The sequence below is a fragment of the Pseudomonas marginalis genome (assembly GCF_900105325.1).
GTDB lineage: Bacteria > Pseudomonadota > Gammaproteobacteria > Pseudomonadales > Pseudomonadaceae > Aquipseudomonas > Aquipseudomonas marginalis.
This window is the reverse complement of the sequence record NZ_FNSU01000003.1, coordinates 1,550,074-1,665,416: the sequence shown is the minus strand read 5'-3', so window position 1 is coordinate 1,665,416 and position 115,343 is coordinate 1,550,074. Positions and strand designations below refer to the sequence as shown.

Annotated in this window: 95 protein-coding genes and 2 pseudogenes (2 of these 97 only partly in view); 61 read left to right on the top strand and 36 right to left on the bottom strand. The window is 62.6% G+C overall.

Features of this window, described 5'->3' with window-relative positions:
- The 3 genes from BLW22_RS16580 to BLW22_RS16560 form a co-directional block, all read right to left on the bottom strand.
- A protein-coding gene (locus BLW22_RS16580; protein WP_074847058.1) for a Crp/Fnr family transcriptional regulator crosses the window boundary here: on the bottom strand, positions 1 to 613 show its 5' portion. 68 nt of this gene lie to the left of the window's left edge; only the first 613 of its 681 coding nucleotides appear in the window; its start codon is at positions 611 to 613; its stop codon lies beyond the left edge, outside the window.
- Positions 614 to 1,573: 960 nt separating this feature from the next.
- Positions 1,574 to 2,221 carry a two-component system response regulator NarL gene (gene narL / locus BLW22_RS16565; protein WP_074847056.1) on the bottom strand — a complete coding sequence of 216 codons (648 nt, stop codon included), beginning with the start codon at positions 2,219 to 2,221 and terminating at the stop codon, positions 1,574 to 1,576.
- Complete coding sequence (locus tag BLW22_RS16560) at positions 2,218 to 4,020, bottom strand: HAMP domain-containing protein (protein WP_065948139.1); 1,803 nt, start codon at positions 4,018 to 4,020, stop codon at positions 2,218 to 2,220. Before BLW22_RS16560 ends, narL begins: the two co-directional genes overlap by 4 nt.
- A 310-nt stretch (positions 4,021 to 4,330) precedes the next feature.
- On the opposite strand from BLW22_RS16560, the gene BLW22_RS16555 reads away from it, so the two are divergent.
- The 11 genes and pseudogenes from BLW22_RS16555 to BLW22_RS16490 all read left to right on the top strand — a co-directional run bounded on the left by BLW22_RS16555 (position 4,331) and on the right by BLW22_RS16490 (position 21,196).
- On the top strand, positions 4,331 to 5,587 hold the full coding sequence (locus tag BLW22_RS16555; protein ID WP_074847055.1) for an MFS transporter: 1,257 nt from the start codon (positions 4,331 to 4,333) through the stop codon (positions 5,585 to 5,587).
- A 2-nt stretch (positions 5,588 to 5,589) separates the two neighbouring features.
- On the top strand, positions 5,590 to 6,987 hold the full coding sequence (locus BLW22_RS16550; RefSeq protein WP_065924652.1) for a NarK family nitrate/nitrite MFS transporter: 1,398 nt from the start codon (positions 5,590 to 5,592) through the stop codon (positions 6,985 to 6,987).
- Between the two features lie 57 nt (positions 6,988 to 7,044).
- Positions 7,045 to 10,818, top strand: a complete 3,774-nt coding sequence (locus tag BLW22_RS16545) for a nitrate reductase subunit alpha (protein WP_074847054.1) — start codon at positions 7,045 to 7,047, stop codon at positions 10,816 to 10,818.
- Position 10,819: 1 nt separating this feature from the next.
- A complete protein-coding gene (narH, locus tag BLW22_RS16540; RefSeq protein ID WP_074847053.1) occupies positions 10,820 to 12,358 on the top strand; it encodes a nitrate reductase subunit beta in 1,539 nt (512 codons plus the stop codon).
- A gap of 3 nt (positions 12,359 to 12,361) precedes the next feature.
- The gene (gene narJ / locus BLW22_RS16535; protein ID WP_074847052.1) at positions 12,362 to 13,117 is read left to right on the top strand and encodes a nitrate reductase molybdenum cofactor assembly chaperone; all 756 of its coding nucleotides are present in this window, start codon (positions 12,362 to 12,364) and stop codon (positions 13,115 to 13,117) included.
- The gene (narI, locus tag BLW22_RS16530; protein ID WP_065948144.1) at positions 13,110 to 13,790 is read left to right on the top strand and encodes a respiratory nitrate reductase subunit gamma; all 681 of its coding nucleotides are present in this window, start codon (positions 13,110 to 13,112) and stop codon (positions 13,788 to 13,790) included. Before narJ ends, narI begins: the two co-directional genes overlap by 8 nt.
- 10 nt (positions 13,791 to 13,800) lie before the next feature.
- Positions 13,801 to 14,715, top strand: coding sequence for a peptidylprolyl isomerase (locus BLW22_RS16525; RefSeq protein WP_074847051.1), 915 nt, complete (start codon positions 13,801 to 13,803; stop codon positions 14,713 to 14,715).
- A 1-nt stretch (position 14,716) separates the two neighbouring features.
- Positions 14,717 to 15,703, top strand: coding sequence for a GTP 3',8-cyclase MoaA (gene moaA / locus BLW22_RS16520; RefSeq protein WP_065924657.1), 987 nt, complete (start codon positions 14,717 to 14,719; stop codon positions 15,701 to 15,703).
- Positions 15,704 to 16,628: 925 nt separating this feature from the next.
- Positions 16,629 to 18,815 (top strand): annotated as a pseudogene (locus tag BLW22_RS16505) (ribonucleoside triphosphate reductase).
- A complete protein-coding gene (locus BLW22_RS16495; protein ID WP_065927214.1) occupies positions 18,812 to 19,507 on the top strand; it encodes an anaerobic ribonucleoside-triphosphate reductase activating protein in 696 nt (231 codons plus the stop codon). The pseudogene BLW22_RS16505 and the gene BLW22_RS16495 overlap by 4 nt, the downstream one beginning before the upstream one ends.
- 69 nt (positions 19,508 to 19,576) lie before the next feature.
- Positions 19,577 to 21,196, top strand: a complete 1,620-nt coding sequence (locus BLW22_RS16490) for a methyl-accepting chemotaxis protein (RefSeq protein ID WP_074847050.1) — start codon at positions 19,577 to 19,579, stop codon at positions 21,194 to 21,196.
- A 966-nt stretch (positions 21,197 to 22,162) separates the two neighbouring features.
- On the opposite strand, the gene BLW22_RS16485 is transcribed toward BLW22_RS16490, so the two are convergent.
- From BLW22_RS16485 to BLW22_RS16470, 4 genes are read right to left on the bottom strand one after another with little or no spacing between them, the layout of a single operon-like run.
- The gene (locus BLW22_RS16485) at positions 22,163 to 23,518 is read right to left on the bottom strand and encodes a 4Fe-4S binding protein (protein ID WP_074847049.1); all 1,356 of its coding nucleotides are present in this window, start codon (positions 23,516 to 23,518) and stop codon (positions 22,163 to 22,165) included.
- Positions 23,515 to 24,354: an FTR1 family iron permease gene (locus BLW22_RS16480; protein ID WP_074847048.1), complete on the bottom strand. Its 840-nt coding sequence runs from the start codon at positions 24,352 to 24,354 to the stop codon at positions 23,515 to 23,517. The genes BLW22_RS16485 and BLW22_RS16480 overlap by 4 nt, the downstream gene beginning before the upstream one ends.
- 9 nt (positions 24,355 to 24,363) lie before the next feature.
- A complete protein-coding gene (locus tag BLW22_RS16475) occupies positions 24,364 to 24,687 on the bottom strand; it encodes a cupredoxin domain-containing protein (RefSeq protein ID WP_074847047.1) in 324 nt (107 codons plus the stop codon).
- Entirely contained in the window at positions 24,687 to 25,217 is a 531-nt protein-coding gene (locus BLW22_RS16470; protein WP_074847046.1) for an iron transporter, read from the bottom strand. The genes BLW22_RS16475 and BLW22_RS16470 overlap by 1 nt, the downstream gene beginning before the upstream one ends.
- 179 nt (positions 25,218 to 25,396) lie before the next feature.
- Between BLW22_RS16470 and BLW22_RS16465 the strand changes: the two genes are divergently transcribed.
- Positions 25,397 to 25,606 (top strand): DUF3079 domain-containing protein, encoded by a 210-nt coding sequence (locus tag BLW22_RS16465; RefSeq protein ID WP_053130271.1) that lies wholly within the window; start codon positions 25,397 to 25,399, stop codon positions 25,604 to 25,606.
- Here the strand turns inward: BLW22_RS16465 and BLW22_RS16460 are convergent.
- The gene (locus BLW22_RS16460) at positions 25,595 to 25,873 is read right to left on the bottom strand and encodes a hypothetical protein (RefSeq protein ID WP_065927208.1); all 279 of its coding nucleotides are present in this window, start codon (positions 25,871 to 25,873) and stop codon (positions 25,595 to 25,597) included. The two genes, BLW22_RS16465 and BLW22_RS16460, sit on opposite strands and share 12 nt — an antisense overlap.
- A 68-nt stretch (positions 25,874 to 25,941) precedes the next feature.
- The gene (locus BLW22_RS16455; RefSeq protein WP_027607159.1) at positions 25,942 to 26,418 is read right to left on the bottom strand and encodes a hemerythrin domain-containing protein; all 477 of its coding nucleotides are present in this window, start codon (positions 26,416 to 26,418) and stop codon (positions 25,942 to 25,944) included.
- 256 nt (positions 26,419 to 26,674) lie between these two features.
- On the opposite strand from BLW22_RS16455, the gene BLW22_RS16450 reads away from it, so the two are divergent.
- Entirely contained in the window at positions 26,675 to 26,881 is a 207-nt protein-coding gene (locus BLW22_RS16450) for a PLD nuclease N-terminal domain-containing protein (RefSeq protein ID WP_074847045.1), read from the top strand.
- Between the two features lie 61 nt (positions 26,882 to 26,942).
- On the opposite strand, the gene BLW22_RS16445 is transcribed toward BLW22_RS16450, so the two are convergent.
- Together BLW22_RS16445 and BLW22_RS16440 are read right to left on the bottom strand one after the other, a co-directional pair.
- Complete coding sequence (locus BLW22_RS16445) at positions 26,943 to 27,503, bottom strand: type 1 glutamine amidotransferase domain-containing protein (RefSeq protein WP_065927206.1); 561 nt, start codon at positions 27,501 to 27,503, stop codon at positions 26,943 to 26,945.
- Positions 27,504 to 27,533: 30 nt separating this feature from the next.
- On the bottom strand, positions 27,534 to 28,037 hold the full coding sequence (locus tag BLW22_RS16440) for a DUF4142 domain-containing protein (RefSeq protein WP_065927205.1): 504 nt from the start codon (positions 28,035 to 28,037) through the stop codon (positions 27,534 to 27,536).
- Positions 28,038 to 28,223: 186 nt separating this feature from the next.
- Between BLW22_RS16440 and BLW22_RS16435 the strand changes: the two genes are divergently transcribed.
- Both BLW22_RS16435 and BLW22_RS16430 read left to right on the top strand, forming a co-directional pair.
- Positions 28,224 to 28,436, top strand: coding sequence for a hypothetical protein (locus BLW22_RS16435; RefSeq protein ID WP_074847044.1), 213 nt, complete (start codon positions 28,224 to 28,226; stop codon positions 28,434 to 28,436).
- A gap of 2 nt (positions 28,437 to 28,438) precedes the next feature.
- A complete protein-coding gene (locus BLW22_RS16430; RefSeq protein ID WP_065927203.1) occupies positions 28,439 to 28,873 on the top strand; it encodes a DNA methylase in 435 nt (144 codons plus the stop codon).
- Positions 28,874 to 29,118: 245 nt separating this feature from the next.
- Here the strand turns inward: BLW22_RS16430 and BLW22_RS16425 are convergent, their stop codons facing one another.
- Positions 29,119 to 29,904, bottom strand: a complete 786-nt coding sequence (locus BLW22_RS16425; protein WP_065927202.1) for a DeoR/GlpR family DNA-binding transcription regulator — start codon at positions 29,902 to 29,904, stop codon at positions 29,119 to 29,121.
- Between the two features lie 121 nt (positions 29,905 to 30,025).
- On the opposite strand from BLW22_RS16425, the gene BLW22_RS16420 reads away from it, so the two are divergent.
- The gene (locus tag BLW22_RS16420) at positions 30,026 to 31,183 is read left to right on the top strand and encodes an alpha-hydroxy acid oxidase (RefSeq protein ID WP_065927201.1); all 1,158 of its coding nucleotides are present in this window, start codon (positions 30,026 to 30,028) and stop codon (positions 31,181 to 31,183) included.
- A gap of 195 nt (positions 31,184 to 31,378) precedes the next feature.
- On the opposite strand, the gene BLW22_RS16415 is transcribed toward BLW22_RS16420, so the two are convergent.
- Positions 31,379 to 32,305, bottom strand: coding sequence for an alpha/beta hydrolase (locus tag BLW22_RS16415; protein WP_065927200.1), 927 nt, complete (start codon positions 32,303 to 32,305; stop codon positions 31,379 to 31,381).
- Between the two features lie 164 nt (positions 32,306 to 32,469).
- On the opposite strand from BLW22_RS16415, the gene BLW22_RS16410 reads away from it, so the two are divergent.
- The 5 genes from BLW22_RS16410 (at position 32,470) to BLW22_RS16390 (ending at position 37,461) form a co-directional block, all read left to right on the top strand.
- Positions 32,470 to 33,057, top strand: coding sequence for an NUDIX domain-containing protein (locus tag BLW22_RS16410; RefSeq protein ID WP_065948154.1), 588 nt, complete (start codon positions 32,470 to 32,472; stop codon positions 33,055 to 33,057).
- Between the two features lie 106 nt (positions 33,058 to 33,163).
- Positions 33,164 to 33,754: an antibiotic biosynthesis monooxygenase gene (locus BLW22_RS16405; RefSeq protein WP_065927199.1), complete on the top strand. Its 591-nt coding sequence runs from the start codon at positions 33,164 to 33,166 to the stop codon at positions 33,752 to 33,754.
- A complete protein-coding gene (locus BLW22_RS16400; RefSeq protein WP_074847043.1) occupies positions 33,751 to 35,589 on the top strand; it encodes an amidohydrolase in 1,839 nt (612 codons plus the stop codon). Before BLW22_RS16405 ends, BLW22_RS16400 begins: the two co-directional genes overlap by 4 nt.
- Before the next feature lie 27 nt (positions 35,590 to 35,616).
- Positions 35,617 to 36,234, top strand: a complete 618-nt coding sequence (gene ycaC / locus BLW22_RS16395) for an isochorismate family cysteine hydrolase YcaC (RefSeq protein WP_027607149.1) — start codon at positions 35,617 to 35,619, stop codon at positions 36,232 to 36,234.
- Positions 36,235 to 36,579: 345 nt separating this feature from the next.
- Complete coding sequence (locus BLW22_RS16390) at positions 36,580 to 37,461, top strand: LysR family transcriptional regulator (RefSeq protein ID WP_065927198.1); 882 nt, start codon at positions 36,580 to 36,582, stop codon at positions 37,459 to 37,461.
- Here the strand turns inward: BLW22_RS16390 and BLW22_RS16385 are convergent.
- Both BLW22_RS16385 and BLW22_RS16380 read right to left on the bottom strand, forming a co-directional pair.
- Positions 37,448 to 38,485: an AraC family transcriptional regulator gene (locus BLW22_RS16385; protein ID WP_065948155.1), complete on the bottom strand. Its 1,038-nt coding sequence runs from the start codon at positions 38,483 to 38,485 to the stop codon at positions 37,448 to 37,450. The genes BLW22_RS16390 and BLW22_RS16385 overlap by 14 nt on opposite strands.
- Before the next feature lies 1 nt (position 38,486).
- Positions 38,487 to 39,401, bottom strand: coding sequence for a GGDEF domain-containing protein (locus BLW22_RS16380; RefSeq protein WP_024074876.1), 915 nt, complete (start codon positions 39,399 to 39,401; stop codon positions 38,487 to 38,489).
- A gap of 423 nt (positions 39,402 to 39,824) precedes the next feature.
- On the opposite strand from BLW22_RS16380, the gene BLW22_RS16375 reads away from it, so the two are divergent.
- The 5 genes from BLW22_RS16375 (at position 39,825) to BLW22_RS16355 (ending at position 46,310) form a co-directional block, all read left to right on the top strand.
- Positions 39,825 to 42,338 carry a TonB-dependent receptor gene (locus BLW22_RS16375; protein ID WP_074847042.1) on the top strand — a complete coding sequence of 838 codons (2,514 nt, stop codon included), beginning with the start codon at positions 39,825 to 39,827 and terminating at the stop codon, positions 42,336 to 42,338.
- 141 nt (positions 42,339 to 42,479) lie between these two features.
- The gene (locus BLW22_RS16370; RefSeq protein ID WP_074847041.1) at positions 42,480 to 44,345 is read left to right on the top strand and encodes a phytase; all 1,866 of its coding nucleotides are present in this window, start codon (positions 42,480 to 42,482) and stop codon (positions 44,343 to 44,345) included.
- A gap of 47 nt (positions 44,346 to 44,392) precedes the next feature.
- Positions 44,393 to 45,085, top strand: coding sequence for a protein TolQ (gene tolQ / locus BLW22_RS16365; RefSeq protein WP_074847040.1), 693 nt, complete (start codon positions 44,393 to 44,395; stop codon positions 45,083 to 45,085).
- A 14-nt stretch (positions 45,086 to 45,099) separates the two neighbouring features.
- Entirely contained in the window at positions 45,100 to 45,546 is a 447-nt protein-coding gene (gene tolR, locus BLW22_RS16360; protein WP_027607142.1) for a protein TolR, read from the top strand.
- A complete protein-coding gene (locus BLW22_RS16355) occupies positions 45,543 to 46,310 on the top strand; it encodes an energy transducer TonB (protein WP_074847039.1) in 768 nt (255 codons plus the stop codon). The genes tolR and BLW22_RS16355 overlap by 4 nt, the downstream gene beginning before the upstream one ends.
- Positions 46,311 to 46,315: 5 nt before the next feature.
- Here the strand turns inward: BLW22_RS16355 and BLW22_RS16350 are convergent, their stop codons facing one another.
- The 5 genes from BLW22_RS16350 to BLW22_RS16315 form a co-directional block, all read right to left on the bottom strand.
- Positions 46,316 to 48,436, bottom strand: coding sequence for a TonB-dependent receptor (locus tag BLW22_RS16350; protein WP_074847038.1), 2,121 nt, complete (start codon positions 48,434 to 48,436; stop codon positions 46,316 to 46,318).
- A gap of 1,169 nt (positions 48,437 to 49,605) precedes the next feature.
- A complete protein-coding gene (locus BLW22_RS16330; protein ID WP_065948160.1) occupies positions 49,606 to 50,550 on the bottom strand; it encodes a D-isomer specific 2-hydroxyacid dehydrogenase family protein in 945 nt (314 codons plus the stop codon).
- Complete coding sequence (locus tag BLW22_RS16325) at positions 50,547 to 51,716, bottom strand: acyl-CoA dehydrogenase family protein (RefSeq protein WP_065948161.1); 1,170 nt, start codon at positions 51,714 to 51,716, stop codon at positions 50,547 to 50,549. Before BLW22_RS16325 ends, BLW22_RS16330 begins: the two co-directional genes overlap by 4 nt.
- A 133-nt stretch (positions 51,717 to 51,849) precedes the next feature.
- Positions 51,850 to 53,208: an LLM class flavin-dependent oxidoreductase gene (locus BLW22_RS16320; RefSeq protein ID WP_074847036.1), complete on the bottom strand. Its 1,359-nt coding sequence runs from the start codon at positions 53,206 to 53,208 to the stop codon at positions 51,850 to 51,852.
- An 11-nt stretch (positions 53,209 to 53,219) separates the two neighbouring features.
- Complete coding sequence (locus tag BLW22_RS16315; RefSeq protein WP_065948163.1) at positions 53,220 to 54,194, bottom strand: ABC transporter substrate-binding protein; 975 nt, start codon at positions 54,192 to 54,194, stop codon at positions 53,220 to 53,222.
- Positions 54,195 to 54,590: 396 nt separating this feature from the next.
- On the opposite strand from BLW22_RS16315, the gene BLW22_RS34865 reads away from it, so the two are divergent.
- On the top strand, positions 54,591 to 54,752 hold the full coding sequence (locus BLW22_RS34865) for a hypothetical protein (RefSeq protein ID WP_159440250.1): 162 nt from the start codon (positions 54,591 to 54,593) through the stop codon (positions 54,750 to 54,752).
- A gap of 69 nt (positions 54,753 to 54,821) precedes the next feature.
- Here BLW22_RS34865 and BLW22_RS16310 read toward each other — a convergent pair whose 3' ends face one another.
- Together BLW22_RS16310 and BLW22_RS16305 are read right to left on the bottom strand one after the other, a co-directional pair.
- Positions 54,822 to 56,405 carry a rhodanese-related sulfurtransferase gene (locus BLW22_RS16310; protein ID WP_074847035.1) on the bottom strand — a complete coding sequence of 528 codons (1,584 nt, stop codon included), beginning with the start codon at positions 56,403 to 56,405 and terminating at the stop codon, positions 54,822 to 54,824.
- Positions 56,402 to 57,013 (bottom strand): cysteine dioxygenase family protein, encoded by a 612-nt coding sequence (locus BLW22_RS16305; protein WP_074847034.1) that lies wholly within the window; start codon positions 57,011 to 57,013, stop codon positions 56,402 to 56,404. The genes BLW22_RS16310 and BLW22_RS16305 overlap by 4 nt, the downstream gene beginning before the upstream one ends.
- Positions 57,014 to 57,229: 216 nt before the next feature.
- Between BLW22_RS16305 and BLW22_RS16300 the strand changes: the two genes are divergently transcribed.
- Positions 57,230 to 58,135 carry a LysR family transcriptional regulator gene (locus BLW22_RS16300; protein WP_027608694.1) on the top strand — a complete coding sequence of 302 codons (906 nt, stop codon included), beginning with the start codon at positions 57,230 to 57,232 and terminating at the stop codon, positions 58,133 to 58,135.
- An 837-nt stretch (positions 58,136 to 58,972) separates the two neighbouring features.
- On the top strand, positions 58,973 to 59,767 hold the full coding sequence (locus tag BLW22_RS16290) for a class II aldolase/adducin family protein (RefSeq protein WP_074847032.1): 795 nt from the start codon (positions 58,973 to 58,975) through the stop codon (positions 59,765 to 59,767).
- Positions 59,768 to 60,066: 299 nt separating this feature from the next.
- Here the strand turns inward: BLW22_RS16290 and BLW22_RS16285 are convergent, their stop codons facing one another.
- On the bottom strand, positions 60,067 to 61,143 hold the full coding sequence (locus tag BLW22_RS16285; protein WP_065925153.1) for an LLM class flavin-dependent oxidoreductase: 1,077 nt from the start codon (positions 61,141 to 61,143) through the stop codon (positions 60,067 to 60,069).
- 258 nt (positions 61,144 to 61,401) lie between these two features.
- Between BLW22_RS16285 and BLW22_RS16280 the strand changes: the two genes are divergently transcribed.
- Positions 61,402 to 62,022: a phosphatase PAP2 family protein gene (locus BLW22_RS16280; protein WP_428977862.1), complete on the top strand. Its 621-nt coding sequence runs from the start codon at positions 61,402 to 61,404 to the stop codon at positions 62,020 to 62,022.
- Here the strand turns inward: BLW22_RS16280 and BLW22_RS16275 are convergent.
- Positions 61,974 to 62,306 carry a hypothetical protein gene (locus BLW22_RS16275; RefSeq protein WP_065925155.1) on the bottom strand — a complete coding sequence of 111 codons (333 nt, stop codon included), beginning with the start codon at positions 62,304 to 62,306 and terminating at the stop codon, positions 61,974 to 61,976. The two genes, BLW22_RS16280 and BLW22_RS16275, sit on opposite strands and share 49 nt — an antisense overlap.
- On the bottom strand, positions 62,303 to 62,611 hold the full coding sequence (locus BLW22_RS35405; RefSeq protein WP_235865593.1) for a phosphomannomutase: 309 nt from the start codon (positions 62,609 to 62,611) through the stop codon (positions 62,303 to 62,305). Before BLW22_RS35405 ends, BLW22_RS16275 begins: the two co-directional genes overlap by 4 nt.
- Before the next feature lie 230 nt (positions 62,612 to 62,841).
- On the opposite strand from BLW22_RS35405, the gene BLW22_RS16265 reads away from it, so the two are divergent.
- The 18 genes from BLW22_RS16265 to BLW22_RS16180 all read left to right on the top strand — a co-directional run bounded on the left by BLW22_RS16265 (position 62,842) and on the right by BLW22_RS16180 (position 82,049).
- A complete protein-coding gene (locus BLW22_RS16265) occupies positions 62,842 to 63,282 on the top strand; it encodes a low molecular weight protein-tyrosine-phosphatase (RefSeq protein WP_065925156.1) in 441 nt (146 codons plus the stop codon).
- Between the two features lie 41 nt (positions 63,283 to 63,323).
- Positions 63,324 to 65,543 (top strand): polysaccharide biosynthesis tyrosine autokinase, encoded by a 2,220-nt coding sequence (locus BLW22_RS16260; protein WP_074847031.1) that lies wholly within the window; start codon positions 63,324 to 63,326, stop codon positions 65,541 to 65,543.
- A gap of 5 nt (positions 65,544 to 65,548) precedes the next feature.
- Positions 65,549 to 66,862, top strand: coding sequence for a lipopolysaccharide biosynthesis protein (locus tag BLW22_RS16255; RefSeq protein ID WP_074847030.1), 1,314 nt, complete (start codon positions 65,549 to 65,551; stop codon positions 66,860 to 66,862).
- Positions 66,859 to 68,034 (top strand): O-antigen ligase family protein, encoded by a 1,176-nt coding sequence (locus tag BLW22_RS16250; RefSeq protein ID WP_065941935.1) that lies wholly within the window; start codon positions 66,859 to 66,861, stop codon positions 68,032 to 68,034. The genes BLW22_RS16255 and BLW22_RS16250 overlap by 4 nt, the downstream gene beginning before the upstream one ends.
- The gene (locus BLW22_RS16245; protein WP_074847029.1) at positions 68,031 to 69,194 is read left to right on the top strand and encodes a polysaccharide pyruvyl transferase family protein; all 1,164 of its coding nucleotides are present in this window, start codon (positions 68,031 to 68,033) and stop codon (positions 69,192 to 69,194) included. Before BLW22_RS16250 ends, BLW22_RS16245 begins: the two co-directional genes overlap by 4 nt.
- The gene (locus tag BLW22_RS16240) at positions 69,191 to 69,742 is read left to right on the top strand and encodes an LbetaH domain-containing protein (protein ID WP_027608684.1); all 552 of its coding nucleotides are present in this window, start codon (positions 69,191 to 69,193) and stop codon (positions 69,740 to 69,742) included. The genes BLW22_RS16245 and BLW22_RS16240 overlap by 4 nt, the downstream gene beginning before the upstream one ends.
- Before the next feature lie 14 nt (positions 69,743 to 69,756).
- Entirely contained in the window at positions 69,757 to 70,716 is a 960-nt protein-coding gene (locus BLW22_RS16235; protein WP_159440249.1) for a nitroreductase family protein, read from the top strand.
- A gap of 1 nt (position 70,717) precedes the next feature.
- Positions 70,718 to 71,653, top strand: coding sequence for a glycosyltransferase family 2 protein (locus BLW22_RS16230; protein ID WP_027608682.1), 936 nt, complete (start codon positions 70,718 to 70,720; stop codon positions 71,651 to 71,653).
- Positions 71,654 to 71,722: 69 nt separating this feature from the next.
- A complete protein-coding gene (gene gmd / locus BLW22_RS16225; protein WP_027608681.1) occupies positions 71,723 to 72,844 on the top strand; it encodes a GDP-mannose 4,6-dehydratase in 1,122 nt (373 codons plus the stop codon).
- A 2-nt stretch (positions 72,845 to 72,846) separates the two neighbouring features.
- Positions 72,847 to 73,824, top strand: coding sequence for a GDP-L-fucose synthase (fcl, locus tag BLW22_RS16220; RefSeq protein ID WP_065925164.1), 978 nt, complete (start codon positions 72,847 to 72,849; stop codon positions 73,822 to 73,824).
- Positions 73,824 to 75,032, top strand: coding sequence for a glycosyltransferase WbuB (locus BLW22_RS16215; RefSeq protein WP_065948171.1), 1,209 nt, complete (start codon positions 73,824 to 73,826; stop codon positions 75,030 to 75,032). Before fcl ends, BLW22_RS16215 begins: the two co-directional genes overlap by 1 nt.
- Before the next feature lie 5 nt (positions 75,033 to 75,037).
- Positions 75,038 to 75,496, top strand: a complete 459-nt coding sequence (locus BLW22_RS16210; protein WP_065925180.1) for a GDP-mannose mannosyl hydrolase — start codon at positions 75,038 to 75,040, stop codon at positions 75,494 to 75,496.
- A 23-nt stretch (positions 75,497 to 75,519) separates the two neighbouring features.
- Positions 75,520 to 76,929, top strand: coding sequence for a mannose-1-phosphate guanylyltransferase/mannose-6-phosphate isomerase (locus BLW22_RS16205; protein ID WP_065925166.1), 1,410 nt, complete (start codon positions 75,520 to 75,522; stop codon positions 76,927 to 76,929).
- A 178-nt stretch (positions 76,930 to 77,107) separates the two neighbouring features.
- Positions 77,108 to 77,347, top strand: coding sequence for a hypothetical protein (locus tag BLW22_RS16200; protein WP_027608676.1), 240 nt, complete (start codon positions 77,108 to 77,110; stop codon positions 77,345 to 77,347).
- Between the two features lie 87 nt (positions 77,348 to 77,434).
- A complete protein-coding gene (locus BLW22_RS16195; RefSeq protein WP_065925167.1) occupies positions 77,435 to 78,547 on the top strand; it encodes a polysaccharide biosynthesis/export family protein in 1,113 nt (370 codons plus the stop codon).
- Positions 78,548 to 78,559: 12 nt separating this feature from the next.
- Complete coding sequence (locus BLW22_RS16190; RefSeq protein WP_235865592.1) at positions 78,560 to 79,213, top strand: YjbF family lipoprotein; 654 nt, start codon at positions 78,560 to 78,562, stop codon at positions 79,211 to 79,213.
- Positions 79,210 to 79,977 (top strand): capsule biosynthesis GfcC family protein, encoded by a 768-nt coding sequence (locus BLW22_RS16185; RefSeq protein ID WP_065948173.1) that lies wholly within the window; start codon positions 79,210 to 79,212, stop codon positions 79,975 to 79,977. Before BLW22_RS16190 ends, BLW22_RS16185 begins: the two co-directional genes overlap by 4 nt.
- Entirely contained in the window at positions 79,974 to 82,049 is a 2,076-nt protein-coding gene (locus BLW22_RS16180; RefSeq protein WP_074847028.1) for a YjbH domain-containing protein, read from the top strand. Before BLW22_RS16185 ends, BLW22_RS16180 begins: the two co-directional genes overlap by 4 nt.
- Positions 82,050 to 82,740: 691 nt before the next feature.
- Here BLW22_RS16180 and BLW22_RS16175 read toward each other — a convergent pair.
- The 5 genes from BLW22_RS16175 to BLW22_RS16155 all read right to left on the bottom strand — a co-directional run bounded on the left by BLW22_RS16175 (position 82,741) and on the right by BLW22_RS16155 (position 87,663).
- A complete protein-coding gene (locus tag BLW22_RS16175) occupies positions 82,741 to 84,132 on the bottom strand; it encodes an undecaprenyl-phosphate glucose phosphotransferase (RefSeq protein ID WP_065925170.1) in 1,392 nt (463 codons plus the stop codon).
- Between the two features lie 242 nt (positions 84,133 to 84,374).
- The gene (locus BLW22_RS16170; RefSeq protein ID WP_065925171.1) at positions 84,375 to 85,022 is read right to left on the bottom strand and encodes a winged helix-turn-helix domain-containing protein; all 648 of its coding nucleotides are present in this window, start codon (positions 85,020 to 85,022) and stop codon (positions 84,375 to 84,377) included.
- A gap of 31 nt (positions 85,023 to 85,053) precedes the next feature.
- Positions 85,054 to 85,758 (bottom strand): YuxH family protein, encoded by a 705-nt coding sequence (locus tag BLW22_RS16165; RefSeq protein ID WP_074847027.1) that lies wholly within the window; start codon positions 85,756 to 85,758, stop codon positions 85,054 to 85,056.
- Positions 85,751 to 86,479 carry a winged helix-turn-helix domain-containing protein gene (locus BLW22_RS16160; RefSeq protein ID WP_065925173.1) on the bottom strand — a complete coding sequence of 243 codons (729 nt, stop codon included), beginning with the start codon at positions 86,477 to 86,479 and terminating at the stop codon, positions 85,751 to 85,753. The genes BLW22_RS16165 and BLW22_RS16160 overlap by 8 nt, the downstream gene beginning before the upstream one ends.
- A gap of 320 nt (positions 86,480 to 86,799) precedes the next feature.
- Positions 86,800 to 87,663, bottom strand: coding sequence for a LysR family transcriptional regulator (locus BLW22_RS16155; protein WP_074847026.1), 864 nt, complete (start codon positions 87,661 to 87,663; stop codon positions 86,800 to 86,802).
- A 101-nt stretch (positions 87,664 to 87,764) separates the two neighbouring features.
- Here BLW22_RS16155 and BLW22_RS16150 point away from each other — a divergent pair, with 101 nt between their 5' ends.
- On the top strand, positions 87,765 to 88,769 hold the full coding sequence (locus BLW22_RS16150) for a quinone oxidoreductase family protein (protein WP_065948177.1): 1,005 nt from the start codon (positions 87,765 to 87,767) through the stop codon (positions 88,767 to 88,769).
- Positions 88,770 to 88,831: 62 nt separating this feature from the next.
- Here BLW22_RS16150 and BLW22_RS16145 read toward each other — a convergent pair whose 3' ends face one another.
- Together BLW22_RS16145 and BLW22_RS16140 are read right to left on the bottom strand one after the other, a co-directional pair.
- Entirely contained in the window at positions 88,832 to 89,296 is a 465-nt protein-coding gene (locus tag BLW22_RS16145; protein WP_074847025.1) for a phage infection protein, read from the bottom strand.
- A 145-nt stretch (positions 89,297 to 89,441) separates the two neighbouring features.
- Complete coding sequence (locus tag BLW22_RS16140) at positions 89,442 to 90,164, bottom strand: pirin family protein (protein ID WP_027608665.1); 723 nt, start codon at positions 90,162 to 90,164, stop codon at positions 89,442 to 89,444.
- A 181-nt stretch (positions 90,165 to 90,345) separates the two neighbouring features.
- Between BLW22_RS16140 and BLW22_RS16135 the strand changes: the two genes are divergently transcribed.
- Both BLW22_RS16135 and BLW22_RS16130 read left to right on the top strand, forming a co-directional pair.
- The gene (locus tag BLW22_RS16135) at positions 90,346 to 91,296 is read left to right on the top strand and encodes a GlxA family transcriptional regulator (RefSeq protein WP_074847024.1); all 951 of its coding nucleotides are present in this window, start codon (positions 90,346 to 90,348) and stop codon (positions 91,294 to 91,296) included.
- Positions 91,297 to 91,391: 95 nt separating this feature from the next.
- On the top strand, positions 91,392 to 92,915 hold the full coding sequence (locus BLW22_RS16130) for an ATP-binding protein (RefSeq protein ID WP_074847023.1): 1,524 nt from the start codon (positions 91,392 to 91,394) through the stop codon (positions 92,913 to 92,915).
- On the opposite strand, the gene BLW22_RS16125 is transcribed toward BLW22_RS16130, so the two are convergent.
- Positions 92,862 to 95,624: an ATP-binding protein gene (locus tag BLW22_RS16125; protein WP_074847022.1), complete on the bottom strand. Its 2,763-nt coding sequence runs from the start codon at positions 95,622 to 95,624 to the stop codon at positions 92,862 to 92,864. The genes BLW22_RS16130 and BLW22_RS16125 overlap by 54 nt on opposite strands.
- A gap of 58 nt (positions 95,625 to 95,682) precedes the next feature.
- The gene (locus BLW22_RS16120; protein ID WP_065925179.1) at positions 95,683 to 96,081 is read right to left on the bottom strand and encodes a helix-turn-helix domain-containing protein; all 399 of its coding nucleotides are present in this window, start codon (positions 96,079 to 96,081) and stop codon (positions 95,683 to 95,685) included.
- Positions 96,082 to 96,285: 204 nt separating this feature from the next.
- On the opposite strand from BLW22_RS16120, the gene BLW22_RS16115 reads away from it, so the two are divergent.
- From BLW22_RS16115 to uvrA, 7 genes are all read left to right on the top strand, one after another.
- Positions 96,286 to 97,194, top strand: a complete 909-nt coding sequence (locus BLW22_RS16115; RefSeq protein WP_027608660.1) for a LysR family transcriptional regulator — start codon at positions 96,286 to 96,288, stop codon at positions 97,192 to 97,194.
- Between the two features lie 1,337 nt (positions 97,195 to 98,531).
- A complete protein-coding gene (lexA, locus tag BLW22_RS16110) occupies positions 98,532 to 99,149 on the top strand; it encodes a transcriptional repressor LexA (protein WP_027608659.1) in 618 nt (205 codons plus the stop codon).
- Positions 99,149 to 99,763, top strand: coding sequence for a translesion DNA synthesis-associated protein ImuA (imuA, locus tag BLW22_RS16105; RefSeq protein WP_074847021.1), 615 nt, complete (start codon positions 99,149 to 99,151; stop codon positions 99,761 to 99,763). The genes lexA and imuA overlap by 1 nt, the downstream gene beginning before the upstream one ends.
- Before the next feature lie 7 nt (positions 99,764 to 99,770).
- The gene (locus BLW22_RS16100; protein ID WP_074847020.1) at positions 99,771 to 101,186 is read left to right on the top strand and encodes a Y-family DNA polymerase; all 1,416 of its coding nucleotides are present in this window, start codon (positions 99,771 to 99,773) and stop codon (positions 101,184 to 101,186) included.
- Positions 101,187 to 101,325: 139 nt separating this feature from the next.
- Entirely contained in the window at positions 101,326 to 104,397 is a 3,072-nt protein-coding gene (locus tag BLW22_RS16095) for an error-prone DNA polymerase (protein WP_074847019.1), read from the top strand.
- Positions 104,398 to 104,506: 109 nt separating this feature from the next.
- The gene (locus BLW22_RS16090; protein ID WP_074847018.1) at positions 104,507 to 106,219 is read left to right on the top strand and encodes an ATP-binding protein; all 1,713 of its coding nucleotides are present in this window, start codon (positions 104,507 to 104,509) and stop codon (positions 106,217 to 106,219) included.
- Positions 106,216 to 108,735, top strand: a complete 2,520-nt coding sequence (uvrA, locus tag BLW22_RS16085; RefSeq protein WP_074847017.1) for an excinuclease ABC subunit UvrA — start codon at positions 106,216 to 106,218, stop codon at positions 108,733 to 108,735. Before BLW22_RS16090 ends, uvrA begins: the two co-directional genes overlap by 4 nt.
- Before the next feature lie 335 nt (positions 108,736 to 109,070).
- Here uvrA and tkt read toward each other — a convergent pair whose 3' ends face one another.
- Complete coding sequence (tkt, locus tag BLW22_RS16080) at positions 109,071 to 111,128, bottom strand: transketolase (protein WP_074847016.1); 2,058 nt, start codon at positions 111,126 to 111,128, stop codon at positions 109,071 to 109,073.
- A 175-nt stretch (positions 111,129 to 111,303) separates the two neighbouring features.
- Between tkt and BLW22_RS16075 the strand changes: the two genes are divergently transcribed.
- Positions 111,304 to 111,528 carry a DUF465 domain-containing protein gene (locus tag BLW22_RS16075; protein ID WP_027608652.1) on the top strand — a complete coding sequence of 75 codons (225 nt, stop codon included), beginning with the start codon at positions 111,304 to 111,306 and terminating at the stop codon, positions 111,526 to 111,528.
- Between the two features lie 258 nt (positions 111,529 to 111,786).
- On the opposite strand, the gene hglS is transcribed toward BLW22_RS16075, so the two are convergent.
- A complete protein-coding gene (hglS, locus tag BLW22_RS16070; protein WP_065948186.1) occupies positions 111,787 to 113,163 on the bottom strand; it encodes a 2-oxoadipate dioxygenase/decarboxylase HglS in 1,377 nt (458 codons plus the stop codon).
- Between the two features lie 288 nt (positions 113,164 to 113,451).
- On the opposite strand from hglS, the gene BLW22_RS16065 reads away from it, so the two are divergent.
- Complete coding sequence (locus BLW22_RS16065; RefSeq protein ID WP_065927180.1) at positions 113,452 to 114,861, top strand: OprD family outer membrane porin; 1,410 nt, start codon at positions 113,452 to 113,454, stop codon at positions 114,859 to 114,861.
- Positions 114,862 to 114,930: 69 nt separating this feature from the next.
- Positions 114,931 to 115,343, top strand: a pseudogene (locus BLW22_RS16060) (MGH1-like glycoside hydrolase domain-containing protein) (its annotated part continues 2,218 nt past the right edge of the window); the annotation flags it as partial.

The following is a 115,343-nucleotide window of genomic DNA, read 5'->3' as shown; positions in this document are numbered from 1 at the left end:
TCAACCCGCCTTCCACCAGCCGGTGCAGGATCCTTGAAAAGGTCTCCGGCTGGATCCCCAGCTTCGACGCCACCAGGCGCTTGGGCACTTGCAGCACCACCTCGCCACTCAGCGCATCGCGCTCCTGGAACAGGAAGTTGATCACCCGACGGCTGGCGTTGGCCAGGGTCAGGGTGTCGATGTCCTTGAGGCGCTGATGCAGGTGGATGCTCATGCTGGCCAGGATCGCCACGCAGATTTTCGGCTGGTCTTCCAGGGCCCGGCGGTAGTGCTGGCCTTCGATGCTGACCAGCACGCTGTCCTTGAGCGCGGTGGCGCTCACCGGATAGGCCTTGGCCTGGGTGAACAGCAGCGCTTCGGCAAAGGTCTGGCCGGGCTGGATGACTTCCACCAGATGTTCCTGGCCTTCACCCGTGACCCGGTGCAGCTTGATCTGGCCGCTGACCAGCAGGAAAAAACGCTCGGCCGCGTCGCCCTGATGCATCAAGGGCGCATGGCCGGGCAGGCGCTTGAGATTGGCCAGGGTGCAGACGTCCTGGAAGGTTTTTTCCGGGAGCTGACTGAACAGGTGATGGCGACGCAGGGTGAGCACGATGTGGGGATGGGTGAGCATGGTTGGGCCTCCGCAATGGGCTAGCGTAGAGGGCTTGGGGCGGGGTTGATATGCCTCTGTGGGGGTACCTCTTGCGGGGTTTGTGTGAAAAATGTGGGAGCGGGCTTGCTCGCGAATGCGGTGTGTCAGTGAATACATCTTTGACTGAACCACCGCTTTCGCGAGCAAGCCCGCACACACTTAAATCGCAATAAACCCGTTAAATACGTTTCGCCTGGCAGACCGTCACGGGAGCTTGCTCCCGTGGCGGCCTTTGGGCCGACCGCTTTTTTGAGGTTGGAATGAGTACATATCCATTGCTGCGGTCACGGCCACCTATGGTTCCGCTCTTACAGCGGCTCACTTTTGGAAAGGCCCAAAAGTAAGCAAAAGGCCTTCGCCCCAACACTCGGTACCTCGCTTAGGCTCGGTATGCCCGAACGAAGGCTTTGGAGCGTGGGCCGCCGCAATGGGCCATCCATGGCCCAGTGCGGCTAACCCGGCGTCCTGCCGGGTTACCCACGCTCCAAAGCCTGCGTTCGGCCAGCGTGTTTGACGGGGCGATCCCAAATCAAAAACAAAGCGAGGCGGCCTTAAAGCCGACCTGATCTTTGAAGCGTACGCGGTGTGGCTTCTACTTCCTTACCCGCTGACGAAGTCAGCAATCTTTTGATCTGGCTCTGGCTTTTGATCTGCTTTTGATCTTGATCTTAGGCGCCCCGTTAACCACGCTGGCCGAACGCAGGCTTGAATCCGTGGGTAACCCGGCAGGACGCCGGGTTAGCCGTCCTGGGCCAAGGATGGCCCATGACGGCGGCCCACGGATTCAAGCCTTCGTTCGGGCATACCGAGCCTAGGCGAGGTACCGAGTGGTGGGGCAAGAGCCCTTTGGTTACTTTGGGGCTTTTCCAAAGTGACCCGCCGTAAGGGCGGAACCCATAGCGGCCGTGACCGCAGCAACGGATATGTACACAAACAAACTCACCCCGCCTGCCGCAAATGCTCCATCGCCCAAACCGCCGCTTCCACCCGCGACCGCAACCCCAGCTTATGCAGCAAATTCTTCACATGCACCTTCACCGTGCCCTCGGTAATCCCCAGCTTATGCCCGATCACCTTGTTGCTGTGCCCACTGGCAATCGTCCTCAGCACCTGGCGTTCGCGCTCGGTCAATTCCACTGCCCCATGGGGCTGCGGCGAGCGCAGGGCCTGGGCCAGTACGCGGGTCAGGCCGGGGCTGATCACCAACGCGCCATGCAACGCATCACGGATGTACTGGATCAACAACTCCGGCTCCATGTCCTTGAGCAGATAGCCATTGGCATCCAGGCGCAACGCATCACGAATATCGTCTTCAGCGTCGGACACGGTAAACAGCAGCACCTTGCCGGCATAGTTCATGGCGCGCAGGCGGCGCAGGGTTTCGAGGCCGTTCATGTGCGGCATGTTGTTGTCCAGCAGCACCAGGTCCGGTTGCAGGGTGTCGATCTGGTCCAGGGCTTCCTGGCCGTTGCCGGCTTCGCCGACCACTTGCAGGTCGTCTTCCAGTTCAAGCATCTGGCGCATGCCGTGGCGCATCATCGGGTGATCGTCGACCAGCAGGATACGGTGGCGGGTGAGGGTGTTCATGAGGCGGTGCCTTGTAGGGAGTGGCCGAGAAATTCCGGTTGGAAACGCAATTGCACGCGGGTGCCCTGGGGCTCGCGGGGGCTGATGTCGAGGCGGCCATGCAGGCTGCGGGCGCGCTCGTCCATGATGGTCAGGCCGTGGTGTTCGCGGGTGTCGACCTCACCGCAGAAGCCCCGGCCGTCGTCCTCGATGCTCAGGCTCACGGTCTCGCCTTCCTGGCGCAGTTGCAGCCAGGCGTTTTGCGCATGGGCATGGCGCAGGCAATTGGACAGGGCCTCGCGGGTGACCTGCAACAAGTGGATCTGTTCGCTGGCCGACAGTTGGAAGGCCAGGGCGTCCACATGCAGGTGCACCTGGAACTCGCCACGCCGCGAGAACTCTTCGGCGGTCTCCTGCAGTTCCTGCACCAGCCCGGCATCGTGGATTTGCAGGCGGAAGGTGGTGAGCAATTCGCGCAGTTGGCGGTAGGCGTTGTTCAGGCCATCGCGCAGTTCGGCGGTGACGGTGGCCAGGGTTTCCACCGGTTCGCCACGGCGGATCAGGGTTTGCATGCGGCTGACCTGCAGCTTCATGTAGGACAGCGCCTGGGCCAGGGAATCGTGCAGTTCGCGGGCGATGATGGTGCGTTCGTCGAGCAGCAGCAGGCGGTGGTCCTGTTCACGCTGGCGCTTGAGCGACAGCGAGGTGCCGATCAGGTTGGCCAGGGCCTGGATCAGTTGTTTTTCCCAATCCTGGGGGGGATGGCCATCGTCGAAGTGGGCCTTGAGTTCGCCCAGTTCCGAGCCCTGGTTGCTGATGCTGAATACCTGGGGGAGCGCCACTTTCTGTTTTTGGCACGTTGCGCAATCACCGATGGCGCAGACGTTGCGGCTATCCCCTCCATTCAGGGAGAGCATCTGCTGGGCCGGCGCCAGGAAGTGCCCTTGCAGGCACAGCGACAGGCGCAACCCCGGCAGGCGTTTCTGGAAGCGCCGGATCAGTTCATCCAGGCCCTCGGCGTTCGCCAGGCGCGTGGCCAGGCTGCGGCTGCTCTGGTAAAGCAGCTCCAGGGCGGCGTTGGCTTGTTGCAGGTTGAGGGTTTTCTGCCGCACCTGGCTCTCCAGGGTGCGGTGGGAGTGTTCAATGGTCTCGGCCATGGCGTTGAAGCTCAGGGCCAATTGCCCCAGTTCATCCTCGGAACGGTGATTGACCCGGGTCTTGAAGTCACCATCACGAAAGCGCCGGGTCGCGTGCACCAGTTCTTCCAGGGGGTTGACCACGCCGTACTGCAATTCGTACAGGCCGATCAGCAGGATGATCAGCGTGCTGAACAGTGCCAGGCCCTGGATGCCTTGCTGCCAGCCCTGTTTCTGTTCGCTGTGTTGTTGCAGGAGGCTGACGAATTGGTTCAGTTGCTCGACGAACTCCGGTGCGCTGGCCTGGAACAGCACCGCGTCGCCGCGTGCCAGCGCCGGGCGCAGATCGGTGTCCCAGCGCTGCTGGATCTGTTGGTAGCTCTGCAGCAGGGCGCTGCGCGGGCCGTCTTCGAGCACCGCCTTGAGCGATTGGCTGTCGAGGCGCCCTTGCAGGCTGTGGGTGATGGCGTCGATCTCGTCGGCAGGGGCCCCGGCGGCGAGTTTCCAGCTGAGGTGGTAGGTCTCCATGCGCACCGAGCCGGCGGTGTTGATGGCGGCCGCGTCGCCCTGGCTGAACCAGGCGATCAAGCCGGCGCTCAAGGAGCTGGCAAGGGCGAGAATGGCGATCAGGATTACCGCCAGGCCGGCGCGAGCGGGCAGGGAGCTGCGCAGCCAGTTAAACATGGCGGCGTGATCGAAGGGGGTTGAGAGCCTGCATGGCGGCACCTGCAAAGGGAAAAGGGCTGAAAAACCGCAATCCCTGGCGCACTACCTCTAAAGAGTTGCCGGCCAACCCTCCCACGGGAAAACGCCGGCACAAGAGACCAATCCATTGATAAATAAAGACTTTCTCTTGTTGTTAGGACTACCTCCTTAGAGGTATGTGGGGCCAGCATAGCCCCATACCCCCCAGGCGGACGTTGACCTGGGTCAAGTTCCACGGGGGTGTCGCCCCTAACCTGCGCCCATGGAATCACTTTCTGGAGCGCATACCGTGACTCAACCCCGTATGAGACAAGGCCTGGTGCTGGGCATGAGCACACTCGCCTTCACCGTCTGCTTTATGGTGTGGATGATGTTCGCCGTGTTGGGCGTACCCATCAAAGAGCTGCTGCAACTCAACGAAACCCAGTTCGGCCTGTTGGCCGCCACGCCGGTGTTGACCGGCTCCCTGGTGCGCCTGCCCCTGGGCCTGCTGACTGACCGCTTCGGCGGGCGCATCGTGTTCTTCCTGTTGATGCTCGCCTGCGTGCTGCCGCTGTACCTGATCACCTACGCCACCGCCTATTGGCAGTTCCTGGTGCTGGGCCTGTTCGTCGGCCTGGCCGGCGGTTCGTTTTCGGTGGGCATCGCCTACGTCGCCAAGTGGTTCGACAAAGAGAACCAGGGCTTTGCCATGGGCGTGTTCGGCGCCGGCAACGCGGGCGCCGCCGTCACCAAGTTTCTGGCCCCGGCGCTGATAGCCCTCGGCACCTGGCACCTGGTGCCCAAGGTGTTCGGCGCGATCCTGTTTATCACCGCGCTGCTGTTCTGGTTCCTCACCAGCGAAAACAAGGCCCACCGCAGTGCTGGCGGCGCCAGCCTGCGCCAGCAGTTGCTGTGCCTGAAAGACCCGGCCGTGTGGCGCTACTGCCAGTACTACTCGATTGTATTCGGCGGCTATGTGGCCCTGGCGCTGTGGATGACCAAGTACTACGTGCAGGAATACGGCTTCAGCCTGCAAAGCGCCGCGCTGCTGGCCGCGTGTTTCTCCCTGCCCGGCGGCGTGCTGCGTGCGGTGGGCGGCTGGATGTCCGACCGCTGGGGTGCCCAGAGCGTGACCTGGTGGGTGCTGTGGGTGAGCTGGATCTGCCTGTTCCTGCTCAGCTACCCGCAGACCCAATTGCAGGTGCAGACCGTCAACGGTTCCCTGGATTTCCACATCGGCCTCAACGCCACCCTGTTCACCGTGCTGTTGTTTGTGATGGGCATCGCCTTCGCGTTCGGCAAGGCCTCGGTGTTCAAGTACATCGCCAATGACTACCCACAGAACATGGGCGCGGTGTCCGGCATCGTCGGCCTGGCCGGTGGCCTGGGCGGCTTTGTGCTGCCGATCCTGTTTGGCGCCCTGGTGGACCTCACCGGCGTGCGCTCGTCCTGCTTCATGTTGATGTACGGCGTGGTCTGGGTGTCCCTGACCTGGATGTACTTCAGCGAAATGCGCAAGCAACCGCTGTTGGGCAAAACCGCCCAACCTCTCCAAGGAGAATGAACATGTCCATCGCGCAAAAGCCCGGCTCGGGGCCGGTGATCCACGACTGGCGCCCTGAAGACCCGGCGTTCTGGGGCGCCAGCGGCAAGAAGACCGCGACCCGCAACCTATGGATCTCGATTCCCGCGCTGTTGCTGGCCTTCGCCGTGTGGATGGTGTGGAGCACGGTGATCGTGCGCCTGAACGCCATCGGCTTTACGTTCACCACCGACCAGTTGTTCTGGCTGGCGGCGTTGCCGGGCCTGTCCGGTGCCACCTTGCGGGTGTTCTACTCGTTCATGGTGCCGATCTTCGGCGGCCGCCGCTGGACCGCCCTGAGCACCGCGTCGCTGCTGCTGCCGTCGCTGTGGATGGGCTTTGCGGTGCAAGACCCCAACACCCCCTACAGCGTGTTTGTACTGATCGCGCTGCTGTGCGGTTTCGGCGGCGGCAACTTCGCCTCGAGCATGTCCAACATCAGCTTCTTCTACCCCAAGTCGCAGCAAGGCACGGCCCTGGGCCTGAACGCCGGCCTCGGCAACCTGGGGGTGTCGGTGATGCAGTTCTGCGTGCCGCTGGTGATCACGTTCGGCGTGTTCGGCCTGGTGGGCGGTCAACCGCAGACCTTGGCGGATGGCAGTCAACTCTGGCTGCAGAACGCCGGTTTCATCTGGGTGCCGTTTATCCTCACCGTCACCGTGGCGGCCTGGTTCGGCATGAATGACCTGTCCAGCGCCCGCGCTTCGTTCAGCGAGCAGGCGGTGATCTTCAAGCGCAAGCACAACTGGCTGATGTGCTGGTTGTACCTGGCCACCTTCGGCTCATTCATCGGCTTTTCGGCGGCGTTCCCGCTGCTGATCAAGACCTCGTTCCCCGATGTGGTGGCGCTGAAATTCGCCTTCCTCGGCCCGCTGGTCGGTGCCCTGGTGCGCCCACTCGGCGGCTGGCTGGCGGACAAGCTGGGCGGCGCACGGGTGACCTTGTGGAACTTCGTGCTGATGATCGTGATGGTGTTCGGCGTGCTGCACTTTTTGCCGGTGAACGGGCAGGGCGGCAGCTTCTACGGTTTCCTCGGCATGTTCATGCTGCTGTTCATCACCACCGGCGTCGGCAATGGCTCCACCTTCCGCATGATCCCGGTGATCTTTCGCACCCAGCACGAGAAGGCCAGTGCCGGTAAATCCGCCGCCGAGCGCGAGCAGGCGATCAAGGATGCCGGCAAGGAATCCGCCGCCGTGCTGGGCTTCAGCTCGGCCATGGGTGCCTTCGGTGCGTTCTTCATTCCCAAGTCCTTCGGCACATCCATGGCCGCCACCGGCAGCCCGGCGATGGCCTTCTACATGTTTGTCGGTTTCTACCTGAGCTGCATTGTCGTGACCTGGTGGTGGTACGCCCGCAAAGGCTGCGCCACACCCTGCTGATCGACCACGAATTCGCGGGGCAACGCACCCCACGGCACGCCTGATGAGGAAAGCATCATGAGTCACTTACTGGATCAACTGCGGTTCTTCAACCGCAAGCAAAACGAATTCTCCGACGGTCACGGCGAGACCCGTAAGGAGTCCCGCGACTGGGAAAACGTCTACCGCTCGCGCTGGCAGTACGACAAGATCGTGCGCTCCACCCACGGCGTTAACTGCACCGGCTCGTGCTCGTGGAAGATCTACGTGAAGAACGGCCTGATCACCTGGGAAACCCAGCAGACCGACTACCCGCGCACCCGCAACGACCTGCCCAACCATGAGCCGCGCGGCTGCCCACGGGGGGCCAGCTACAGCTGGTACATCTACAGCGCCAACCGCCTCAAGTACCCGAAGATCCGCAAGCCGCTGCTCAAGCTGTGGCGTGACGCGCGCCAGACCCTGTCGCCGGTGGAGGCGTGGGCGAGCATCGTCGAGGACAAGGTCAAGGCCGACTCGTACAAGAGCAAGCGCGGCATGGGCGGTTTCATTCGCTCGAACTGGGAAGAGGTCAACGAGATCATCGCCGCCTCCAACGTCTACACCATCAAGCAATACGGCCCGGACCGCATCGTCGGCTTCTCGCCGATCCCGGCCATGTCCATGGTCAGCTACGCGGCGGGTTCGCGTTACCTGTCGCTGATCGGCGGCGTGTGCCTGAGCTTCTACGATTGGTACTGCGACCTGCCACCGGCCTCGCCGATGGTGTGGGGCGAGCAGACCGACGTGCCGGAATCGGCCGACTGGTACAACTCCAACTACATCATCGCCTGGGGTTCCAACGTCCCGCAGACCCGTACCCCGGACGCGCACTTCTTCACCGAGGTGCGCTACAAGGGCACCAAGACCGTGGCCATCACCCCGGACTATTCGGAAGTGGCCAAGCTCACCGACCTGTGGCTCAACCCCAAGCAGGGCACCGACGCCGCGTTGGCCCAGGCCTTCAACCATGTGATCTTCAAGGAATTTCACCTGGATAAACCGAGCGCCTACTTCACCGACTACGCCAAGCGCTTTACCGACTTGCCGGTACTGGTGATGCTCAAGCCGATGACCGGGTTCGCCCCTGGCGCCGGCTTCCAGCCTGACCGCTTCCTGCGCGCCTCGGACCTCACCGGCAACCTCGGCCAGGACAACAACCCGGAATGGAAAACCATCGCCCTCGACGAGAGCGGTGAACTGGTGTCGCCACAAGGCTCCATCGGCTACCGCTGGGGCGAGAAGGGCAAGTGGAACATCCTCGCGAAGGAGGGCGGTGAAGGCCGCCCCATCGACCTCAAGCTCAGCCTGATCGGTGACGACGTCGCCGAAGTGGCCTTCCCGTATTTTGCCGGCGAAGCCCACGAGCACTTCCAGCACGTGGCTGGCGATGCCGTGCAGTTCCGCCGCGTGCCGGTGCACAGCGTGACCCTGGCCGACGGCAGCGTGGCCAAAGTGGCGACGGTGTTCGACTTGTCCGCCGCCAACCTGGCCATCGACCGTGGCCTGGGCGGCCAGAACGTGGCCAAGGACTACGACGACGCCAGCGTGCCGGGCACCCCGGCGTGGCAGGAAGCGATCACCGGCGTCAGCCGCGAGAAAGCCATCCAGATCGCCCGTGAGTTCGCCGACAACGCCGACAAGACCAAGGGCCGTTCGATGATCATCGTCGGCGCGGCGATGAACCACTGGTACCACATGGACATGAACTACCGCGGGCTGATCAATATGCTCATGCTCTGCGGTTGCGTCGGCCAGACCGGCGGCGGTTGGGCCCACTACGTCGGCCAGGAAAAACTGCGCCCGCAATGCGGCTGGCTGCCCCTGGCCTTCGGCCTCGACTGGAACCGCCCGCCACGCCAGATGAACGGCACCAGCTTCTTCTACGGCCACAGCTCGCAATGGCGCCACGAGAAGATGAGCATGCACGACGTGCTCTCGCCCCTGGCCGACAAGTCGCAATTCCCGGAACACGCCCTGGACTACAACATCCGCGCCGAACGCGCCGGCTGGTTGCCGAGTGCGCCACAGCTCAACACCAACCCGCTGCACATCTGCCGTGATGCGGCCGCCGCCGGCATGACGCCGAAAGACTACGTGGTCAAGTCCTGGCAGGACGGCAGCCTGCGCTTCGCCTGCGAACAGCCGGACAGCCCGGTGAACTTCCCGCGCAACATGTTTATCTGGCGCTCCAACCTGCTCGGTTCCTCGGGCAAGGGCCATGAGTACATGCTCAAGTACCTGTTGGGCACCAAGAACGGCGTGATGAACGAAGACATCGGCCACAGTACCGAATGCAAGCCCACCGAGGCCGAATGGGTCGAGGACGGCGCCATCGGCAAGCTCGACCTGGTGACCACCCTGGACTTCCGCATGTCCTCCACCTGCGTGTATTCCGACATCGTCTTGCCGACCGCCACCTGGTACGAAAAAGACGACATGAACACCTCGGACATGCACCCGTTCATCCACCCGTTGTCGGCGGCCATCGACCCGGCGTGGGAGTCGCGCTCCGACTGGGAAATCTACAAGGGCATCGCCAAGGCGTTCTCGGCCATGTCGGTCGGCCACCTGGGCGTGGAGCAAGACCTGGTCACCGTCCCGTTGATGCACGACAGCGTCGGCGAACTGGCCCAGCCGTTTGGCGGCACCGACTGGAAAAGCGCCGGTGTGGCGCCGGTTCCGGGCAAGAACGCGCCGAACATGGCAGTGGTGGAGCGGGACTACCCGAACATCTACAAGCAGTTCTCGTCCCTGGGTCCGATGCTGGAAAAACTCGGCAACGGCGGCAAGGGCATCAACTGGAACACCGATGAAGAAGTCGAGTTCCTCGGCGAGCTGAACCATCACGAAAGCGCTGCGGGCATCAGCCACGGCCGGCCGAAAATCGACACGGCCATCGACGCCGCCGAAGTGATCCTGTCCCTGGCCCCGGAAACCAACGGCAAGGTCGCCTTGAAAGCCTGGGCCGCGCTGTCGGAATTCACCGGCATCGACCACAGCCACCTGGCGATCTCCAAGGCCCACGAAGCGATTCGCTTCCGCGACATCCAGGCGCAGCCGCGCAAGATCATCTCCAGCCCGACCTGGTCAGGCCTGGAAGACGAGCACGTGAGCTACAACGCCGGCTACACCAACGTGCATGAAAACATCCCATGGCGCACCATCACCGGCCGCCAGCAGTTCTACCAGGATCACCCGTGGATGCAGGCGTTCGGCGAGCAGTTGATGAGCTACCGGCCACCGGTCAACACCCGCACCATCGAAGGGGTGAAGGGCAAGCGCAGCAATGGCGAGACCGAGATTGTGCTGAACTGGATCACCCCGCACCAGAAGTGGGGCATCCACAGCACCTACAGCGACAACCTGCTGATGCTCACCCTGAGTCGTGGCGGACCGATCGTGTGGCTCTCGGAAATCGACGCCAAGCGTGCCGGCATCGAAGACAACGACTGGATCGAATGCTTCAACGTCAACGGTGCATTGACCGCCCGTGCGGTGGTCAGCCAGCGCGTCAAGGAAGGCATGGTGATGATGTACCACGCCCAGGAACGCATCGTGAACGTGCCGGGTTCGGAAACCACCAAGACCCGTGGCGGCCACCACAACTCGGTGACCCGCGTGGTGCTCAAGCCGACCCACATGATCGGCGGCTATGCCCAGCAGGCCTACGGTTTCAACTACTACGGCACGGTCGGTTGCAACCGCGATGAGTTTGTCGTGGTGCGCAAGATGGCCAAGGTCGACTGGCTCGATGGCTCCAGCGGCGATGACTTGCCGCGCCCATTGCCGACTGACATCGAGGAGAACTGAGATGAAAATTCGCTCACAGATCGGCATGGTCCTCAACCTGGACAAATGCATCGGCTGCCACACCTGTTCCATCACCTGCAAGAACGTGTGGACCAGCCGTGAAGGCATGGAATACGCCTGGTTCAACAACGTCGAGTCCAAGCCCGGCATCGGCTACCCCAAAGAGTGGGAAAACCAGGACAAGTGGAAGGGCGGCTGGGTGCGCAACGCCAACGGCTCGATCAACCCACGCATCGGCGGCAAGTTCCGTGTGTTGGCGAACATCTTTGCCAACCCCGACCTGCCGAGCCTGGACGACTACTACGAGCCGTTCGACTTCGACTATCAGCACCTGCACACCGCGCCATTGGGCGAGCACCAGCCGACCGCACGCCCGCGTTCGCTGGTGTCCGGCAAGCGCATGGAAAAGATCGAGTGGGGCCCGAACTGGGAGGAAATCCTCGGTACCGAATTCGCCAAGCGCCGCAAGGACAAAAACTTCGACCAGATCCAGGCCGACATTTATGGCGAGTACGAAAACACCTTCATGATGTACCTGCCGCGCCTGTGCGAGCACTGCCTCAACCCGGCGTGTGCGGCATCCTGCCCGAGCGGTGCGATCTACAAGCGTGAAGAAGACGGCATCGTGCTGATCGACCAGGAGAAATGCCGGGGCTGGCGCATGTGCATCAGCGGCTGCCCGTACAAGAAAATCTACTTCAACTGGAAGAGCGGCAAGTCCGAGAAGTGCATCTTCTGCTACCCGCGTATCGAAGCCGGTATGCCGACCGTGTGCGCCGAAACCTGCGTGGGTCGGATTCGCTACCTCGGTGTGCTGCTGTACGACGCCGACCGCATCAGCGAAGTGGCCAGCACCGCCAACGAGCAGGACCTGTACGAGAAGCAACTGGAAATTTTCCTCGACCCGAATGACCCGGCGGTGATTCGTCAGGCCCTGGCCGATGGCGTGCCGCAGTCGGTGATCGACTCGGCCCAGCGTTCGCCGGTGTACAAAATGGCCGTCGACTGGAAGTTGGCACTGCCGCTGCACCCGGAATACCGCACTTTGCCGATGGTCTGGTACGTGCCGCCGCTGTCGCCGATCCAGAACGCCGCCGCGGCCGGCACCGTGGGCATGAACGGGGTGATCCCGGATGTGGACAGCCTGCGCATCCCCCTGCGCTACCTGGCCAACATGCTCACCGCCGGCGATGAAAAACCGGTCAAGCGTGCACTCAAGCGCCTGTTGGCGATGCGCGCCTACAAACGCTCCCAGCAAGTCGATGGCGTACAGGACCTGCAAGTGCTCGAAGACGTCGGCCTGAGCGTTGAACAGGTGGAAGAGATGTACCGCTACCTGGCCATCGCCAACTACGAAGACCGCTTCGTGGTACCGAGCGCCCACCGTGAAGACGCCATGAGCGACGCGTTCGCCGAACACTCCGGCTGTGGTTTCAGCTTCGGCAGCGGTTGCAGCGGCAGCTCCGACACCAACATGTTCGGCGCCAAGAAAGCCAACCGCCGTGACGTGCTGAAAACCGTCCAGATCTGGGAGGACTGAGCCATGCGCATTCTTAAAGTGATTTCGTTGCTGCTGGACTACCCCACTGAAACCTTGGTGAACGGTCGCGACGAACTGGAACAGGCGATTCTCGAATCCCGGGAAATCAGCCCCAAGCAGCGCGGTGCGTTGTTCGAGCTGCTGGAACTGATCTGCGCCAATGACCTGATGGACGGCCAGGAACACTACGGCGCGCTGTTTGGCCGGGGCCGTTCGCTGTCGCTGTTGTTGTTCGAACACGTGCACGGCGAGTCCCGCGACCGTGGCCAGGCCATGGTCGACATGATGGCCCAGTACGAAGAAGCCGGGTTTGCCATCGGCGTCAAGGAGCTGCCGGACTACATCCCGTTGTACCTGGAGTTCCTGTCCACCCGCGAAGACATCGAGGCCCGCGAGGGCCTGGCGGATGTGGCGCACCTGCTGGCCTTGCTCGCTGCGCGTCTGGACGAGCGTGAGAGCGGCTATGCCAGTTGCTTCCGTGCGTTGTTGCAGATTGCCGGCGCCGAGCCGCACCAGGCCGTGGCCGAACTGCGCGCCCAGGTCGCCGCCGAACCGCGGGACGACTCCCTCGAAGCCCTGGACAAAATCTGGGAAGAGGAGGCGGTGGACTTTATGCAGGCTGAGCAACAGGACCGCTGCGGCTCGATGCCAAACGCCCCCGGCAAGGCCCGCGAAGAAAGCGCGGTGCCGTTGCATTGGGTGGATTTTCAGCAAGAAGGCCGGGCCGCAGCGCCCGCCGGGGAGGTGGGTAATGTCTAAGTGGAATTTGCTGGTATTCGGGGTGTACCCCTATGTGGCCCTGGCGATCTGCCTGTTGGGCAGTTGGGCGCGGTTCGACCTGTCGCAGTACACCTGGAAGGCCGGTTCCAGCCAGATGCTCAACAACCGGGGCATGCGCGTGGCGAGCAACTTTTTCCACATCGGCGTGCTGTTCGTGCTGGCCGGGCATTTTGTCGGCCTGCTGACCCCGGCGTCGGTTTACCACCATGTGATCAGCACTGAGAACAAGCAGTTGCTGGCGATGGTCTCGGGCGGCTTCTTCGGCCTGCTGTGCCTGGTGGGCCTGCTGATGCTGGTCAAGCGTCGCCTGGGCGATCCGCGCGTGCGGGCGACCTCGAGCCCGTCGGACATCCTGATCCTGTTGGTGCTGCTCGCGCAGTTGCTGCTGGGCCTGCTGACCATCGTCGCGTCCACCGGGCATATGGACGGCTCGGTGATGGTGATGCTCGCCGACTGGGCGCAGAACGTGGTGCTGTTGCGGCCGGTGGAAGCGGCCGAGTCGATTGCGCCGGTGTCGCTGATCTACAAGGCCCACGTGGCGCTGGGCTTGACCCTGTTTGTGCTGTTCCCGTTTACCCGCTTGGTGCACATGGTCAGCGCGCCGATCTGGTACCTGGGGCGTCGTTATCAAATCGTGCGGCAGAAGTATTGAGGAGAACGTCATGACTACAGGATGCGGATGTGGTGGCGATAACGGCGGCAGCGGTGGTTGCGGCTCGTCGGCCAAGGAACCGGTGATGGCCCAGGCTTCTTTCGAGGAAATCAAGGCGCCGGAGTTAATCGCCAGCAGTGAACAGGAATGGCCGATCATCAGCGTCAACGGCGTGGCGGTCACGCCCGAGGCCATGGCCCTGGAGTTGCAATACCACCCGGCCGCCAGCCGCGAGGAAGCGGTGTACCTGGCCGCCCGCGCGCTGGTGATCCGCGAGCTGTTGCAACAGCGGATCGCCGAGCTGGGCCTGGCGGTGGAAATCGCCGCCGGCGAGAACGAAGAAGAAGCCGCCACGCGCCTGCTGCTGGAGCGTGAGGTGACGGTGCCCGACTGCGACGAAGCCACCTGCGTGCGCTACTTCGAGAACAACCGTGGGCGCTTTCACAGCGCGCCGTTGCTGGCGGTGCGGCATATCCTGCTCGAGTGCGCGCCGGACGACGCCGAGGCGCGCCACCTGGCGCACACCCAGGCTGAAGTCCTGCTGCTGAGCCTGGAAGAACATCCGGGCCAGTTTGCCGAACTGGCGCTCAAGTACTCGGCCTGCCCGTCCAAAGCACAGGGTGGTTCGCTGGGCCAGGTGAGCAAAGGCCAGACCGTGCCGGAGTTGGAGCGCCAGTTGTTCACCCTGGCCCCGGGCCTGGCCGCCAAGCCGCTGGAGAGCCGTTATGGCTGGCACGTGATCAGCGTCGACCAGCGTATCGAAGGCCAGCCGTTGCCGTATGAAGCGGTAGCCGTCGCGATTCGCACCCAGTTGCAGCAAGGGGTGTGGCAGAAGGCATTGGTGCAGTACCTGCAAACCCTGATCGGCGCGGCGGACATCCGCGGCATCGCGCTGCAGGGCGCCGACTCACCGTTGGTGCAGTGACATGAGCCTGGTGGATGGGGTGGGCCGTTCGATCGATTACCTGCGTTTGTCGGTGACCGACCGTTGCGATTTTCGCTGTGTGTACTGCATGGCGAAAAACATGACATTCCTGCCGCGCCAGCAGGTGTTGACCCTGGAAGAACTGCAACGCCTGGCCGCGCTGTTCGTGGGGCAGGGCGTGCGCAAGATCCGCCTCACCGGGGGCGAGCCGCTGATTCGCCCGGGCATTGTCGGGCTGTGCCGCAACATCGCGGCACTGCCGGGCTTGCGTGAACTGGTGATGACCAGCAATGGCTCGCAGTTGGCGCGACTGGCGCGGCCGTTGGTGGAGGCGGGGGTCAAGCGCATGAACATCAGCCTCGACAGCCTGGATGCGCAGCGCTTTCGTGGGATCACTCGCAACGGTGATCTGCGCCAGGTGCTGGACGGTATCGAGGCCGCGCGGGATGCGGGGTTCGAGCGGGTCAAGCTCAACTGCGTGGTAATGAAGGGGCGCAACTTTGACGAGGTCCCGGCGTTGGTGCGGTACGCCATCGACCAGGGGATCGACATCAGTTTTATCGAGGAAATGCCCCTGGGGGACGTGGGGCGATCGCGGGGGGAGACGTTCTGCTCCAGCGATGAAGTACGGGCGGTGATTGCCCGTGAGCATGGGCTGATCGATAGCACCGAGAACAGCGGCGGGCCGGCGCGGTATGTGCGATTGGCGGGGCATCCTGGGACGCGGGTGGGGTTTATTTCGCCTAATTCCCATAATTTCTGTGGCAGTTGTAATCGGGTACGGATGACGGTGGAAGGGCAGTTGCTGTTGTGCCTGGGGCAGGAGGATGCGCTGGATTTTCGCGCGTTGTTACGGCGCTATCCGTTGGAGGATGGGCCGTTGGTCGAGGCGTTGCACAGGGGGTTGAAGGGCAAGCCGTTGCGGCATGATTTCAGTGGGGCGGGGGAGGTGCAGGTGGTGCGGTTTATGAATATGAGTGGGGGGTGAGGGGGGTGAGGGGTGTGTGGGGTGGTGTGGTATTGAGTACATATCCGTTTCTTCGGTAACGGCTACTTAGGGTTCCGCTCTTACAGCGGGTCACTTTTGGAGGGACCCAAAAGTAACCAAAAGGTCCTCGCCCCAACACTCGGCACCTCGCCTAGGCTCGGTGTGCCCTCACTCCGGCTTTGGAGCGTGGGCCGCCGCGATGGGCCATCCATGGCCCAGCGCGGCTAACCCGGCGTCCTGCCGGGTTACCCACGCTCCAAAGCCTGCGTTCGGCCAGCGTGTTTGACGGGGCGATTTTAGATCAAGAGCCAAAGCGCGGCGGCCTTAGAGCCGACCGGAGTCGGGTCTGGTGTACTGGGTTAAAAATGTGGGAGGGGCGGTGCGACGATTCGACTTGCCCCCGATGAGGGTGGGTCAGTGATACTTGGGTTGACTGACTCACCGCTATCGGGGGCAAGCCCCCTCCCACATTTGGATCTCCATCCAGCAGGTAGACCTCAGCCTGCTTTTGCTCTGCTTTTGCTCTGGCTTTTGATCTTGATCCTAGGCGCCCCGTCAAACACGCTGGCCGAACGCAGGCTTGAATCCGTGGGTAACCCGGCAGGACGCCGGGTTAGCCGTCCTGGGCCAGGGATGGCCCATGACGGCGGCCCACGGATTCAAGCCGGAGTGAGGGCACACCGAGCCTAGGCGAGGTGCCGAGTGTTGGGGCAAGAGCCCTTTTGGTTACTTTTGGGGCTCTTTTCCAAAAGTGACCCGCCGTAAGGGCGGAACCCTAAGCCGCCGTTACCTAAATAACGGATATGTACCCAATCAAAAAAGCTTGACCCCGATCAAGGGACCCCCACCCCATTCTCCGTAACCTCACTGCATATTGTGTCTGTAAACCTAAAAATATCTACATGTAGTGCCTGGAGCCCGGAAAATGCAAAACACGCTCACCCCGCTGGTCAGCACCCGCCTACACAAACGCGACGGCAGCCTGGTCCCCTTCAACGCCGAAAAAATCCACCACGCCCTGACCGCCGCCGGTACCGCTACCGGCGAGTACCAGGAGGCCGACGTCGACCTGTTACTGGGCGCTGTCCTGGCCCGCCTGAGGGGCATCGAACGCCTGGACGTCGAACAAATCCAGGACAGCGTCGAACGCGTGCTGATGGACGCCGGCTACTTCCTCTCCATGCGCGCCTATATCGTCTACCGCGAACAACACGGCCGCCTGCGTCGCGACCGCAAGACCCTGGTGGAAGTCGCCACCTCGATGAACGAATACCTCGACCGCGAAGACTGGCGCGTGCAAGCCAATGCCAACCAGGGCTACTCCCTGGGGGGGCTGGTGTTGAACGTGTCGGGCAAGGTCACCGCCAATTACTGGCTCGACGAGGTCTACAGCCAGCAGATCGGCCGCGCGCACCGTGAGGCGGATTTGCATATCCATGACCTCGACATGCTCGCCGGGTATTGCGCCGGCTGGTCGCTGCGTTCGCTGCTGCACGAAGGCCTCAATGGCGTGCCGGGCCGTGTCGAAGCGGGGCCGCCCAAGCACTTGAGCAGCGCCCTGGGGCAGATGGTCAACTTCCTCGGCACCCTGCAAAACGAATGGGCCGGCGCCCAGGCGTTCAGCTCGTTCGATACCTACCTGGCGCCCTATGTGCGCAAGGACCAACTGAGTTACGCCGAGGTGCGCCAGGCGGTGCAGGAGTTCATCTACAACCTCAACGTGCCGTCGCGCTGGGGCACTCAGACGCCGTTTACCAACCTGACCTTCGACTGGGTGTGCCCGGAGGATCTGCGCGAGCAGGTGCCGGTGATCGGTGGTGAGGAAATGCCGTTTGCCTATGGCGACCTGCAAGCGGAAATGGAGCTGATCAACCGCGCCTACATCGAAGTGATGCAGGCCGGCGATGCCAAGGGCCGGGTCTTCACCTTCCCGATTCCCACCTACAACATCACCCACGATTTCCCCTGGGACAGCGAGAACGCCGACCGCCTGTTCGAGATGACCGCGCGCTACGGCCTGCCGTATTTCCAGAACTTCCTCAATTCCGATATGCAACCCAACCAGGTGCGCTCGATGTGCTGCCGCCTGCAATTGGACGTGCGCGAGCTGCTCAAGCGCGGCGGTGGGTTGTTCGGTTCGGCGGAGCAGACCGGCAGCCTGGGCGTGGTGACGATCAACTGCGCGCGCCTCGGCTACCTGTTCAAGGGCGACACCTCGGGCCTGTTGCAACGCCTGGACAGCCTGATGGACATGGCCATGGAAAGCCTGGAGGTCAAGCGCAAGGTGATCCAGCACCATATGGACGCCGGTTTGTACCCGTACACCAAGCGTTACCTCGGCACCTTGCGCAATCACTTCTCCACCATCGGCCTCAACGGCATGCACGAGATGCTGCGCAATTTCACCGGCGACGAGCAGGGCATGCACACCGAGGAAGGCCGCGCATTTGCCCTCAAGCTGCTCGACCATGTGCGCGCTACGTTGCTGCGCTTCCAGGAAGACACCGGCCACCTCTACAACCTCGAAGCCACCCCGGCGGAAGGCACCACCTACCGCTTCGCCAAGGAAGACCGCAAGCGCTACCCGGACATCCTGCAGGCCGGCAGCGACGTCGCGCCGTACTACACCAACTCCTCGCAACTGCCGGTGGGCTTTACCCAAGACCCCTTCGAAGCCCTGGAGCTGCAAGACGAACTGCAATGCAAGTACACCGGCGGCACCGTGTTGCACCTGTACATGGCCGAGCAGATTTCCTCGACCCAGGCCTGCAAGCAACTGGTGCGCAAGGCGTTGGGGCGTTTCCGTTTGCCGTACCTGACGATCACCCCGACGTTCTCGATCTGCCCGGTGCACGGTTACCTCGCCGGTGAGCATGAGTTCTGTCCCAAGTGCGATGAAGTGCTGGCACTGGCCGCTGCGCACTGAACCGATCTTCCAACCCGCAAGGAGATTCACATGCAAGCATCCCAGCCACAACGTCAGCGCTGCGAAGTCTGGACCCGGGTGATGGGCTATCACCGGCCCGTGTCGGCGTTCAATCCCGGCAAACAATCCGAGCACAAGGAACGGGTGCATTTCACTGAAACGGCCGCCGTGGCCGGGCGCCAATGAGTCGAGCGCTACGGGTCGGGGGCCTGGTGCCCCTGACCACCCTCGACTACCCTGGCATGCTCGCCTGTGTGCTGTTTTGCCAGGGCTGTGCCTGGCGCTGTCGTTACTGCCACAACCCGGACCTGATCCCGCCGCGCGGTAGCACGGAGGTGGATTGGCGCCGGGTGTTGCTGTTTTTGCAGCGGCGCAAGGACTTGCTCGACGCCGTGGTGTTCAGCGGTGGCGAGCCGACCTTGCAGGAAGGCTTGCCGGCGGCCATGGATGAAGTGCGGGCGATGGGGTTTCGCGTCGGCCTGCACAGCGCCGGGATCAAGCCGGCAGGGTTTGCCAATGCGTTGCGGCATGCCGATTGGGTCGGCTTTGACGTCAAGGCGCTGGCCGAGGATTGCCAGTTGATTACCCAGGTCAAGCACAGCGGCGCCGCCAACTGGCGCAGCCTCGACACCCTGTTGGCCAGCGGCGTCGAGTACGAGTGCCGCACCACGGTGCATTGGCATTTGATCGACCCCCCTCGGTTGCTGTTGCTGGCCCAGCGTTTGCAAGCCAACGGCGTGCAACGCTTTGCGGTGCAAATGGTGCGCACGGCCAGCATGCTGGATGCGCAATTGTCGAGTTCTCCGGCACAGGCTGCCTTGCCGGAGTTATGGAGCCGATTGCGCGAGTTGTTTCCTGCTTTTGTATTGCGAGGGTGATCGGCGCCCTCAAGCGGATTTTTATAGATGCTGCCCATGACGGGCAGGTTTTCATCAGGGACTATCACAATGAAGCAATTAACCACGGCACAACGCATTGTCGTCGGCTTCGCGATTGCGCCGCTGGCGCTGGTCGGCTTGGTGTTTTACGCCCTTCACGACCTGGCAACCCTCAAGCAGCAGTCCGAACAGATCGTGCAGCAGGACTGGCCACGGATCGCGCCGATCATGGTGATAGCCACCGGTGTGCGCGATAACGGGCGCAACACCCGCGACCTGCTGATCGACCAGGATAACCAGCAGGCCCAGGCCTCCATCGGCACCACGCGCGAACGCATCACCCAGGCGTTCGCCACCCTTGAGCCGCTGCTCGACACCGCCGAAGGCAAGGCCGCCTATGCCACCTTGAAAACCCACCGTGAAACCTACGTGGCGGCCTTCACCCAGGTGCAGGCGCTAATCAGGCAGGGTGCCCGCGAGCAAGGCCTGGCCCAGCTCAAAGAGCAGGTGATCCCGGCCGAGCTGGAGGTGTTCAAGAGCCTGGATGCGTTGATGGCCATGCAGGGGCGGTTGTTCGCCGAGCGTCAGCAGGCGGCGCAAACCCTGTATGACGAGGCGCGAGGCACCATGCTCGGGCTGTTCCTGTTGTGCCTGGCCCTGGTGGCGGCGGCGGCGGTGATCGTCACGCGCAGCGTCACCCGCCCGCTGGGCGGCGAGCCGGATGAGGTGGCGCGGGTGTTGAGTCATATCGCCGAGGGCGACCTGACCCTCGAGGTGCCGTTGGGCAACAGTATCGACGGCAGTGTGATGCGCAATCTGCACCAGATGCAGCAGAACCTTAACCAGATGGTCCGCCATATCGCGACGTCGGTGGACGGCGTGGCCAGCTCGTCGGAAGAGTTGAGCGCGGTGAGCGGCCAGACCAGCAGCAGCCTGCAGTTGCAGGGCCAGGAAATCGAACAGGCCGCCACGGCGGTGAATGAAATGACCGCCGCCGTCGACGAAGTGGCACGCAATGCCGTGAGCACCAGCGAAGCTTCGCGCCTGTCGGAGCAGACCGCCCAGCGTGGACAGGCGCAGGTGCAGGAAACCGTGGCGTCGATCAATACCTTGGCCACCGGTGTGGTGGAAACCTCGGAGCGTATCCAGCAGTTGGCCGGCCGTGTGCAAGACATCAGTAGCGTGCTCGAAGTGATCCGCAGCATTGCCGACCAGACCAACCTGCTGGCGTTGAACGCGGCCATCGAAGCGGCCCGCGCCGGGGAAGCCGGGCGCGGGTTTGCGGTGGTCGCCGATGAAGTGCGCGCGTTGGCCCATCGTACCCAGGTCTCGACCCAGGAGATCGAGCAGATGATCGGCAATATCCGCCAGGACACCGAACACGCCGTGGCCGCCATGCACAGCAGCAGCGAGCGGGTACAGGCGACCTTGAACGTGGCGCAACGCTCGGGAGAGGCGCTGGACGAGATCACCCGGTCGATCTCGCAGATCAACGAACGCAATATGATGATTGCCAGCGCCACCGAAGAACAGGCGCTGGTGGCGCGGGAAGTGGATCGCAACCTGGTGGGCATTCGCAACCTGTCCCAGCAGGTGTTGCAGGGCGCGATACATACCGAGACGGCAGGCCATGACCTGGCCGGAATGGCGGGGACGCTGCATCAGACGGTGGCGCGGTTCAAGGTGTAACTTCGGCTGGTGCGGTCAGGGGGCTTGTTTCCGTGGCGGCCTTCGGGTCGACCATGTCGTTGGATTTGATTGAGTACATATCCATTGCTGCGGTCACGGCCACTTAGGGTTCCGCTCTTACAGCGGGTCACTTTTGGAAGAGCGCCAAAAGTAACCAAAAACGCTTCGCCCCAACACTCGGCACCTCGCCTAGGCTCGGTGTGCCCGAACGAAGGCTTTGGAGCGTGGGCCGCCGCGATGGGCCATCCTTGGCCCAGCGCGGCTAACCCGGCGTCCTGCCGGGTTACCCACGCTCCAAAGCCTGCGTTCGGCCAGCGTGTTTGACGGGGCGATTTGAGATCAAAAGCCAAAGCGCGGCGGCCTTAGAGCCGACCGGAGTTGAGTCTGGTGTACTGGGTTAAAAATGTGGGAGGGGGCTTGCCCCCGATGAGCATAGGTATCTACACAACTCTTAAAGGCTGACACATAACTCTGTGGTGAGCGGGCTTGTCGAATCGTCGCACCGCCCCTCCCACATTTGGATCTCCATCCAGCAGGTAGACCTCAGGCTGCTTTTGCTCTGGCTTTTGATCTTGATCTCAGGCGCCCCGTTAACCACGCTGGCCGAACACAGGCTTGAATCCGTGGGCAACCCGGCAGGACGCCGGGTTAGCCGTCCTGGGCCAAGGATGGCCCATGACGGCGGCCCACGGATTCAAGCCTGCGTTCGGGCATACCGAGCCTAGGCGAGGTACCGAGTGGTGGGGCGAGAGCCTTTTGGTTACTTTTGGGCTCTTTCCAAAAGTGACCCGCTGTAAGAGCGGAACCAATAGCAGCCGTTACCGCAGCAACGGATATGTACTCATTCCAACCGGTCAACTCCAACGACATGGTCGGCCCGAAGGCCGCCACGGGAGCAAGCGCCCGCGCCACAGATACCCATGCTCATCAGGGGCAAGCCCCCTCCCACATTTGGATCGGTGTGCATCAGCCAGCCCACCCCCAGAACTGCAACCACCAGCCACACCCCACCAGCCCGTTACTCAGCAGTACGCACAACCACCCCAGGCAGCGCGGTCGGGTTCCAAGCCCCTGGAGCTGCCGCCAGCCCAACCACAAGCACCAGCCAATCGCCGCGCTCAACACCAGTGCACGAGCCGGTTGCACCCACGTCAATGCCAACCCTTCATAGCGCAACAACTTCACCGTCGTCGCCGACAGCCCCAGGAACAGCCCTGCACCCCCCAGGGGCGTGAGTGTCAGTGCCAAGGGCCGAAACAGTGCGCGGTCGCCGGCCACAGACGCGGCCAGGCGCAGCAGCAGCCAGCAGCCACCGCCGAGCAGCAGTGCGCTGCCAGCCAGGTACAGCACGATGCACAGGCCATCGAGCCAACTGAAGCTGTCGTTGAGTGGCGGGTAGTGGGTGAGCAGCCACCAGGGCGCGTTGTCTTGCAGCAGCCATAGCCAGTCGCGGCTTACCAGCCATTCGGCGAGTGTTTGTTTGAGCGCGATAAACCACGGGCTTACGGTCCATTGGAACGCGCCCATGGCCAGGCCGATCACGCCAAACAGCAGCAGGCGCGCATCCCACGGTGAGCCGGGTTGATGGGGCGCGTGGAGAATCTCCTGATTGCATGAGCGAGCGATCAGTTGCACCGCGCCGCGTTGCCCGCTGCAACGGCCACAGGCGTGGCAGTCGCTGGCGCCTTGCAGGCGGCGGATGTCCAGGAGTGGCGCGCAGTTGGGCAGCGGCAGGCGCGGGGCGTCGTTGGCTTTCCAGCGTTGTTCATCCACGGCGAAATGCACCGGCGCCAGGCGGGCGAGCAGGGCGAACACGCCGCTCACCGGGCACAGGTAACGGCACCACACGCGCTTGCCGCGCACGAACAGCAGGCCGACCGCCACCGCCGCCAACGTCGAGCCGCCGAGGATCAGCAATGCTGCCTGGGCGTAGTCGTACACGCTGATCAACTGGCCGTAGAGCGTGGTGAGGCAAAAGCCCAGGGTCGGCCAGCCGCCCCAACGCAGCCAGCGCGGTATGCCGAGGCCGCGCCCGTGCTGGCTGGCCCATTCGCTCAGCGAACCCTCCGGGCACAGCACGCCGCACCACAGGCGCCCGAACAGCACCATTGACAGCAACACGAACGGCCACCAGATCCCCCAGAAGATAAATTGCGCGAGCAGCGTCAGGTTGTTCACCATGCGCGCTTGGCTATCGGGCAACGGCAGCACGGCGGGCAGTACCAGCAGCACGGCATACGCCAGCACCACCGCCCATTGCATGGCACGGATCAGCCGGGCATGGCGGCGCATGCCATCGCCCAGTTGCTGCAGCCAGCTCATGCCGCGCGCCGTGAGCGACGCAGGCAGTTGCCCACCCATAGCCAGTAGCCGAGCAGTACCAACACGGTGATAAGGCTGGGGGCCGCGCGGTAGCCGGCAAAGTCGGCCAGCAGCGCGCCCAGGCCGTGGCTGTCGCTGAGCAGCGCGCTGCTGTCCCAGCGGCTGTCACCGATTGCGGCGTAGACCCACTCGGGCATGTCCATACCCAGTAGTTGCCCACTGATACGGTCCACGGCCGCGACCAGCAAGGCACCGCCGAGCAGCAACAGCAGCGCCTCGCTGAGGGCGAAAAACCGTGACCAGGAGATAAAGCGCCGACTGCCGCGCAACAGCAGCACGGTGAGCCCCGCCAGTGCCAGGCCGAGCACACCGCCGACGGCGAACAGGCCTTGCGCCTCATCGTGCAGGCGCGCTCCGGCGCCATACAAAAACACCACGGTTTCACTGCCTTCGCGGCTCACCGCCAGCAGCGCCAGTAACAGCACGCCCCAGCCGCCCTGGCGAGCCAGGCGCTCGTCGGCCTCGCGTACCAGGCTGTGTTTGAGCGTGGCCGCGTTGCGGTGCATCCAGAACACCATCTGCACCATCAAGCCGCTGGCCAACAGGGTCAGCGCCGCTTGCAGCCACTCGCCCTGTGGGCCGGTCATGGTGTCACCGGCCCACAGCATCAAACCGGCCAGCCCGGCCGAACACAGCAACCCCAGCAGCACCCCGGCCCAGAGGAAGCGGGCCAGTTGCGCATGGCCGGCCTGGCGGCTGATCCAGGCCTGCAGGATACCGATCACCAGCAGGGCCTCGACGCTTTCACGCCAGACAATAAACATCGATTGATTCATCAACGGCTCCTATTCGGCGAGGATGCTGCCTTCGGGCAACTGTGGGTTGAACTCGTCGACGAACGGGTACAACCCCGGCTTGAGCGGGTGGATCACCACAAAGGTGGTCACCCCCGCAGACAACACCTTCTCGACCCGCAACGGCGTGCTTTCGAATTCGGCCGGGCCTTGGCCGATGTTCTTGAGCACGATCTTGAAACGCTCATCGGCCTTGACCACCAGTTGTGGCGGGTCGAAGTGGCCGTCCTGCAGGCTCAACTCATAGGTGGGCAACGGCGCCGCCACTGCCGCACCGCTTAGCAGCAGGCCGCCGAGCAACAGGGCGCGGCGCATCAATAGCCGCCTTTTTTGCCGATGCCGGCGTAGACGAATTCGTAGTGCACTTCGCAGCGTTCGAACCACGGGGCGACCCCGGTTTCCTTGTCGGTATGACGGCCCAGGGAGTGGTGGCCGGTGGGCGGCAATACGCTGAAGGTGAGGGTGTATTTGCCCGGGCCTTGCAGCTTGACGTTATCGCCGTAGTGCGGCCCGTCGTTGGCGACCATGGCGTGGAAGTCGCCGCTGATGGGCGTGTCGCTGCCTTGTTTCTTCAGGGTGAAAGACAGGTTGAGGTAGGGCACGAAACTGCCCTCCTGAAACCCTTGGGCGTTGTCCGCCGTGGCGCGTACATCGGCCTCCAGGTGCACATCGGAATCGGCCGTGGCGCGCATCATGCCGGCGGGTGCCATCTCGATCGGCTGGAGGTACACCGCGCCGATTTCCAGGCCCGGGCAGTGTTGCGGTTCGCCGATTGGATACTCCTTGGCAACTGCCACGGAGGTGCTCAGCAGCAGGGCAAGGCACAGCAAAGAAGGGGTATGCATGGAGGCTTCCTGATGGGTGTGGAGAGAGAACCCGAGTCTAGGAAGATCAGCAGTAAATAATAATGATTCTTGTCAAGTTCCGAGGATATTTCATCTTGGCCAGGCTTGATGCCGGTCAAGGTTGTACAGGCTGTATGGGGGTAGGTTGCAGGGAGTGTTCGTCGCCAGGGAGTCGACTCATGGCCAAGCCTTTTCCGCTGCACCCCAAGCATCCCGAACGTATCTGTTGGGGCTGTGATCGCTACTGTGCTGCCACCGACCTGGCTTGCGGCAATGGCGCCGACCGCACCATGCACCCGGCCGAGATGATCGGGGATGACTGGTACGAGCATGGCGACTGGGGGCTTGCGCCCGAGCCGCCGGTGGCGGATGAGCCGTCAGCTGCCTGAGCGGGGTTTTTCCTTGTCGTCTTTAGGGGTGTCAGCCGGCCTGACGGGTTTGCTCGGCGGTTTGGCGGTGTCCTTGGTTTTTTTGTCGCTGTCCGAGGGGCTGCTGGGGTAGGTCCCCGGTGGCAGGGCGGTGCCGGCGGCGCTGTCGCCACTCAAGGCGTTGGCGGCAGGTTCCGGGTTATCGCCAAAGGCGGCGAGGGCGGGGCCGGAGAGCAGGGCTGACAGGCCGACGATAAGCACAATCCGTTGGGACGATCTGGTCTTCATGACGCTATCCCCTATCGTGTAGATGTATCAGGAGCCTGGATGAATTCCAGGCTCCGGTCCTGCCTCGATCAAGCCGCCATGGGCTTGCTTGATTGCGACTTTTTATGCGCCGCTTTCATGGCTTCCATTTCGGCGCCCAACTCTTCAAGCAGCGCCTTGCCGAGCAGTTTTTTGGCCTGAGGGAACATCTCGGTTTCCTCTTCTTCGATATGGTGCTCGAGCAATTCCTTGACCACCTTGACGCGGCCGGAAAACTCGGTGGTCGACGGTTCGGTCTGCTTCAGGTCGGGCAGCACCAGGGCGTCGACGGTGCGGTGCTCTTCCTTGGCCTCGTGGTACATGATGTCCTGTTCCTTGCCGCCGGCCTTTCTGAACGCCGGGTAGAGGATTTCTTCTTCCAGCCTGGTGTGCAGGCTGATTTCCGCTTCCAGCTTGGCCAGCAGCTCCGTGCGCTTTTTCACCCCGCGTTCGGTGGATTCACTCAATTGAGTCAACAGGGCCTTTACGCGTTCGTGGTCGGCTTTGAGCAGGTCAATGGCATTCATCGGTGACACCTCACGGGAAACTCAGGGCGCGTCGATATGCACGCCTCGTCCCGTGCAGTGGTGCATCAGGCGTACCAACTTGAGCGATTTTAAATTGGCCTTTTAATTCAATTGGTTGAAGAGGATTGGAGAGAGGGCCTGTCGTGCAGGTTGCATGGTCGGCCTGGGGGCACGTTGCATTCCACCACCCAGGAAAATTTAAATGAACCCTCGCGGCCGATGCTTGAACTAACGCATACGACCTAGGAGGTGAAGCATGGAAATTCAATATATCTGGATTGCGTTGGCGGTAGTTCTGCTGCTTTTGGAATTGTGGGCGATCAATATCGTATTGCGCAGCACCAGTGGCTGGGAGACCAAGGGCTTATGGCTGGTGATCCTGATCTTCGTACCGCTGCTGGGCCTGATTGCATGGGCCATGTTCGGGCCCAAGCGGGAGATGCCGGAACAGCGTAAAAGCTGAGTGGCAGGGGTAAAGCAAAACAGGCGCCGAAAGGCGCCTGTTTGCGTTCAACGTTGGCGGTTCAACCAGCGACAGCCTGGGCAATCGCCTCGTTGAAAGCAGGCAGATCGTCCGGTGTACGCGAGGTGATCAAGGTCCAGCCATTGGCCTGGCATTGCTTGACTTCGGTATCGACCCACCCGGCCGCGCCAGCGTTTTCCAGGTCGATGCGCACGCTTTTGTACGAGGTCAGGGTCTTGCCCTTGATTACGCCGGCGTCGATCAGCGTCCATGGGCCGTGACAGATCGCCGCGATGGTTTTACCGGCTTGGGCAAAGTCCTTGATCAGGCGCAGCGCCGCCGCGTCCTGGCGCAGGGTATCGGCATTGACGGTACCGCCAGGGATCACAAGGGCGTCAAAGTCGCTGCTGGCCACGTCCGACAGTTGCACGTCGGATTCCACGGTTTTGTCCTTTTCGGTGTCGCCGACAAAGGTCTGGGTGGAGCCGCCTTTGCTGGACGCGTGGGTCACCGTGGCGCCATAGCCGCGCAGTGCTTCCAGGGGCTTGAGCAGTTCGTCGCGCTCGATGCCGGTGTTGGAGGTGATGACCAGAATCTTCTTGCCGTTGAGTTGCGAACTCATGATCGAATGTCTCCTTGAGTCAGGAATGAATTAATGGTCGTGCTTGGCTTGCAGCTCCTTGGCCATTTTCAAATGGGCTTCAAGGGTTGGCAGCGTCTTGGTGGCGAAGGCTTTCAGCTCGGCATTGTCCGAGGAAGCGGCTTCCTTCTTGAACAGCTCGACGGTTTTTTCATGGGCGTCGACCTGGTTGTTGGCGTAGGCCTTGTCAAATGATTCGTCGCGCAGTTCCAGGATGGCTTTCTTGGCCTTGTCAGTCAGGGCCGCGTCATCCGGCACTTCGATGTCGAGTTTTTTTGCCAGGGCCATCAGTTCCTGATTGGCCTTGGTATGGTCGGTGACCATGTGCTGGGCAAACGTCTTCACGTCGGCCGAGCTGCTTTTTTCGAGGGCCAGTTTGCCGGCTTCCACCTCGGTGATACCGCCTTGGGCTGCGTCATCGACGAAGCTGTTGGAGGTGGCGGCCATGGCGTTGGATATTGCGCCCGCAACCAGTACGAAAGTCAGGCCCATTTGTTTCATCAGCAGAGTGGTCATGATGGAGCTCCTTGAAAGTGGCGGGATGCCGTTACCTGACTGTTGAGCCGAGGCCGGGGCAAAAGGTTTAAATTTTTTTGTTCCTGTTTGTCCGCGGCAATTTCCTTGAACTATCGACATTCACAGGCCTCTGCTGCGTAAGTGCCCGCCGCTTTCGCGAGCCTTCAACTGCCAGGAGATTTCACTGTGACTGCCGATAAAACCCCAGACCCGATCAGTTCCGAACAGGCGCAAAAAGGTACTGATAAAGCCGCCAAGGGCCAGCCACTGGAACGCCCGAATCCCAGCACCGAAACCGTCGACAAAGTGCTGACACCCACCTCGATCAAGGACACCGAACGCCAGGCCGACGCCATCAACGAACAGGCGGATGATGCCGAGCGCAAGCTGGGGCACTGAGCATGGCCAAGTCTATTTCAGCGGCTGAACTGGGCATCGATCTCAAGCCTGGGGATGACGCCAGCCTGTTCAAGTGGCTTGTCGCCAGCTTCCTGATGGGCAAGCGCATCCAGGCGCCGATTGCGGCGCAGGCCTACAAGGTGATCGTTGAGGAAGAGGGGCGCGATACGGCGCGCAAGCTGCAACATTGCACCTCCAAGGAATTGGTGGCGATGTTGGGGCGTGGCCACTACGTGCGGTACGACGAAAGCACCGCACAGCGCCTGCTGGACCTGAGTGCCAAGCTGAACGCCGAGTACGCCGGCAAGATCAGCCACATCCGCAGTGCCAGCGAAAACCGCCAGGCGTTCGAACAGCGCCTGGGTGAATTTGACGGCGTGGGGCCCAAGACCATCGAGATTTTCATGCGCGATGCGGCCAAGGTGCTGTCGTGGTGAGCAGGCTTGTTGTGGCTAGTGAGCTTGCTGTGGTGAGCAAGCTTTTTTGGGGTGAGTGAGCTTGTTGTGGTGAGCGGGCTTGCCCCGCGCTGGGCTGCGAAGCAGCCCTAAAACCAGTCACCGCGTTCAGGCAGGCAGGATAATGGCGGTGGCCTTATGAGGGGCCGCTACGCGCCCCAGCGCGGGGCAAGCCCGCTCACCACAAAAAAAGCCTGCCAGCCACACCGCCATTTGATGCCCTGTACCTACTCGACCTCGACCCGCAACACCTCCAACCCTAACTGCTCATACGCCTCCACACTCGGCACATGCCACTCCGTGATCAACGTGTGAATACGGTTGCACGGAGCCACCACAAACGGTTCAACCGCACCCAGTTTGTCGGCCATGGTCACCGCCACCACATGGGAGGCGCTGTCGAGCAGGGCCTGCTTGACCGCGACTTCATCAAAATGCAGCGAGCTGATGCCCACTTGCGGATGCAGTGCGCATACCCCGGTAAACAGCAGGTCGGCCTTGATGCCCTGGATCAGGCGCACCGCCTCGTGACCGCTGGTGGACAAGGTGGCCGGGTTGAGTTGGCCGCCGGCAAGTATCACTTTCACATCGCGGTGGTCGGCCAGGGCGATGGCGATCATCGGTGATGGCGTGACCACCGTGAGGCGGATCGAATGCGGCAATGACTGGGCGATCTGCAAGGTGGTGGAGCCGGAATCGAACAGCACGATCTGGCCGTCTTGCACCTGGTCGGCGGCGAGTTGCGCGAGTTGACGCTTGGCTTCATTGGTCTCGCCGACGCGGGTGAAGAAGTCCTTGCCGGTGTCCTTGGGCCGGGGCAGGGCGCCACCGTGCACGCGCTGCAACAGGCCGGCGGCGGCGAGTTCGCCGAGGTCGCGGCGGATGGTGTCCTGGGACACGGCGAAGTGCTCCACCAGCTCCGAGGCAGTGACTTTGCCGTCGCGTTCCAGCAATAACAGGATCTTTTGTTTTCGCAGGGAAGGCAGGTCGATGGCGTGATGGGTGTTGTGCATGTTTGTGCGCTTTTTTGCGGGTTTATGCGAGATTAGTCTGCAGTCGATATAAACGCAATGGCTGGTTGCCCACCCGTGGGGCGGTTACTCTCTGCGCTCAGTTCAGGGAGAGGTGACCTAGATGTCGTTGATTACAACCATCGAAGATTTACGCAAGCTGGCGCAAAAGCGGGTGCCACGGATGTTCTACGATTACGCCGATTCCGGGTCCTGGACTGAAAGCACCTACCGCGCCAATGAAAGCGATTTTGCCCGGATCAAATTCCGCCAGCGCGTGGCGCGCAATATCGATGAACGTTCGATCCGCGCCACCATGCTCGGCCAGGACATGGCCATGCCCGTTGCCTTGGCCCCCACCGGTCTGGCGGGCATGCAACATGCCGATGGCGAGATTCTTACCGCCCGGGCCGCCGCCGCGTTTGGCCTGCGCTATACCTTGTCGACCATGAGTATCTGTTCGTTGGAGGACATCGCCGAACAGGTCGGCAAGCCGTTCTGGTTCCAGCTGTATGTGATGCGCGACCGTGGCTTTGTCGAGCAATTGATCGAGCGTGCCAAGGCGGCCGGTGTGGACGCACTGGTGCTGACCCTGGACCTGCAGATCCTCGGGCAGCGTCACAAGGATTTGATCAACGGCTTGTCGGCACCGCCCAGGTTGACCTTGCCGAACCTCCTCAACATGGCCACCAGGCCGCGCTGGGTGATGGGCATGCTCGGTACCCGGCGGCGTGGCTTCGGCAATATCGTCGGGCATGTGAAGGGCGTCGCGGACATGGGTTCGCTGTCATCGTGGACCGCCCAGCAATTCGACCCGCGCCTGAGCTGGGACGATGTGGAATGGATCAAGCAGTGCTGGGGCGGCAAGCTGATCATCAAGGGCATCCTCGATGTGGAAGACGCGCGCCTGGCTGCCAATTCCGGGGCGGATGCACTGGTGGTGAGCAACCACGGTGGCCGCCAGTTGGATGGTGCGCCGTCGAGCATCAGCCAGTTGCCGGCGATTGTCGACGCGGTGGGCGAGCGCATTGAGGTGTGGCTGGACGGCGGCATTCGCTCCGGCCAGGACGTGCTCAAGGCGATGGCACTCGGCGCCAAGGGCACCATGATCGGTCGCCCGCATTTGTATGGTCTGGGCGCGATGGGCGAAGCAGGGGTGACCAAGGCGCTCGAGATCATCGCCCGTGAATTGGACGTGTCGATGGCGCTGTGTGGCTATAACGATATACGCGATGTGAATCGCGAGATTCTGCTGCCGGGTACATTTCCAAAAATCGTTTAATCAGCAAAAAAATCGTAAAAAAATAAAAAGAGTTGTCCACGAAAACCGTGGGTATCTCTGTGGATAACTTTGCGAACGCCCGGCAGGGTTGGCGATTTAACCAAAGGTTAATATTTGATCAACTGCCGGCGAGGGCCAGTATGGGCAGGGTTTGCGCTTGACAGCCAAGCGCGAACCCAGTGCCGAAAAACGGATTTATGACTCGTTGTCACGGCCGGTTGCGTGGGTGACAACCTGGGCGGGCATCTTCGCTTGCATCAGGTTGTCGAGTGCCTGGCGATAGCTGCGACCGGCCAGGCTCATGCTGTTGTTGTGGCTGGCACCCGGCACCAATAAGAGGCGTTTGGGTTGCCGGGCCGCTTCAAATAGTTGCTCGCTGAAGCGGGGCGGCACATAGCGATCATCCAGGCCATGCACCACCAGCAATGGCATATGGATATCGGCGATCTTGTCGATGGAGTCGAACTTCTGCGACAGCAACCAACGCACCGGCAGCGAAGTATTGGCCACCGCCGCGGCTACATCGGCCAGGGAGGTGAAGGTGGATTCGATGACCAGCCCACGTACCGGCAGTGGCGTTTGCTTGCCCAGTTCGGCGGCCAGGTCGATGGCTACCGCGCCGCCGAGTGAGTGCCCGTAGATCAGGCGCTTGCCGGGGTCCGGTTGCAGCACCTGGAAGCGTTCCCAGGCGATGCGCGCGTCTTCGTAGACCGTGGTTTCCGAGGGCAGCTCGCCGTGGCTCTGGCCAAAACCGCGATAGTCGATGGCCAGCACCGAGTAACCCAGGGCGTGCAATTGCTCGATGCGAAACAGCTGCCCGGTGAGGTTCCAGCGCACGCCATGCAGGTAGAGGATCGCCGGCGCGTCCTTGTTGGCTGCCGGGTACCACCAGCCATGAATGTTCTGCCCCGATTTGAAACTGGCGGGCTTGAGCTCGAATTCCTGCACCGCCTTGGGTAAGCCGCTGTACCAACTGGCGGTGCCGGGCTCGATGCGAAAAACCAGCTCGCGCTCCTTGTGTTGCAGCACCGCGCAGCCCACGGGCAGGCCGACGATCAACAGTGCCATGCACAGCAGGGGAAACCAGCGCAGGCTCAGGCGCGATAGAAAACGAGAGGGCATGAAGATTCCAGGGCAAAGGTGAAGTGGGGGTTTTACCAGATGGCCTACACAGGCAGGTATAAATTCGACGGCCGCCCACGGCGATTGCTTGCAAAGTGTTACAGCATTTGACGCCATTGATGCCAGCGCGACATGCTCGCGCTCTTTTGAGCAAAGGCCTGACCATGGACAACAGCCCCGTTCGCATCACCGCCGAAGAAACCCTCTCGGACAACTGGTACCTGCTGAAAAAATACAGCTTCGACCTGCGTCGCCGCGACGGCAGTTGGCAAGCCCAGACCCGCGAGGTGTATGACCGCGGCAATGGCGCGACCATCCTGCTGTACAACCGCGAGCAACGCACCGTGTTGCTGATTCGCCAGTTCCGCATGCCCACCTTCGTCAATGACTATCCCGGTTACCTGATTGAAGCGGCGGCGGGGTTGCTGGACAACGCCAGCCCCGAAGAGCGCATTCGCCTGGAGGCGGAGGAGGAAACCGGTTATCGCGTCGGGCATGTGGAGAAGATCTATGCGGCGTTCATGAGCCCCGGGTCGGTCACTGAGCGGATTCACTTTTTCCTCGGCGAGTACCAGCCGGGGGACCGGGTCGGCCATGGCGGCGGCCTGGAAGAGGAGGGCGAGGACATCGAGGTGCTGGAGCTGGGTTTTGAGCGCGCGCTGGCCATGGTGCAGAGCGGCGAGATCGCCGACGGCAAGACCATCATGCTGTTGCAGCACCTGGAGTTGCGCATGCTGAAAGAAGGCTGGTGAGCCCTTTCCAGCCATCCCCCTCAAACAGCACGTACATGCAATTTTCCTGACGCTGTCCTCGGCAAACTCCCCTCATCGCTGAAATTTCAAGGCAGAGGGGCATACCATGGACCCAGCACCACAGACAGGGCCCGACGAAGTCGTCACCCTGGTCGTCAAACACCTGATCAAGGCCGGCCGCGAAGCCGACTACGAAGCCTGGCTACGCCGCACCGTGCGCATCGCCGGCGAGCGTCCCGGCCACCTCGGTGTCGACGTCGTGCGCAGCAAACAGAACGGCCTGGCGCTGTTCACCTGCGTATTGCGCTACCGCTCTACCGATGACCTGGAAACCTGGCTCAATTCCCCTGAGCGCAACACCTTGATCGCCGAAGCCACGCCGATGCTGGCCGACGGCGACAAGACCGAAATCGGTGCACTCAACGAATTCTGGTTCACGCCCCTGGCCGACAGCGCCGCCAAGCCGCCGCGCTGGAAGCAGGCGGTGGTCAGCCTGTTTGTAATTTTGCCGCAGACCTTGCTGTTGCCGTTTATCTGGGGGCCGATCCTGCGTCTGCACCCGTTCCTGTCCAACTACGTGGTCTCCACCTTCCTGGTCACCGTGACCATCGTCCTGCTGGTGGTCTACCTGCTGATGCCGGCGGCTACCCGCCTGTTCGCTCCCTGGCTTGAAGCCTCTGTAAAGGAAACCCTATGAACGCCGATCTGATTCTGTTCAATGGCCAGTTCCACACCGTGGACCGGGAAAACCCGCGGGCAACTGCCGTCGCCATCCGCGAGGGGCGCTTCGTTGCCGTCGGCACCGATGGCGAGGCCATGGCCCTGCGTGGCAGCGGCACCCAGGTCATCGACCTCAAGGGCCGTACCGTGATCCCTGGCCTCAATGACTCGCACCTGCACCTGATCCGTGGCGGGCTGAACTACAACCTCGAGCTGCGCTGGGAAGGCGTGCCGTCCCTGGCCGATGCCCTGCGCATGCTCAAGGAGCAGGCCGACCGAACCCCTACGCCGCAATGGGTGCGGGTGGTCGGTGGCTGGAACGAATTCCAGTTCGCCGAAAAACGCATGCCGACCCTGGAAGAACTCAACCAGGCCGCACCGGATACCCCGGTGTTCGTGCTGCACCTGTATGACCGTGCCTTGCTCAACCGCGCCGCCCTGCGCGTGGCCGGCTACACCAAGGACACGCCGAACCCGCCGGGTGGCGAGATCGTGCGCGACAGCCACGGCAACCCCACCGGCATGCTGGTGGCGCGGCCGAATGCGATGATCCTCTACTCGACCCTGGCCAAAGGCCCGAAACTGCCGCTGGAATACCAGGTCAACTCCACCCGCCAGTTCATGCGTGAACTCAATCGTCTCGGCCTGACCAGCGCCATCGATGCCGGCGGTGGTTTCCAGAACTACCCCGATGACTACGCGGTGATCGAGCAACTGGCCAAGGATGAGCAACTGACGGTACGCATCGCCTACAACCTGTTCACCCAGAAGCCCAAGGAAGAACTCAGCGACTTCAAGAACTGGACCGGCAGCGTCACCCTGCACCAGGGCGATGACTACCTGCGCCACAACGGTGCCGGTGAAATGCTGGTGTTCTCGGCGGCGGACTTTGAAGACTTCCTCGAACCCCGTCCCGACCTGCCGCTGACCATGGAGCAGGAGCTGGAACCGGTGGTGCGCCATCTGGTGGAGCAGCGCTGGCCGTTCCGCCTGCATGCCACCTATGACGAGTCCATCTCGCGCATGCTTGATGTGTTCGAGAAGGTCAACCGCGACATCCCGTTCAATGGCTTGCCGTGGTTCTTCGACCATGCCGAAACCATCACCCCGAAGAATATCGAGCGGGTCCGCGCCCTCGGTGGTGGTATCGCGATCCAGGACCGCATGGCGTTCCAGGGCGAATATTTTGTCGAGCGCTACGGCGCCAAGGCCGCCGAAGCCACGCCACCGATCAAGCGCATGCTGGCCGAAGGCGTGCCGGTAGGGGCGGGCACCGATGCCACGCGGGTCTCGAGCTACAACCCGTGGACTTCGCTGTACTGGATGGTCAGCGGCCGCACCGTCGGTGGCCTGGAGCTGCACGCCGAAGGCCTGCCGCGCCTGACCGCGCTGGAACTGTTCACCCATGGCAGCGCCTGGTTCTCGTCCGAGCAGGGCAAGAAAGGCCAGATCAAGGTCGGCCAATTGGCGGACGTGGCGGCGCTGTCGGCGGACTTTTTCAGCGTCGATGAAGAAGCCATCAAGTGGATCGAATCGGTGCTCACCGTGGTTGGCGGCAAGGTGGTCTACGGCGCCGGCGACTTCGAAGACTTTGCACCGCCGCAGGTGCCCGTGCTGCCGGACTGGTCGCCGGTGGTCAAGGTGCCGGGGCACTGGCGTCCGAGTTCGCCTGTGCAGGCTCAAGTTCACCAATGCAGCGGCCCGTGCGGCGTGCATTCCCACAGCCACGAAAAGGCGCGCCTTTCCAGCGTGCCGGTCAGCGACTTCCAGGGTTTCTGGGGGGCGTTTGGCTGCTCGTGCTTTGCGTTCTGATACCTAAACCCACAAAGGAGTTAACCCATGACTTACAAGCGCTTGAACAAAGATGACGCCGTGGTGCTGTTGGTGGATCACCAGACCGGCCTGATCTCCCTGGTGCAGGATTTCTCCCCCAACGAATTCAAGAACAACGTATTGGCCCTGGCCGACGTGGCGAAGTTCTTCAACCTGCCGACCATCCTGACCACCAGTTTTGAAGGCGGTCCCAACGGCCCACTGGTGCCGGAACTCAAGGCACTGTTCCCGGACGCGCCGTACATTGCCCGTCCTGGCCAGATCAACGCCTGGGACAACGAGGATTTCGTCAAGGCGGTCAAGGCTACCGGTCGTAAGCAGATCATCATTGCCGGTGTGGTGACGGACGTGTGCGTGGCGTTCCCGACCCTGTGCGCCCTCGACGAAGGCTTCGAGGTGTTCGTGGTCACCGACGCCTCCGGTACCTTCAACGAAACCGTGCAACAAGCCGCCTGGGCGCGTATGACCGCCGCCGGTGCGCAACTGGTGAACTGGTTCGCCGTGGCCTGCGAGCTGCAAGTGGACTGGCGCAACGACATGGAAGGCCTGGCCAACCTGCTGTCGCCGCGCATCCCCAACTACCGCAACCTGATGAACAGCTACTCGGCGTTTACGGCCAAGTAAGTTGTTCTCAGCCTGTAGGTGATCAATGTGGGAGGGGGCTTGCCCCCGATTGCGGTGTGTCAGTCTCAGTATTGTTGACTGATGCACCGCTATCGGGGGCAAGCCCTAATGCCTAGTCAGTTAAGCGTACATCGCCTCCTGTAGGAGCGAGCTTGCTCGCGAAAAACGTCAACGATAACGCGTGCTTCCTGAATGAACGCGGCGCCTTTGAGTTTTTCGCGAGCAAGCTCGCTCCTACAAAAAGCCTTAACTGACTGGCATTAGGGCAAGCCCCCTTCCACATTTGATTTGTGGTGTTGCGACCATCCAGTTATAAAACAGCCCATCGTCTACCGAGAAGCGACAATGAACCCCTTCGAAGACATGCGCCTGTTCTGCCAGGTCATGGAATCCGGCAGCTTCACCGCCGCCGCCGAACAATTGGGCCTGTCCAAGCAATTCGTCAGCCGCCGCCTGATCCAGCTGGAAGATCGCCTCGGCGTGCGCCTGCTCAACCGCTCCACACGCCGCCTGGATGTCACGCCCCTGGGCCAGAGTTACTACGAGTCCGCCTTGCGCCTGCTCGGTGAAGTCGAGCAAGTGGAGCAGGGCATCGCCGGCCAGAACAGTGAACCGCGCGGCACCATTCGCCTGAGTGCGCCGTTGTCGTTCGCCATGGCGCACCTGGGTTGCCTGTTGCCGGTGTTCTTGCAGCGCCATCCCCAGGTGTCGGTGGAAGTTGACCTCAGCGACCGCCCGGTGGACCTCATCGGTGAGGGCTACGACCTGGTGCTGCGCATCGGCACCCTGGAAGATTCCACCCTCATCGCTCGCCGTATCGCCAGCATCGAGCGCGTGTATTGCGCCAGCCCCGAGTACCTGGCACTGCGCGGTACGCCGCTTAAACCCGAAGACCTCGCCGAACACGACTGCCTGCCCTACGGCCATGGCCGCCAGGTGCAATGGCGCTTCAAAGGCAAGCTGCAAGCACTGAATGTCACCGGCCGTATGCGCGTGAATAACGGCGAGTTGCTGCGCGATACCGCCGTCGCCGGCCTGGGCGTCACCTACCTGCCGACCTTCATCGTCGGCGACGCCTTGAAGGACGGGCGGCTGGTCACGCTCCTCGATGATTTTGCCCCCGAAGCCCTGACCCTGTCGGCGGTGTATCCCCAGCATCGGCAAAGCTCACGGCCGGTGCAGGCGCTGGTGGAGTTTCTGCGCGAACGCCTGGCTAGCGGCTGTTGAACAGCTGGCGGATCAGGTTCGGGGTGCTGCCGGTCCAGCGCTTGAATGAGCGCCGGAAATTCGCCGCATCGTTGAAGTTCAGGTACGCCGCCACTTCATCATTGCTGTAGCCCTTGACCTGGTACAGGTGCAACGCCACCTGCTTGCGCACTCGGTCCACCTGCTGTTGAAAACCGGTGTCGTGCTTGTGCAACTTGCGCTTGAGGGTCGCCGGGCTCATGGCGAAGGCCTGGGCCGCCTGTTCGAGGCTGGGCGGCTGGCGCACCTGGTCGCGCAGGTACTCGTAGAGGCAGTCGAGAAAGCTGCCGGCAAAGCCCAGCTGCTCGATCTGCTCGCGGGCTTGCCGACGTGCAACCTGGCCGGCCGTGGTCGAGGCGCCCGGCCAGGTGCGGGTGAGGTATTCGCGCGGGATCGTCATCATGTCCAGCGGGCGCTCGAAGCGCGTGTCTTCGCCCAGATGCACCCAGTACTGCTCGATATAACGCGGTTCGGCATGGCTGAAACTGCACGCCCACGGCAGGCGTTCGCCGCTGAGCCATTGGCTCATGGCAACCAGCGAGGTCATGCTGGCTTCCAGCAGGAAGCGCCAGTGTTCGCCGGCGCCGCAACTGTCCAGCCAGTACAGGTAGGCGTGGTGCTCATCCAGTTCCAGTTGCAGGGTGGCCAACGGGCTGAGCAGCACCTGTTGCTGGATCAGGATTTCCAGGGCCTGGTGCAGGTTCTGCGCATGCCCAAGGGCGTGGCTGGCGGCGCCGTAATAGCCCGGTAGCAGGCGCTGGCCAAACAGGAAGCTGCTGTCGTCGGCGTCCAGTAACTTGCGGCTGTTGCCGATCAAGCCGAAAAACTGCTGCGGGCTCAGGTGCGCGGTGCCGGCCAGGATGTCCTCGTGAAACAGCCCGGTGCCGCGCAGCAGGCGATGGCTGTCGATGTCGCGGGACAAGGCCAGGTCGATCAGCGTGGCGGGTTGGTAATGCCCTGGGATAAAGCGGCTGTCGGCTTCATACCAGCTGGTTTTCACGGCCATCTCAGGCACTTTTCGCAAGGGGTTGCTTGGCCCTGGCCAATGCCAGGTTCAGGCGCTTGAGCAAGTCCTGGGGCGGTTCTTCAAGGGCCATGACCACGGCGGTGGTCGCCGCCAGTTGCAGGCGTTCGCCCTGTTGCCGGGTCTTGTGGGCCAGGCCGCGCACCGCTTGCTGCAACTCCAGCGCCAGCTCCTTGGCCTGGCGTTCGCCGGTGTTGGGCAGCAGCACCACAAAACGGTCGCCGGCCAGGCGGCACAGCAGGTCCTGGCGGCGCAGGTTGAGCAGCAGCAAATGGCTGAGGGCCTGCAACACCGCGTCGCCCTCGGCATGCCCGTAGGCCTGGTTGATCGCGGCGAAGTTGTCCAGGTCCAGGGCCAGCAGCGACAGCGGTTGTTGCTGCTCGCGGCTGTCCTGCAGGCTGTCGGCCAGTTGGCGCTTGAGGTAGTCGGCGCCGGCCAGCGGTGTGAGTTTGTCGAACAGTCGATGTTCACGGAACAAGCGCTCGCGCTTTTCCATCTGCGCGCTGATCGCCAGTTGTTCGCGGTGCCAGTGGTAGATGCCGATGGTCAGCAGGATCATGCCCACCGGCATCGGCCCGGACTCGAGCCAGTGGTCCCAGGTGATGCTGTCGGGCAGGCGGATAAATTCGTCGAGGCTGTCGATCCACCAGGAGAAAAAGATGCACGACAGGCCCAGCGCCAGGTAATTGGTGACGCGCCCGGCGGGGCGGCTTTTGAGCACCAGGCCCAGCCATACCAGAGCGAGCAGGGCGGAACCGCCTTCGCCGAAGATATCCAGCCACACCCATTCGCTGACGCTTTTCAACTCGCCGCAGGCCAGGTGCAGGATCAGCCCGAGGTTGGCCGCGATCAGCAGCAACGAGAGTTTCCAGCGGTGGGGCTTGAGCACGGAAAACATGGCCGCAGGTCCTTGGGCGAATGAGTGGTGGGCGCCAGCACAGCAGATGGATGTGACCGTTGGATGACGGTGGAGGAGGGTCGAATCAGCTCAGCTCAAACACACGGGCGATCAAAAAATGTGGGAGGAGCTTGCTGTGGTGAGCGGGCTTGATGTGGTGAGCAGGCTTGCTGTGGTGAGCGGGCTTGCCCCGCGCCGGTCTGCGAAGCAGGCCCCCCGTATCCTCAGTGAACCCGTCGGGGGGATAACAGGGGATCTACACAGGTCATATCAGCTCATTTGCACCTGCAGGACTGCTCTAAACCCCGGTTTACAGGCCTTCGCGCCGTCCCCTGTCACAGAACCGTCATCCCCCACCCCTAGCGTGCCCTCCCAGTTGCCGGGCCCCTTGCCTGGCGCCAACGGATTCTTGGGGAGGATTGCATGTACAAGCGCACCGGGCTCGTCAGCTTTACGCTTACCGCCTTGGCCCTGGCGATGGCCAGTGAACGGTTGAGCGCCGCCGAAGCGAGCGCCACCGAGCACGTCGAGGTGGTCGGCCAGGCTGCCGCCATCGACCAGGCGCTCAAGGAGCAACGCAGCGCCGACAGCATCAAGAGCGTGGTGCATGCCGACGGCGTGGCCCAGTTGCCGGATCAGAACGTCGCCGAAGCGGCGCAGCGCCTGCCGGGCATCAGTGTGGAGCGCGACCAGGGCGAAGGGCGCTTTGTCAGCGTGCGCGGCCTGGGCCCGGACCTCAACAGCGTCACCATCAACGGCACCCTGGTGCCCGCCCCGGAAAGCGCGCGCCGCGCCGTGGCCCTCGATGTACTGCCTTCGGAACTGGTGCAATCGCTGTCGGTGATCAAGACCCTCACCCCGGACATGGACGCCAATTCACTCGGCGGCACCGTCGATGTGCAAAGCCTCTCGGCCTTCGACCATAAAGGTTTGTTCTACACCGGCAGCAGCGAAGCCAGCTACGACAAGAACACCCACCAGACCAGCCCGAAATTCTCCGGCGCCGCCAGTAACCGTTTCAGCCTCGGCGACGGCATTGACAACTTCGGCGTCGCCGCAGCGCTGAGTTGGCAGAAACGCGACTTCGGTTCGGACAACGTCGAAACCGGCGGCGCCTGGGACTTCACCGACGGCGCCCGGCTCAACGAGTTCGAACAGCGCGACTACGACATCAGCCGCGAGCGTGCCGGCGGTGGCCTGAACTTCGACTACAAGCCCGACGACCTCAGCAGCTACTACCTGCGCACCCTCTACAGCCGCTACACCGACACCGAAACCCGCAACTCCACCAGCATCGAGTTTGCCGACCCCCAGGCCCCGGGCCAACTGGGTGATGCCGAGGGCAAGCGCAAGCTGAAAAACCGTGAGGAAACCCAGGAAATCCAATCCTATGTATTCGGCGGCGAACGCATGCTCGGCCTGTGGACCTTAAGCGGCCAGGCCGGCTACAGCCAGTCCAGCGAAGACAGCCCGGCGCATATCGCCGGCGCCACCTTCGACGGCGGCGACTTTGCAGGCAGCGGTTTCTACGACAAGGACAAACCCCGCCCGATCATCGGCAGCGGCTTCTACGACGCCAGCAACTTCAGCCTCGACAAGGTCGACTGGGAAAAACAGAACACCACGGACACCGAGAAAAACCTGCGCCTGGACCTGGCTCGCGACTATGACCTGAGCGGCTATGCGTCCCAGGTCAAGTTCGGCGGCAAGGTCAGCCGCCGCAACAAGGACAACGACCTGGAGGCCTGGGTCTACGAAGACTTCGACACCCTCGGCTTCAGTGCCGACCAACTCAACCTCAGCCGCTTCCAGAAGGGCAGCGTCGACTATCGCCTGGGCAACTACGGCCCCGGCATCAGCCCCGGTGCCATCAAGCAGCTGATCGGCAGCCTCAACCCGGCGGACTTCTATGACGAGACCGAATCGCGGGTCAACGACTTCACCATCCGCGAGGACATCAACGCCGGCTACCTGATGAACACCCTCGACGTTGACGACTGGCGCTTTATCGCCGGGCTGCGCTACGAAGGCACCGAGTTCGAAGCCAAGGGTACGGGTGCCACCGATGGCGTGTTCACGCCCACCGAGACCAAGCGCCGCTATCACCATTGGCTGCCGGGCCTGCATGCGCGCTACCAGATCGACAAGAACACCCAGGTGCGCGCGGCCTGGACCAAGTCGGTGGTGCGCCCGACGTTCGGCCAGATGGCGCCGGGTTTTGTGATCGACGATGACGAAGCCACCTTCGGCAACCCGGACCTCAAGCCCCTGGAATCGAGCAACCTTGACCTGGGTATCGAGCACTTCATGGGCCGCGCCGGCACCGTGTCGGCGTTTGTGTTCTACAAGGACATCAAGAATTTCGTCTACAACACCGACCTCGCCGGCACCGGCGCCTGGACCAATTTCTCCGAGGCTCACACCTATGCCAACGGCGACAGCGCCAAGCTCTACGGCCTGGAACTGGCCTACTCACAGAAGTTCGACTGGCTGCCCGCACCGTGGAACGGTTTGCTGATCGGCGCCAACAGCACCTTCAGCCGCTCCAGCGCCGATATCGAAGGCTTCGACGCCGCCAGCGGCACGAATCGCAAGCGCAACATCAGCCTGCCCAACCAGTCGGACACCGTCGGCAATCTGATGCTCGGCTGGGAGGACGACAAGCTCAGCCTGCGCCTGTCGGCCAACTACAAGTCGGCCTACCTGTATGAACTGGCCTCGATCAACGACAAGGCCCACGACCTGCACGTCGACGCCCAGACCTTCGTCGACTTCAGCGCGCGCTACTCGCTGACCAAGAACCTGCAAGTCAGCTTCGAAGCCCAGAACCTCACCGATGAGTCGTACTTCGTCTACACCGGCCACCGCAGCTACAACGGCCAATACGAAGAGTACGGCCCGACCTACAAGGTGGGACTGACCTTCACTCATTTCTAACTCACACCTCGATTCCAATGTGGGAGGGGGCTTGCTCCCGATGAGGGGGGCCAGTTGTGCATCCTTCACTGATTGACCGCTATCGGGAGCAAGCCCCCTCCCACATTGGAACTCCATTGTTTTCGAAGGATTTGTTTGTACATGAGAATTTCCAAGCTGTACTTGCTGATATCGGTGTTGACCTGCACTCATGCACTGGCTGCCGATCTGACCCTGACGCCTTGGGCGCCATCCTTGAAGGCCGAAGCCGTGGCCTTCCTGCCCAACACCACCGAGCGCCTGGCCACCAGCACCCGCGACGGCCTGCAACTGCTCGACAGCCAGGGCGCCGAGCTGGCGCGTTTCAACGGTAACTTCAGCAGCCTCGACATCCGCGCCGCAGGTACCCAGGTGCTGGTCGCCAGCCTCGACAACGAGCGCCAACAGGCGTTGCTGATCAGCCTGGACAGCGCCAGCAAAAGCTGGGGCAAACCGCTGTACCTGCCGACCCGCGACTACCCGGTAAATGGCTTGTGCCTGTACCGCGACGCCGCGGCCAATCTGTTTGTGTTCCTGGTGGGCGAAGAGGGCAAGGGCGAGCAATGGCTGGTGGGCAACGGCGCGACGCTGCTCACCGCCCCCCAGCGTGTACGGGGTCTGCCGCTGCCGCCGTCGGCGCAGTTCTGCCAGGTGGACGACGCCACCCAGCAGTTGGTGGTGAATGAAGAGAATGTCGGCTGGTGGGCCTACCCGGCGCACCCGGAAGCCGAGGTGAAACGCACGCCGGTGGCGCTGTTCGACACTCCCAAGCGCGAAGCCGGGGCCATGGCGCTGGTACCCGGTGGTGTGGTTGCCCTGGACCCGAAGACCGCCCGGTTACACCTGTTCCAGCACACCGGCGAGCGCTGGGTGGAGCAACCGAGCCTGGGCCTGCCGGGCCTGAAAGAGCCGGAGCAATTGGCGCTCAATGGCCGCCAGCTGCTGGTGCGCGATGATGACAGCGGCACGCTCTACCAGGCCAGGCTCGACTGGCAGGCCACGCCCGTCGCGGCGGCTGCGGTGCTGCCGGAAGTCGCGGCCTTGCGCCAGAGCGACCCGGTCGGCCGCCAGGGCGATGCGGCGGATGACCCGGCGATCTGGATTCACCCGCAAACCCCGGCCAACAGCCGTGTGCTCGGCACCAACAAGAAACAGGGCCTGCTCGCCTACGACCTCGACGGCAAGCTGTTGCAGGAACTGGCGGTGGGCCGCCTGAATAACGTCGACGTACGCCCCAACTTCAAGCTTGGCGCGCAAACGGTGGACCTGGCGGTGGCGAGCAATCGCGATCACAACAGCCTGAGCCTGTTCAGCATCGACCGCCAGAGCGGCGAGCTGCGAGAGGCCGGTGAAGTGCCCACGCCGCTCAAGGAAATCTATGGCATTTGCCTGTTCCAGCCCGCCAGCGGCGAGATCTACGCGATTGCCAACGGCAAGGACGGCACCTTCCTGCAATACCGCCTCAGTGCGCCGGACGGCCGTGTGCATGGCGAGCTGGTGCGTCAGTTCAAGGTCGACAGCCAACCCGAAGGCTGTGTGGCCGACGACCAGCGCCAGCGCCTGTTTATCGGTGAGGAAGACGTCGGCGTGTGGGCGGTGGATGCGCGCGCCGATCAACCGGCGACGTTGACCAGCGTGATCAAGGTCGGCCCGCAATTGCATGCGGATGTCGAGGGCCTGGCGCTGTACCAAAGCGATAAACATGACTACCTGGTGATCTCCAGCCAAGGCAATGACAGCTACCTGGTGGTGGATGCCGAACCGCCGTTTGCCGTGCACGGCGGCTTTCGCGTCGGCTTGAACGCCGCCGCCGGTATCGACGGTGCGTCGGAAACCGATGGCCTGGAAGTCACCGCCATCAACCTCGGCGGGCCATGGAGCCAAGGCATGCTGGTGGTGCAGGACGGGCGCAAGCGCATGCCCGAGCAAACCCAGAACTTCAAGTTCGTACCCTGGGCCGAGGTCACCCGCGCATTGAAATTGCCGTGAACCGTCATCAACCGGTCATCACTTTTTAATCGAATGGGAGATTCACTATGCACGCGACGATGGAACATATGACGATCTGGGGACTGATCAGCGACGCCAGCCTGTTGGTCAAGGCTGTCATGCTCACCTTGCTGTTGGCGTCCTTGCTCAGCTGGTACCTGATTATCCAGCGCGGCAGTGTGCTGCGCCGCCTGGAGCGTCAGTTGAACGGTTTTGTGCAGCGCTTTCGCGCCGCGCCGGATCTGCAGGCACTGTCCCGTGAGATCCAACAGGCGGGCGAGGGCGGCATTGCGCCGATCTTTATCGCCGGGGTCCAGGAATACCAGCACTTGCACAGCCATGACCCGGCGGTGCTCGAAGGCGTGGAGCGGGCCTTGCAGGTGGCGATCACCGAGCAGGAAATCGAGCTGGAAAAGGGCCTGCAATTTCTGGCGACCGTGGGTTCGGTCAGCCCGTACATCGGCCTGTTCGGCACGGTGTGGGGCATCATGAATTCGTTTATCGGCTTGTCCCAGGTGCAACAGGCGACGTTGTCCACCGTAGCGCCGGGCATTGCCGAAGCCTTGATCGCCACGGCCATCGGCCTGTTCGCGGCGATCCCGGCGGTAATCGCCTACAACCGCTTCGCGGCGCGCGGCCAGACCCTGCTCACCCGTTACTACGCGTTTGGCAATGAGCTGCAGGTACGCCTGCACCGCACCCTGCGCGGTACGTCGATCAACCTGGCCGTCGCCGCCTGAAAGGAGCAACTCCCATGTTAGTCAGGCCGCAACGCAAGCACGGGCCCAAGGCCGAGATGAACGTGGTGCCGTATATCGACGTGATGCTGGTGCTGCTGGTGATCTTCATGGTCACCGCGCCGATGCTGACCCAGGGCGTGAAGATCGACCTGCCCAAGGTCGCCGCCGAGGCGTTGGCCACCGACACCCGCCAGCAGATCCTCACGCTGTCGGTAAAGGCCGACGGTGGCTACTACTGGAACCTCGGCGGCGAACTCGATACCCAGCACCAGACCGACAGCGCCGTGAGCCTGGATGAAATGGGCGCCAAGGTCATGCAGGTGGTGGCGGCGCGCAGCGACACCCAAGTCTATATCCGCGCCGACGACAACGCCGGTTACGGCCGTGTGGTCGCGGCCATGGCGGTGTTGCAGAAGGGTGGTGTCAGCAACCTGGGGCTGGTGACCGAGGCCCCGCAATGACGGCGATGATCATGCACAGTCCCACCCTGACGATGGCGCCCCGGGATGCTTCGGGGTTTTGGAGAAACAGCCTCGCCGCCAGCCTGGCGGTGGCGCTGCACGTCGGCGTGCTGGCCGCGTTGATGCTGGGCTGGTCGACGCAAAAGCCCGTGGTGGATGCCCCTCGGGTGATGCACACGCAGTTGGTCATGCTGCCACCGGCGCCAGCGCCCGAGCCTGAACCGGTGGTGGCTGCCCCCGTACCGCCGGAACCGGTGGTGATACCGGTGCCGGTAAAGCCCGTGGTCGATCCACAGGTCCAGGCGCAAAAACTCGAGAAAGCCGCCTTGGCGCGTAAACGCGTCGAAGACAAGAAACTCGAGCAGCAGCAGGAACGCCTGGCCAGCGAACAACGCAACCGCGAGCTGGAACAACAACGCCTCGATCAGCAACGCCTGGCCGCTGAAAAAGCCCGGGCAGCCACCCCCGCGCCAGCCCCTGCACCGGCCTTCGACAGCCGCCAATACCAACCCCTGAGCAAGGAGGCACCGGACTATCCCGAGCGCGCCCTGGACAAGAACATCGAGGGCGACTGCACCTTGGAGTACAGCGTCAACACCCAAGGCCGCGTGGAAAATCCCAAGGTGCTGGACGGCTGCCACCCGTTGTTTATCCGGCCTTCACTGGCGGCGGCGAACACTTTCCGCTACCAGCCGAGGATCGTTGATGGCAAGGCCGTGGCCGTACCGGCGGTGCGCAATACCTTCCATTACCGCATCAAGTAACGCACTCAGAGGTCATAGCGCACCGACAGCAACAGCGTGCGCGGATCGTTGACCGAGTAATAACGGGCGCCGCTGGACGGCACATAGCCCACCGATTGCGGGTAAGCGCGGTCCAGCAGGTTTTTCACCGCCAGGGTGGTGGTCCAGTGGCCGTCGCCGCTGATGTAGCGAGTGTTGGCGTTCCAGAAGGTTTGCTGCGGCACTTCCTGGATGTCGTCGTTCAGCGCGTTGGCGTAGGACTTGGTCTGGAACTGCGCATCCGTGCCCGCCAGCCAGGTGCCCGGCAGGCCTGCGGGAATGGTGTAGTTCAGGCCGACACTGGCGTTCCAGCGCGGCGAGAACACCAGTTGTTTGCCATTGGCATCGACCCCGGCACCGCTGGCGTTCTGGAAGTCGTCGTACTGGCTCTCCAGGTAGCCGAGGTTGGCGCTCAGTTGCAGGTCGCGGCTCAGGGCGGTGAGGGTTTCCAGCTCGACGCCGTAGGTGTGGGCCTGGCCGACGTTGGTGCGCAGGCTCACCCCCAGCGCCGGGTCGTAGGCGTTGGTCTGCAGGTCTTTGTAGTCGTTGTAGAACAGCGCGACGTTGGCCCGCAGGCGCTGGTCGAAGAAGTCGCCCTTGAAGCCGGTTTCCCAGGTGGTCACGTCTTCCGGCGAAAACGCCTGCTCGGCGGCGGCGCGGGTCGGCGCACGGTTGTCGTATCCGCCGGCCTTGAAGCCCTTGGCGACGTAGGCGTACTGGTTGAGGTGCGGCGTCCAGGCATATTCGAAGCCGATTTTCGGGCTGGTGGACTGCCAGGATTTGCTCGACTCGGCCGCGAAGTTGGTGCCGGTAATCTGCCTGTCGGTATTGATCGCGTAATTGGTGAACTCGAAGTTCTTGTGTTCGCGGGTAAAGCGCAGGCCGGCGATCAGCGACAGCTGCGGGGTGATCTTGTAGGTGCCCTGGCCATACAGCGCGTAGCTTTCGGTGTTGGTGGTGCTGTACTGGCCCTGGCCGATCACCCGGTTGCGTGCGATGGAGTAGGTGAGGTTGTCGCGGTCGGCATCGAAGCGTTCGCGGTACAGGTACAGGCCGGTGCTGAAGCTGAAGTCGTCATAGTCGCCGTTGAGCTGGAATTCCTGGGTGGCGTAGTTTTGCTTGTAGAGGATCAGGTTGTTCTGGATCAGCGCGGCCTGGCCAGAGTTGTCGTAGTCCACCGGCTGGTTGAAGGACGACCATGCAGTGACCGATTTGACATTCAAGTGATCGTTGATCGCATAGATCGCGCGCAACACCGAACTGCCCTGGTCAAGGCGGTTTTTCGGGTCGAGGCTGCTGTAGCTCTTGAACTTGTCGAAACGGCCATTGGCGTCGAACGGCGAGTAGCTGGTGGTGTCGCCACGGTCAAAAGTGCCGGCCAGGGTCAACTGCACATCCCAGGGTGAATCCTCCGGTTTGTAGCGCAGCTTGCCGCGGTAGGACTGGATATCGACGTTGTTGACATCCTTGCCCCGGGTCGGGTTGGACACCGTGCCGTCGCGGCTCAGGCGGATCGCCGAAAAGCTGCCGAACAACGCGTTGTCCACCAGCGGGCCGCTGATCAGGAAACGGCCGTTCTGCGCATTGTAATTACCCGCACCGAGCTCGACGAAACCACGGGTTTCCTGATTGGGGTCGCGGGTGATCACGCGGATCGCCCCCGCGCTGCTGTTGCGCCCGTACAGGGTGCCCTGGGGGCCGCGCAGCACTTCGACGCGCTCGACGTCATTGAAGTCGAGCATCGAGGAAATCGCCCGTGGGATGTACAAGTCGTCGGCGTACACCGCCACGGCGGCTTCCTGGATCGGGTCGGTTTCACCGATGCCGCGAATGCCATAGGTCTGGGCGCTGTAGGAGATCGACTGGCGGCTGAGAGTCAGGTTCGGCACCTGGCCCGACAGGTCGCGCACGCTGCGGATCTGCTTGTCGTCGAGGCTCTTCTCGTCGAAGGCGGAAATCGCCAGCGGGGTTTTCTGCAAGTCTTCACTGCGGTGCTCGGCCGTGACATTGACCACCGGTAGCGCGGCGTCATCGGCGTGGGTGTACGCGCCGAACAGGGCGAGGGAGACAGCAAGGGTGAGGCGATTGGGCGCGGCGATGTGGCTCATGGTAGGACCCTGAGAAAGTGGTGGTTCAGGCAAGGCCTCCACCTGGTCAGGGGTCGGTGCTGGACATAACAATATGGATAGGAAAGGCGTTCGTAAAAGTCCGTTTTGTTATATGTTAATTATTAAAAATATGCATTTAAGTATTTTTTATGATGCGTATATCTGATGATATTTTTCGTCTGGCCGCATAACCAAATGTGGGAGGGGCGGTGCGACGATTCGACTTGCTCCCGATGGCGGCCTTCGGGCCGACCATGTCGTTGGATTTGACCGAGTACATATCCGTTGCTGCGGTCACGGCGGCTATTGGTTCCGCCCTTACGGCGGGTCACTTTTGGAAGAGCGCCAAAAGTAACCAAAAACGCTTCGCCCCAACACTCGGCACCTCGCCTAGGCTCGGTGTGCCCGAACGAAGGCTTTGGAGCGTGGGCCGCCGCGATGGGCCATCCTTGGCCCAGCGCGGCTAACCCGGCGTCCTGCCGGGTTACCCACGCTCCAAAGCCTGCGTTCGGCCAGCGTGTTTGACGGGGCGATTTGAGATCAAAAGCCAAAGCGCGGCGGCCTTAGAGCCGACCGGAGTTGGGTCTGGTGTACTCGGTAAATGTGGGAGGGGGCTTGCCCCCGATGAGGGAGTGTCAGTCACTTATTTTTTAACTGACCCGGCGCTATCGGGGGCAAGTCGAATCGTCGCACCGCCCCTCCCACATTTGGATCTCCACATATCAGCTAGACCTCGGTCTGCTTTTGCTCTGCTTTTGCTCTGCTTTTGCTCTGCTTTTGCTCTGCTTTTGCTCTGGCTTTTGATCTTGATCTCAGGCGCCCCGTTAACCACGCTGGCCGAACGCAGGCTTGAATCCGTGGGTAACCCGGCAGGACGCCGGGTTAGCCGTCCTGGGCCAAGGATGGCCCATGACGGCGGCCCACGGATTCAAGCCTGCGTTCGGGCATACCGAGCCTAGGCGAGGTACCGAGTGGTGGGGCAAGAGCCCTTTTGGTTACTTTTGGGGCTCTTTTCCAAAAGTGACCCGCCGTAAGGGCGGAACCCTAAGCCGCCGTTACCGCAGCAACGGATATGTACTCGGTCAAATCCAACGACATGGTCGGCCCGAAGGCCGCCATCGGGAGCAAGTCGAATCGTCGCACCGCCCCTCCCACATTTTTGAACGGCATCAGGCGTTAGCCAGATTCGCCAGTGCGATCCCTGAAACGTAGCGCTCCAGATTCGCCAAAAACGTATCGGCAATCTCGTTGCGGCTATTGGTCGAAATCGCCGACGTATGCGGCGACAACCGCACCCGTGGGTGGCTGTACAGCGGGTGCCCATCCGGCAAGGGCTCCGGCTCGGTCACGTCAAGCGATGCCAGGCCGATCCGGCCGTTATCCAGCGCCTCCAGCAACGCCTCCTGATCGAGCAAGCCGCCGCGCGCGATGTTGATCAGGTGCAGTCCCGGCTTGGCGCTGCCCAGCACATCGCGGTTGATGATATGCCGCGTGGCGTCGGTCAGTGGCGCGGCCACTACCAGATGGTCGGCGCGGGCGAACAGGTCGTGGATGTCGTTGGCGGCCTGCACTCCTGCGCCGAACGGTGCCTGGCTCTGACGCAGGGCCACAACGTTGATGCCCAGGCCCAGGGCTTTTTGCGCCAGGCTTTCACCAATCGCACCAAAGCCGAGGATGCCCAGGGTGATGCCCTTGAGTGGGCGCAGGGCGGTGAAATTCCATTGCGAGTCCTTCACCCAGATGTCCGGTAAATGCTTGGCCGCGGCAAAGATCGCCGCCAGGGCGAACTCGGCGAGGTTGTCGGCGGCGCTGCCCCGGGAGGTGGTCACCGGCGGGCCGTTGAACAGCCATTGCGGGTAGAAGTCGATGCCCGATGAGACCAAATGCACCCATTGCGCGCCGTAGGGCCAGCCCGGTGGCGGGGTGTCCGGGGCGGTGTAGCCGCGCACGTTGATCGGGCGCAGCAGCAGGATATTCGCCTGGGGCGGCAGGTCGCTCGGCACGCCCGCCGGCACGCCGATCACCTGGGCTCCGGGGTGGATCGCAGTGAGGCGTGCGCGGATCACCTCGTTGTAGTCTTCGTCCAACTGGCTGGCAATAATCACCTGAGTCATGTGCGTTCCTTCTGGCGTTGGGCGAACACGGCTTTACCGACACCTTGCAGCACCGCATCGTTCTGCGGGGTATGCACGCGACTGCACAGCACATCGCGGTAGTGGCGTTGCAGCGGGCTATGGCGTGACAGACCGGGGTTGCCGGAGGCCTCGATGGCCAGCTCCACCGCGCGGATGGCGTTGTGGGTGACCAGGTACTTCAACTGCGCGGCGTTGGCGGCCGGGGTGTGGCCGTCGGCGGCGGCGTCGAGCAGGCTGCGGTTGGCGAACAGCAGGGTGTCGATATGCCCGACGGTTTCCTGGAAACGCGGCAATGTCGACAACGCCGCACCGAGGTTGGACGGCGTGCGTTCTTCCAGCCAGTTCACCAGCCAGTCCCGCGCGGCCTGGGCCACGGCGTCATACACCGAGGACAGCAACACTGACATCCACAGGAAGCCGTCGGCATCCAGTTCCGGTTGCGGCGCGCTCCAGGGGCTGACGCTGACGGCGTGGTCCAGCGGCACCAGTACGTTGTCGAGCAGCACTTCATGGCTGCAGGTGGCGCGCATGCCGAGGTGGTCCCAGGTGTCGATGATGCTCACGCCGGGGCTGTCCTTGGGCACCAGCCAGGCGCCCACCAGCGGGTCGGTGTCATCGCTGCGCGCCCATACGCTGAACCAGCTCAGGCCATGGCTGCCGGTGGAGTAGATCTTGCGCCCGCTGATGCGCCAACCCTCGGCAGTGCGCACGGCGGTGGTCGCCGGCAGCCCGCCACGGGCCGGGGTGCCGAGGTCGGGTTCGACGCGCAGGGCGTTGATCAATGCGCCGTTGCGCACCGCGTCCTCGGCCACTTGTGTACGCAGATGGGGCGGCCAGGTCTTGCTGTCTTGCAGGCGGGTATGTTGCAGGTATTGCATCACCAGGATCAGTGCGGTGGACGGTTCGCCCTTGGCAATTGCACTGATCGCCTTGCGCGCCTGGGGCAGGCTGGCACCGCCGCCACCGAGGGCTTTGGGCACGGTGAGGGCGACCAGGCCGTGGTCATGCAGCCGCTGGAAGTTGGCATGGGGGAAGGCGCCGCTCTCGTCATACAGGTGCGCGGTGCCGGCCAGTTCGGTGCTGAGGCGTTCGAGCAGGGCGTCGAAGTTGGCGACTTCCACGGAGCGTAGAGACGGTTGGGTCATGGGGTGATCACCCGTAATTTTGTAGGAGCGAGCTTGCTCGCGAAAAACCGGAGAGCGCCGAGGGGAGTCAGATGTCCCGCGTTATCGTTAACGATCTTCGCGAGCAAGCTCGCTCCTACAGTGAGGGATTCGCTCATGCCAGCGCCTCCTGCGGTTCTTCCACCTCGATGCTGTAACGGTTGGCCGGTACGGCCAGGCCAAGGTTGTCGCGCAGGGTGTGGCCGGTGTATTCGCTACGGAACAGGCCACGCTGTTGCAGCACCGGCACCACCAATTCGGTGAAGTACTGCAAGCCGTCCGGCAGCACCGAGTTGATGATGAAACCATCGCTGGCGCCGCGTTCGAACCAGGTCTGGATCGCGTCGGCGACTTGCTCCGGGGTGCCGACAAAATCACGCTTGGGCCGCGAGAAGCGCAGCGCCACTTCGCGCAGGGTCAGGCCTTCGTCCCTGGCCAGTTGCTTGATGCGGTCGGAGCCGCCTTTCTGGCTGTTGGCGCCCAGGTCGCCGAGTTCCGGGAACGGGGCGTCCAGCGGGTACTGGCTGAAGTCGTGGTCGTTGAACGGGCGGCCGAGGGCGACGATGGCGTCTTCCACGGTGACCAGCTCCACGGCCTGCTGGTAGCGGCTTTCCACTTCGGCCTCGTCGCGGCCGACAATCGGGCGGATGCCCGGCAGGATCGACAGGCTGTCGGCGTCACGGCCAAAGCCTTTGGCGCGCCGTTTGAGGTCCTGGGTATACGCCAGGCCTTCTTCGATGCTCTCCACATGCACAAAGATGGCGTCGGAGTTCTGCGCCGCAAAGTTACGTCCGTCTTCGGACGTGCCCGCCTGGAAAATCACCGGTTGGCCCTGGCGCGAGCGCGCAATGTTCAGCGGGCCTTTGACCGAGAAAAACTCGCCTTTGTGGTTCAGCGCATGCAGCTTGCCCGGGGTAAAGAATTCGCCGCTTTGCTTGTTGTAGGCAAAGGCGTCGTCTTCCCAGGAGTCCCACAGGCCCTTGACCGTGTTCAGGTGTTCCTTGGCGATGCGGTAGCGCACGGCATGGGGTGGGTGTTCGGCTTTACCGAAGTTGTCGGCGGTGCCGCTGAGCCACGAGGTCACCACGTTCCAGCCGGCGCGACCGCCGCTGATATGGTCCAGGGACGCGAACTGGCGCGCCACCTGGTAGGGCTCGGTGTAGCTGACGGTCACGGTGGCCACCAGGCCGATATGGCTGGTGAGTGCGGCCAGGGCCGAGAGGATGGTCAGCGGCTCGAAGCGGTTGAGGTAATGCGGGCTGGACTTGGCATGGATGTGCAGGCTGTCGGCGATGAACACGAAGTCGAACTTGGCCGCTTCGGCGAGTTCGGTCTGCTGTTTGTAGAAGCCGAAATTCGTACTGGCATTCGGTTGCGCCTGCGGATGGCGCCATTCGCCCCAGCCGTGTCCGACACCGTGGACCATGGCGCCCAATTTCAAATGGCGGGGTTTCAATTGATGTGGCGTGCTCATGTTCTGCTCCTTCAGCGTGATGCTTGGTTGTTGGGGACGCGCTTGGCGTTAAAGCTCGTGTCGAAGCCCTGGGACACGTCGATGTGCCGGGGCAGCAGGCCTTCTTGCTGGTAGGTGTCGGCGGTGGCCTGCAGGCCACTGATCACGCTGTCGTCAATCAGCACCGGGCTCAGGCGGGTTTCCTTGGCCACGGCCACATGCACGGCCAGCGGCAGCCCGGTGATTTTGGCCTGGGCGGCGGCGTACTCGTCGGGGTGGGTATTGGCCCAGGCGTAGGCGCGGTCGACGCGGGCGACAAAGTCGTCCAGCTGCGTGCGCTTGTCGGCGATGGCCTGGCGGGTGGCGGCGAGGTACAGGTGGTTGCTCAACAGCGTGTTGCCGCTGGCCAGGATCCGCGCCTGGCTTTGGGACGTGACGACGGTGGTGTAGGGGTCCCAGGTCGACCAGGCGTCGACAGTGCCGTTATCCAGCACCAGGCGCGACTCGCTGGGCAGCAGGAAAATGAACTGCACATCCTTTGTGGTCAGGCCGGCCGTGGCCAGCGCCTTGATCGCCAGGTAATGGCCGATGGACCCACGCCCGGTGACGATTTTCTTGCCCTTGAGGTCGGCCACCGTCTTGATCGGCGAATCCTTGGGCACCAGCAGGGCGGTGGTGTTACGCCCTTCGGCGTGGATGATGCTGACCACCTTTAGCGAGGCGCCGGCGCCAAGGGCAAACACGTAGGGCGCGTCGCCCAGGGCACCAATGTCCACGGCTCCGGCATTCAAGGCTTCGCCCAGGGGCGAGGCGGACGGGAATTCCGACCACTGGATTTCATAGGGCACGTTTTTCGTTTCGCCGGAGACTTCCAGCAGCGTCTTGATCGTCGATTTCTGATTGGCCACCCGCAGCGGTTGCAGGTCGGCGGCGTGGGCGCAGGTGGCCAGGCCAAGGGCCAGGGCAGTGCCCAGGAGCAGGCGTTTGAACGGAGTGGAAAAGACCATGGGATGCTGGCTCCAGGCAGATCGTGAAAGGGTTCGGCTACCTCCGCCTGGAGAAGGGGTCGGTGAGGAGTTCACGTTATGCTCATAAAAACCTTCTGTGAAGGTCTTTTTGGTTATATGTTAATTATTAAAAATATTAAGATAATTGGTTATCTAATATGCGGTTTATGTATTTTTCGAATAGGTAATTGCGGCTGAGGTGCCTGGGTGTCCAAGGGGGCGGCGCCAATCGCTCTCAGCGCAGGTTTGCATAGTGCGAAGTTGTCTAGGCCACTGTCATTCTTCACAGGTGTCCAGGCGTTGCGCCGGGCAGAAAATGGCAGTACGCAGCCAAGTCAGCTGCGAATAAACGATGGGGGTATTTTTACTCTCTCAGCGAACCAGTGAGGATTCGTCATGTTCAAATTATTGGCAACCACATGTGTCATGTTCAGCCTGCTGTTCGGCACCCAGTTCAGCGTGGCCTCGCAAATGGAGGCGGGTGTCCACGCCATGCAGTCTCAATTGAGCGGTAGCTCGGGGACGGTTTCTTGCACCGACACAGAAGAAAGAAAGTAACGCAGTACCCCCCGCCCCATCAGCCTGGGGCAGCGCCTGCTCCCGCAGTGGGGGCAGGCGTGCCTGGGGTCAAATGACGTAAAACCCATGGGTCCCATCGCGGGCCAGTTGCTCCACCAGACCGAATTCCCAGTCCAGGTAGGCCTGCATGGCTTCCCTGGGGTTGTCGGTGCCTTCGTACGGTCGGCGGTAGCGGTCGATGCGCGGCGAGGCCAGGTGGGTTTCGCCTTCTTCCAGTGGCAGTTGCGCGTTGATCCAGGCGGCGGTGCCGTTTTGCAGCAGGAACACTTGCTTGCCGGTGATCGCTTCGACTTCAGCCACCGCCAGGCGCGCCAGTTGGCTGCTGCCGCAGGTCAGCACATAACGCTGGGCGGCGGGCACCTTGGCCAGGGCCTGGGGCAGTTGTGCGCGCAATACCCACCAGGCACCGGGGATATGGCGCTTCACGTAGTTGGCGCTGGCGGTGAAATCCAGCACCACGGTGTCGCCATGCTCGAGCCATTCGGCGAGGGTGTGCGGGCTGATCAGTTCGGCCTGGGGGGGCGCGGGGACTGGAGCGACCCAGGCGCCTTTTTCGCTGAAGTGCGCCGCTTGCAGGTCATCCAGCACATGCACGTCCCAGCCCAGTTGGGCCAGCCACGACGCAGACATGTTCGCCCGCACGCCATCGTCATCCGCCAGCACCAGGCGCGCACCGCGCACGCTGGCGACATGGTCGGTTTCCTGCACCAGTTGGCCGCCGGGGGTGGAGCGCGCGCCGGGCAAGTGGCCGGCTTCGAATTCTTCCGGGGTGCGCACATCGAACAGGTAGGTGGTGCGTGCAGCGTCTTGCTGCCAGCGTTGCAGGTCGGCCAGGGTGGCGCGACCGACGCGGGCCTTGTCGGCGACGCGGCGTGCATCGACGGCGGCGATCTGGCGATGCTCTTCCGAGGTTGGCGCAAAGCGCCGCGACTGGCCGTGGGCGAGCTTCTGCCCGGCCAGGGTCCAGCCGATGGTGCCATTGCGCAGCGCAGACACCGGGTTGGCCACGCCGGCGTTGATCAGCGACTGGGTGCCGATAATGCTGCGGGTACGCCCGGCGCAGTTGACGATGATGCGGGTGGCCGGGTCGGGCGCCAGTTCCCGCGCACGCAACACCAGCTCGGCACCGGGCACGCTGATGCCGGTGGGGATGCTCATGGTTTGGTATTCGTCGAAACGGCGGGCGTCGAGCACCACCACATCGGCCTGGCTGTCGAGCAGCGCCTGCACTTCTTCAGCGGCGAGGGACGGCGTGTGGCGCTCGCTCTCCACCAACTCGCCAAAGGCCTTGCTCGGCACGTTCACATCGATAAACAGCTCGCCACCGGCCCGGCGCCAACCGTCGAGGCCACCTTCCAACAGGCTGACCTGGGTGTAGCCCAGCGCAACCAGGCGTTCGGCGGCACGGGCAGCCAGGCCCTCTCCGTTGTCGTAGACGGTGACCTGGGTATCCCGGCGTGGAATGCGCGAATACACCTCCAGTTCCAGCTTGGACAGCGGGATATTCGCCGCGAACAGCGGGTGGGATTCGGCAAACGGCGCTTCTTCGCGCACGTCGACCAGGGCGAGTTCTTCACGGTCCAACAGGGCCTGGCGAATCCGGGCAAAGCTACGGGTCGGTACGGTGGTCATAGGGCAGGGCTCTTTTCTATGGACAAATCCCAGATATTCGGGAGGAAGGCGTTGGAATAACCGGAGATAAACAGTTTCTCGCTGCCGTCGGGCTGGTACACCGCACGGCGCACCGCGCCGATATTGGCGCCGTACACATGAATGCTGATCGACACCTGATCGCTGTGGGCATTGCTCACCTGGTGGATGTCGCCGACCTTGGGCGACACAGCCTCGACCTGGCCCGGCACCAGTTGAATCGGTTGGCCTTCGGCGACCAGGCTGCCGTCGGGCGCGCGTTCGAAGCCTTGGGAGAACTCTGCGCCGCGCAGCATGCCGATCAGCCCCCACACCCGATGGTCGTGGATCGGCGTGCTTTGCCCCGGCCCCCAGACAAAGCTGACGATGCTGAAACGCTGGCGCGAATCGGCATGCAGCAAGAACTGCTGGTAGCGCTCGGGATCGGGTTGGGCAAATTCATCGGGGAGCCAGTCGTCATGGCTGACCAGTTGCGCCAGCAGCTTGCCGCCACGGTGCAACAGGTCGCCTTCGCGTGGATTGCCGTCGATCAATTCCGCCAGGGCGCCTATGAAGGCTCTGAGTCTCTCGGGGTGTCGGGCCTGGGTCATGGCACTTCCATCGTGTGGTCGCAGGGATGGGTTTATCTAAGCATAATGTTTATAGTTAATATGCTATTTTTTAATGATTAGCTTATAGCTGAAGGTAATTTAGAACCGGTCTGAATAGCGTTAGACGTTATCGATTGCAGCACGGGCTATTCACGCCACGTTCCTGCAACTATGCTTCACACACATCTTAATGACTGTTCTCTATGTGCGGCCCAAATGAAAATTGACGATATCGATGCCTTTGTCGAAGTGATTCGTTGCCAGTCCATCAGCCATGCCGCCGAGTCGTTGCAATTGACCCAGCCGGCCATTACCCGCCGCGTGCAGAACTTCGAGCAGGCGCTGGGCGTGGAGCTGTTCGACCGCAACACCAAACCCCTCAAGCCGACATTGATCGGCACCCGCGTCTATGAGCAGTGCCGGTTGATCCTGCGCGAGATGGATGCCCTGCGCGAGCTGGTGGCCACCGACGCGCCGCCCACCGGCCTGTTGCGCCTGGGTGTGCCGCAGACCATCGGCGACGTGGTGCTGCTGGACGCGCTCAAGCACCTGCGCAGCGAATACCCCGACTTGCGTGCCCAGGTCGCCACCGGCTGGGGCAGCCAGTTGGTGGGCAAGATCGAACGCGGCGAACTGGACGCGGCGGCGGCGCTGTTCCCGGCAGGCAAGATCTTCCCGGACAACATCGTCGGCGAGTCCATCGGCAAGATGGAACTGGTGGTGGTCTGCGCCAAGGCCCAACTGCCGAAGAAACCCTGCAAGCTGGCCGATGTGTACCAGAACGGCTGGGTCCTCAACCCGGACGGCTGCGGCTTCCGTGCCGGGTTGCAGCGCACCTTGTCCGATCAGGGCCTGGCCCTGCGGGTCAACCTGGAGACCTTCGGCACCGAACTGCAACTGGGCCTGGTGGCCGACGGCCTGGGCTTGGGCCTGGTGCCACGGCCGTTGCTGGAACGCAGTGCGCACCGCGAGCAACTGGCGGTGATGCCGCTCAAGGATTTCAAGCCGGTGATGGATTTGTGGCTGATCTATCCGCACTTCCTGGGCAACCTGCAGGGGCCGGTGGATGCGTTTGGCAAGCGGGTGGCGGCGTCGCTGCATAAAGTCCGCGACGCCGCGTAAGCCTGTGGGAGGGGGCTTGCCCTAATGCCGATCAGTTAAGAGATAGAACGGGCAAGCCCGCTCACCACAGTTACAGTGTTCCTCCTTAACTGACTGGCATTAGGGCTTGCCCCCGATGACGGCCTCTGGGCCGACCATTTTTTTGGATTGGACCGGGTACATATCCGTTGCTGCGGTAACGGCGGCTTAGGGTTCCGCCCTGACGGCGGCTCACTTTGGAAAAGCCCCAAAGTAAGCAAAGGGCTCTTGCCCCACCACTCGGCACCTCGCCTAGGCTCGGTGTGCCCGGAATCCGACAGTGATTTGGGGGGCCGCCGCCACGCGCCATCCATGGCGCGGGGCGGCTAAACCGGCATCCCTGCCGGTTTACCCCCCAAATCACTGTCGGATTCCGGCCAGCGTGGTTAACGGGGCGCCTGAGATCAAGATCAAGATCAAAAGCAAGATCAAGATCTAAAGCAAGATCAAGGGCGGCTCGCTTCGCATCGGTGTTAGCGTTGCGGGAGATACTCATGGCCATCGGGGGCAAGCCCCCTCTTATCAAACTTAAAATAACTGAATGATTTTAGGGGGGTAAAATTTCACCCTGAAGTCTTGAGTCTTGCCTGAACAATTTCAGGCGACCGCATTCTTGTGGCAAGCCCGCTCGCCACAGTTTGCTGCGCGACAGCGCTGCGTCGAAGAGGTTGTGGGATCTCCCACATTTGCCCTGTATTATTGGTACGATTTATATGAAAAAAAATAATAATTAGCTTAGATTAAAATGTGCTTTTTATTATTTTCGGCCATCCCCTAGGCTTGCCTGGAAGTCCTTAAGGCCATCCAGGAAGTTTTGCCATGAGCAGCGTCACCTCGATCACCAATCTCACCAGCAATGTTCGCCAGCGCGTTACCCCGCAAGAGTGGGAGGTGCGCGTCAAACTGGCCGCCGCTTATCGCCTGGCTGCCTTGTACAAGTGGACCGACCACATCTATACCCATTTCTCCGCCCGTGTACCGGGGCCGGAGGAGCATTTCCTGATCAACGCCTTCGGGTTGTTGTTCGATGAAATCAGTGCGTCCAACCTGGTCAAGGTCGACCTCGACGGCACTATCGTCGATGACCCTACCGGCCTGGGCATCAACTACGCCGGCTATGTGATTCACAGCGCGATCCACGGCGCACGTCATGACCTGCAAGCGGTGCTGCACACCCATACCCGCGACGGCATCGCGGTGTCGGCGCAGAAGGACGGCCTGCTGCCGATCTCCCAGCACTCCATTGGTTTTTCCGGACGCGTGGCGTACCACGGGTATGAAGGCGTGGCCCTCGACCTGGACGAACGTGAGCGCCTGGTCGCGGACCTGGGTGACAAGAGCGTGATGATCCTGCGCAACCATGGCTTGTTGACCGCCGGTGTCAGCGTTGAACATGCGTTTGTGCAGCTGCAACAGTTGGAGCGCGCGTGCAATATCCAGGTGGCGGCGCAGGCGGCGGGGAATGCGGAGTTGATCTTCCCGCCGGCCGAAGTGGTGGAGAAAGTCGAACAACAGGCCAAGGTGTTTGCCAGTGGCGAAGGACCGGGGGTGGCGCGGCATTGGAATGCGCTGATTCGGCAGTTGGAGCGCAACGATACCGACTACAAGAACTGATCCTGAGCATAGTGAAGATCAAAATGTGGGAGGGGGCTTGCCCCGATAGCCATCAGTATCTACACAACTTCAGTAGGATGACGCGTAGCAGCTGTCGAGCCTTGGCGAGGCTGCGTTTGCGGCGCGTCTGACACACCGCCGACGCAGCCTCGCCAAGGCTCGACAGCTGCTACGCACGGGGCTCGGCTCAAGATGTGTAGATACCCATGCCCCGATGGCGGTGGATCAGTCAATTTATCTTTGACTGACACTCTGCCATCGGGGGCAAGCCTCTCCCACATGGGTTCTGTGTTGTTTGGTCAGGCGACTTTCTGCTCGCGTTCAGCAATCAGCTGCCGGGTCAGGGGGATCAACCGCTTGCCATAGTCGATCGCATCATTGAGCGGATCAAACCCACGGATCAGGAAGGTGGTGATACCGAGGTCGTAATAATCGACCAATGCCTCTGCCACCTGTTCGGCGGTCCCCACCAACGAGGTGGAGTTGCCCTGCGCCCCCAGCAACCCCGCAATCCCCGTCCACAGGCGCTTGTCCAGCCGCGAGCCCTGCGCCGCCGCCGCCAGCAACCGGCGCGAGCCTTCATTCGGCGGTTCACGCCGCACAAAGCCATTCTTCTCTGCCAACTCGGTGGCCTGTTGCAGGATGCTGTCGGCACGCGCCCACGCCAGTTCTTCGGTCTCGGCGAGGATCGGTCGCAGCGACAGGCTGAAGCGAATCGTACGCCCATGCCTGGCCGCTTCGGCGCGCACCTGGGTCACGATCTCGCGTACCTGCTCATAGGTTTCGCCCCACAGCGCGTACACATCGGCATGCTTGCCCGCCACTTCAATCGCGGCCTTGGAAGAGCCGCCAAAATACAGCGGGATATGCGGCTGCTGCGGCGACTTCACCGCGGAGTGCGCGCCTTCGACCTGGTAGTAGGTGCCGGCAAAGTCGAAGGGCTGATCGCTGGTCCATTCCTGGCGGACCACGCTCAGGTATTCATCGGTGCGCGCATAGCGTTCGTCCTTGCCGATATGGCTGCCATCGGCGCGCAGTTCGCGGTCGTCGCCGCCGGTGATGATATGCACGGCGGTGCGCCCGCCATTGAACACATCAAGGGTGGCGAACTGGCGGGCGGCCAGGGTGGGTTGGGCGAAGCCCGGACGGTGGGCGATCAGGAACTGCAGTTTTTTCGTCACGCTGGCGGCATGGGCGGCGATCAGCGTGCTGTCCGGGCTGTTGGAATGGAACGCCACCAGCGCGCGGTCGAAACCGGCGTCTTCGTGGGCGCGGGCCACGGTTTCCACGTAGTCCGGTTGCAGGGCAGGGCCGCTGCGTGGGTGGATCTCGGAAGCGTGGTGACCGCCGATATAGCCGATGAATTCAATGCTCATGGTCTGTCCTTGTCGAGTAGGGAGTGAGTACCTCCGCCGGGCAGGGGGTCGGTCATGCTCGTCCACGGTAGGGGCCGCGACAGCCTGTGTAAAATGCCGTTTGGTTCTAACCTAATTATTAAAATACAGAATCATATCTGTATGTAGTAATCAGTAAATTGCATTTTGCAGGTGTTGCTGACGCTAGATAACGTTGTGTTTTTTTTGGGCCTGAGGTCTGATGAGCGCCGAAAACGGCACCTCGAAGGTTAAGCAGTGATGCGGGCAGAACTTGCGCAATATGGCGGCATTACCGTCATGATTCCGGCCGCACTGATGATTGCTGTCTGGTTAAGGTATTCCACGCCGTGGGCATTGCGGGCCTGGATAATAACGCTGGGTATTACTTATTCGATCGTGGCGGCCAGCAAGTTGCTGTTTAAAGGTTGGGGCTTATCCTTCCAGCACTTGGATATTGCTGTAATAAGTGGCCATGCCATGAACACCTGTTTGATGGTCACGGTGGCAACGAGTTTGCTGGCCCGCCAGTTCAATCTGGCCTGGCGCTGGCCGGCGGCGTTGGTGGGGTTAGTGATAAGTATCGGGTTCAGTGCTTATTGTGTCGCGCCTTATATACATCCGCTGAATGAAGCCCTGGCCGGTGCCGCACTGGGTGCGACAGCGGCCAGTGTGTTCCTGTGGCGTATTGATGCCGCGCCCATCAAGGTATCCCCCGTGTTCATCGGCGGCGGGCTGGTGTTTTTGCTGGTCTGTGGGCTGGTGCCCAAGTACAACGCGGAGTGGCTGCTCAACCGCGTCGCAGTGACCCTCTCAGGTGCCGACCAGGCCCATCAGGAGCCTGCCTGGCGCCTGGAAACCGCGCACAGGAAGGCCGAGTAGGTCGCCAGGTCCAGCGCCAGGTTGCTTTCCACCATCAGCGCCAGCAGGGTGGTCTGCGCGTTGAACCGTTGCGCATTGCCACGGCGCCGCGCGCGTTTCATCTGCTGGAACAGCGCATGGGTGATCTGCTGGGGGGAGCTGCCGCGCAACAGGTCCAGCCAATGGCCGATGGCCCGGGTGTTGCGCTGGTACTGCGCGCCCTGCACCGGTTCGGCAAACCCCTCGAACATCCCCGTCAGCCTGCGCAACGCATAGCCGCGTCTCAAGCCCGCCCACAGGCTCATGGCCGCTCCTCGGTGCCGCAGATATTGGCCAGCAGTTCGGCCGTCTTGACCTGCATGAACTGGCTGTCGCCGCGACTTTCCACGCACAGGCACACCGACAACGGGTCACTGACCTGCAACTTGAAGCGCCAGTCGGCGAACACCATGGAAAACCCGGCGCCGGACGCGTCGCTGTCCAGTGAGTTATCCGCATACAGCACCTGCAGGCGTTCGACGACATGGGTTGAATCATGCACTTCCACATGAATATTTCCCGAAGAAGGAAATAGGCCAATACGCTCTACCAATAACTTTGACGTGTTCATGGCCGTCCCCTGTCTGGTGCATTCAAATCGCACTTTATTATGGGGCGGTGCAAAAATACCGGAATGTTAGTTTTAGTCGGTCAATACCGGGATTGTTATTTTTTGTCTTGCGCGATAGATGGTCTCGGTTTGTAGGCTGTGGTCATAATTACTCGGTCGTTAGTTGCAGCTCATTAAATAAGGTCGTCCCTTTTGCCGAAGAATAAGTGTGCGGTGCGTGGGAGGTTGCCTTGTTCAAAAAGATATTGATTGTGTGCATCGGCAACATCTGCCGCAGCCCCACGGCGGAACACTTGCTGGGTGCTGCGCTTGCACCTTCCGGGATCCAGGTGAGTTCGGCGGGCCTGGCGGCCTTGCGTGACCATCCGCTGGAGCCCCTGGCCGGGCAGGTGCTGGCGGAGCACGGGCATGTGCCCCAGGTGCACAGGGCCCGGCAACTCGACGCCGGCGCCGTGAGTGAGGCCGACCTGATCCTGGTGATGGAACAACGGCACATCGACGGCGTGCTCGACCTCGCCCCCGAGGCACGGGGCAAGGTGTTCCTGTTGGGCAAGTGGCAGCACGATCGCGAGATCACCGACCCCTATCGCCAGGGCAAGCCCGCCTTTGTGCAGGCCTATGCCTTGATCGAACAGGCCGCACAGGCCTGGGCCCAGCGCCTGGCGCGCTGACGCTCCCTCTTTAAACGATTGCAAGGACGAAGACGCGATTTATGTATTCACCCCAGAACGCTTCCCCTGAAAGCCCTCACCGTGACGAGATCGATGTGCTCGGCATGCTCGGCAACCTGATCGATCACAAATGGCTGATCGCCGGGATCACCGGCACCTGCATGCTGATCGGTGCCGCCTACGCCATTCTGTCGGCGCCGGTGTTCCAGGCGAATGCGTTGATCCAGGTGGAGCCGAAGAAGAACGACATGCTCGGTTTCTCCGACGTCAGCAGCCTGCTGGGCAAGGAATCGCCGGCGGTGACCGAGATCGAGCTGATCAAGTCGCGCACCATCATTGGCAAGACCGTCGATACCCTGGCGCTGGACATCACCATCACGCCCCAGCATTTTCCGTTGATCGGTGGCTTCCTCGCGCGGCGTTATGTGCCTGAACACAAGGGCGATATTGCGCCGCCGCTGTTCGGTTTCAATCGCTACTCGGCGGGAGGCGAGGCCCTGGCGCTGAGCCGCTTGAACCTGCCGACGGCGTTGCTCGGGACCACCCTGGTACTGGTGGCCGGCGAGGCCCAGGCCTACACGTTATTTGATGAGGACGGCGTCGAGATCGCCGCAGGAAGCGTCGGCGTGCCGTTTGCCGCCGAGGGCGTCGAGGTGCTGGTCAAGGAGCTGCGGGCCAATCCGGGCGCGCATTTCAAGATCGTGCGCAAGCCGCGCCTGGACGCGGTGGCCGACTACCAGGACCTGCTCACCGTGATCGAACGCGGCAAGGAGTCGGGCATCATCAGCCTGTCCCTGGAGAGCACGCGCCCGGCCCTGGCGGTGCGAACGCTGAATGAAATCGCCAACCTGTATGTGAAGCAGAACGTCGACCGCACCTCGGCCGAAGCGGCGCAGAGCCTGTCGTTCCTCAATGACCAGTTGCCCCAGGTGCGGCGCGACCTGGAGAAGGCTGAGAACGCCTTGAACCGCTTCCAGACCCGCAGCAAATCCATCGACATCAGCCTCGAAGCCAAGGCCGTGCTCGACCAGGTGGTGGCCCTGGACACCGGCATCTCCGAACTCAAGCTGCAACAGGCCGAGATGGACCGCAAATTCACCCCCCAGCACCCGGCATATCGCGCCTTGATCGCCAAGCTGGCGGAACTTAATGCCAAGCAGGCGCAGATGACCAAGCGCGTCGAAGGCTTGCCCACGACCCAGCAGGAATTGCTCAGCCTGACCCGCGACGTGCAAGTGGGCACCGAGATCTACACCCAGTTGCTCAACCGCTCCCAGGAACTCGACGTGATGCGCGCCGGCACCGTGGGCAACGTGCGCCTGATCGACAGTGCCGACGTCAACCTGGCCAAGCCTGTGGCGCCGCGCAAGGTCATCGTGGTGCTGCTGGCGATGCTGCTCGGCGGCATGCTCTCGGTAGGCATCGTACTGGTACGCAGCCTGCTCAACCGTGGCCTGGAAAGCCCGGATGAGATCGAGAAACTCGGCCTGCCGGTGTACGCCTCGATCCCCTTCAGCCTGTTGCAAAAGGCCGAGGAAACCAACGCGGCCAAGGGGCGTTCCGGCGCGCCGTCGCTGCTGGCGGTCAATCACCCCCATGACCTGGTGATGGAAGCCATGCGCAGCCTGCGCACCAGCCTGCACTTCGCCATGCTCGAGGCCAGGAACAACCGCCTGATGATCACCGGCCCGAGCCCCGAGGTGGGCAAGACGTTTGTCTCGGCCAACCTGGCGGCGATTGTCGCGCAGTCGGGCCAGCGCGTGCTGTTGATCGATGCCGACATGCGCAAGGGCTACTTGCACAAGATGCTCGGCAAGGCGGTGGAGGCGGGGTTGTCCGACCTGCTCGCCAAGCGCTGTGATCTGCAGGAAGCGATTCACCCGACCGCCGTGGAGCGCTTCGATTTCATCGGCCGTGGGCAGATCCCGCCCAACCCGTCTGAACTGCTGATGCACCCCAACTTCGCCGCGTTGCTGGCCGAAGTCAGCGAGCGCTATGACCTGGTGATCATCGACACGCCGCCATTGCTGGCGGTGACCGACGCCGCGATTGTCGGGCGCCAGGCCGGCACCAGCCTGATGGTCACCCGTTTTGGCGTGAACTCGGCGAAGGAGATCGAGTTGACCCTGCGCCGCTTCCATCAGAACGGCATCGAGCTCAAGGGTGCGATCTTCAATGGTGTGGAAAAACGCCGGTCCGCCAGCTACGGCTATGGCGACTACGGCTACTACAGCTACGCCTATCAGTCCGACAAGGCCTGATGACCATGAGCAAAGTGCTTGAAATGCCGCGCTCGTTGTCGCGACGGTTTCGCCTCAACGTGCTGAGCTACGGCTACACCCAACTGGTGACGCTGGCGGCGCAACTGGTGCTGGTGCCGTTCTTCCTGCACGCCTGGGGCACCGGGCGCTATGCCGATTGGCTGGTGCTCACCGGCATTCCGTCGATGCTCAGCCTGCTGGACCTGGGGGTGGCCCAGGCGTCGGCCACCAGCGCCACGCTGCGTGCGAGCCAGGGCGATGTGCCGGGGGCGCGACGCAGTGTGCAGACCGCGCTGGCCTTTACCCTGGCGGTGGTGGCGCTGGTGCTGGTATTCGCCCTGACATTGGGCCAGTGGCTCGACTGGGTGTCACTGCTCGGGCTCAAGACCTTGACCGCCGAGCAAGCCGGCCTGGTGGTGTTATTCATGTCCGGCTACCTGTGCACGCGCTTGCTGGGTGGGCCGATCGACGCCTGGTTTCGCACCATCGACAGAACCGTCGGCGGCGTCTTTATCATGGCCAACCGCAGGACCCTGGACATTGTGCTGTCCATCGTCGTACTGCTGCTGGGTGGCTCCGAACTGCAATTGGCCCAGGGCATGTTTTTCAGCCAGGTGCTGTTCCTGGTGCTGGTGACCCTGTTTGTGCGGCGGATTTCACCCTGGCCGCTGCTGGGGCTGGCGTCGGCGTCCTGGGCCGAGTTCCGTGGTATCTGGAAACCGGCGCTGGGCAGCGCGGCGATCCCGCTGGCGCAGGCGATCACCCTGCAAGGCGGCCTGCAAGTGCTCAACCAGATCGCCGGCCCGGCGGTGGTGGTGGGTTACACCATGGCGCGCACCCTGATGCGCCTGATCATCCAGTTGGGCATCACCTGCAGCAACGCCCTGACCCCGGAGATCTCACGGCTGGCCGGGCGCGGCGAGTTCGAACAGGCACGACGCTTTACCCAGCGCGCCAGCTCCCTGGTACTGGGCCTGTGCCTGCTGGTGTATGTCGCCGGGATCTGGGCCGGGCCGCAGGTCATCCTGCTGTGGAGCCATGGCCTGGTGCAGGTCGATCGCCTGTCATTGGCGCTGATCGGCTCCCATACGATTTTGAATGTGGCCTGGTTCATCCTCGCGGCGATGCTGATTTCCACCAATCGCCACACCCTCACCTCAGTGATCTATGCCGTAAGCAGCGTGATGGCCTTGCTGCTGTGGCTGGCATGCAAGGAGCACATCGATCCGCTGCTGGGCGCGTCGCTGTTGCTGTCGCTGCCGGAACTGGTGGTGTTGGTGTACCTGCGGGTGATTCGCGTGGGGGAGGTCGGCCCATGATGCTGTCCCAGGCGCGCCTGACCCTCTACCTGCCGCTGACGTTCTTCGCCTTGCCCCTGGCGCTGAGCAACAACCTCTCGCAACCCTTGGCACTGCTGCTGTTGCTGCCGTTCGTGGTGTACGCGGCGCGTGGCTTTACCCGCGCGCTGCCATTGCTGGCGCTGGTGGTCGCGTCCAGTGTGTTGCAGGTATTGGTGAGCAGTGGGGCGAATATCTCGCTGTACCAGTTCCTGCGTTCCGGCATTCCGTTTTTCTATTTTGTGCTGCTGCTGGCCGGGTACAGCTATGTGTTGGCCAATGTGGAAAAAATCGCGCTGGCCCATAGCGTCAACTACCGGCGCATCCTCGAACGCATCATCTACATCTTCGCCCTTGGCCAGTTGCTGCAGGTCAGCCTGTATGGCGTGGGCATCGACCTGACCAACGCCGCGTCCAAGTCCAGCGACGAAGTCGGGCGGATCATGTTGTTTCCCACCAGCTCGGCGGTGCTGCTGTTTTTCTATGCCTGTTGCCAGCGCAGGGTCGGCTTGATGCTGATCCTCGCGGTCACGTTGCTGGCGGCCGGGTCCAAGACCATCCTCGCGGCGATGGCGGTGATGATCCTGTTGTCGGCGATTACCCAGCGCAAGCTCAAGTCGTTGGCGGTGCTGGTGGTGGCCATCGGCGCGCTGGGCACGCTGACGTTCTATGCCAGCCCCTTGGCGGTGTCGCGCTTTGCCACTTACCTGTTCGAGGAGAAGGGCGAGGACGTAACCCGTGCGTTCGAGATCGCCCATGCCAAGGAGTCGTTTCTCGACAACCCGGCCACGGTGTTCCTGGGCAATGGCCTGGCCAAGCAATTGACCCCCGGCGTGCCCACCAATGACGAGCGCTGGTTCGAGAACTCCAAGTTCGATATCGAGAACGGCTACTGGGGCGTGACCGCCAAGCTGGGGGTGCTCGGCGTGGCGCTGTTTTGCCTGCTGTTCAGCGGTTTGCCGCGCAGCCCGGTATCCCTGGCCGTGGTGGCGATCCTGCTGATTTTCTCGTTCAAGACCAGCTACCAGTTCTTCACCACGTTCGATGGCAGCTACCTGCTGGTGTGGTCGATGTTCATCGGCCTGCTCAACAAGGCTGCGCCTGCACGCCAGGCGGTTTACCCCAATTACTTACTGAAACAGGCTGGATCATGAACGCACCTGCTAGCCCCATCAGGGCCGGGATACTGACGTACCACTTCAGCGAAAACTTCGGCGCGGTGCTGCAAGCCTATGCCTTGCAGCGCTGGTTGCAGCAACAGGGCTTGCAGGTAAGCCTGATCAACTACCACCCGGCCTACGTGGAGGATGGCAGCGAGATCCGCCAGCTGTTCAACCCGCGCCAGCTCAAGGCCAACCTCAAGGCCCTGTACCTCAAGGCCCTGGCGTTGAAAACCCGGGTGCTGGGGCCGAATGCCCAGTCGCGCCAGTTCCACGCGTTCAAGACGCGCTTCCTGAATATCCAGGCGCCGCGCTACGCCCACGCCCACCAGCTCAACCAGGCGGTGGCCGGCCAGCAGTTGCTGGTGGCCGGCAGTGACCAGATCTGGAACCCCTCGGGCCAGACCGGCCTCGACCCGGCGTACTTCCTGGCCTTCGACTGCGACAAGGCGATCCGGCGCATTTCCTACGCCGCGAGTTTCGGCAAGGAATACCTGGAGCCGCAGTACCACGCCGAAGCCGAGGGCCTGCTCAAGCAACTGTCGGCGATCAGTGTGCGCGAGGAGAGCGGGGTGAGCATCGTGCACCAGGTCTCGGGGCTGGCTGCCCACTGCGTGCCGGACCCGACGCTGCTGCACCGCGACTATTCGGCGCTGCTCGCCACGTCCACCCAGACCCGCACCGGCCACGTGTTCTGCTATGCGCTGCGCACCGGCGTGGGCGTGCGCGAAGTGGCCCAGGCGCTGTCGCGTCAGGTGGCCGGGCCGATTGTCTCGCCGTATAACGCGCACCGGCGCTGGCGGCAGATCGGCGAGACCGTGCAGGTGGGCCCGCAGGATTGGCTCAAGTTGCTCAAGGAGAGCGCCTACGTGGTGACCAACTCCTTTCACGCCACGGTGTTCGCGATCATTTTCGAGAAGCCGTTTATCGCCGTGGGGTTACCGGGCAACAAGGCCTCGCTGAACGCCCGTGTGCGCAACCTGCTGGAGAAGCTGGAGCTGTCGCAACGCTTCCTGCCGGCAGACGATGCCGACCAAGTGCACGCCTTGATCGCGGCGCCCATCGACTGGGTGGCGGTGCGGGCCCGGCGCCAGGCCCTGCAACAGGTGGGCGAGCGCTACCTGTTGGAACAACTGGCGGCGATCCGGCCATGAGCGACTTCGCGCAACTCAAGTACGTCGACACCCTGCCGCGCAGCAACAAGGCACGCCGGCTGTTGTGGGGCATCGTCTACCAGCTGCTGTTTCGTCCCACGCCGCGCTGGATGCTGCACAACTGGCGGCGTTGGTTGCTGCGCTGCTTTGGCGCCAAGGTCGGCGTGGGCTGCCGCATCGCGCCCACGTGCAGCATCTGGGCGCCGTGGAACCTGGAGATCGGCGACTACACCGCCATCGGCGATGGGGTCGATGTGTACGCCATGGCCAAAATCACGCTGGGCTCCAAAGTCACCATCAGCCAGCGCAGCTTCCTGTGCACCGGCAGCCACGACACCCGCAGCCTGCTGCGGCCCCTGGTGACTCGCGAGATTGTGATCAAGGACCACGTGTGGGTCGCCGCCGAGGCCTTTATCCACCCCGGTTGCGTGTTGGAGGAGGGCTGCGTGGTCGGCGCGCGCTCGGTGGTCACGGCCAGCCAGCCGGCCTGGATGATTTGCGTCGGTGCGCCGTGCCGCCCCCTCAAAACGAGAGACATCGCACTATGAAACAGGTGAAACCCATGATGGATAAGGCATGGAAGTTGATGTATTTCGTCAGCGAGTTCTTTCGCGACATGCTCACGTTTATTCGCCACAACGGTTACTCGCCGTTGGAAAGCCGCAACAAGAAGCTGTTCTACAAAATCCTCATCGAAACCCACACCGTGGAAAAGGGCCTGTCCCTCAAGGAACCCAAGCCGCTGTTCGGCAAGGACAAGATCAACGGCATCATCCATATGCTCAACGAATACGACCGCACGTATTCGGCGCTGCCGGTGGAGATGGCCCTCGGCGCGTTCCAGGGTTACCTCGAGCTGCACCGCACCCTCGGCATCAGCGACGACTTCGTGTTTTACCTGGATGCTTATGTGGAGCACCTCAAGCGCGACGGCACCGCCGGCAGCGGTGGTATCAAGCGTGCAGCGCCGTGGCTGGGCAATGGCGGGCTGGATGCCAAGGCGTTCCTGCAATCGCGCTCCAGTTGCCGCATGTTCCAGGCCGGCAAGATCGACAGTGGCCTGCTGACGTCCCTGGTGGAGCTGGCGCAGTCGTCACCCTCGCAATGCAACCGGCAGTCGTCGCGGGTGCATGTGTATCAGGACCGCGCGGTGATCGCGCAGCTGCTGGAGCTGCAAGGCGGCTCGCGCGGGTTTGCGCAGTCGGTGGACAACCTGTTTGTGGTCACGTCCGAAGTCACCGCCTGGGGCGGCGCGGGGCAGCGCAACCAGCTTTACGTCGACGGTGCGTTGTTTTCCATGGGCCTGCTGCTGGCCTGCCACGCCAATGGCCTGGGCGCGTGCCCGCTGAACCTGGCGATCCTCAATTCGGTGGAAAAGAAGATCCGTGGCATCGGCGCCATCCCGGCCAGCGAGCGGTTGATCATGATGATCGCCGTGGGGCTGCCCCTGGAAAGCCACTTCCGGGCCGCGCGTTCACCGCGCCGGCTCACCACCGAAGTCCTGCAGATGCACGGTGGCTGATATGAAGCGCGAAACCGTCAGTGTGATCATCCTCACCTACAACGAAAGCCTGCATATCGCCCGGGCCATCGAGTCGGTACGGGCCTTCAGCGACGAAGTGCTGGTGGTCGATTCGTTTTCCACCGACGACACCTGCGACATCGCCCGGCGCCATGGCGCGCTGGTGGTGCAGCATGCCTTCGTCAACCAGGCCAAGCAGTTCCAGTGGGCGCTGGATCACCTGCCGATTACCGGCAACTGGACGATGCGCCTGGACGCCGACGAAATCATCGAGGCCGACCTTGCCGCCGCGATCAATACCCGGCTGCCGACCCTGGCCCGGGACATCACCGGCATCAACTTCAAGCGCAAGCATATCTTCATGGGGCGCTGGGTGCGCCATGGCGGCCGCTACCCGTTGAAAATGCTGCGGCTGTGGCGCACCGGCCAGGGGCGCATGGAGGACCGTTGGATGGACGAGCACATCTCGGTCGCCGAGGGCCGCACCATCACCCTCGACGGCGGTTTTGCCGACCATAACCTGCATGACTTGACCTTCTTCACCCACAAGCACAACCAGTACGCCACCCGCGAAGCGATTGAAGTGCTTAACGCGCGGCTGGGGCTGTTTGCGATACGCGATGAACTGCATGCCGGGCAGAGTTCGTTCCAGGCCAAGGCCAAGCGCCTGGTCAAGAACCGCGTGTACAACCGCGTGCCGTTCACCCTCAGTTCCACCGCGTATTTCCTGTGGCGCTACATCATCCAGCTGGGGTTTCTCGATGGCCGCAGCGGCCTGGTCTATCACCTGCTCCAGGGCTATTGGTACCGCTTTCTGGTGGGCGCCAAAGTGCTTGAACTGGAAACCGCGATTGCGCACTTAAACGATAAGGAAGCCATTGTCCGGGAACTCTCAAAGTTGACCGGCCATAACTTGAACCTGCCCACACCGAAGTAACTGAGCGTTTTTAACAAACACCCAAGTTTGGGTGTCGGCCTTCGCTCGCCTATCAATTGGGAGACAGACATGAATAAAGTCGCGCTTATTACCGGGATCACCGGTCAGGATGGCTCGTACCTGGCCGAGCTGCTGCTGGAAAAAGGCTATACCGTGCACGGCCTCAAGCGCCGTTCTTCGTCGTTCAATACCCAGCGCATCGATCATATTTACCAGGACCCGCAGGCCCTGCGTAAAAACCTGATCCTGCACTATGGCGACCTGGCGGATTCGTCGAACCTGACGCGTATCATCCAGCAGATCCAGCCCGATGAAATCTACAACCTCGGCGCCCAATCCCATGTGGCGGTGAGCTTCGATTCGCCGGAATACACCGCCGATGTGGATGCCCTCGGTACCTTGCGCATCCTCGAGGCGATCCGCCTGCTGGGCCTGGAAAAGAAGACCCGCTTCTACCAGGCCTCGACCTCCGAGCTGTACGGGCTGGTGCAGGAAACCCCGCAGAAGGAAACCACGCCGTTCTACCCGCGCTCGCCCTATGCGGTGGCCAAGCTGTACGCCTACTGGATCACCGTGAACTTCCGCGAAGCCTATGGGCTGTATGCGTGCAACGGCATCCTGTTCAACCACGAGTCGCCGCGTCGCGGTGAAACCTTCGTGACCCGCAAGATCACCCGCGCCCTGAGCAACATCGCCCTGGGCCTGGAACAGTGCCTGTACATGGGCAACATGGATGCACTGCGCGACTGGGGCCACGCCAAGGACTACGTCCGCATGCAGTGGATGATGCTGCAACAGGAACACCCCGAGGACTTTGTCATCGCCACCGGTGTGCAGTATTCGGTGCGCGACTTTATTCGCTGGTCGGCGGCGGAACTGGGGCTGCATCTGCGCTTTGTCGGCGAGGGCGTGGAAGAGGTGGCGGTGGTCGAGCGGATCGACGGCGACCTGGCGCCGGGCATCCTGGTGGGCGATGTGATTGTGCGCGTCGACCCGCGTTACTTCCGCCCGGCCGAAGTCGAGACGCTGTTGGGCGACCCGTCCAAGGCCAAGCGCCTGCTCGGCTGGGTGCCGGAAATCAGCGCCCAGGAAATGTGCGCGGAGATGGTTCGCGAAGACCTCAAGGTCGCCCAGCGCCACGCTTTGTTGCGCCTGCACGGGCATGACGCACCGATTGCCGTGGAGAACTGAGCATGGCACGTGACTTTGATGCGCGAATCTTCGTGGCCGGCCATCGCGGCATGGTCGGCTCGGCCATTGTGCGGCGCCTGTGGGCCTTGGGCTACACACAGTTGCTTACGGCCGGCCGTGACGAGCTCGACCTACTCGACCCGGCGGCGGTGCAGGCGTACTTCGCCAGGCACCGTGTGGACCAGGTGTACCTGGCGGCCGCCAAGGTCGGCGGGATTCACGCCAACGCAACGTACCCGGCCGATTTCATCTACCAGAACCTGATGATCCAGGCCAACGTGATCCACGCCGCCCACAGCCATGGCGTGGAGAAGCTGTTGTTCCTCGGCTCGTCATGCATCTACCCGGTGCATGCCCCGCAACCGATGATCGAAGCGGTGTTGCTCGACGGCGCGCTGGAACCCACCAACGAACCCTACGCGGTGGCCAAGATCGCCGGGATCAAGCTGTGCGAAAGCTACAACCGCCAGCATGGCCGCGATTACCGCAGCGTGATGCCCACCAACCTGTACGGGCCGGGCGACAACTACCACCCGCAGAACAGCCATGTGATCGCCGCCTTGCTGCGGCGCTTCCATGAGGCGACCCAGCGTGGCGATGAGGAAGTGGTGATCTGGGGCAGTGGCAAACCACGGCGCGAGTTCCTGCATGTGGATGACATGGCGGCGGCCAGCGTGCATGTGATGGAGCTCAGCCAGGAACGCTACCGCGAGCAGACCCAGCCGATGCGTTCGCATTTGAACGTCGGTACCGGGGTGGATTGCACCATCGCCGAACTGGCCCAGGCGCTGGTGCGGGTCACCGGCTTCAAGGGGCAGTTGCGCTTCGACGCCAGCAAGCCCGACGGCGCACCGCGCAAGCTGCTGGATGTGAGCCGGATCAACGCCCTCGGCTGGGAAGCCTATGTGCCGCTGGAAGAGGGGCTGCGCGACGCCTACAACGCCTATCTCGCGGCCCTCGAACAGCCTCGGGGCCACTGATGAAGATCCTCCTGTACGGCATCAACTACAGCCCGGAGCTCACCGGCATCGGCAAGTACAGCGGTGAACAGGCGCGCTGGCTGGCAGGCCAGGGCCATGAGGTGCGAGTGGTGACGGCGCCGCCGTATTACCCGCAGTGGCAGGTGGGCGAGGGCTATTCGCCGTGGCGCTTTCGCACCGAGCAGGACGACGGCGTGACGGTGATTCGCTGCCCGCTGTATGTGCCACGCCAGCCCACGGCGTTGACGCGCCTGCTGCACCTGATGAGCTTTTCCGCCAGTTCGTTTTTGGCGGTCATGGGGCAGTGGCGCTGGAAACCGGACCTGGTGATCCTGGTGGTGCCCACGCTGTTTTGTGCGCCCCAGGCACTGTTGTTGGCCAAGCTCAGTGGCGCGCGCTCGGTGCTGCATATCCAGGATTACGAAGTGGACGCGATGTTCGGCCTCGGCATCGGTGGCGGCTCCCTTGTGCGGCGCCTGGCGTTTGGGCTTGAACGCTGGCTGTTGCGGCGTTTTGACCGGGTCTCGACGATTTCCAGCGGCATGCTCGACAAGGCCCGGGGCAAAGGCGTGAACGGCAAGCGCCTGCTGTTCTTTCCCAATTGGTCGGAAACCGCCCGCTTTCGCCAGGTGCCCCGCAGCCCCGGGCTGCTGCAGCGCCTGGGTGTGGCGCCAGGCCAAAGGGTGTTGTTGTACGCCGGCAATATCGGCGAGAAGCAGGGCCTGGAACTGATCCTTGACGCCGCCCAGGCCTATGCCGATCGCCCGGAGCTGGTGTTCCTGATCGTCGGCCAGGGCACCGGCAAGGCCCGCTTGTTCGAGCGTGTGCAGCGCGATGGCCTGCGCAACGTGCTGTTTGCGCCGTTGCAGCCCTACGAGGATTTGCCGGTGCTGCTGGCCTCGGCCGACGTGCACCTGGTGATCCAGAAGCGCGGGGTGGCGGACGCGGTGCTGCCTTCCAAGTTGACCAATATCCTGGCGGTGGGCGGCCACGCCATCATCACCGCCGACCCCGGCACCACCCTCGGCCGCCTGTGCGAGGAACACCCGGGCATTGCGGTGCTGGCTGAACCGGAGTCCGTCGCCGCGCTGAACATAGGGATCGAGCGGGCACTGGCATTGCCCGCGCACAATGAGGTGGCGCTGAACTACGCCAAGGAGTTCCTCGACAAAGAACGTATTCTGCAACGCTTTATGGCACAGGTCTGATGGGTATGTGGCTTGATTTACCGACCTTCAATACGGTCGTGGCATCGACGCCGCTGGTGGCGATCGACCTGGTGGTGAGAAACACCCGTGGCGAGGTCCTGCTGGGCCTGCGCGTCAATCGGCCGGCTTATGGTTTCTGGTTCGTGCCCGGCGGGCGTATCCAGAAAAACGAACACCTCGACAACGCCTTCCGGCGCATCACCCGCGACGAACTGGGACACCCGTTCGAGCGCGCCCAGGCGCGGCTGCTGGGGGTGTACGAGCACTTCTACGACGACAGCGTGTTCGCCAACGCCGGGGCCGGGCCGAACACCCATTATGTGGTGCTCGGCTATTGCCTGGACCTGGCGGAAGGCCAGACCCTTCAGCCGCCCACGGAGCAACACCAGCATTACCGCTGGTGGCCCGAGGACGAACTGCGCATCAGCCCGCGGGTGCATGAACACACTCGCGCCTATTTCTGACTCTCTCTCCCGAGGACGCTCTCATGTTGTTACCGGTGATCATGGCAGGCGGTTCGGGGTCGCGCCTGTGGCCGCTTTCGCGGCAACTGAACCCCAAGCAGTTCCTGCGCCTGACCGACGCGCACCTGTCGATGCTGCAGCAGACCATCACGCGGCTGGAAGGCGCCAACGTCGCGCTGCCGCAGTTGATCTGCAATGAGCAGCATCGCTTCCTGGTGGCCGAGCAATTGCGCCAGTTGGGCCTGGAACAGGCCAGCATCCTGTTGGAACCGGTGGGGCGCAACACGGCGCCGGCCATCGCGCTGGCGGCGTGCAAGGCGCTGGCCGAGCACCAGGACCCGATCCTGCTGGTGCTGGCGGCGGACCATTTGATCGAAGACGTCCCGGCGTTTCATGCCAGCCTGGAAGTGGCGCTGCCGCTGGCCCGCGACGGCAAGCTGGTGACCTTCGGTATCACGCCCACTTGCGCCCATACCGGCTACGGCTATATCGAACAAGGCGCGGCGGCGGGCGAGGGCGGTTATCGGGTCAAGCGCTTTGTCGAGAAGCCCGACGCCGTCACCGCTGCGGCGTATGTGGCCGACGGTGGGTATTACTGGAACAGCGGCATGTTCATGTTCCGCGCCAGTCGTTACCTGGAGGAGCTGGAACGCTTCCAGCCGGCGATCCTCGAGGCTTGTCGCGTGGCGCTGGAAGGCGGCAGCCAGGATCAACCCTTCACCCGCGTGCATGCCGCGACCTTTGCCGCGTGCCCGGACGACTCCATCGACTACGCGGTGATGGAAAACACCCATGACGCGGTGATGGTGCCGTTGCAGGCCGGCTGGAGTGATATCGGCTCGTGGTCGGCGTTGTGGGAGGCCAGCGAAAAAGATGCCAGCGGCAATGTGATACGCGGCGACGGGCTGAGCCTGGACACCCGTGACACCTACGTCCACGCCGACAGTCGGCTGGTGGCCACGGTGGGGGTGCAGGACCTGATCATTGTCGAGACCAAGGACGCGGTATTGGTGGCCCACAAGGACCAGGTGCAGCAGGTCAAGGCCATCGTCGACCTGCTCAAGCAGGCCGGGCGCCATGAGCATCTCAACCACCGCGAGGTGTATCGGCCATGGGGCATGTACGACTCGGTGGACAACGGCCAGCGCTATCAGGTCAAGCGCATCACGGTGAAGCCGGGGGCCAAGTTGTCGGTGCAGATGCACCACCATCGCGCCGAGCACTGGATCGTGGTCAGCGGTACGGCGCGGGTGACCAATGGCGAACAGACTTACCTGGTGTCGGAAAACCAGTCGACCTATATCCCCATCGGCCAGGTGCACGCCCTGGAAAACCCGGGGGTGATCCCGCTGGAGTTGATCGAAGTGCAGTCGGGCTCTTATCTGGGCGAGGACGATATTGTGCGCTTCGAAGACAAGTACGGCAGGGCCTGAGGTTTTCCGACAATTAATAACGTTTTTAATAACTTCGCCGGGCGCAATGCATTGAAGGCCGGGGCTTGCCGGGAAAACGTTATTTTCAACTAGGTCGGCTGAATATTATCTGTCTGGTGTGCTGTTTAGTTGAATGGCACTATCGGTTTGCCTGCTCACTGATGATAAGGAGTCTGAAATGAGAAAATCACTGGCTATTCTGGTACTCAGTGTCTTGAGTACTTCGGCGATGGCCGACGAGTTACCGTTGGGGCTTGATACCACAGTGGCCGGAACCGTTACGGTGGGGCAAACGTTGTTGGTCGGCACTGCCCTGGTTGCCGGTGTTGCCGCTGTTTCCAACAGCGGCGGCAGCTCCAATGGCGGCACCACCACGGGTACTACCGGCACCACCGGCACTACGGGTACCAGCAACTAGTCGTACACCTTCCGCTTTTAAGACCGCTTGGAATCCCCGCCCAAGTGGTCTTTTTTTCTTGTCGTCTATCGCGAGTGTCCTAGCACTATGATGCGTATTTTTTCTATTGCAGCCGTGGCCGCTGCATTATTGCAAGGCTGCATGTTTTCCCCGGGTCAATATATGGATACGGCCGCCCTGACCGAAGAGGGCGGGCCTGAAAACAGTCGCGTGGATTTAATTCCGATTACGCCAAAGTTATTGGCCATGGACGCGGCAAGTCATGTGCCTTATTCCATTCCAGCAGAACTCTTGAGTTATAAACCCGGGCCGTATTTGATCGGCGCCAATGACGCGCTGTATATCACGGTGTGGGATCACCCTGAACTTACCGCGCCGTCCGGCCCGCAGCAGCAGATCGATGCCAACGGTCGCTTGGTCAGCCCCGAGGGCAACCTGTTTTATCCCTACGTCGGCGAGGTGGTTGCCAAGGGTCGCAGCATTGAAGCGCTGCGCAGCGAGATCACCGACAAGCTGCGCCAGTACATCGACAGCCCCCAGGTGGATGTCAGCGTGTTGCGTTTTGCCAGCCAGAAAGTGGTGATCAGCGGCGCGGTGATCAAGGCCGGGCCGGTGCCCCTCACCACCATTGCGATGAACGTCAGCGAGGCCCTCGGCGCCGCCGGGATCGACCCGATCAACGCCGACCTGTCGAACCTCACCCTCACCCGTGGCGGCAAGCGCTACACCCTGGACCTCGACACGCTCAACCTTGAGCAGTCGCGCCTGAATGACATCTATCTCAAGGACGGCGACCAGCTGTACCTGGCCTACAACGATCGCAAGCGCATCTACGTGATGGGCGAGGTGATGCAACCCCGCGCGCTGAGTTTCAAGACCCGCAGCATGAACCTCTCCGACGTGCTGGGTTCAGTGGGCGGGGTCAACCAGAACACCTCCAACGCCGATGCCATCTACGTGATTCGCGGCGCGCAGAACATCGATGTGGAACCGGCCAAGGTGTTCCAGCTGGAAGCCGGCTCTCCCTCGGCCATGGCCCTGGCCACGCGTTTTGATGTGCAGCCCCAGGACGTGGTGTTTGTCGGCCCGGCGAATATCACGCGCTGGAACCGCTTTATCAGCCAACTGGTGCCGTCCGCGTCGATCATCGGCATTGGTGCATCCACCCAGAACAACCTGAGCGAAGCCAGCAGCCGATAGGGTGGTACCTGCGTGAACAGTCTGAAAATCGGTACGTACGCAGGGTTGGCGTGGCTGTTGGCTGGCTGCAATCCGCTGATGCAGGCCTCGCTGGATACCTTCAAGGCTGCCGTCGGCGGCCCGCCGCCGTTGGTGTTGAGCCAGGCCCAGGTGGATGCGGTGCCGTTCCCCCAGATCAAGGTCACCACGGTGTCCGGCGCTGGGGTGATGGCGTTGATTCGCCAGCGTGACGACCTGCAGTTCTGGGTGGCGTCCGGCAAACAGGTGCTGCTGCTGCGCGATGGTCTGGTGGTGCGCACGGTGGGCCTGGGCACTGACCTGGATGGCACGCGCTGGCAGGGCCGGTCACCGTTCCAGCAAGGGTTGCATCGTGTCCCGGACGGCTATCGCAGCACGCGCCAGATCGACGTGGTGGACGGCTATCGCCTGGGCATTACGGTCAACAGCCACATGACGCGCCAGGGACTGGAGAGCGTCGAGATTCTCGACAAATCCTATGCCTTGCTGCGGGTGGATGAAGACATCGAGGCCGCCGGCTTTCACGCGCGTAACCGTTACTGGGTCGACCCCGGCGACGGTTTTATCGTGCAGAGCGAGCAGCACCTGACGCCCGACCTGACGCTCACCATTACCCAACTGCAACCGACTCGCAAGGATGCCCCATGATGCTGCGAAAATTGGCCGCGCTGGTGCTGTTGTGCAGTGGCGCCAGTGTGTCCCAGGCGGCGATGACCGTCAGCGGCGAGGTGCGCAATCCGGGGCCGATCCCCTTGGCGCCCGAGGCGCGCTTGCTGGATGTGATCACGGCGTCGCAACCGGATGCCCAGGGCTATTGGCTCGGTGCGGCCTGGCTGCGCCAACCCTTGCTGGCACAGCAGGCACGGCTCAAGGCCGGTGTGCTGTTTGACCTGCAAACCCTGCAGCGTGCGGCGTTGGCGGCCGGTCGCGAAGGTCGCGCGCATGCGGCGGCTCGGCTCTATCAACAGGTGCAGGCCTTGCCGGTGACCGGCCGCCAACAGGCGATGCTGGATCCGGTGGCGGTGGAAGTCGGCTTTGCGCCGAACCCGCTGGTCAGTGAGGGCGACAGCCTGGTTTATCCGCCGAGGCCGGACAGCGTGCGTGTCGTGGGTGCCGTCGCCGTGGCCTGCACGTTGGCATTCCAGCCGATGCAGCGGCCCCTCGATTACCTCCACGCCTGTCCGGCCCTGGCGGAAGCGGACCGCGATTACCTGTGGCTGATCCAGCCCGACGGCCATGTCACCCGCCTGGGTATCGCGGCATGGAATCGCGAGGAGGGCACGCCTCCCGCGCCGGGCAGCACGTTGCTGGTGCCGATCCGCAGCGACGACCTGGACCCGCTCACCCCCGAACTCAATCAGCAACTGGCCGAGTTTCTTGCCACCCAACCCCTGGCCGAGGTCACGCCTTGAAATTATGTATTGCAGCCGTGCTGCTGGTGCCCTGTGGCGTCGCCCATGGCGATCCCCGTTACACCCAAAGCGATTTCGGTGGCGTCGGGCTGCTGCAAACCCCCACCGCCCGCATGGCGCCCGCCGGCGAACTCAGCGTGAATGCCAACCGCACCGAACCCTACAGCCGCTACAGTTTTTCGGCGCAACCCCTGGACTGGCTGGAGGGCACCTTTCGCTACACCGCGATCACCAACCGCCCCTATGGCGCCGAGTCCTTCAGCGGCGGCCAGAGCTATAAGGACAAGGCCGTCGACGCCAAAGTGCGCCTGTATCAGGAAAGCCACTGGCTGCCCGAGGTGGCGCTGGGGTTCATGGACCTGGGTGGCACCGGGTTGTTTTCCAGCGAGTACCTGGTGGCCAACAAGCGCTACGGTGATGTGGATTTCAGTGCCGGCATCGCCTGGGGGTACCTGGGCAGTCGCGGTGATTTCGGCAACCCGTTGGGCGCCTTGGATGATCGTTTCAACCAGCGGCCCACCGCCGAAGGCTCCGGCAGTTTTTCCAACGGCTACTTTCGCGGCCGGCCCGCGTTGTTCGGCGGGATTGCCTATCAGACACCCTGGGCACCGCTGAGCCTCAAGCTGGAATACGAGGGCAACGACTATCAGAACGAACCCCGCGACAACAACCAGCGCCAGGACTCGCCCATCAACCTGGGCCTGGTCTACAAGCTGGCCGACTCCATCGATGTGAGTGCCGCCTGGGAACGTGGCAACACCGCCATGTTCGGCATCACCCTGCACACCAATTTCGTCAGCCGCAAGGCCCCGGTAAAAACCTACGACCCGCCGGCCCCCAAGTTGCCTGCCAAGGCCCCGACCACGCCGATGGACCAGGTGGATTGGGCCGCCGTCTCCCGGCGCCTGCACGATAATGCCGGCTACAACGTGCAGCGCATTACCCAGCGCGGGCCGGAGTTGTTGGTGTACGGCGAACAGCAGCGCTATTTCTACAGCGCCAAGGCGGTGGGCCGCGCCAGTCGGATTCTGGATGGCAGCGTGAATGACCAGATCGATTGGTTCACCCTGGTGAGCGAGCGTTATGCGCTGCCGATCGAAGAAACCAGCGTGCCGCGCGAGACCTTTCGCGAGGTGGTCAACCACCGCGAGGACCTGCAGAACCTGCATCGCCAGATCGAGGTCAATCGTGCCAGCAACCGCAGCCAGGCAGTGCTGTACACCCAGCCGCCCAAACCCTTCACCTATGGGGTGGGGCTGGGCTACAAGCAGAACGTCGGCGGGCCGGATGGCTTGCTCTACCAGGTGTCCGCCGACCTCGACGGCGAGTATCGTTTCACCCGCAATACCTGGTGGAGCGGCCTGCTCAGCGTCAACCTGCTGAACAACTACGACGGGTTTACCTACGATGCGCCCAGTGGCTTGCCCCGGGTGCGGACCGACCTGCGCCGGTACATGACCACCTCCGATGTGACCCTGCCGACCTTCCAGCTCAACCATGCGCAGCAGTTGGACCAGGACCTCTACGGTATGGTCTACGGTGGTTTGCTGGAGTCGATGTACGCCGGTGTCGGCAGTGAAGTGCTGTACCGCCCGATGGGCCAACGCTGGGCATTGGGGGCCGACCTGAACTACGTGCGTCAGCGTGGTTTCGAGCAGGATTTCAGCTTGCGCGATTACCGCACCCTCACCGGACATATCACCGGCTACACCGATCTGCCGTTCAACATTCAGGGCGCCTTGAGTGTCGGCCGCTACCTGGCCAGGGACTGGGGCGCGACCCTGGACCTGTCGCGGGAATTCAACAATGGCGTGCGGATTGGCGCGTGGATCACCCGCACCACTGCATCCAGCGCAGAGTACGGCGAAGGCAGCTTCGACAAAGGCCTGTACCTGTCCATTCCGTTCGATGAGTTGATGAGCCTGTCGACGATGCGGCGCGCCAACCTGGTATGGGCGCCACTGACCCGCGATGGCGGCGCACGCTTGAACCGCGCCTACTCACTGCATTCGATGACCGATGGGCGCGACAGTGAGCTGTTCTACAAGAACATCGACAAGATCACCGAATAAATGCACCCACACAGATACTGTCTCATCCAACACCGCTCAAATCCGTAGCAGCTGCCGAGCCGCGGCGAGGCTGCGTTTACGGCCTGCCAGGCACACCGCTGACGCAGCCTTGCTTGCGCTACGGGGGTGAGGTGGTGATGGGGATTGGCATTCGTAGCAGCTGCCGAGCCGCGGCGAGGCTGCGTTTACGGCCTGCCAGGCACACCGCTGACGCAGCCTCGCTTGCGCTCGGCAGCTGCTACGCAGGTGAGGTGATGATGGGGATTGGCACTCGTAGCAGCTGTCGAGCCCCGGCGAGGCTGCGTTTATGGCCTGCCAGGCACACCGCTGACGCAGCCTCGCTTGCGCTCGGCAGCTGCTACGGGGGTGAGGTGGTGATGGGGATTGGCACTCGTAGCAGCTGTCGAGCCGCGGCGAGGCTGCGTTTACGGCCTGCCAGGCACACCGCTGACGCAGCCTCGGTTGCGCTACGTGGGTGAGGTGGTGATGGGGATTGGCACTCGTAGCAGCTGCCGAGCCCCGGCGAGGCTGCGTTTACGGCCTGCCAGGCACACCGCTGACGCAGCCTTGCTTGCGCTACGGGGGTGAGGTGGTGATGGGGATTGGCACTCGTAGCAGCTGTCGAGCCCCGGCGAGGCTGCGTTTACGGTCTGCCAGGCACACCGCTGACGCAGCCTTGCTACGCAGGGGGTCAGTAGATGTCCTTGGACAGCAGCGTAAACGGCGTCTTCAACAGGATCTTGATGTCCAGCCACAGCGACCAGGTATTGATGTAGCGCAGGTCGATATCGACGCGCTGTTGCATCTTCTCCAGGGTCTCGGTCTCGCCCCGGCAGCCATTGACCTGCGCCAGGCCGGTGATGCCGGGTTTGATCCGATGGCGGGCCATGTAGGCGCGGATTTTCCCCGAGTAGTAGTCGTTGTGTGCAATCGCATGGGGGCGTGGGCCGACCAGGGCCATGTGCCCTTGCAGCACGTTGAACAGCTGCGGCAATTCATCGATGGAGGTACGCCGGATAAACCGGCCCACCGGCGTAATGCGTGAATCGTTGCGACTGGCCTGGCGTACCTCATGGTCGTCATGCACACGCATGGAGCGGAATTTCCACACCTTGATCACCTCGCCATTCCAGCCGTGGCGGTCCTGCTTGAAGATCACCGGGCCGGGGGAGGTGAGCTTGATCAGCAGGGCGACCAGCAACAGCAGCGGGCTCAGCACGATGATCGCCAGAGCAGCCAGGCTCTTGTCCAGCAGCGACTTGCTCAGTGCAGCGGTGGGGCGGCTGGTCAGCGGGCTTTCGTTGAGGTAGATCGCCGGCAGCCCATCCACTTCGGCCACGCAATGGTTGAGCAGCAGCATGTTATTGAGGTCGGGCACCCAGATCACATCCACGCTGATCTCCAGCAGGTTGAGGTACAACGCCTCAATGTGGGTGGCGTCCTGCAATGAATGGGTGATGTAGAGCCGGCGGATGCCGTGTTGCCGGATCAATTGGGGCAGTTGCGGCAGCTCGCCGAGGATCTGCGCTTGCGCATCCTCGGTCGCCTCGGCACGGCTGCCGACCAGACCCACCAGGGGCGAGCGTTTTTGCCGTGAGAGGGTCCTGGCCAGGTCCACCGCAAGCTTGCCAGTGCCCACGATCAATGATTTTTGGCGTTCGTGAAGTTGGCGGTGGTAATACCGGGACAGGCTGTGCAGCGGTATGTAACACAGTGCCAATAACGGGTAACTGACCGCCGCCCAGAGTAATAAGGTTTCCACAGGGAACAGTGCGCTGGCATGACAGGCTACGCCCACGGCAAACAATATACCCATGGTTAACAGCCAGCCCATGAACAAGCGTCCAAGGCCCACGGCATAATCATCTTTCTTGCTGTAGACATCGCACAAGGTATACGCCGGGAGAGAGGCCAATATCGTAAAGGCGGCCAGGACGCGGTAGTAATACTCCAGTTGGCCAGTCTTCAAGATAACCAGCGTAAATAACAGTGCAACAACTAAGCTCGATGCGAGTGTCCATTGTCCCCAGAACGTCAAACCCCTGGGGGTCAGGTTGCGATGCATTCTAGTGTTATTAAGCATAGTTCTGCTCCCGGTGATGACCGCGCACGTGGTGGCAGGCGTTAAGGGTTAACGGTTAACTTTTATAAACGACAGGCACGCGCAGGCGTGTGCCCATTGATAGTAATGAACGGCAGGGGGCAGTGGCTGACGACTTATAACAAGGTCAGGAGGGTCTGGCGAAGTGGATGTTATAAAAGGGCAGGTAGAAGAGTTTTTAATAGGCAGGGTGAATTAAAAGGCCTGGGTTGTTTTTATTTTTGTTAACGGCGTGGCTGACTAAGCTCGAGCGGCTTTTTGATTTTTTGCGTCAGGCAATAACCACGGTTTCTTACCGCACGAAACAGGCGTTCACCGTCGTTGACCCGCTTGAACTTTTCCTGCAAACGACTCAGGCACATTTCCAATCCGCGGTATAAATCGGGTTCACGACCTATATTACGGATCAACTCTTCTTTGCTGACCACGCGTTCTTCATGGTGCAGCATCTTTTTAATCAGCGCCGATTCAATAGTGGTCAATGAAATGCGCAGGCCGCCCTTGACCAGTGCTCGATCATGTTGGGTGAGCAGCCAGAAATCCTGTGGATACAGTGGCGTTCGTTCGGCGCTGATCTCTTGAGTACGCGTATGGTTATTCGGTGCGCTGTCAGGGGCCTTGGCGGTTGGCATTCTGGATTCTTGCCGCTTGGGGTTAAACGATTGTGAGGGCAAGTTGAGGGTGTGGGTAATAATGTAGGTATTAAAATGCGGGGTGATCTGTGGTTGGGAAAACGCCGGATTTGTATCGGCGGGGTCCGTGGTCGCCGGGGCGTTTACATCGTAATAGAAGAACTCTGCGTTGGGCGTGAAGTCCTGCAGTGCGATAGACGCAAGTGTTGGAGCGAAGGCGTGTTTCTTGAAAGAACTCATAGGGTCCACCCATATCAGGAAGATGCAGTTGTTAAAGGCAGTCAGCGGGGGAGTAATAGCCGCCCTGAAAGTATTCGAACGGCAAGTTTTTAGCCAGCATGGCGCTGTCGGCAAACTCGACCTGATCGGCGATGAAGCAGACCCTGCAGGCACTGATCAGTTCCAGCATGTGATCGTAAAGCCGGTCGAACAGGTCCGAACGCGTGTTGAGGCTGAGCCTGAGGGCAGAATCCGGAAAGGGCATTTTTATATAGTCGTAGAGCTCGAGGTCGACCAGCAGGTCTGCCGGCTTTGTATCGAGTCTGTAGTTGTTGTAGGCCAACGTGATACCGCTATGGTCTTTCAACTTATACAACTGACGCACCATCGCCCGGCGTTCTACCGGACCGGGCAGGGCGTCCAGTGGGTTGTCGAGACTGAGGGTGAAGGGGTGTTTGTGGTATTCCAATGCCTGCGCGGCCTGAATGATCGCCTTGAGGATGTCCTCGTTCATCAGGGCCGATTGACCCATGCGCAGAAGCGTATGACTCGTCGCCGGGCTGACCGCCTTAGGCGTTTTGCGCGGTGGGTGGATATGGCGCAAGGCCTCAGTGCAGGCACTTTCAAGTTGTTCGAGATCAACGCCATCCGCTACGCTGATTTCGCTGCCCCACCAGGCATGACCGCGATCAACGATGGCTTGCCTGATGATCTTGAAGTGCGGGGTATGTACAGGGGGCGTTTTTTCACTATTCACGGCTCGGCCCCTCCTTAGTGGGTTGGAAATGGCTGGCGCAAATAAGACCCCGGCTGAGTTTATAACCATAACCGCGAATATTTTGGATGATGTTTTCACCGTAGTGCGCCTTGATTTTACTGCGCAAACGGCTGATGGATTTTTCCAGTGCACGGGAGTCGTAGTACTTGGTATTAAGTCCCATGACACGGGCGATCTCATTATGACTGAGCAGTCGGTTCTGAATAAGCGCTTCCAATACTTTCATTTCGACGAAGGATATTTCCAACTTTTTCCCGTCGCCATACAGGCACATGCGGTCTTGGTCGAGAATCAGGTCGCACTGATTGAGTCGAGCGCTTTCACTGAGAAAGGCATCAAACAGATTCAACTTTTTTTCGGGTGAAGTTTCGATCGCCTTGATGCAGTAATCGGCGCCAGCCAGGTAGTATTTTGTTTTGCTCAGGGTCGACGCAAAGGTGATCACGACGAATATCGTGCAGTCGGGGTTTTCAGTTCGCGCTTTTTTTATTATGTCCAGGCTCAGATTGCTGGCGGAGGGTGTATCAATTTCTATAATGATGGCACGGTAATGTACGTGGCTTTCCTGGGTGTCAATTAGTTGACCGTAGCAACGTGTATCGACTTTTAAATTATTCGCTACAGTGCGAACTAAAAGCGCCCGAAAGTCCTCTGATTTCGATTGAGTCCGTGCAATAGCGAGGACGTTGGAAAAATGCATCACCTACTCCCTTTTCCGGCATGCAAGGCCGTCAGTTCAATCGCTGCTAGCGTTTAGATACTAATCGAATTGATTCCGCTAAAACGTGACAAATTTTAACATTCACCACTTGGTTTTTACGAGCGCAGGGGGTAATAGGGGGATATTTCATGGGAGGTTGTACCGACTTACACATATCCTAGTGCAAACTCTTAATGCTCGATAAGTATTTTAGTTCCAACGATTTTTTTGACGGGTGCAGGTTTAAGCGTTGACCTTCTCAGACCGGAAAAACGCCTGCAGAGCGCCCCGAAGGTTGGCGGCCGGCCCCTCGGATGGGCTCAACGGCGCAACTGCACCTCACCCTCGATACACGCCACCAGAAACTCCATGACCACCTTCACTGACGGCGAGCGGCGCATGTCGGGGTACACCGTGAGCCAGATATCACGTAAAGGGCCTTCGACCGCAGTGGGCAGCCTGACCAGCAGCGGGTCGTGATCGCCCACCAGGGTCGGCAACACCACCGCGCCCACCTGGGCCCTGGCCGCCATTTGCTGGGTGGCCAGGTCGCTTGCGGCAAACGCGATCTCACGGCCGCCGCGCAGTTGGTGCATCCAGGCTTGCTGGGGCAGGTGATCGCGGCTGCTGTCGTAGGCGATGAACGTCCACTGCGCAGCCGGCAATTGCTGGAACGTCGGCGGGCCATACAGCCCGAAGCGCACCACGCCGACTTTCCTGCGTACCAGGGCTTCCTCATCGGGACGCACCGTGCGCAGGGCAATATCCGCTTCACCTTTGTCCAGCGCGGCCAGTTGGGTCGACGGCATCAGCACCAGATTCAACTGCGGGTAGTGGGCGCGCAGCCGCGCTATATGGGGCGCAATGCAATAGTGGGCGATAGACGGCGGGCAACTGACCCGCACCGTGCCGGCCATTTCGATCGACGCGACCCGCGACAGGCGCATCACCTGCGTCGCCATTTCGTCCATGCCCGCCGCCAACTCCGCCAATGCCAGGCCTTGCGCGGTCAGCGGGCGGCTGCGCGGCAGGCGGTCCACCAGTTTGACGCCGAGGGCTTTTTCCAGCGCATCGACGCGGCGCCCGACGGTGGCGTGCTCCACCTGCAACTCGCGGGCGGCCGCCGACAACGACTGGCTACGTGCCAGTACCGTGAAGTAATACAGGTCCTGCCAATCGAACATCGGGTTATTTCCGCACGGAGGTTGGGAAGCTTTGGGGAATTTTCCTACTGAGAGCGTCCTTTTACCATGGCCGCTTCCCAGTGCACACGGAGTTGTCCCCGATGAAAGCCATTACCTTGCAAACCTACGGCGGCCCTGAAGTCGCCCAATTGCGCCATGACGTCCCCAAACCCCAGGTGTTGGCCGGGCATGTGCTGGTCAAGGTGGCGTGCGCCGGGATCAACTTCATGGATATCCATACCCGCCAGGGCAAATATGCGCAGTCGTCGACCTATCCGGTGCGCCTGCCCTGTACCTTGGGTATGGAGGGCGCCGGCGTGGTGGTGGAAGTCGGCGCAGGCATCAGCCATTTGGCCGTCGGCGACCGGGTGGCGTGGTGCATTGCCTGGGGCGCCTTCGCCGAGTACGCCCTGGTGCCCGCAGCCAGGGTGGCGCAGATTCCCGGTGCCATCGCCTTCGATCAGGCGGCTGCGGCGATGTTTCAAGGCTGTACCGCCCACTACTTGATCGAGGATGTCGCCAGGTTGCAGGCCGGCAGCACCTGCCTGGTCCACGCTGCGTGCGGCAGCATCGGCCAGTTGCTGGTACAGATGGCCCGGCGCTCAGGCGCCACGGTGTTCGCCACCGGCAGCACCGCTGAACGATGCGCCATTGCTCACGAGCGCGGGGCCCACCAGGCCTGGGTCTATGACGGCGGCCGATTTGCCGAGCGGGTGTTGGAGGCCACAGGCGGGGAGGGGGTGGATGTGGTCTTCGATTCGCTCGGCAAAAGCACCCTGCGTAACAGCTTCCGCGCCTGCCGCACGCGCGGCCTGATCGTGAACTACGGCAATGTCTCGGGTTCGTTGACCGATCTCGACCCGATGGAACTGGGGGAGGCGGGCTCGCTGTTTTTGACGCGCCCCCGGCTGGCCGACCATATGGCCGACGGCGCGACCGTACAACGGCGTGCCAACGCGGTATTTGCGGCGATGCTCGAAGGTACGTTGACGGTGGCTATCGAAGGGCATTACACGCTGGAAACGCTGCATCAGGTACATGAGCGCATCGAAGCGCGGCAACAGATCGGCAAGGCTGTGGTGTGGGTGGACCGCGACCTGCATTAATCGAAGACGAAAAAAAACCGGCTGATCAGGCCGGTTTGGGGTGCCCCGCGAACAGTGCGGGATTAAGCGTGGTTGTCCAGCAGGCGATCGGCACCGCCTTCAACAATACCGCGTTGCTGCAAACGATCGGCACCGCCTTCGGCCAGGCCACGTTCCTGCAAGCGATCAGCGCCACCTTCGGCAACGCGGTTGCCTTGCAGGCGATCGGCACCATCTTCGGCAACGCGGTTGCCTTGCAGGCGGTCGGCGCCATCTTCGGCGACGCGGTTGCCTTGCAGGCGATCGGCGCCATCTTCAACAATACCGCGTTGCTGCAAGCGATCAGCACCACCTTCGGCAACACGACGTTCCAGCAAGCGATCCGAGCCACCTTCGGCAACACGACGTTCCAGCAGGCGATCCGAGCCCCCTTCAGCAACACGGCTTTCGATCAGGCGATCCGCGCCGCCTTCAGCAACAACAGGGTGGGCAAATGCGTTTGCAGCGAGTACCGAGAAAGCGAGGCTAAGCAAGATTTGGCGTTTCATGATGGTGTGCTCCGAGTGTTTTAGTTGGGTGTTGCCTGGTATGGGTTTGATGTTACGCGTTGCATTTTTTAAGAGAACTTCATTGGGCTGATGGTGACTATCGATGCCAGCGATGGCCCGTTTCAAAGGGCCATCGCCGAGCCGGTCACGGCATCTGTGGCCGTTCCTGAGGGCGCAGGTCGAACACCAGCACCTCGGCATCCTGGCCCTGGCTCAGGCGGATTTGCCGCTCATCGCGCACTCGGGCACCGTCGCCTTCCTGCAAGCGCTGGCCGTTGATGTCCACGCTGCCCCGAGCCACATGGATGTACACGTGGCGATCCGGCGGCAGGTCGAGGGTCGCGGCTTCGTCGCCGTTGAACAGCCCGGCGTACACCCTGGCGTCCTGGCGCACGGTCAGGGAGCCGTCGCTGCCGTCCGGCGAGATGATCAGTTGCAGGCGCCCTTGTTTCTGCGCCGCGCTGAAGTGCTCCTGTTGATAGCGCGGCTCGGCACCGGCCACGGCGGGCACGATCCAGATTTGCAGGAAGTGCACGCCACGGGTCTGGCTGTGGTTGAACTCGCTGTGGGCCACGCCGCTGCCGGCGCTCATCAGTTGCACATCGCCGGGGCGAATCACCGAGCCGGTGCCCAGGGTGTCCTTGTGTTCCAGGGCGCCTTCAAGCACATAGGAGAAAATCTCCATGTCGCGGTGCGGGTGTTGGCCGAAGCCTTTGCCGGCCGCGACGCGGTCGTCGTTGATCACCAGCAGGTCGGAAAAACCCTGTTCATCGGGGTTCCAATAGTTGGCGAACGAGAAGGTGTGGAACGACTTCAACCAACCGTGATTGGCGGCGCCGCGTTCGGAAGCTTTGCGAAGGGTCAGCATGGTCTTGTCCTCAAGTGAGCGCGGGCTGCGAGATGCAGGGTGCTTGCGTTGAGAAGAAGGTTACTGGCAACCTGAAAATTCATTAAGAAGCTGAAATTTGAATAACTGTCTCCTTGAGATTGACAGTAAAAGCCATGCCATAATGCCTTTCGCTTTCTTCCCCTCGATGGATGCTTCCCGTATGAAAACCGTGGCCATGGCGCTGTTCCCGGACTTCCTCCTGCTTGACATGGCCGGGCCGCTCGAAGTGTTTTCCATTGCCAACCGCTACCTGCCGGCGGCGGAGCATTACCAGATCCTCACCCTGGGTACCGAGCCCGGTCCGTTGCGCGCCTCCAATGGGGTGCTGGTCCAGACTGACCTGCTGCTGGACCAGGCCCGGGCGGCTTATGACCTGCTGCTGGTGCCCGGCGGCCCGGGTGCCTATAACGAATGCCATCCGGCGCTGCTGCCCTGGCTCAAGGCGGCGGCGCCACGGGCGCGGCGCTTCGGCTCGATCTGCACCGGCGCCTTTGTGCTGGGCCACGCCGGGCTGCTCGACGAACGCCGCGTGACCACCCACTGGCACTACACCGAGCGCCTGATCAAGGCCTTCCCCAAGGCCATCGTCGAGACGGATCGCATCTACCTGCAGGACGGGCGGTTGATTACCTCGGGCGGGGTCACCGCCGGTATCGACCTGGCGCTGTCGATCATCGCCCAGGACCATGGCAAGCAAGTGGCGGTGGATGTGGCCAAGGTGCTGCTGGTGGTGATGAAGCGCCAGGGCGGCCAGGCCCAGTTCAGCCCGATGACCGCGTCCGTGGCACCCCAGGAAACCGCGATCACCCGGGTGCAGAACCATGTGCTCGCCCATCTGGACCAGCCCTTTACCATCGAGTCCATGGCCGAGCTGGCCGGCATGAGCCCGCGCCACTTTGCCCGGTTGTTCGCCAAGGACGTGCAGATGACGCCCATGGCCTTCCTGCAGGGCGCGCGCATCGACCGCGCCCGGCAACTGCTGGAAACCACCGACCTGCCGCTCAAGACCGTGGCGTTCCACGCAGGCTTCGGCAGCGTGCGGCACATGCGCTTTCTATTCAGTGAAAAACTCGGCCTCAACCCGACCCAATATCGCCAGCAGTTCAGTTAACGACAGGATGTCCGTCTCGCGCACCCGATTGTCCGTATCGCTCCCTGTGCCAGCATTGCCCTGTTACAGGTAGCTGGCAAGATAAGGTCGAGCCCATGGAAAAGGATGCGCGGAAGCCCAAGATCGGGCGTTTCAGCGCGATTGCAGACATGAATATGCCTCAGGCGATTGACGCGGATAGCACGGTGCGCTTCGGTGACTATGCCTTTCATCGGCAGCAGCGGCTGGTGAGCAAGGCGGGTTGGCCGGTGCCGTTGGGCGGGCGGGCTTTGGATATTCTGGCGGTGCTGCTGGAGTCGCCAGGGCAATTTATCAGCAAGGCCACCCTGATCGAGCGGGTCTGGCCGTGCAGCGTGGTGGAAGAGAACAACCTGCGGGTGCACATCGCCGCACTGCGCCGTGCCCTTGACGGGCAACGCTTGATTATCAACGACCCCCAGCGCGGTTACTGCTTCGCCGCCCCCGTGCGGGTCGCGGCTGCCGCGGTGCTGCCCCGGCATAACCTTGCCCCCCGGCTCAGCCCGCTGATCGGTCGCGATGAACTGCTGGGCGTGCTGGTGCGGCGGGTGTCCGGGCAGCGCCTGATGACCCTGACCGGGTGCGCCGGCGTGGGCAAGAGCACCTTGGCCCTGGCCCTGGCCGAGCGCGTGTTGCCGCGCTACCGCGACGGTGTGTGGTGGGTCGACCTGGCCACGGTGAAGGCGCCGCTGATGATGCTGCGCCACCTGGCCACGATCCTGCACCTGGAACCCGGCGGCAGTGTCACGCAGTTGTGCCGCCAGTTGGTCTCCCGGCAATTGCTGCTGGTACTCGACGGCGCCGACCTGCTGCTCGGTGCCTGTCGACATCTTTTGCGGGCGCTGCGCGAAAATGCGCCCCAGGTCAGCGTGCTGGTCAGCAGTCGCGAAGCGTTGCAGGCCCCAGGCGAATGGGTGCTGCGCGTGCCCCCGCTGGGCGTGCCGGCGCCGTCGGCGCTGGGCAGTGTTGAACAGGCCATGGCGTTCCCCGCCGTGCAACTGTTCGTCGCCCGGGCGTGTGCCGGCCAACAGGGCTTTGTGTTGCGCCGACAGGACCTGGCGCCATTGCGGGACATCTGCCGGCGCCTCGACGGTATTCCCCTGGCCCTTGAACTGGCGGCCGCCCAAGTGGACGCGCTGGGCGTGCGCGGTTTAAAGGCGCAGTTGCACAGTGGATTGCAGGTACTGACCCGGGGCCGCCGCACAGCGGTGGAGCGCCACCAATCCCTGACCGCGGCCCTGGACTGGACCTACGAGCGCCTGAGCCTGCCGGAGCGCTGGCTGTTCCTGCAACTGAGCCTGTTCAAGATGGCTGTGACCTTGCCCACCCTGGGTAAGCTGGTGGCCGGCACCGAGCTGGAACACGCCGATTTGTCGTACCTGCTCGGGCGGCTGGTCGGCACCTCGCTGCTGAGCCTCGAACCCGGTCCGGGGTATCCGCGCTATCGTCTGCTCAACAGCGTGCGCAGCTATGGCCTGGCACTCCTGCGTAACCCGCAGCAGGTGGCGCGTTTGCAGCAGGGTTATGGGCATTACCTGGGAGCGTTTTCAGGCCGGCCGTTTGTCCTGCAACTCGTCGAGCAGGCGGCGTACGCGGACTAGGTCCTGGGTGGCGAAGCCTTCGCTGAATCGCGCGTAGACCGAACCCAGCAGGTCGCGAGCAGCCTGCACACGACCCTGCTGTTGCCACAGCCGCGCCAAGGAGTCCGCACAGCGCAGTTCCCAGGCCAACGCGCCTTGCTGGTGTGCCAGGCCCAGGGCTTCGAGCAGCAGCGCCTCGGCCCCGTGGGGATCGGCCATGGCCTCGGCGCGCACGCGCAGGATCTCCGGGCTGCACCAGCCGGCCGCACCGCTCCGGGCGCGTTCGAACAAGGCCTCATCCACTGCACGGGCGTTGAAGGTCACCAGGATGTCTGCGACCAGCCCCAATCCCTGCATATCGGCGATCTGCGCCGTGCCTTCGTAGCATTGCGCCCAGGTGTGGAACAACTGCACTGAATGCTTTTGCGCCTGTTGCAGGAGGAGGTCCAAGCGGTCGCGGGCTGCAAGGGTGTCGCCGTTGCAATGGGCGATGACCACCCCGGCCAGGGCCAGGGTGTAGCAAATCGACGTGCCGTGGTTGATCTGCAACGCCAGCTCCAGCGCCTGGCTGGCGGTGCGCCACGCACGTTCGGGAAAACCGCGCAGCCACAGGATGCGCGCGAGGATGGTCAACGAGGCCACGCTCTGGTCGTACTGCACGCCAAAGCCGTGGGTAAACCGGTTGAGATGGCCGCTCTGGGCCATGCGCTGGATCACCTGTTCGGCATTCTGCTGCGCCAGTATCTGATTGCCGGCGAAGTGCTGCGCCAGCACCCTCAGGCGTTGGGCGCTGAGGGCCAGCAACGGCTCGGCCTGAGGTCCCAACCGGTCGAAATGCAGGCTTTGTTCCAGGGCCTCGCGGTAGTTGCCGCCACACAGGCTGACCGCCATTTGCCCCGACACCGCGCGCAGTTGGCCGACCAGGTTGCTGTCGGCTTCGGCCAGGCGCCGTGCATGGGCAAAGGCTTCGATGGTCTGCGGCGTACCGCCCTGGGTGTGGTAGGAAAAACTGCCGAAGGCCAACTGCAGGGCCATGTTCAAGTGCGGGCTCGGTGTGCTCGATTGCCCCAGCCGCGCCAGTGCCTTGCCCACATACAGGCCGTGTTCGCGCAGCAGCGACAGCTCCTGCCACAACGGCATGGCGCTGACGGTGAGACGAATGCCCAGCAGGTGCACGCCCTGGTCGCCCAGGCCCCAGTCGAGGGCGGCACGAATGTCTTCGCGCAGCGGCGCATAGCGGTCGATCCAGGTTTGGGTGGCGGTCTGTTCCCAATCGTCCTGCGCCTGGTTCATCAGCACCAGGCAGCGCCTGGCGTGGTGTTCGCGGGTGGCGTCGAGTTCATTGGCAACGCTGAGTTTTTCCAGGGCATAGGTGCGGGTGATGTCCAGCAGGCGATAGATCACCTCGTCATCCCCGGCCTCCACATTGAGCAAGGATTTCGCCACCAGCTGGGTGATCGAACCCAGCACCTCGGCCGGTGCAACCTGTTGCCCGGCGATTACCGCCGCCGCACTGGCCAGGCTGAAACCACCGCGGAACACCGCGAGGCGACGCAGACAGATCTGCTCGCAGCCGGTGAGCAATTCGAAGCTCCAGTCCAGGGTGGCACGCAAGGTTTGATGGCGGGGCAGGGCGCTGCGTCGGCCACGGGTGAGCAGGCGAAAGTTGTCTTCCATCTGCACCAGCAGGCCGGGCAGGCCGAAGCGCTCGATCTGCGCGGCCACCAACTCGATTGCCAGGGGAATGCCGTCCAGGCGTTGGCAGATATCAATGGCCAGGGGCAGTTCGGCTTCGCTCAGTTCAAAGCTGTCCTGATGGGACATGGCCCGCTCGATCAGCAGTTGCAGGGCTGGATAACCCAGGGCCTGAGCGCGGTTACCGGTGGCGGGCGGGCAGGCCAGGGGTTCCAGGCGCTGCACCGACTCGCCCTCGGCGCGCAAGGCCTCGCGGCTGGTGGCGAGGATGTGCAATTGGGGCGCGTGGCGCAGCAGGGCCTCGCTGATCAGCGCGATGTCGTCCAGCAGGTGTTCGCAGTTGTCGATCACCAGCAGCAACTGGTGCTCCTGCAGGCGGCGTGCAAACACGGGCAACGGTTCGTGCTCGGTGTGGGTGAGGTCGAGGAGCGCGGCGAGATTGGGCAGGATCATCGACGGCGCGCTGAGAGGCGCCAGGTCCAGCAGGCGAATACCGTCGCGGTAATGGCCGATCAACAATTCCGCCACGCGCAAGGCGACGGTGGTCTTGCCGATGCCGCCGGCGCCGGTCAGGGTGATAAAGCGCTGCTCGGGCAGCTGCTGTACCAGGCTGTCGATCAGGGCCTGGCGGCCAAGCATGCGCGTGCGTCGCAGCGGCAGGTTGTGGCTCGGGCGTTGGGGGGCGCCTTCGGTCGGTAGGCTCATCGGCTCGATGCTCAGTGGCGCCACAAAACTGTAGCCACGTTGGGCCACCGTAACGATATAGCGCTGCCCGGCCTGGCCATCGCCCAGGGCCTTGCGCAGCGCCGCCATGTGCACCCGCAGGTTGCCGTCTTCCACCACGCTTTTGGGCCAGACCCGGGCGATCAGTTCCTGCTTGCTCACCACCGTGCCGGCCTGCTCCAGCAGGATCAGCAGGATGTCCACGGCCCGCCGTCCCAAGCGCAATGGGCGACCGGCCTCCAGCACCAGGCGCTGGTGCGGGTGGATACGGTAAGGGCCGAAATGCACGGCCTGGTCGCGTGGGGCATTCATGGGTGGCCATGCTCTGGGAAAAGTAAGCGGCCAGCATATTCCAGGTGCATGCAGACCACTAGGCAGCGATCTCTTGAGGCTTGTGACGCAGTTGGTGATTTCGCCAGGTCATCGGGTTGACGCCCTCGCTGCGCGTGAACATATGGCAGAAATGCGCCTGGTCGCAAAACCCGCACTCCAGGCTGATTTGCGTGAGGCTCAAGGAGGAGCCGGTGATCAGTTCCTTGGCCCGCTGGATGCGTTGCTGGCGTATCCATTCCTGGGGCGACAGCCCGGTGGTGCACTTGAATGCGCGGGAAAAATGGCTGCGCGACAGGGCGCAGGCCTGGGCCAGGTCGGCAATCGCCAGGCTTTCCCCGAGGTTGGCGAGGATCAATTGCTTGGCGATCCGCTCGCGCCGGGGGCACAGGCCGCCGGTGGCGGATAAGCGAGGAGTACAGTACGCAGGTCGGGCCATGACGAATATCCGCAGTCGATGGGAGCGTTCCCGGTGAATGGATGCAGTGTAGACCGGCTCATTTTTGGCGCCCCACCGTCTGGCTGGCGAGTTAATCGTTGTTAATTTCGCCAGGTTCGGTCACGAAAAAGACAGCACAGGCATGCAATCCAGGCAGTGTTTTTCCTGCTTAGCTGGCAGCCTGCTAACCGTTTGGATACCGCCATGAACCGCAACGACCTGCGCCGCGTCGACATGAACCTGTTGGTGATTTTCGAAGCGCTGATGTTCGAGAAGAACCTGACTCGGGTCGCCGAAAAGCTCTTCATGGGCCAACCGGCGGTGAGTGCGGCATTGGGCCGGCTGCGAGATTTGTTCGACGACCCGTTGCTGCTGCGCAACGGCCGGGGCATGGAGCCCACGCCACGCGCCGTGGCGATACTCAAGGAGCTGCAACCGGCCATGGACACCATTTCAGGCGCAGTCAGCCGCGCCAAGGATTTCGACCCTTCCACCAGCTGTGCGGTGTTCCGCATCGGCCTGTCCGACGACGCCGAGTTCGGCCTGTTCCCGCCGTTGCTCAGCCAACTGCGCGAAGAAGCCCCGGGCATTATCGTGGTAGTACGCCGCGCCAATTACCTGCTGATGTCCGCATTACTGGCCAGTGGCGAGATCTCGGTGGGCGTGAGCTACACCACTGAACTGCCGGCGAATGCCAAGCGCAGGAAACTGCGGGACATTCCCTGCAAGGTGCTGCGCGGGGATGACGGCGTCGAACCGCTGACCCTCGACGATTATTGCGCACGGCCCCATGCGATGGTGTCGTTCTCGGGGGACTTGAGCGGCAATATCGACCTGGACCTGGCCCGTATCGGCCGTGCCCGGCGGGTGGTGCTGGCGGTACCGCAGTTCAGTGGCTTGCGGGCGCTGCTGGCCGGTACGCAGATTATTGCCACGGTGCCGGACTATGCGGCGTGTGCGTTGACCGAGGGCACGGCGCTGCGGGCAGAGGATCCGCCGTTTGCGATCGATGCGGCGGAGTTGTCGATGGTGTGGAGTGGGGTGCATGACAATGACCCGGCGGAGCGGTGGTTGAGGGGCAGGATTGCGCAGCATATGGCGGGAGGGGGGTGAGCTTGGTGGCTTCTGGGCCGACCGGAGTTGTTCCGGGTGTACTCGGTAGAAATGTGGAAGGGGCTTGCCCCCGATGAGCATAAGTATCTACACAACTTCTTTCAGCGGTCTGTGGCGAGGGAGGCCGCCCAGCCTGTAAACAGGCTGCGCTTTCGCGCAGAGAACATGCCGATAAATCGGCAAATAATTTATTTTTAAAATTAATGAGATAAATTTTGTTCTATAAGAGCTTGCTCCCGTGGCGGCCTTCGGGCCGACCGTTTTTTTGGAGTTTTAGCGAGTACATATCCGTTGCTGCGGTAACGGCGGCTTAGGGTTCCGCCCTTACGGCGGCTCACTTTTGGAGGGACCCAAAAGTAAGCAAAAAGGTCCTCGCCCCACCACTCGGCACCTCGCCTAGGCTCGGTGTGCCCTCACTCCGGCTTTGGAGCGTGGGCCGCCACGACGGGCCATCCCTGGCCCAGCGCGGCTAACCCGGCGTCCTGCCGGGTTACCCACGCTCCAAAGCCTGCGTTCGGCCAGCGTGTTTGACGGGGCGATTTGAGATCAAAAGCCAAAGCGCGGCGGCCTTAGAGCCGACCGGAGTTGGGTCTGGTGTACTGGGTTAAAAATGTGGGAGGGGCGGTGCGACGATTCGACTTGCCCCCGATTGCAGTGGGTCAGTACCAAATCCATCAACTGACACTCCCTCATCGGGGGCAAGCCCCCTCCCACATTTGGATCTCCATCCAGCAGGTAGACCTCAGCCTGCTTTTGCTCTGCTTTTGCTCTGGCTTTTGATCTTGATCCTAGGCGCCCCGTCAACCACGCTGGCCGAACGCAGGCTTGAATCCGTGGGTAACCCGGCAGGACGCCGGGTTAGCCGTCCTGGGCCAGGGATGGCCCATGACGGCGGCCCACGGATTCAAGCCTGCGTTCGGGCATACCGAGCCTAGGCGAGGTACCGAGTGGTGGGGCGAAGGCCTTTTGCTTACTTTTGGGCCTTTCCAAAAGTGAGCCGCCGTAAGGGCGGAACCAATATCAGCCGTGACCGCAGCAACGGATATGTACTCGGTCAAACCCAACGACATGGTCGGCCCGAAGGCCGCCACGGAAGCAAGCTCCCTCGCCACAGACCACTGAAAATTGTGTAGATACCCATGCCCCCGATGAGGGCGTGTCAGTTGATGGATTTGGTACTGACCCACTGCAATCGGGGGCAAGTCGAATCGTCGCACCGTCCCTCCCACATTTGATCTGCATACATCAGGTATGCCGTTACCTGAATAACGGATATGTACTCAGTCAACTCAACCCCGACTACCGGCTCTTGTAAGAAATTTCCCAGAAGAGTACAAATGTACTCCATGACGACCCTGACCCCCCGCCGCACCGCCATCCTGACCTTTATCCGCGACCGTATCGCGCAGCAAGGCCAACCCCCCAGCCTCGCCGAGATCGCCGAGGCGTTCGGCTTTGCCTCCCGCAGCGTCGCGCGCAAGCACGTCGTGGCCCTGGCCGAAGCCGGTTTCATCGAGGTCAACCCCAACCAGGCGCGCGGCATTCGTTTGCTCAACCAGCCCCCGCGCCCGGAGTGGCTGGATGTCCCTGTACTCGGCCGAGTGGCAGCCGGCCGGCCCATCGGCGCGGATGCCGACGTGCACAGCCGCCTGCAACTCGACCCCGCCACTTTTGCGAAAACCCCGGATTACCTGTTGCGGGTGCAAGGCGACTCGATGATCGAGGACGGCATCCTCGACGGCGACCTGGTGGGTGTGCGCCGCAGTGCCGAAGCGGTGAACGGGCAGATTGTGGTGGCGCGCCTGGACGGTGAAGTCACCATCAAGCGTTTCGAGCGCAGTGGCGAGCGTGTGCGTCTGCTGCCGCGTAACCCCGCATACGAACCTATCGTGGTCGGCCCCGACCAGGACCTGGCCATCGAAGGGGTGTTCTGCGGCCTGGTGAGGCAAGGCTGATGGGCGCCGTGGTTGCACTGGATACGCTGTTCAATGGCGGCCGCGTCTGGAAAGGCCGGCCTGTCGCGCCTCCGGCCAGCGTGCAGCCTACGGGGCTGGCGGCGCTGGATGCGGTGCTGCCCACGGGCGGCTGGCCGGAGTCGGCCTTGAGCGAAATCCTGATGGCCAGGGACGGTATCGGCGAACTGCAACTGGTGCTGCCGACCCTGGCGCGATTATCGGCGGCGGGGGAGCGCATTGTGCTGGTGGCGCCGCCCTATACCCCGTACCCCCACGCATGGCAGAACGCCGGGGTGGATTTGCGCCAGCTGTCGGTGGTCCAGGCCGAGGCGCGGGATGTGCTGTGGGCGGTGGAACAATGCCTGCGCTCCGGCAGTTGCGGCGCGGTGCTGTGCTGGCCGCGCAAGGCGGATGACCGCGCCTTGCGTCGCTTGCAGGTGGCCGCGGAAACCGGGCAGACCCTGGCGTTTGCCTGGCGCGCCTTGAGTGAAGCGATCAACCCTTCGCCCGCCGCCCTGCGCCTGGCCGTCGAGGCCAAACCTGCCCGGGTGCGGGTGCTCAAGTGCCGGGGTGGCTTGGCTCATCCGGCGCCGATTGCACTGGCGGGGCACTGAGGTTGCCATGCGCTGGGTGTGTATTGTCTTCCCGCAATTGGCGCTGGACGGGGTGCAGCGCCTGCACCCCGAGCCCGACCAACCCCTGGCGCTGCTGGCCGGCACACCGCAGCGGCGCGTGCTGCAAACCGTCAATGACGCCGCCCGCGCACTGGGCCTGCGCCCGGGGCAATCGCTGACGGCCGCCCATGCCCTGGCCAAGACCTTTGCCAGTGCCGAATACGACCCCGTGGAGATCGAGCGCTGGCAGCAGTTTCTCGCCGCCTGGGCCTACCGCTTCAGCTCCCAGGTCAGTGTGTATTACCCGCGTGCCTTGCTGTTCGAGATCGAATCGAGCCTGGGCCTGTTCGGGCCCTGGCCTCGGTTCGAGGCACGCCTGCGCCAGGAGTTGACCGAGCTGGGCTTTCGTCACCGTATCGTCGCCGCGCCCAACCCGGCGGCGGCGCGGGTGCTGGCCAATCTCTACGATGGCCTGGCCGTGGTCGATGAGGAGGGGTTGCTCCAGGCCCTGGCGCCATTGCCCATCGACCGCGCCGGCCTCGACCCGCAGGTGGCCACCGCGTTGTCGCGCATGGGCCTGCGTACCCTGGCCCAGGTGCAGGCGTTGCCCCGGCACACCCTGGCGCGGCGCTTTGATGCCGGCCTGCTCAAGCACCTCGATGCCTTGACCGGGCAACGGCCGTTGGCCCTGGCGTTCTATCAGCCGCCGGACCAGTTCGATGTGCGCATCGAGTTGAATTTCGATGTGCAATCCCACCAGGCCTTGTTATTCCCCCTGCGCCGTTTGACCGGCGACCTCTCGGCGTTCCTCTGCGGCCGTGACAGTGGCGTGCAGCGTTTCGACCTGCACCTGGAACATGCCGATGCACCGGACAGTGTGATCAAGGTCGGCCTGCTGAGCGCCGAGCGTGAGCCGGCGATGCTGTTCGAACTGGCCCGTGGGCGCCTGGAGCACGTGCAAGTCACCTCGCCGGTGCGTGGTTTTCGCCTGGTGGCCCAGGACCTGCCGGTGTTCGTGCCGCAACGCCAGGACCTGTTCGACGATCGCCCGCAACAGACCCTGCCGTGGGAACAACTGCGCGAACGCCTGCGTGCACGCCTGGGGGATGAGGCGGTGCAAGGCCTGCGCTTCCATGCCGACCATCGCCCCGAATGCGCCTGGCAAATGGCGGCGGATAAAAGCCCGTGCGCCACCTTGAACAAGGTGCGGCGTCCCGGCTGGTTGCTTGACGAACCGACCTTGCTGGCCGAGCAGGGCGTGCAGATCCTCATGGGCCCGGAGCGCATCGAATCCGGCTGGTGGGACGGTGCTGATATTCGCCGCGACTACTACCTGATCCAGACCCGCGCCGGCCAGCAAGGCTGGGCCTATCGCTGCGTGGGGCAAAGCGATGGGCTGTGGCTGCAGGGCTGGTTCGCATGAGCCCCCATAGGCTGCAACCGGCCCTCTGTAGGAGCGAGCTTGCTCGCGAAAAACCTAAGGGCACCGCGATGACCCAGGGCTCCCGCGTCATCGTTAACGCGCTTCGCGAGCAAGCTCGCTCCTACAGGCGGCGGTGGCCATGAGTTATGCCGAGCTGCACTGCCTGTCGAACTTCAGCTTCCAACGCGGCGCCTCCAGCGCCCTGGAGTTGTTCGAGCGGGCCAAGCGCCAGGGCTACAGCGCCCTGGCGATCACCGATGAATGTACCTTGTCGGGCATCGTGCGGGCCTGGCAGGCGGCGAAGGCGGTGGGCTTGCCGCTGATTATCGGCAGCGAAGTGCGCATCGAAAACGGCCCGAAACTGGTGCTGCTGGTGCAGGACCTCAGCGGCTACCAGCACCTGTGCCGCTTGATCACCGTGGCCCGACGCCGGGCTGAAAAAGGTCGCTACCGCCTGCTGCTGGAAGACTTCGAGCAGCCGTTGCCCGGCCTGCTGGCGCTGTGGGTCGCCGAAGACAGTGACACCCAGGCCTCCATCCACTGGCTGCGCCGTACCTTCGCCGAACGCCTGTGGCTGGCGGTGCACCTGCACTGCGGCCAGGACGATGCGCGGCATCTGGAGCAACGCCTGCACCTGGCCGCCAGCCTGCAGATTCCGGCGGTGGCCTGCGGCGATGTGCATATGCATGCCCGTGGCCGCCGCGCCCTGCAAGACACCATGACCGCGATCCGCCATCACGTGCCGGTGGCCGACGCCGGCACGCGCCTGCACCCCAACGGCGAGCGGCATCTGCGCAGCCTCGACGCCCTGGCCACGCTGTACCCGCAGGCGCTGCTCGACGAAACCCTGGCCATCGCCCAGCGCTGCCGCTTCGATCTTGGCCAGTTGCGCTATCACTACCCGCGCGAGCTGGTGCCCGAGGGCCACGATGCCGAATCCTGGTTGCGCGCCGTCACCGACGAAGGCATCGCCCGGCGCTGGCCGCACGGGGTCGACGCCAAGACCTTGCAGCAGATCCATCACGAGCTGACATTGATCAGCAAACTGGGTTACGAAAGCTACTTCCTCACGGTGCACGACATCGTGCGCTTCGCCCGCAGCCGGTCGATCCTGTGCCAGGGCCGGGGCTCGGCAGCCAACTCGGCGGTGTGTTTTGCCCTGGGCATCACCGAGATCGACCCGAGCCTGACGAGTACGCTGTTTGAGCGCTTCCTGTCAGAGGAACGCAACGAGCCGCCGGACATCGACGTCGACTTCGAGCACGAACGTCGCGAAGAAGTGCTGCAGTACGTGTTCCAGCGTTATGGCCGTACCCGCGCGGCGCTGACGGCGGTGGTCAGCAGTTACCACGCCGCCGGTGCGGTGCGCGATGTGGCCAAGGCCCTGGGCTTGCCGCCGGACCAGATCAACGCGCTGGCCGAATGCTGCGGGCGCTGGAGTGACGATGCGCCGCCCCTGGAACGCCTGCGCGAAAGCGGCTTCGACCCGGACAGCCAGATCCTGCGCCGTGTGCTGACGCTCACCCAGCAACTGATCGGTTTTCCCCGGCACCTGTCCCAGCACCCCGGGGGCTTCGTGATTTCCGAATACCCACTGGATACCCTGGTGCCGGTGGAAAACGCCGCCATGGCCGAGCGCACCATCATCCAGTGGGACAAGGATGACCTCGATGCGGTCGGCCTGCTCAAGGTGGATATTCTCGCCCTGGGCATGCTCAGCGCGATCCGCCGCTGTTTCGATCTGCTGCGGCGCCATCGCCATCTGGACTTTTCCCTGGCGACGATCCCCAAGGAGGACCCGGCCACCTACGCGATGATCAGCAAGGCCGACACCATCGGCGTGTTCCAGATCGAGTCGCGGGCGCAGATGTCGATGTTGCCCAGATTGCGGCCGCAAAAATTCTACGACCTGGTCATCGAGGTCGCTATCGTGCGCCCCGGGCCGATCCAGGGCGGCATGGTGCATCCCTACCTGCGCCGACGTAACGAAGAGGAGCCCACCACCTATCCGTCGCCGGAGCTTGAGGCGGTGCTCAAGCGCACCCTGGGCATCCCGCTGTTCCAGGAACAGGTGATGCAGATCGCCATGGTCGCCGCCGACTACAGCCCCGGCGAGGCCGACCAGTTGCGCCGTTCCATGGCCGCCTGGAAACGCCACGGTGGCCTGGAACCGCATCAAGCACGCCTGCGCACCGGCATGTTGAAAAATGGCTACACCGAGGCTTTTGCCGCGCAGATCTTCGAACAGATCAAGGGCTTCGGCAGCTATGGTTTCCCCGAGTCCCACGCCGCCAGTTTCGCCTTGCTGACCTACGCCAGTTGCTGGCTCAAATGCCATGAGCCGGCGGCCTTCGCCTGTGCGTTGATCAACAGCTGGCCCATGGGGTTCTACAGCCCGGACCAGATCCTGCAGGATGCGCGGCGCCATCGCTTGCAGATCCGCCCGGTGGATGTGCAGGCCAGCGACTGGGATTGCAGCCTGGAACCCATCGATGGCCAGCAACCGGCGATTCGCATGGGGTTGCGCATGATCTCGGGGTTTCGCGAAGAGGATGGGCGGCGCATCGAAGCCGCACGTCAGCGCCGGGCGTTCAGGGATATTGCCGATCTGGACGCCCGCGCCGGGCTGGATGCGCGCACCCAGGTGTTGCTGGCGGATGCCGGGGCCTTGCGTGCCCTGGCCGGCAACCGGCATACGGCGCGCTGGGCCGTGGCAGGGGTGCATAAGCAGCTTGGCTTGTTCGCCGGCCTGTCCAGCCCCGATGAGGCGCGGGTGGAACTGCCGAAACCGACGGTGGGCGAGGATCTGCACGCCGACTACGCCACGCTTGGCACCACCCTTGGCCCGCACCCATTGGCGCTGCTGCGCGCCGAGCTGCGTAAACGGCGTTGCCGCAGCTCGAATGAACTGCAGGCGGTGGAGCACGGGCGCACTGTCAGCGTCGCCGGGCTGGTCACCGGTCGCCAGCGCCCCGGCACGGCCAGTGGCGTGACCTTTGTCACCCTCGAAGATGAATTCGGCAACCTCAACGTGGTGGTCTGGCGCGACCTGGCCGAACGTCAGCGCCAGGCCCTGGTGGGGTCGCGATTGCTCAAGGTGGACGGGCGTTGGGAGGCGGTGGGCGAGGTGCGACACCTGATCGCCGGGCGCCTGACCGACCTGACGCCACTGCTGGACGGCATCACGGTGCGCAGCCGGGATTTTCACTGAGGCGGGTAGCGCCGGCGGTGATTACCCCCTAATTTATACAAAATGAAACCATCGCCCCTTGATACGTTCCAAATTTTGCGACCGTCCTTTCTCTGCGCAGAGCCGAACGATGCAATTCTTATCCGACCCCCACGGCTGTGAAGGTTGGGCCGGCGAAATGGCCCAGCGCATTCGCGCATTTGACTGGTCAACCACCGACCTGGGACCCCTTGACCGCTGGTCCACCAGCCTCGCCTGTACCGTGCAGATGATGCTGGCATCCCCCGTGCCCATGGTGATGCTCTGGGGGCCGGCGGGGTACATGATCTACAACGACAGCTATTCGGTGTTTGCCGGTGGCCGCCATCCTTATTTGCTCGGCACGCCGGTGGAGCTGGGCTGGCCGGAAGTCGCCGACTTCAACCGCCATGTGGTGGACACCTGCCTGGCCGGCGGCACCTTGTCGTTCAACAACAAAGACCTGGTACTGCTGCGCAACGGCCAGCCGGAAACGGTGTGGCTGGATCTTTATTACAGCCCCGTCGCCGGGGATAACCAGCAACCGGCCGGTGTGCTGGCGATTGTGGTGGAGACCACCGCCCACGTGCATTCCGAACGCGTGCGCCAGGAATTGACCCATAACCTGGAGCAGCGCGTGGCCGCCGAAGTCCAGGCGCGTTCCGCCGCCGAAGACCAACTGCGCCAGTCGCAAAAGCTCGAAGCCATTGGTGGCCTGACCGGTGGCGTGGCCCACGACTTCAATAACCTGTTGCAAGTGATCGCCGGCAACCTGCACCTGCTGGCCCGCCATGAACCGGAGAATGCCCAGGTGCAGCGGCGGGTCACGGCGGCCATTGCAGCGGTGGAGCGGGGCGCCAAACTGTCCTCGCAACTGCTGGCCTTTGCCCGGCGCCAACCGTTGTCACCGGCCGTGTACAACCCGCAGCGCATCTACGCCGGGCTGGGCGAACTGCTGCAACGTGCGTTGGGTGAAACCATTCATATCGACGTGCAGTTGCCCCAGGATTCCTGGTGCATCAACGTCGATCGCAACCAGTTGGAAAATGCGCTGCTCAACCTGGCGATCAACGCCCGCGACGCCATGAAAGGCGAAGGCGTGATTCGCATCACCGGCGAAAACATCATCCTCAACCCCAAGGATTGCCGCGGCAAAAGCATCAAGCCAGGCGAGTATGTGCGCCTGGCCGTCACCGACATTGGCGTGGGCATGCCGGCAGCGATCCTGTCGCGGGTGTTCGAGCCGTTTTTCACCACCAAACGCGATGGCCACGGCACCGGCCTTGGCTTGAGCATGGTGTTTGGTTTTGTCCGCCAGAGCGGTGGGCATGTGGACGTGTGGAGCGAGGAGGGCAAGGGCACCGTGGTGCAAATGTACTTTCCGCGCAGCCTGGGCGAAGAAGTCCAGGAGACTCACTCAGAACCCGTGCCCCACGACATGGGCCAGGAGACCATCCTGGTGGTGGAGGACAACGAGGATGTGCGGGTGACCGTGGTGGATCTGCTCGAACAGGCAGGCTACACGGTGTTGACCGCCGAAGACGGCGACCGCGCGATGCAAGCCTTGCAGGACGGCGTGCGGCCCGACCTGATCTTCACCGATGTGGTGATGCCCGGCCGTATCAAAAGCACTGACCTGGCCGAGTGGGCCCGCGTCCAATCGCCGCCGGTGGCGGTGCTGTTCACCTCGGGGCACACCCGCGACATCCTCTCCAGCAATCACCTGCTCAGCGCTGACATTCATTTGCTGAGCAAACCCTACAGCCCCGAGGCCCTGACGCAACGGCTGCGCAGCGTGCTCACCGCCAGACAAGGTTGTTCATGACGTCACAGCGCAACATGCCTCCGATCACTGCCCAGCACCTTGGATTCGTAAAGGTGCGCGGCGCCCGCGAACACAACCTGAAGAACGTCGACGTGGACATTCCCCGGGATGCCCTGGTGGTGTTTACCGGCGTCTCCGGCTCGGGCAAATCGTCCCTGGCATTTTCCACAGTGTATGCCGAGGCCCAGCGCCGCTATTTCGAATCGGTGGCGCCCTATGCACGGCGCCTGATCGATCAGGTCGGCGTGCCGGATGTCGACAGCATCGAAGGTCTGCCGCCCGCCGTGGCGTTGCAGCAGCAGCGCGGCACGCCGAGTGCGCGTTCCTCAGTGGGCAGTGTGACCACCCTCTCGAGCCTGATCCGCATGCTGTATTCGCGTGCCGGCAGCTACCCGCCGGGACAGGCGATGCTGTATGCCGAGGACTTTTCGCCGAACCTGCCCCAGGGCGCGTGCCCGCAATGCCATGGCCTGGGCCGTGTGTATGAAGTGACCGAGGCGCTGATGGTGCCCGATCCGTCCCTGACCATCCGCCAGCGCGCGGTGGCGTCCTGGCCCCTGGCGTGGCAGGGCCAGAACCTGCGCGACATTCTCGTGACCCTGGGCTATGACGTGGATGTTCCCTGGCGCGACCTGCCGAAAAAACAGCGCGACTGGATCCTGTTCACCGAAGAAACCCCCACCGTACCGGTGTATGCCGGTTTCACCCCGGCGCAAACCCGCGATGCACTGAAACGCAAGCTGGAGCCAAGCTACCAGGGCACGTTCAGCGGCGCGCGGCGCTACATCCTGCACACCTTCACCCACACCCAAAGCGCGCTGATGAAGAAGCGCGTGTCGCAGTTCATGCAGGGCAGCGCCTGCCCGTTGTGCGAGGGCAAGCGGCTGACCCGGGCGGCGCTGTCGGTGAAGTTTGCCGGGGTGGACATTGGCGAGTTGTCGCAACTGTCATTGACGCAATTGGCCGCGTTGTTGCGGCCGGTGGCGGCGGGGCAGGACAAGATGAAGCTGTCGGTGGAAAAACGCCTGGCGGCCCAGCGCATCGCCGAGGATCTGCTGGAGCGGGTCAGTACCTTGATCGAATTGGGGTTGGGCTATCTGTCCCTGGAGCGCAGCACGCCGACCCTGTCGTCAGGGGAGTTGCAGCGCCTGCGCTTGGCCACGCAATTGGGCTCGCAGTTGTTCGGCGTGATCTATGTGCTGGATGAGCCCTCGGCAGGCTTGCATCCGGCAGATGGCGAAGCGTTGTTCACCGCGCTCGAACGCTTGAAAGCGGCGGGCAATTCGTTGTTTGTGGTGGAGCATGACCTGGAAACCATGCGCCGCGCCGACTGGCTGATCGATGTGGGCCCGGCCGCCGGCGAGCATGGCGGGCACGTGCTGTACAGCGGGCCACCGGCCGGTCTGGCGGACGTTGAGGCGTCGCAGACCCGGGCCTATCTGTTCGCCGACCAGCGCCCTGGGAACCCGGCGCGCCGTGAACCCAGCAACTGGCTGAGCCTGGAAGGCGTGACGCGCAATAACCTCAAGGACCTGAGCGTGGATGTCCCGTTGGGTTGCTTTACGGCGGTCACCGGTATTTCCGGCTCGGGCAAGTCCAGCCTGGTCAGCCAGGCGCTGCTGGAACTGGTGGGCAGCGGCCTCGGCAGCCGGGTGGAAAACGACGAAGAGCCGAGCCTGGAAGACGACGCCCCGCAAATCAGCGGCGGGCGCATCAGTGCCGGTCTGGAGCACATTCGCCGCCTGGTGCAGGTGGACCAGAAACCCATCGGCCGCACCCCGCGCTCCAACCTGGCGACCTACACCGGTTTGTTCGACAACGTGCGCAAGTTGTTTGCCGCCACGCCAGCGGCGAAGAAGCGCGATTACGACGCCGGGCAGTTCTCCTTCAACGTCGCCAAGGGCCGTTGCCCGAACTGCGAAGGCGAGGGCTTTGTCAGCGTCGAATTGCTGTTCATGCCCAGCGTCTACGCCCCGTGCCCGACCTGCCACGGCGCGCGCTACAACCCTGAAACCCTGGCCGTCAAATGGCAAGGCCTGAGCATCGCCCAGGTGCTGGGGCTGACCGTGGAACAAGCGGTGGAGGTGTTCGCCGAGCAACCTGGGGTACTGCGTTCACTGCACGTGCTGCGGGATATCGGCCTGGGTTACCTGCGCCTTGGGCAGCCGGCGACGGAACTATCCGGCGGCGAAGCGCAACGCATCAAACTGGCCACCGAGCTGCAACGCAATGCCCGGGGCGCGACGTTGTATGTGCTGGACGAACCCACCACCGGACTGCATCCGCGGGACGTCGACCGCCTGCTCAGCCAGCTCAATCAACTGGTGGATGGGGGGCATACGGTGGTCGTGGTGGAACATGAAATGCGTGTGGTGGCCCAGAGTGACTGGGTGATCGACATCGGACCGGGAGCCGGGGACCTGGGCGGCAAGGTGGTTGCCAGTGGGACACCGCAGAAGGTGGCCAAAAACAAAACCAGCCGCACCGCGCCATTCCTGGCCCGAGAGCTGCTCTGACAAGCGATGTAGTCCAAATGTGGGAGGGGGCTTGCTCCCGATGAGGGAGTGTCAGTCGCTAATAATTTGACTGAGCCACCGCCATCGGGGCATAGGTATCTACACAATTTTCAGAGACCGGCGAGTTCCCCTGTGGCGAGCGGGCTTGTCCCGCGTAGCGGCCCCAAAACAGCCGCTATGGAGTTTCTGATACACCGCATTCTGCTTTACTGGGGCTGCTGCGCAGCCCAACGCGGGACAAGCCCGCTCACCACAGAGTTATGTGTCAGCCTTTAAGAGTTGTGTAGATACCTATGGCCATCGGGGGCAAGCCCCCTCCCACATTTTGCTCAGCGTTAGGTCAGTTGGATCTGTGCCCTGGCCTGCTTCACCACATTCTCAACCGTAAACCCGAACTGCTCCTGCAACTTCGCCAGCGGCGCCGATGCGCCGAAGCTGTTCATCACTACCTTGGCGCCGGTCTGGCCGACATAGCGGTCCCAGCCTAGTGGCCCGGCCTGTTCCACCACTACCCGGGCCTTCACTGCCGGCGGCAACACGCTGTCGCGGTAGGCCTGGTCCTGGTCTTCGAACAGTTCCCAGCTGGGCATTGATACCACCTGCGCGGCAATCCCTGCGCTTTTCAATTGCTCATACGCGGCCACCGCCAGGCTGACTTCACTGCCGCTCGCCAGCAGAATCACCTGAGGATCATCCGCCCTCGCCAACACATAGGCGCCCTTGGCCGCCCCCGATGCCGCTGCGTACTTCGTACGATCCAGCGTCGGCAGGGGCTGGCGGGACAGCACCACGCAACTTGGCCGGTGGGTCTGCGCCAGCGCGACCTTCCACACTTCCAGGGTTTCATTCGCGTCGCCGGGGCGCAGGGTCAGCAACCCCGGCGTGGCGCGCAGTTGGGTCAGGTGTTCGATGGGCTGGTGGGTCGGCCCATCTTCGCCCACGCCAATCGAGTCATGGGTGAAGACGAACACCACCGGCAACTCCATGATCGCGGCCAGGCGGATCGGCGGCTTCATGTAGTCGCTGAACACCAGGAACGTCGAGGTGTACGGCCGCAGGTAGGACAGCGCCATGCCGTTGGCAATCGCGCCCATGGCGTGTTCGCGGATGCCGAAGTGCAGGTTGCGCCCGCTGTAGTCGTCGGCACTGAAACGCCCGGCACCGTCGAAGGTGAGGTTGGTCTTGGTCGAGGGCGACAGGTCCGCCGAGCCGCCGAGCAGCCACGGGATCTGCCGGGCAAAGGCATTCAGTACTTCGCCACCGGCGGCACGGCTGGCCACGCCCTTGCCGTCGGGGTCGAAACCGGGCAGGTCATCCTGCCAACGCTCCGGCATTTCGCCGGCACGCATGCGGCGCAACTCCTCGGCCAGTTCCGGCTCGTGCTGCTGCAGCTGCGACAGGCTGTGCTGCCAGGCGTCATACAACGGCTGGCTGCGCTCCAGCAGGGCGTCACGCAACACCGTGCGGGCCTCATCGGGGACCAGGAAGCTGGAATCCTGCGGCCAGCCATACGCGGCCTTGGTCAGGCGGATTTCCTCATCGCCCAACGGCTCGCCATGGGCGGCGGCGGTGTTGTGTTTGTGTGGCGAACCGTAGCCGATCACGCTGTCGACCACGATCAGGGTCGGCGCGCCGGTGTTGCCCTTGAAGGTGTTCAGCGCCTCGTTCAAGGCCTGCAAATCATTCGCGTCGGTGACGTGCACGGTGTGCCAGCCATAGGCCTGGAAGCGCTTGATCACGTCCTCGCTGAAGGCCAGCTCGGTGTGGCCTTCGATGCTGATGGTGTTGTTGTCGTAGATCCAGCAGAGGTTATCCAGCTTCAGGTGCCCGGCCATGGACGCGGCTTCGCTGCTGATGCCCTCCATCACGTCGCCGTCGCCGCACAGGGTGTAGACGTTGTAGTCGAACAGCACCTGGCCGTCGCGGTTGAAACGCTTGCCCAGCCAACGCTCGGCCATGGCCATGCCGACACTGTTGGCGCAGCCCTGGCCCAGCGGCCCGGTGGTGGTTTCCACGCCGGTGGTCATGCGGTACTCGGGGTGGCCGGGGGTCTTGGAACTCATCTGGCGGAACTGCTTGATATCGTCCAGGCTGATCGCCGGTTGCCCCGAACGTTTGCCGTGGGCATCGATCTCGACCACACCGGCCAGGTGCAGCAGCGAATACAGCAGCATCGACGCATGCCCCACCGACAACACAAAGCGGTCACGGTTGGGCCAGTCGGGATGCTCGGGGTGGTAGCGCAGGCAGCGGCTCCACAGCGTATACCCCACCGGCGCCAGGCCCATGGGCGTGCCGGGGTGGCCGGAGTTGGCCTTCTGCACGGCGTCCATGGCCAGGGTGCGCAGGGTGTTAATGCATTGGGTGTCGACAGCGGTGGCAGCATGAGTCATGAAACCGTTCTCCCTCGGGTGGCGATCTACAGTGGAGGGCTGGGTGTGGCAAAGGTTTGATCCCATTGCCCGCGCCACGACGAACGGGGATGGATTGACCCTGAACATGACAAGACCGGCTGGAATGGGCTAGCTTCAAGGGGGTAAGCCATTGATCAACATGCGGAGGTACGCCATGCCAGTGAAACACGACCTGTATCAGGATTTGGGGTTGAGCAAGGAAGCCGTTCACGAACGCAGGGCGAACGACAAACGCCTGGACTCGCTGTTCACTCAATACGATGCGGCCGATGGGGAGGTGCTGAAGGCGGAATCGGCCAAGGCCAGCGATGAGGAGGTGGAGAAGCTGAAGAAGAAACGCCTGTTGGTCAAGGACGAGATTGTGGGGCGATTGGGTTAAATGAAAATCTTGACCCACCGGTAGGAGCGAGCTTGCTCGCGAAGAACGTCAACGATTACGCAGCTCTTCTGATTTAACGCGGCGTTCTCAAGTTTTTCGCGAGCAAGCTCGCTCCTACAAAAAGCACAGCGTATTTATTCAGGATTGTCTTAGGGACATCATTCACGCCACTGTCTATGATCCCGCTCGCCCGCCCGGCCCTGGGGACTGTTGCGGCGCAAGGATTGCGCCGGTGAGCCGGGTGGGCACTCTCCGTTTTTACACCAGCAGTGTCCGGGTGCATTCATCTATGGAGCGCTGCTGCGTCTCGCCATACACCTTCAATTCATCGACAGTCGTGCGCCCCAGGGCCTTCTCGAATTCGGCCTGGTTCGAATTGGCCGCGTAGTGACTCTGCGCCCCATCCCCCAGGTTCGACTGGAAAATCCCCGCCGCACTCACTGGCAGGAAATCCTCATACACCAAGGGTTCGACAGCCACATGGCCGGCGGCGACCAGTGCCTCCAGTGTGCGCGGTTGATCGGCCTGGCCGCGTGCCGCCAGGCCTTTCTCCGTGGCGAAGTAGCGGAAGTAGGCCAGATCCTGCTCACGCATCTGCCCGTGGTTATCCGGGAAGGCCTGGAAGTGCTGCTCCATCAACTGCATGTAGCGCGCGGCATTGCCCTCGTTGGGGAAGGCGCCCAGTTCGTCGCGCGCGGCATTCAGCAGTTGGTCGTACAGCGCGCGGCCCTTGGGCGTCAGCGCCACGCCACGCTGTTCGATTTCGCCGAAACGCGCGCTATGGCTGCCCTGGGCATCGGTGAAGGCGATGGGTTCGTCGAGGGCCTTGAAGCTGGTCTGGCGCAACAGGATCGGGCACTGGCGGCGGGGCGGCCCTTCGATCACGGCCTTGGGGGTGATGCCCTTGCCGGGCATGGCGGCCTGGACCTGGTCGATGTCCAGGGTGCGCGGGGTCAGGTGGTTGATGTGCGGGCCCTTGAAGGCCACCACGTCGGCGATCAGGCGGTGCTGGTCGCTGAGTTGCTGGTACTGCGCGGCGGTCACGGTCGCGGTGTGGTGCCAGCGGAAGGTTTCCAGGGCCTGGCGCACAAACTCATCGGCATCCGCAGCGTTGAGGCCACCGTCCTTCTCCGCTTGTTCGATCAGCGCCAGGGCGCGGGGGGTAAATATCGAGCGCTTGGCCAGGGCGGTTTCGGCGAACCCGCGCAGCTCGGGGTTTTCGATCAGCTCCAGGCGCAGCAATGAGGTAAACACGCGAAACGGGCTGGTCTGCAGCGCGCTTTCGTGCACGGCGCGGAACGCCGTGGAATGCACCGGGACGCCGGCAGGGGTCAGGTCGTAGTAACCCACCGGCTGCATGCCCATCACCGCGAACAGGCGGCCGATGGTCGCCAGTTCCGCCGCGGTGCCGAGGCGGATGGCGCCATGGCGCTCCATGTCCAGGCGCTGGATCTCACCGGTGCGTTGCAGCTGTTGCGCCAGGCCCGGTTCGCTGGCGAGTACGCGGGCGTTGGTGGCGGCGACCAGCTCCATCAGTGCGCCATACAGCGGAACTTCATCTCGGTACATGTCGGACATGGCCTTGGAAAAGCCCTTGCGGATCTCGTCGGGGCTGACATGTGCGGTGCTGTGCATAGAAAAAATCCTGATGACGATGCTGATGGGCGCGGTCGATGCCTGGATTTTGTTGGGCTATGGGCGGGCGTGCAAACGAAGAATCCTCTGGACTTCATTCTGCAAATGAATGAAATGACGTGAATATGACAAAAAACGGCGGCAGGGAAATTTCATTTTCCAGGCCCTTTTCTAAAGAAAGCTTCACGAGGTCCGCCCTGGCCGGCATGAAAGAATCGTCACGTTTGCAGAGCCGACAGTGGGTTTGCACGCCAAACACGATAAAAAAACATTCAGGGGCCGCAGTTAATGAAAATTTCTACACTGGCGCTGTCGATCACCGCCGCCGTTCTTGCACAACAGGCTTACGCTGATGACTTCGGGCTCGGCTCGCTGGGCACAGGCAATGGCCACAGCGGCTTTCTCGAAGACAGCCATGCGTCCGTCAGTTCGCGGACCATGTACTACAGCGCAGATAACCGCTCGGGCACCAACAACGACTTGCGTGAAGCGGCCACCGCGCTGCGTTTCGACTACAAATCCGGCTTCACCCAAGGCACCGTTGGCCTGGGTTTCGACGTGATGGCCTTCGGCGCCCTGCGTCTGGACGGCGGCGATGGTCACACCGCAGGCCCGGGCCTGGCGGGTAATGGCAACAGCTTCTTCCCGACCAAAAACAACGGCACCGAGCCGGCCGATGCCTTCGGTCGCGCGGCCGGCAACGTGAAGTTCCGCATTTCCCAGACCGAGTTGCATGTCGGTGGTGGCCTGGCGCCGGTGTTGCCGATCCTGGTCTCCAACGACAGCCGCGTGGCGCCGCAAACCTTTGACGGCGGCATCCTCACCTCCAACGATATTCCCAACGTCACCTTCACCGGCGGCGAGCTGAACCGCGCCGAAGGCCGTGCCTCCAGCAACTCCACGGGCTTGAGCGTGGCCGGCGGTACGCGCGACAGCGACAGCTTCAAGTTCGGTGGGGTGGACTACAAGCCGTTTGGTTCGTCCGACAACGCCATCGCAAAAAACCTGACGTTGCAGTACTACTACGCCCAGTTGCAGGACTTCTACAAACAGAACTACGTCGGCCTGGTCCACGTGCTGCCCCTGGGCAACGACCAGTCGTTCAAGACCGACCTGCGTTACTTCGACAGCAGCAGCGACGGCAAGAATGGCGAGAGTGGCTACCAGTTCAACAACAACGGCGGCTACGCCAAGCACGCCAACGAAGTGGACAACAAAACCTACAGTGCCGCGTTCACCTACCAACTGGGCGGCAGCAGCCTGATGCTTGGCCACATTGGCGTGGGTGACGATGGTGGTTTTGTCTGGGTCAACCAGGGCAGCCTTGCCGATCCCCACGCCCAAGGCGCCGGCGGCAGCGACTTCTACCTGTTCACCGATGCGGTGGTGGGCCAGTTCTCCCGGGCGGGCGAGCAGGTCAACTTCGGGCAGTACGCGTATGACTTCAAGGCCTACGTGCCGGGCCTGAAAGCGTCCGTGGCCTACCTGGACGGTACGGATATCAAGTCGAAGGTCGCCGGTGGCCCTGACCAGAAAGAAAACGAAACCGACTTCCGCCTGGACTACGTGGTGCAGGCCGGTCCTCTGAAAGGCTTTGGTACCACCTTGCGTACCGGCACCTATCACGGCAAAAACACCGGCACCGCCGACCAGGACCAGACCCGCCTGATCTTCAACTACACCTACGCCATCTTCTAAGTCTTCATGTGCACCCGGGCGTCATTGGGCTCTACACTGCTCCTCACCTGGTAGGCGATGGAGGACCCGATGACGGCCACACCCGACACCCGAATACTGGACACGATCGAAGGCCAACGCCTGGCGACGCCGGAGGCCGAGCGTTGGCGCGAGTGGGGCCCCTATCTGAGCGAACGCCAATGGGGCACGGTGCGCGAAGACTACAGCGCCGACGGCGATGCCTGGGCTTACTTCCCCCATGAACATGCACGCAGCCGCGCCTACCGCTGGGGCGAGGATGGCCTGGCCGGCTTCAGCGACAAGGCGCAACGCTGGTGCCTGGGCCTGGCCCTGTGGAACGAGCGCGACGCGATCCTCAAGGAACGCCTGTTCGGCCTGAATAATGCCGAGGGTAATCACGGTGAAGATGTCAAGGAACTGTACTTTTTCGTCGACGGTGTGCCCAGTCATGCCTATATGCGCATGCTCTACAAATACCCCCA

Bases quoted from the DNA above. Each gene is read 5' to 3' on its own strand.
- BLW22_RS16185 (WP_065948173.1), top strand. From the start codon at position 79,210: ATGATGCTGCGAAAATTGGCCGCGCTGGTGCTGTTGTGCAGTGGCGCC.
- BLW22_RS16475 (WP_074847047.1), bottom strand. From the start codon at position 24,687: ATGCGCCGCGCCCTGTTGCTCGGCGGCCTGCTGCTAAGCGGTGCGGCA.
- BLW22_RS16255 (WP_074847030.1), top strand. From the start codon at position 65,549: ATGAGCAAAGTGCTTGAAATGCCGCGCTCGTTGTCGCGACGGTTTCGC.
- ycaC (WP_027607149.1), top strand. From the start codon at position 35,617: ATGACTTACAAGCGCTTGAACAAAGATGACGCCGTGGTGCTGTTGGTG.
- BLW22_RS16450 (WP_074847045.1), top strand. From the start codon at position 26,675: ATGGAAATTCAATATATCTGGATTGCGTTGGCGGTAGTTCTGCTGCTT.
- BLW22_RS16275 (WP_065925155.1), bottom strand. From the start codon at position 62,306: ATGAGCCTGTGGGCGGGCTTGAGACGCGGCTATGCGTTGCGCAGGCTG.
- BLW22_RS16280 (WP_428977862.1), top strand. From the start codon at position 61,402: ATGCGGGCAGAACTTGCGCAATATGGCGGCATTACCGTCATGATTCCG.
- BLW22_RS16300 (WP_027608694.1), top strand. From the start codon at position 57,230: ATGAAAATTGACGATATCGATGCCTTTGTCGAAGTGATTCGTTGCCAG.
- BLW22_RS16125 (WP_074847022.1), bottom strand. From the start codon at position 95,624: ATGAATGCCCCACGCGACCAGGCCGTGCATTTCGGCCCTTACCGTATC.
- BLW22_RS16420 (WP_065927201.1), top strand. From the start codon at position 30,026: ATGTCGTTGATTACAACCATCGAAGATTTACGCAAGCTGGCGCAAAAG.
- BLW22_RS16355 (WP_074847039.1), top strand. From the start codon at position 45,543: ATGACGGCGATGATCATGCACAGTCCCACCCTGACGATGGCGCCCCGG.
- BLW22_RS35405 (WP_235865593.1), bottom strand. From the start codon at position 62,611: ATGAACACGTCAAAGTTATTGGTAGAGCGTATTGGCCTATTTCCTTCT.
- BLW22_RS16250 (WP_065941935.1), top strand. From the start codon at position 66,859: ATGATGCTGTCCCAGGCGCGCCTGACCCTCTACCTGCCGCTGACGTTC.
- BLW22_RS16115 (WP_027608660.1), top strand. From the start codon at position 96,286: ATGAACCGCAACGACCTGCGCCGCGTCGACATGAACCTGTTGGTGATT.
- BLW22_RS16325 (WP_065948161.1), bottom strand. From the start codon at position 51,716: ATGACCCAACCGTCTCTACGCTCCGTGGAAGTCGCCAACTTCGACGCC.
- BLW22_RS16120 (WP_065925179.1), bottom strand. From the start codon at position 96,081: ATGGCCCGACCTGCGTACTGTACTCCTCGCTTATCCGCCACCGGCGGC.
- uvrA (WP_074847017.1), top strand. From the start codon at position 106,216: ATGACGTCACAGCGCAACATGCCTCCGATCACTGCCCAGCACCTTGGA.
- BLW22_RS16380 (WP_024074876.1), bottom strand. From the start codon at position 39,401: ATGTTTTCCGTGCTCAAGCCCCACCGCTGGAAACTCTCGTTGCTGCTG.
- BLW22_RS16455 (WP_027607159.1), bottom strand. From the start codon at position 26,418: ATGAATGCCATTGACCTGCTCAAAGCCGACCACGAACGCGTAAAGGCC.
- narI (WP_065948144.1), top strand. From the start codon at position 13,110: ATGTCTAAGTGGAATTTGCTGGTATTCGGGGTGTACCCCTATGTGGCC.
- BLW22_RS16175 (WP_065925170.1), bottom strand. From the start codon at position 84,132: ATGCTTAATAACACTAGAATGCATCGCAACCTGACCCCCAGGGGTTTG.
- BLW22_RS16145 (WP_074847025.1), bottom strand. From the start codon at position 89,296: ATGAAACGCCAAATCTTGCTTAGCCTCGCTTTCTCGGTACTCGCTGCA.
- BLW22_RS16350 (WP_074847038.1), bottom strand. From the start codon at position 48,436: ATGAGCCACATCGCCGCGCCCAATCGCCTCACCCTTGCTGTCTCCCTC.
- BLW22_RS16150 (WP_065948177.1), top strand. From the start codon at position 87,765: ATGAAAGCCATTACCTTGCAAACCTACGGCGGCCCTGAAGTCGCCCAA.
- BLW22_RS16075 (WP_027608652.1), top strand. From the start codon at position 111,304: ATGCCAGTGAAACACGACCTGTATCAGGATTTGGGGTTGAGCAAGGAA.
- BLW22_RS16090 (WP_074847018.1), top strand. From the start codon at position 104,507: ATGCAATTCTTATCCGACCCCCACGGCTGTGAAGGTTGGGCCGGCGAA.
- BLW22_RS16480 (WP_074847048.1), bottom strand. From the start codon at position 24,354: ATGAATCAATCGATGTTTATTGTCTGGCGTGAAAGCGTCGAGGCCCTG.
- BLW22_RS16240 (WP_027608684.1), top strand. From the start codon at position 69,191: ATGAGCGACTTCGCGCAACTCAAGTACGTCGACACCCTGCCGCGCAGC.
- narL (WP_074847056.1), bottom strand. From the start codon at position 2,221: ATGAACACCCTCACCCGCCACCGTATCCTGCTGGTCGACGATCACCCG.
- gmd (WP_027608681.1), top strand. From the start codon at position 71,723: ATGAATAAAGTCGCGCTTATTACCGGGATCACCGGTCAGGATGGCTCG.
- BLW22_RS16525 (WP_074847051.1), top strand. From the start codon at position 13,801: ATGACTACAGGATGCGGATGTGGTGGCGATAACGGCGGCAGCGGTGGT.
- BLW22_RS16545 (WP_074847054.1), top strand. From the start codon at position 7,045: ATGAGTCACTTACTGGATCAACTGCGGTTCTTCAACCGCAAGCAAAAC.
- BLW22_RS16425 (WP_065927202.1), bottom strand. From the start codon at position 29,904: ATGCACAACACCCATCACGCCATCGACCTGCCTTCCCTGCGAAAACAA.
- hglS (WP_065948186.1), bottom strand. From the start codon at position 113,163: ATGCACAGCACCGCACATGTCAGCCCCGACGAGATCCGCAAGGGCTTT.
- BLW22_RS16095 (WP_074847019.1), top strand. From the start codon at position 101,326: ATGAGTTATGCCGAGCTGCACTGCCTGTCGAACTTCAGCTTCCAACGC.
- BLW22_RS16375 (WP_074847042.1), top strand. From the start codon at position 39,825: ATGTACAAGCGCACCGGGCTCGTCAGCTTTACGCTTACCGCCTTGGCC.
- BLW22_RS16400 (WP_074847043.1), top strand. From the start codon at position 33,751: ATGAACGCCGATCTGATTCTGTTCAATGGCCAGTTCCACACCGTGGAC.
- BLW22_RS16370 (WP_074847041.1), top strand. From the start codon at position 42,480: ATGAGAATTTCCAAGCTGTACTTGCTGATATCGGTGTTGACCTGCACT.
- moaA (WP_065924657.1), top strand. From the start codon at position 14,717: ATGAGCCTGGTGGATGGGGTGGGCCGTTCGATCGATTACCTGCGTTTG.
- BLW22_RS16495 (WP_065927214.1), top strand. From the start codon at position 18,812: ATGAGTCGAGCGCTACGGGTCGGGGGCCTGGTGCCCCTGACCACCCTC.
- BLW22_RS16445 (WP_065927206.1), bottom strand. From the start codon at position 27,503: ATGAGTTCGCAACTCAACGGCAAGAAGATTCTGGTCATCACCTCCAAC.
- BLW22_RS16440 (WP_065927205.1), bottom strand. From the start codon at position 28,037: ATGACCACTCTGCTGATGAAACAAATGGGCCTGACTTTCGTACTGGTT.
- narH (WP_074847053.1), top strand. From the start codon at position 10,820: ATGAAAATTCGCTCACAGATCGGCATGGTCCTCAACCTGGACAAATGC.
- BLW22_RS16310 (WP_074847035.1), bottom strand. From the start codon at position 56,405: ATGACCACCGTACCGACCCGTAGCTTTGCCCGGATTCGCCAGGCCCTG.
- BLW22_RS16415 (WP_065927200.1), bottom strand. From the start codon at position 32,305: ATGCCCTCTCGTTTTCTATCGCGCCTGAGCCTGCGCTGGTTTCCCCTG.
- BLW22_RS16245 (WP_074847029.1), top strand. From the start codon at position 68,031: ATGAACGCACCTGCTAGCCCCATCAGGGCCGGGATACTGACGTACCAC.
- BLW22_RS16230 (WP_027608682.1), top strand. From the start codon at position 70,718: ATGAAGCGCGAAACCGTCAGTGTGATCATCCTCACCTACAACGAAAGC.
- BLW22_RS16290 (WP_074847032.1), top strand. From the start codon at position 58,973: ATGAGCAGCGTCACCTCGATCACCAATCTCACCAGCAATGTTCGCCAG.
- BLW22_RS16210 (WP_065925180.1), top strand. From the start codon at position 75,038: ATGTGGCTTGATTTACCGACCTTCAATACGGTCGTGGCATCGACGCCG.
- BLW22_RS16410 (WP_065948154.1), top strand. From the start codon at position 32,470: ATGGACAACAGCCCCGTTCGCATCACCGCCGAAGAAACCCTCTCGGAC.
- BLW22_RS16260 (WP_074847031.1), top strand. From the start codon at position 63,324: ATGTATTCACCCCAGAACGCTTCCCCTGAAAGCCCTCACCGTGACGAG.
- lexA (WP_027608659.1), top strand. From the start codon at position 98,532: ATGTACTCCATGACGACCCTGACCCCCCGCCGCACCGCCATCCTGACC.
- BLW22_RS16195 (WP_065925167.1), top strand. From the start codon at position 77,435: ATGATGCGTATTTTTTCTATTGCAGCCGTGGCCGCTGCATTATTGCAA.
- BLW22_RS16140 (WP_027608665.1), bottom strand. From the start codon at position 90,164: ATGCTGACCCTTCGCAAAGCTTCCGAACGCGGCGCCGCCAATCACGGT.
- BLW22_RS16550 (WP_065924652.1), top strand. From the start codon at position 5,590: ATGTCCATCGCGCAAAAGCCCGGCTCGGGGCCGGTGATCCACGACTGG.
- fcl (WP_065925164.1), top strand. From the start codon at position 72,847: ATGGCACGTGACTTTGATGCGCGAATCTTCGTGGCCGGCCATCGCGGC.
- BLW22_RS16065 (WP_065927180.1), top strand. From the start codon at position 113,452: ATGAAAATTTCTACACTGGCGCTGTCGATCACCGCCGCCGTTCTTGCA.
- BLW22_RS16315 (WP_065948163.1), bottom strand. From the start codon at position 54,194: ATGGTCTTTTCCACTCCGTTCAAACGCCTGCTCCTGGGCACTGCCCTG.
- BLW22_RS16155 (WP_074847026.1), bottom strand. From the start codon at position 87,663: ATGTTCGATTGGCAGGACCTGTATTACTTCACGGTACTGGCACGTAGC.
- BLW22_RS16205 (WP_065925166.1), top strand. From the start codon at position 75,520: ATGTTGTTACCGGTGATCATGGCAGGCGGTTCGGGGTCGCGCCTGTGG.
- BLW22_RS16320 (WP_074847036.1), bottom strand. From the start codon at position 53,208: ATGAGCACGCCACATCAATTGAAACCCCGCCATTTGAAATTGGGCGCC.
- BLW22_RS16485 (WP_074847049.1), bottom strand. From the start codon at position 23,518: ATGAGCTGGCTGCAGCAACTGGGCGATGGCATGCGCCGCCATGCCCGG.
- BLW22_RS16305 (WP_074847034.1), bottom strand. From the start codon at position 57,013: ATGACCCAGGCCCGACACCCCGAGAGACTCAGAGCCTTCATAGGCGCC.
- BLW22_RS16135 (WP_074847024.1), top strand. From the start codon at position 90,346: ATGAAAACCGTGGCCATGGCGCTGTTCCCGGACTTCCTCCTGCTTGAC.
- tolQ (WP_074847040.1), top strand. From the start codon at position 44,393: ATGCACGCGACGATGGAACATATGACGATCTGGGGACTGATCAGCGAC.
- tkt (WP_074847016.1), bottom strand. From the start codon at position 111,128: ATGACTCATGCTGCCACCGCTGTCGACACCCAATGCATTAACACCCTG.
- BLW22_RS16390 (WP_065927198.1), top strand. From the start codon at position 36,580: ATGAACCCCTTCGAAGACATGCGCCTGTTCTGCCAGGTCATGGAATCC.
- BLW22_RS16215 (WP_065948171.1), top strand. From the start codon at position 73,824: ATGAAGATCCTCCTGTACGGCATCAACTACAGCCCGGAGCTCACCGGC.
- BLW22_RS16490 (WP_074847050.1), top strand. From the start codon at position 19,577: ATGAAGCAATTAACCACGGCACAACGCATTGTCGTCGGCTTCGCGATT.
- imuA (WP_074847021.1), top strand. From the start codon at position 99,149: ATGGGCGCCGTGGTTGCACTGGATACGCTGTTCAATGGCGGCCGCGTC.
- BLW22_RS34865 (WP_159440250.1), top strand. From the start codon at position 54,591: ATGTTCAAATTATTGGCAACCACATGTGTCATGTTCAGCCTGCTGTTC.
- BLW22_RS16285 (WP_065925153.1), bottom strand. From the start codon at position 61,143: ATGAGCATTGAATTCATCGGCTATATCGGCGGTCACCACGCTTCCGAG.
- BLW22_RS16385 (WP_065948155.1), bottom strand. From the start codon at position 38,485: ATGGCCGTGAAAACCAGCTGGTATGAAGCCGACAGCCGCTTTATCCCA.
- BLW22_RS16100 (WP_074847020.1), top strand. From the start codon at position 99,771: ATGCGCTGGGTGTGTATTGTCTTCCCGCAATTGGCGCTGGACGGGGTG.
- BLW22_RS16405 (WP_065927199.1), top strand. From the start codon at position 33,164: ATGGACCCAGCACCACAGACAGGGCCCGACGAAGTCGTCACCCTGGTC.
- BLW22_RS16170 (WP_065925171.1), bottom strand. From the start codon at position 85,022: ATGAGTTCTTTCAAGAAACACGCCTTCGCTCCAACACTTGCGTCTATC.
- BLW22_RS16330 (WP_065948160.1), bottom strand. From the start codon at position 50,550: ATGACTCAGGTGATTATTGCCAGCCAGTTGGACGAAGACTACAACGAG.
- BLW22_RS16160 (WP_065925173.1), bottom strand. From the start codon at position 86,479: ATGCATTTTTCCAACGTCCTCGCTATTGCACGGACTCAATCGAAATCA.
- BLW22_RS16235 (WP_159440249.1), top strand. From the start codon at position 69,757: ATGATGGATAAGGCATGGAAGTTGATGTATTTCGTCAGCGAGTTCTTT.
- BLW22_RS16130 (WP_074847023.1), top strand. From the start codon at position 91,392: ATGGAAAAGGATGCGCGGAAGCCCAAGATCGGGCGTTTCAGCGCGATT.
- BLW22_RS16460 (WP_065927208.1), bottom strand. From the start codon at position 25,873: ATGAAGACCAGATCGTCCCAACGGATTGTGCTTATCGTCGGCCTGTCA.
- BLW22_RS16430 (WP_065927203.1), top strand. From the start codon at position 28,439: ATGGCCAAGTCTATTTCAGCGGCTGAACTGGGCATCGATCTCAAGCCT.
- BLW22_RS16470 (WP_074847046.1), bottom strand. From the start codon at position 25,217: ATGCATACCCCTTCTTTGCTGTGCCTTGCCCTGCTGCTGAGCACCTCC.
- BLW22_RS16465 (WP_053130271.1), top strand. From the start codon at position 25,397: ATGGCCAAGCCTTTTCCGCTGCACCCCAAGCATCCCGAACGTATCTGT.
- BLW22_RS16200 (WP_027608676.1), top strand. From the start codon at position 77,108: ATGAGAAAATCACTGGCTATTCTGGTACTCAGTGTCTTGAGTACTTCG.
- tolR (WP_027607142.1), top strand. From the start codon at position 45,100: ATGTTAGTCAGGCCGCAACGCAAGCACGGGCCCAAGGCCGAGATGAAC.
- narJ (WP_074847052.1), top strand. From the start codon at position 12,362: ATGCGCATTCTTAAAGTGATTTCGTTGCTGCTGGACTACCCCACTGAA.
- BLW22_RS16560 (WP_065948139.1), bottom strand. From the start codon at position 4,020: ATGTTTAACTGGCTGCGCAGCTCCCTGCCCGCTCGCGCCGGCCTGGCG.